Below are 114047 nucleotides of genomic sequence, written 5' to 3' on the forward strand. Positions count from 1 at the left end.
GGATGCCGCATCGAGAGCCTGCGCGTCGGCGGGACCGAACTGCTGCGGCAGGGGGAGAAGTACGGCTGCTTCCCGATGGTGCCCTGGTGCGGGCGGATCGCCGACGGCCGGTTCCTCAACGGGGCGACCTGGCACCGGATGCCGCTCAACTCCCCGCCGCACGCCATCCACGGCACCGGCCGCGACACCGCGTGGCGCGTCGCCCTCGCCGACGAGGCGGAGGCGGTGTTCACCTATGACCTCACCGAGCCGTGGCCGTACCCGGGCCGGGTCACCCAGACCGTCCGGCTGACCGAGGACGCGCTCACGCTCCAGCTCGGTGTCGAGACCTACGGCGACTCCTTCCCGGCCCAGGCCGGCTGGCACCCGTGGTTCCGGCGGAACCTGGGCGGGGACGACGTACGCCTCGACTTCGCACCCGAGTGGCAGGAGGAGCGCGGCGAGGACCACCTGCCCACCGGCCGCCGGATCGCGCCCCTGCCCGGGCCGTGGGACGACTGCTTCGGCATGCCGGACGGGGTGGATGTCACCCTCACCTGGCCCGGGGAGCTGGAGCTGAAGGTGACCAGCCGTGCCCCCTGGGTCGTGGTGTACGACGAGCAGGAGGCGGCGGTCTGCGTGGAGCCCCAGTCGGGACCGCCGAACGGCCTCAACACCGCTCCCCGCCTGGTCACGCCCATCGAGCCGCTGGAGCTGGCCGCGACCTTCGCGTGGCGGCGGCTTTAAGCTCATGGGCATGACTGACGTACGAGCCGATCTGCTCCAGCAGATCAAGGACAAGGCCGTGGTGCACGGCAAGGTGACCCTCTCCTCGGGTCTGGAGGCCGACTACTACGTCGACCTGCGCCGGATCACCCTGGACGGCGCGGCCTCCCCGCTCGTCGGTCAGGTCATGCTCGATCTGACCGACGACCTGGAGTTCGACGCCGTCGGCGGTCTCACCCTGGGCGCCGACCCGGTCGCCACGGCGATGCTGCACGCCGCCGCCGCGCGCGGCCGGACGCTGGACGCCTTCGTCGTGCGCAAGGCCGCCAAGGCGCACGGCATGCAGCGCCGCGTCGAGGGCCCGGACATCACGGGCCGCCGGGTCCTGGTGGTCGAGGACACCTCCACCACCGGAGGCTCGCCGCTCACCGCCGTCGAGGCGGTCCGCGAGGCCGGTGCCGAGGTCGTGGCGGTGGCGACGATCGTCGACCGGGCGACCGGTGCGGCCGAGAAGATCAGCGGGACGGCCGGGGTGCCGTACCGGTACGCCTACGCCCTGGACGAGCTGGGCCTGGACTAGTCCCATAGGGCGTGACCTGCGGGTTCATCGAGGGGCGGACGGTTTCACGTGAAACGGTCCGCCCCTCGTGGCAGGCGGGGTGGAGCCCGCGGCGGAGTCTGGAAAGATGGGTGCGACGATGACGTCGCCCCCAGGTCAGGGATCAGCAACGCTACGCAACCGCAGATCACAAGGAGCGGACAGATGCCCATCGCAACCCCCGAGGTCTACAACGAGATGCTCGACCGGGCGAAGGCAGGCAAGTTCGCCTACCCGGCCATCAACGTCACCTCGTCGCAGACTCTGCACGCCGCCCTGCGTGGTTTCGCCGAGGCAGAGAGCGACGGCATCATCCAGATCTCGACCGGTGGCGCGGAGTTCCTGGGCGGCCAGTACAGCAAGGACATGGTGACCGGCGCGGTCGCCCTGGCCGAGTTCGCGCACATCGTCGCCGCGAAGTACGACGTCACCATCGCGCTGCACACCGACCACTGCCCGAAGGACAAGCTGGACGGCTACGTCCGTCCGCTGCTCGACATCTCCGCCGAGCGCGTCGCCAAGGGTGACAACCCGCTGTTCCAGTCCCACATGTGGGACGGCTCGGCCGAGACCCTCGCCGACAACCTGTCCATCGGCCAGGAGCTGCTCGCGAAGGCCGCCGCCGCCAAGATCATCCTTGAGGTCGAGATCACCCCGACCGGCGGCGAGGAGGACGGCGTCACCCACGAGATCAACGACGAGCTGTACACCACCGTCGACGACGCCATCCGCACCGCCGAGGCGCTCGGCCTGGGCGAGAAGGGCCGCTACCTGCTGGCCGCCTCCTTCGGCAACGTCCACGGCGTCTACAAGCCGGGCAACGTCGTGCTCCGCCCCGAGCTGCTCAAGGACCTCCAGCAGGGCGTGGCCGAGCGCTTCGGCAAGGCCGACCCGTTCGACTTCGTCTTCCACGGCGGCTCCGGCTCCACGGCCGAGGAGATCGCCACCGCGCTGGAGAACGGCGTCGTGAAGATGAACCTCGACACCGACACCCAGTACGCCTTCACCCGTCCGGTCGCGGACCACATGTTCAAGAACTACGACGGTGTGCTGAAGGTCGACGGCGAGGTCGGCTCCAAGAAGACCTACGACCCGCGCACCTGGGGCAAGCTGGCCGAGGCGGGCATGGCCAAGCGCGTGACCGAGGCGTGCGAGGCGCTGCGCTCCACCGGTACCAAGCTGAAGTAACACCCCCGGCACACCACTGATCGTCCGACACGGGCCCGGCATCGCAGACGCGGTGCCGGGCCTGTGACACTGGTGGCATGGCCATCCACGAAAACCTGCTGGGGGGACCGCCCCCCACCCATCTGCCCGACGACCCGGAGCCGCGTGAGCTGCTCGCGGGCGGCACCGCGCCCGCCGAGGTCGCCGCGAAGTACCCCACCTCCTCCCTGGCCTGGGCCCAGCTCGCCGACGACGCGTTCGAGGCCGGCCGGGTCGTCGAGTCGTACGCGTACGCCAGGACCGGCTACCACCGGGGCCTGGACGCCCTGCGCCGCAGCGGCTGGAAGGGGCACGGCCCGGTGCCGTGGGAGCACGAGCCGAACCGCGGGTTCCTCCGCGCCCTGAACGCCCTGGCGCGGGCCGCGCAGGCGATCGGCGAGCAGGAGGAGTACGAGCGCTGCTCGACGTTCCTGCGGGACTCCTCGCCCCTGGCCGCCGAGACCCTCGGCTGACCGGGGCTCCGCCACGCCGAGACCCGCCCACCCGGACCGGTTCCCTCCGGTCGGGGTGAGGCGGGTCGCACCGTTATCGATGCGTGACCGTTACGATCGCGCTCACCATCGAACGGAGATCCATTGTGGGGAAGCGTGCCGCCGCACCGCGAGGACGTCGACGCCGTCGGAGCGCGCGGGGCGGCGGGGGCGCCCGCCGCCCGCTGGGCCGAATAGTCCTGCTGTCGCTCGCCCTGACCGGCGTCTGCCTCGGCGGTGGCGCCGCCCTGGCCCACTGGCGGGGCGCCCCGGCCCCCGCCGGCACCGCCGCCGCCCCGCTCGCACCCCCGCCCGGCCGGCCCGCCGCCGGCCCGGCCACCGGCCACGGCGCCACCGCCCCGCCGCGCGCCGGCCGTGACGCCCCGCCCCGGCGGGACCGCCCCGGCACGTCCACCGCCGTTCCGGCGTCCGGGCCGGGCACCTTCACCACCGCCCGCACCACCGGCGCCAGGACCGGCTCGGGAACCCTCCGCCGCTACAGCGTCCAGGTCGAGGACGGCATCGGCCTCCCGGCGGCGGGCGCGGCCCAGGAGATCCAGCGGATCCTCGCCCACCCCCAGGGCTGGGCCGCCCACGGCCGGGGCTCCTTCCAGCTCGTCGCCGAGGACCCCGACTTCGTCATCCGCATCGCCACGCCCGCCACGGCCGACGCCCTGTGCCTCGCCCAGGGGTTCGACACGGGCGGCGAGCTGAACTGCGAGACCGCCGACGGGGTCGTGGTGAACCTCAAGCGCTGGATGCTGGGCTCCCCCACCTTCACCGGTCCCCCCGCCGAGTACCGGCACCTGATCATCAACCATGAGGTCGGCCACGAGATCGGCATCCGCCGGCACATGGGCTGCGCGGCCCCCGGCCGGCCCGCCCCGGTGATGATGCAGCAGATCAAGGGCCTCGACGGGTGCCGCTCCAACGCCTGGCCGTATGACACCTCCGGCCGGTACATCGAGGGACCGCTCGTGTCATGATGCGACTGGGTCCACGCGCACACGGCGTGGTCCCGAGGGGACCGGGGCTCCGCCTGCGGGACGCAAGGCAAACCGAGCGCCCATAAGGGGGGCAGACCGCTACCCGGTAGCACGCATTGATGGAGACAGCGATGTCTACTTCCCCCGATGCCTCCGCGCCCGGTTCGGACACCCCGAACCTGGAGTACACAGGCACGACGCCGTACGAGGACTACGTCCAGGCGGACGTCCTCACCCACCTCCAGCACCCGCTCTCGGACGATCCGGGAGAGATGGTGTTCCTGGTGACCACGCAGGTCATGGAGTTGTGGTTCACCGTGATCGTCCACGAGTGGGAGACCGCGAGCCGTGCCCTGCGCGAGGACCGGATACCGGTGGCGATGGACGCCCTGGGCCGTTCGGTGCGCGAGCTGGAGGCGCTGAACGCCTCGTGGAAGCCGCTCGCGCGCCTCACTCCGGCCCAGTTCAACTCCTACCGGAGTGCCCTCGGCGAGGGCTCCGGGTTCCAGTCGGCGATGTACCGCCGGCTGGAGTTCCTGCTGGGTGACAAGTCCGCGTCGATGCTGGTGCCGCACCGCGGCGCCCCGCGCGTCCACGCGGAGCTGGAGAAGGCGCTGCACGAGCCGAGCCTGTACGACGAGGTGCTCCGGCTGCTGGCCCGGCGCGGCCATCCGGTGCCGGACAGCGTCCTGCGGCGCGACCTGTCGCAGAAGTACGAACCGTCCCCGGTGGTCGAGGAGATCTGGGCGCGCATCTACGCGAACCCGGCGGATCATGACGAACTGGTTCGGCTGGGCGAGGCGTTGACGGACGTCGGCGAGCTGGTGTGGCGCTGGCGCAACGACCACCTGGTGGCGACACGGCGCGCGATGGGCTCCAAGACGGGCACGGCCGGCTCCGCCGGGGTGGCCTGGCTGGAGAAGCGGGCCCGCAAGAACGTGTTCCCCGAGGTGTGGACGGCGCGCAGCCATGTCTGACGACCTCGACCTCAGGGCCAGGGCGGCGTCGCTGGACGCCGGGGACCAGCTCGCCGAGCGCCGCGGGCTGTTCGCGCTCGACGACGGCGTGGTGTACCTGGACGGCAACTCGCTGGGCGCGCTGCCCCGCCACGTACCGGAACGCATGGCGGACGTCATCACCCGCCAGTGGGGCGAGCTGCGCATCCGCTCCTGGGACGAGAGCGGCTGGTGGACCGCGCCCGAGCGGATCGGCGACCGGATCGCGCCGCTCGTCGGCGCGGCACCCGGCCAGGTGGTGGTCGGCGACTCGACGAGCGTCAACGTCTTCAAGGCGCTGGTGGGCGCGGTGCGGCTGGCCGACCCGGACCGGGACGAGATCGTCGTGGACGCCACGACGTTCCCCACGGACGGGTACATCGCCGAGTCGGCCGCGCGGCTGACCGGCAGGCGACTGGTGGCCGCCGCCCCCGAAGAGGTGCCGGACGCGGTCGGCCCGCGGACGGCGGCCGCGCTCGTCAACCACGTCGACTACCGCACGGGCCGGCTGCACGACCTGCCGGGCGTGACGGCGGCCGTCCGCGCGGCGGGCGCGCTCGCCGTGTGGGACCTGTGCCACAGTGCGGGCGCCCTGCCGGTCGACCTGGACGCGCACGGCGTGGACCTGGCGGTGGGCTGCACGTACAAGTACCTCAACGGCGGCCCGGGCGCGCCGGCCTTCCTGTACGTGGCGGAGCGCCACCAGGCGGGCTTCGATTCCCCGCTGCCGGGATGGAACTCGCACGCCGACCCCTTCGCGATGACGCCGGGCTACGCGGCGGCGGAGGGCGCGGCGCGCGGGCGCGTCGGCACGCCGGACATCCTGTCCATGCTGGCGCTGGAGGCGTCGCTGGACGTCTGGGACGGGGTGCCCGTGGCGGCGGTACGGGCCAAGAGCCTGGCCCTGACGGACTTCTTCCTGGAGTGCGTCGAGGCCTACGTCCCCGCGGGCCGGGTCACCTCGGTGACCCCCGGGCCGCACGAGGAGCGAGGCAGCCAGGTCAGCCTGCGCTGCTCAAAGGCCCATGCCGTGATGAAGGAGCTGATCGCGCGGGGCGTGGTCGGCGACCTGCGCCGCCCGGACGTGCTGCGGTTCGGTTTCACACCGCTGTACGTGTCGTTCGCGGACGCCGAGCGCGCGGCGCGCGTGCTGGCGGACGTGGTCCGGGACGTGTTCGCGGACGCCGTCGCGGAGTCCGCCGGCTGACGTCGGGCCTGGTCCGCGGGGGCGGCCGGTCCTGGTACCGTCCCCGCAGTCCAGGCCGATCGGGCCTCGTCACCGAAAGGTTGAGCATCATGCCCGACCCCGCCGCGCGCGACGCCGCCGAGGAAGCGTCGGTCCTGTCGCATCCGGCCGTCGACCCGGATTCCACCGCCGCGTACGGTGATCATCCGGATCAGGTCGTGGACTTCTACGCCCCTCGCGGCGGCGGCGACGGCGACGCGCCGCTCGTCGTCGTGCTGCACGGCGGGGCGTGGCGGGCGCCGTACGACCGGTGGCACGTCACCCCGTTCGCCGACTACCTGGCGCGGCGCGGTTTCGCCGTGGCCAACGTCGAGTACCGGCGGGGCCGGGACGTACCCGGGCAGGGCGGCGACGGGCCCGTCGCGGGGCGCTGGCCGGAGACGTTCGACGACGTGGCGGCCGCGCTGGACGGGCTGCCCGCCCTGGTCCGTACGCACCTGCCGCGGGCCGACGCGCGCCGCACGGTGGTCACCGGGCATTCGGCGGGCGGTCATCTCGCGCTGTGGGTGGCCGCCCGGCACGTCCTGCCCGCCGGGGCGCCGTGGCGGCTGGACGGCCCGCCCGCGCTGCGCGGGGTCGTCGCCCTGGCGCCGATCGCGCACGTCGCGCGGGCGGTGGAGCTGGACGTGTGCGGTGGTGCGGTCACCCAGCTCCTGGGGTCCGGCCCCGAGTTCGAGGCGCGGGCGAGGTGCGCCGACCCGTCCGTGCTGCTGCCGACCGGGATCGCGACGGCGGTGGTCCAGGGGCGCGAGGACACCGTCGTCCCGTGGGCCGTGGCGGAGGCGTACGCGGACGCGGCGGCGAAGGCGGGCGAGATGGTCGGGCTCACCCTGCTGGACGGCGTCGGGCACTTCCCGCTGATCGACCCGGCGGCGGACGCGTGCGCGGTGGTCGCGGAGGAGATCGCGCAACTGGCCTGGTGATCCAGGACGGGGGCTGACCGCAAGGGTTCGTAGCGTCGCCGCCATGACGAACCACGAGAACGAGACGACCCTGGTGACCGGGGCGACCGGCACCGTCGGCCGCCAGGTGGTCGCCGAGCTGCTGCGCCGCGGCCGGCCCGTGCGGGCCCTGACCCGGGACCCCGCGAAGGCCGGCCTGCCCGAGGGCGTCGAGGTCGTACGCGGTGACCTCACCGACCCCGGGACCCTCACCGCCGCCCTGGAGGGGGTCACCGGTCTGCATCTGATCACCTTCGGCGGCCCGTACTTCACCCCGCTGGACACCGGCCCCCGCGTCGTGGAGCTCGCCCGCGCGGCCGGCGTGCGGCGCGTCACCGTCCTGCACGGCGGCGGACCGAGCCCGCTGGAGGACGCGGTGCGGGCGGGCGGCCTGCCGTGGACGGTGCTCATGCCGGTCGAGTTCATGGCGAACGCCCTGGAGTGGGCGGAGGACATCCGCACCTCCGACGAGGTCCGCGAGCCGTTCCCCGGCCGGCTCAGCGCCATGGTCCACGAGGCCGACATCGGCGCGGTCGCGGCGGTCGCCCTCACCGAGGACGGGCACGCGGGACGGGAGTACGTGATCACCGGGCCCGAGGCGCTCACCGTCCGGGACAAGACCGACGCGATCGGGGCGGCCAGGGGCCGGGAGGTGCGGCTGGTGGAGCTGACCGAGGCCGAGGCGGTCGCCCGGTGGCGCGCCGAGGGCCGGCCGGCGGACGTGATCGACTTCCTGCTGGAGGTGTACGGGAACACCCCGCCCGAGGGGCGTACGGTCCTGGACACCGTGGAGCGGGTCACCGGCCGCCCGGCCCGTACCTTCGCGGAGTGGGCCAGAACCCACGCGGCCGCGTTCCGCTCCTGGTCAGCGGCGTAGTACTCCAGGGGGACGCGGAAGGATCCCCATCCAAGGTGACGACCGCGGCCCCCGCCTTGCCTACCGTTGCTGACGTGACCGACACCAAGACGCGCAGTCCGGAGTACCGGATGGCTCACGGCATGTTCATGGGCATGCGCCGTGAGCTCCTCGACGACGCCCTCGCCTACCGGCCGCTGACGCCCATGGCCACCGACGGGCCGGTGACCAGGCGGCTGCCGCGCCTCATACGCGCGTACGTCGCCTGGTTCCCGCACGCCCTGGTGATCGGGGCCGCCCTGATCGTCATGTCGGTCGGCTACACCGAGGGCAAGCCGGTCACCGGCATCATCCCGGCCGGCGTGATCATGCTGACCCTGGTCCGGCCCGTCGCCGCGTTCTGGGCGTCGCTGGCGACCGCCCCGTTCGTGAGCGTGATGGCCGGCTACTGGGACGGCTGGCCATGGGCCCCGACCAGCTTCATCGGCCAGCTCACCGTGATGACCGTGGTCGCCGCCCGCACCCGGCCCCGCACCGCCGCCTGGATGTGGGCGCTCACGGGCGGGTTCGGCTTCTTCTGCGAGGTCTTCCTCAGCCGGGGCAGCAGCGGGTCGACCTGGCCCCTGCTGGTCACCTCCGCTTTCGTGCTGCTGTGCGTCACCGTCTTCCACACCCGCCGCGCGGCCAAGGAGGAGGTCACCGCCCAGCAGACGGTCACCGCCCAGGAGCGGTCCCGGCGCACCCTCCTGGAGGAGCGCACCACCATCGCCCGCGAGCTGCACGACGTGGTCGCCCACCACATGTCGGTCGTCGCCATCCAGGCGGAGGCCGCCCCGTACCGGGTGGAGAACCCGCCGCCGGAGCTGGAGCAGGCCTTCGTCACGATCCGGGAGAACGCCGTCGCCGCGCTGACCGAGCTGCGCCGCATCCTCGGGGTCGTACGGGCCGAGGACTACGAGGCGCCCGACGCGCCGCAGCCGACGCTGGCCGACCTCGAATCGCTGATCGCCAACGTCCGCGAGGCGGGCCTGACCGTGGACGCCACGGTCACCGGGGCCGCCCGGGAGCTGCCGCCGGGCGTGGAGCTGTCCGCGTACCGGATCGTGCAGGAGGCGCTGAGCAACGTGCTGCGGCACGCACCGGGCGCGTCCGCGAAGGTGGAGGTGTCGTACGTGCTCGGCGGGCTGGGCCTGCGGGTGGTGAACGGGCCGGCCCGGGGCCTGGTGAAGCCGTCCCCCGGGGCCGGGCACGGGATCACGGGCATGCGGGAACGGGTGGCGATGCTGGACGGCGAGATGACGGCGGAGACGACGGAGGACGGCGGCTACGAGGTCGCGGCCTTCATCCCGGCGCAGCGACAGGAGTCGGCATGACCATCCGCGTACTGATCGTCGACGACCAGAGCATGGTCCGGGAGGGTTTCTCCGTCCTCCTGAACGCGATGCCCGACATCGAGGTCGTCGGCGAGGCCGTCAACGGCCGCGAGGCGGTCCGGCAGGTCGGGGCGCTCCGCCCGGACGTCGTGCTCATGGACATCCGCATGCCGGAGATGAACGGCATCGACGCCACCCGCGAGATCGTCGCGGCGGACGGTGACGCCAAGGTGCTGGTGCTGACGACGTTCGACCTGGACGAGTACGTGTACCAGGCGCTGCGCGCCGGGGCCTCGGGCTTCCTGCTGAAGGACGCCTCCGCGCGGCAGCTTGCGGAGGGGGTACGGGTGGTCGCGGGCGGCGAGGCGCTGCTGGCGCCGACCGTCACCAAGCGCCTGATCACCGAGTTCGCCAAGACCGCCGAGACGTCCCGCCCGTCGGCCCTGGCCCAGGTCGGGGACCTGACGGAGCGCGAGACGGAGGTCCTGGTGCTGATCGCCCAGGGCCTGTCCAACGGCGAGATCGCCTCCCACCTGGTGGTCGCCGAGTCGACGATCAAGACGCATGTGAGCCGCATCCTGGTGAAGCTGGGGCTGCGGGACCGCACGCAGGCGGCGGTCTTCGCGTACGAGGCGAGGCTGGTGACTCCGGGCTGAGCCGTGCATAGGGTCGGGCGCATGGACTTCGACCCGTGGTCGCCCGCCTTCGTCGCCGACCCCTACCCCGCCTACGCCGGGCTGCGCGCCGGCGGCCGGGTGCACTGGTTCGAGCCGACGCGCCAGTACCTGGTCCCGCGCCACGCCGACGTGTCCGCGCTGCTGCGCGACCGGCGGCTGGGGCGGACGTACCGGCACCGCTTCACCCACGAGAAGTTCGGGCGGACGCCGCCGCCGGCCGCCCACGAGCCGTTCCACACCCTCAACGACCACGGGATGCTGGACCTGGAGCCGCCGGACCACACCCGGGTCCGGCGCCTGGTGTCCAAGGCGTTCACCCCGCGCACGGTCGAGCGGCTGAGGCCCTACGTCCACCGGCTGGCCGGCGAGCTGGTCGACGCCCTGGTCGCGGACGGCGGCGGTGACCTGCTGACCGCCGTGGCCGAGCCGCTGCCGGTCGCCGTGATCGCGGAGATGCTCGGCATCCCCGAGTCCGACCGGGCACCGCTGCGGCCCTGGTCGGCGGACATCTGCGGCATGTACGAGCTGAACCCGGACGAGGGGACGGCGGCCCGCGCGGTCCGGGCGTCGGCCGAGTTCTCGGCGTACCTGCGCGAACTGATCGCCGAGCGGCGCGCCGCACCGGGCGAGGACCTGATCAGTGCGCTGATCGCGGCGCACGACGAGGGCGACCGGCTCACCGAGCAGGAGATGGTCTCCACCTGTGTGCTGCTGCTGAACGCCGGTCACGAGGCGACGGTGAACGCCACGGTCGGCGGCTGGTGGACGCTCTTCCGCCACCCGGAGCAGCTCGCCGCCCTGCGCGCCGACCCGGGGCTGGTCCCCACCGCCGTAGCGGAGCTGCTCCGCTACGACACCCCCCTCCAGCTCTTCGAGCGCTGGGTGCTGGACGACATCGAGATCGGCGGCACCACCGTCCCGCGCGGCTCGGAGGTCGCCCTGCTGTTCGGCTCGGCCAACCGGGACCCGGACGTCTTCGACCGCCCCGACACCCTGGACCTGTCCCGGTCGGACAACCCGCACGTCTCCTTCGGCGCGGGCATCCACTACTGCCTCGGCGCCCCGCTGGCCCGTATCGAGCTGGCGGCCTCGATGGAGGCGCTGCTCACCCGGGCGCCCGCCCTCCGGCCGGCCGGGGAGCCGGAGCGCTCCCCGGGCTTCGTGATCCGGGGTCTGAAGGGGCTGCCGGTGGAGGTTTGAGATCATGGACGGATGTCAACTGCCTTGCGCCGTACCGTCGCTGTCCTCGTTCTGCTCTCCGGAGCGGCCCTCGCGTTCTACGTGGTCTTCGGGTCGCCGCACGAGTGGACGGGCGGCATGCGGCTGCTGAAGTTCGCCATGGGGCTCACGGCGATGGCCATGATCAGCATCAGTGCCCGGCTGATGTTCCCCGGCACCCCGGAGGACGACAAGGACGACGACAACGACGACGCCTCGACGCCCCCGCCCTTCACCGGCCCGCTGGACGCCCTGTAGGAACCGGCCCCCCCGGGCGCTACCCCACCGGCAGGGTGAGCGACCACGCCGACGGGCGGACCGTCCAGGTCCGGGTCCACACCGGGCCCGTGACCAGCGCGTCCGCCCGGTAGCGGTACGAGGCGCCCGAGATCGTGACCGCGGCGGCCTCCACCCGCACCGGCTCCGCCGCCCTGGGGCGGACCACCACCTCGGCGACCCCGCCCCGGGAGCGCACCGTCACACCCTCCACCGGGTCGTCCAGGTCGCTGAGCAGCCGCCCGTCCGCCTCGACCCGCAGCCGGTGCGTCCGTATCGCCGGAACGACGGGCGCCGGGCGGACCAGCGTCCGCACCAGCGACCGGCAGGTGTCCCACACCGACGGCGGCTCCACGACCGACAGCCCCGCGGGCCCTGCCGGCACCCGCAGCCCCCGCACCACCACGCCGTCGCTGTCGTCGACCAGCAGGTCCAGCCGCCGTACCGCCCCGTCCAGCACCGACCGCGCGGCGGCCACCGCGCCCAGCGGCACGCCCAGGGCCCCGGCCAGCTCCACCGAGCCGCGCGGCCCGACCGGGACCAGCGACAACGCCCCGTGGGCCAGCTCCCGCTCCCGGTGAAGCTGCGCCACCGCCCGCAGCAGCGCCCGGTCGTCACCGATGACCACGGGGCGCCGCGAACCGCGCCGGGAAAGGGCCCGGGCGAACTCGGCCGGGGTGTCGGGGAGGCAGATCTTGACGCTCGCCCCGGCACGCAGGACGTCCTTCGCGATCCGCACGGACTCGCCGTCGTTCCGGCGCGCCACCGCGTCGATGACGACCAGCAACTGGTCGGGAGCCGACACCTCGGTCCTTCCTCGGGTAGCATCTTTGTGCAAGAGCCCCTTGCGCTATTGCGCCAGGGGCTTCGTCTATTCCGGGGCACTCGGTCCGACGGCTCAGGCTGTGTCGTACACCGTCGTACGACGTCTGTACTTCCCCTGGCCTTGGACATGCCCCGCCCGGAAGGGGTGTACGCCTGTGCCCGCACTTGTGCTGCTCGGTGCTCAGTGGGGTGACGAGGGCAAGGGAAAGGCCACCGACCTCCTCGGTGGATCCGTTGATTATGTGGTGCGCTACCAGGGCGGCAACAACGCCGGCCACACGGTCGTCGTCGGCGACCAGAAGTACGCGCTGCACCTTCTCCCTTCCGGAATCCTCTCGCCGGGGTGCACCCCGGTGATCGGGAACGGTGTCGTCGTCGACCCGGCGGTCCTGCTCTCCGAGCTGAGCGGACTGAACGAGCGCGGCGTCGACACGTCGAAGCTGCTGATCAGCGGTAACGCGCACCTGATCACTCCGTACAACGTCACCCTCGACAAGGTGACGGAACGGTTCCTCGGCAAGCGCAAGATCGGCACGACCGGGCGCGGCATCGGCCCCACCTACGCCGACAAGATCAACCGCGTCGGCATCCGCGTCCAGGACCTCTACGACGAGTCGATCCTGGAGCAGAAGGTCGAGGCGGCGCTGGAGCAGAAGAACCAGCTCCTCGCCAAGGTCTTCAACCGCCGCGCCATCGAGTCGGGCCGGATCGTCGAGGAGATGCTCCAGTACGCGGAGCAGATCAAGCCGTTCGTCGCCGACACGACGCTGATCCTCAACAACGCCATCGACGAGGGCAAGGTCGTCCTCTTCGAGGGCGGCCAGGGCACCCTCCTGGACGTCGACCACGGCACGTACCCCTTCGTGACCTCGTCCAACCCGACCTCCGGCGGTGCCTGCACCGGCGCGGGCGTGGGCCCCACGAAGATCAGCCGGGTCATCGGCATCCTCAAGGCGTACACCACCCGCGTCGGCGCCGGCCCGTTCCCGACGGAGCTGTTCGACGAGGACGGCGAGGCGCTGCGCCGCATCGGCGGCGAGCGGGGCGTCACCACCGGCCGTGACCGCCGCTGCGGCTGGTTCGACGCGGTCATCGCCCGGTACGCCACCCGCGTCAACGGCCTGACCGACTTCTTCCTCACCAAGCTGGACGTGCTCACCGGCTGGGAGCAGATCCCGGTCTGCGTGGCGTACGAGATCGACGGCAAGCGCGTCGAGGAGCTGCCGTACTCGCAGACGGACTTCCACCACGCGAAGCCGGTCTACGAGTACCTGCCCGGCTGGTCCGAGGACATCAGCAAGGCGAAGACCTTCTCGGACCTGCCGAAGAACGCGCAGGCGTACGTGAAGGCGCTGGAGGAGATGTCGGGCGCGCCGATCTCCGCGATCGGTGTCGGCCCCGGCCGTACCGAGACGATCGAGATCAACTCCTTCCTGTAGGCACACCCGAGCAGGTCCCGTGACGGGGAGCCCGGTCACTTCTCCTTGGAGAACTCGCCGGGCTCCCCGTCCGCGTCCATGCCGTAGACCAGGAGCCGGTCCTTGCCGTCGACGCGCTGGATCCGCAGGTTCGAGGACGCGCCGGAGGCGGTGCACTCCCGGTCGGAGGCGGCCGCGTCGACCGTGGCCGGGCCCAGCACCAGCAGGCTCCCGGCGCCGCCGAGGACGGCGGTCTCGGCGCAGTTGACCGTGTCGGACAGCGGCTCGCCGGTCTCCTCGTCGGTCCGCGGGTAGCTCTGCTCGAACCGGACGAGCGGCGCGCCGACCGGGCCCTGGGTGATGATCACCTCGTGGCTGTAGAGGTCCGCCTGCGGGTCGGACACGTCCGGGTTCGGGACGTCCTTCCAGTGCCCGAGGAACTCCTTGGGCACGACGGCGGGCCCGGACCGGGCCTTGCGGAACGTGGCGGTCGCCGCGCCCGACGACCACTCCAGCACCTCCGGGGAGCGGACGGTCAGCTTCTGGTGGGCCGCCGGTGTGCAGCGCCGGGCGGGCACGCTGGTCGTCACGTCGCTCTCGCCGAACACGATCCCGTCCTCGTCCGCCGAGACGAGGGCCGACCGGCCCATGCAGAGCCGCTCCCCGCCCACGTGGACGTAGACCGCCGCCTTGTCGCCGGGCGCTCCCTCGCTGATCTCGATGCGGGCGGTTTCGTACGGGGCGGTGTCGGTGCCCCGGAGGACCCCTTCCCAGGCGCCGAGGAAGGTGGCGGGGACGACGTTGCGGGACCCGTCCCCCGCGGTCGTGCCCCCGCCGGGCGCGCCCGGCGTCCGGGAGCGTTCCGTCAGCCCGTACCCGACGGCGGCCGCGGCGGCGAGGGCGGCGACGGTGCCGATCAGCAGCCGCCGCCGTCCCGGGCGGGGGCGGCCCGGTGGCTCCGGTACGGGCGCCTGCGCGCCGCCGCCGGCGGTGGTGCCGTCGTGCGCGGGGGTGGCGCCGGGGGTGCCGCCGGGGGTGGGGGTGCCGTGCTCGGGGGTGGTGCCGTGTGCCGGGGTGCCGTCCTGCGCCGGGGTGCCGTCCTGGTCGAGCAGCCGGGCGGCCATCCGGCCGAGCTGGGCGAGCAGCCCGGCGGGCAGCCACGGGTCGGCGGGCTCGACGGAGGCGGCCAGGTCGCCCGCGGTGGGGCGGGCGGCCGGGTCCTTGGCGAGGCAGGACCGGACGAGGCCGTCCAGCTCGGCGGGCAGGCCGGTGAGGTCGGGCTCGTCGTGCGCGATGCGGAACAGCATGGCGTGGACGCCGCTGTCGGCGGTGCCGAACGGCGCGCGCCCGGTCGCCGCGTACGCCAGGACCGAGCCGAGGCAGAAGACGTCCGACGCGGGGGTGACCCGCTCGCCCCGCACCTGCTCGGGTGACATGAACCCGGGCGAGCCCACGACCGCTCCGGTGCTGGTCAGCCCGCCGTCGGTGACCGTCTCGACCGCCCGGGCGATGCCGAAGTCGATGATGCGGGGCCCGTCGACGGTGAGCAGGACGTTCGCGGGCTTCAGGTCCCGGTGCACCAGCCCGGCGGCGTGGATGTGCTCCAGCGCGCGGGCCAGCCCGGCGGCGAGGGACCGCACCGACGCGGCCGGCAGCGGCCCGTACTCGTCCCCGACGACGGTACGCAACGACGGCCCCGCGACGTACCCGACGGCCACCCACGGCGCTTCCGCGGCGGTGTCCGCGCCCAGCACCGGCGCGGTTCCGGTGCCGCCGACCTTCTCCAGCGCGGCCACCTCGCGGGCGAAGCGGCGCCGGAACTCCTCCCGCTCGGCGAGTTCGGCGTGCACCACCTTCACCGCGACCGTGCGGCCACCGGCCGACCTGGCCAGGTACACCCGGCCCATGCCGCCGGACCCCAGCCGTCCGAGCAGCCGGAACGGCCCAACCTGGACGGGGTCTTGACCACTCAGAGGCTCCACGTCCACAGAGCATGCCAGAGGAGGGGCGGGCGCCCGTAACAACGTTTGGTCTAGACCTTGACAGGTACAGACCATTCACGCTTCGGTAGGGGCCATCCCCCACGGAAAGGCCCCTTCATGCTGCGACGCCTGTCGACCCTGCTCGCCACCCTCGCCGCTCTCGCCACGGCCGTCGGCCTGGCCGTCATCCTCCCCGCCACCACCGCGTCGGCCGCCGAGTGCGCGGCGCCCTGGACCTCCGCCACCGTCTACACGGGTGGCAAGACCGCCTCGTACAACGGCCGCAACTGGCTGGCGAAGTGGTGGACCCAGAACGAACGCCCCGGCTCCGCCGACGTCTGGTCCGACCAGGGCGCGTGCGGCGGCGGCACCGGCCCCGGCCCCTCGCCGTCCCCCTCGGGCTTCGTGGTGAGCGAGGCGCAGTTCAACCAGATGTTCCCGAACCGCAACTCCTTCTACACGTACAGCGGTCTGACCGCCGCCCTGAGCGCGTACCCCGGCTTCGCCAACACCGGCAGTGACACGGTGAAGAAGCAGGAGGCCGCCGCCTTCCTCGCCAACGTCAGCCACGAGACGGGCGGCCTGGTCCACATCGTGGAGCAGAACACCGCCAACTACCCGCACTACTGCGACTCCGGTCAGCCCTACGGCTGCCCGGCCGGCCAGGCCGCCTACTACGGGCGCGGCCCGATCCAGCTCAGTTGGAACTTCAACTACAAGGCGGCGGGCGACGCCCTCGGCATCGACCTGCTCAACAACCCCTACCGCGTCGAGCGGGAGCCGGCGGTCGCCTGGAAGACCGGCCTCTGGTACTGGAATACCCAGAACGGCCCCGGCACCATGACCCCCCACAACGCCATGGTCAACGGTGCCGGCTTCGGCCAGACCATCCGCTCCATCAACGGTTCCCTGGAGTGCGACGGCAAGAACCCGGCGCAGGTGCAGAGCCGCATCACCAACTACCAGCGCTTCACCCAGATCCTGGGCGTCCCCACCGGCTCGAACCTGAGCTGCTGAGACGCGCGCGGTACGGGGGCGGCCACCGGCGGGTGGCCGCCCCTTCGTCGCACCCGCTCGGAAAGTGCCTGATGTGATGTCCGGGGCTGCTGTTACGATCCCAGCGTCTTGCGGGGGAGGGTGCGGCCGTGGGGGGCCGGGCAGGACACATCAGCCGTGGCGAGCCGTCGCGGCGCCTCCCCCGCCTCTTCGGTTCCTGGGGAGGGGCCCTTGCCTCGTCATGCTTTGACGCGTTCCGGCGCGTCCGTCGTTCTGTCCGCCGCCCTGGCGGGCACCCTCGTGCCGCTGTTCCCCGGTGCGGCGTTCGCGGCGGACGGCCCGGCCGCCGAGGTCGTGGTGCCCGCGCCGCCCACGCCCGTGGACGGCCTCACCCTGGGCGCCGGGGCGCTGCACTACCGGGCCATGTCCGACGTGTCGTCCTCCCCGGCGCTGTACCGGCACCTCCTGTCCATCACCGGAACCCCCACGGCGGACCAGCGGGTCATGGTCCGGGGTCTGCCCACCCCGGTCGACGCCCTGGTTCCGCTCGGCAACGGCGAGGCGGCGCACCAGTCGAACACCGACGTCATCGGGGGGCTCACAGGACAGCACGCCGACGGGATGTACGGACGGCTGTCCGGCGGCTCCGGCCGGTACGTCGTGTCGGGCACCGCCACCACCCAGTACGTGGGCGATCTCCAGCGGCAGTTCGGCACCCGCCGGTTCGACGGCAGGGCCGCGTCCACGGTGTGGGGCACGACCGTCTGGCTGTCCGACCCCGCCAAGCCCTCCACCGTCTCCTGGTACGACGTGAAGACGAAGGCGACCTCGGCCGCCCTCGCGATCGGCTCCGACTGCACCCCCGACCGGCTCCAGGCCGTGGGCCGCTGGATCCACTGGAGCTGCGCCAAGGGCGCGAAGGCCGGTGTCTGGGACCAGAAGACCCGGCTGACCACGCCCGTGCCGTTCGGCGAGACGCAGCTCGGTGACGGGTTCGTGGTACGCAAGGACGCGGCGGCCGGGAAGCTCACGCTCACCGACGTCCACACCGGCGACCCGGCGGCCGTCAGGACGACCGACTTCGCCTCCGTCCCGGCCGGCGCCGACTGGTCCGTCGACAAGTTTGGCGGCCACGTGGCGTTCACGGACGCCGAGGAGCGCATCCACATCAAGCCGGTGACTGTGCCGCGTTCCCCGATCTCGGTCATCGAGGAGCGCCAGGACACCTCGGTGCTGAACGTCGCGAACGGCGCGGACAGGGCCTGGTACGGCACCTGGCTGCTGTCGCGGCCCGCCCTCCGCACCAGCATCGAGTTCAAGAACCCGGCCGGTACGACCGTGGCCGGCTGGAGTTCCGCCGACCGCGTCGGGGCGCAGTCCTCGATGGCCTGGGACGGCAGGGGCTCGGACGGTGCCTTCGTGCCCGCCGGCCACTACACCTGGACGCTCAAGGCCAACCCCGGCGACGGCAGCGGTCCCCGCGCGGTGCGCACCGGGACGGTCCAGGTCGCCGATGTGCACCTGCCGTTCCGGGACTACGACCGTGACGGGATCGGCGAGCTGTTCTCCCGCAGCGGCGGCGGGCTGAGCGCCCACGAGCCGGTGAAGGGCACGTCGACGACGTCGACCGGCTGGACCGGCGTCAGCGCCGTCGTCCCCTTCGGTGACCTGGACGGCGACGGCTGCAACGACGTCCTCACCCGCACCACCACGGGCGAGCTGTACCGCCACGGCGCCAAGTGCGCCGGGGTCCCCGCCCCCACGAGCCCCAAGTCGAGGATCGGCACGGGCTTCAACGCCTTCGACGTCCTGCTCAACCCCGGGGACATGACCGGCGACGGCCGCGCCGACCTGCTGGCCCGCCAGCGTTCGACGGGCGACCTCTACCTGTACGCGGACAACCGGGCGGGCGGCATCAAGGCGGGCGTCAGGATCGCCGGGAAGTGGAACGGTCTCACCCTGATCGGCGCGGGCGACCTCGACGGGGACGGCCACACCGACCTGCTCGCCCGCGACGCGGGCGGCGAGCTGTGGAGGTACGAGTCGACCGGCACGGGCGCGTTCCACCCCCGGACCCTGGTGTTCCGAGACTGGGGAGCGGGACGCGACGCGATCATCGGCGCGGGGGACGTCGACGGGGACGGGAAGAACGACCTCGTCTCCCGCGACACCAACGGCAAGCTGCTGCGCAACAGCGGCAGGGGCGACGGCACGTTCGGCCCCACGGTCCAGATCGGCTCGGGCTGGGGCGCACGCGGCACGCTGTACTGAGCCTCGCCGAGGCTCACCCCCAGGGGTGAATTTGGCATATGACACAGGGGTGGCCACCGGCGGGTGGCCACCCCTTTTCGCTGCATCACCGCAGGTCGCACCGGAAACCGGATATCAAGTCCCCGGTTTTCGAATGACCGTATGACTAAAGGCTGTTGATTGCGGTGATCGCTTCGCGTGGCGCTAGATTCGCCGCACAGAAAACGAAATGCCCCCGCGATGGGCCAACATCCGGGGGCGCGACACCAGGAGCAAGACCTCCCGATGCGTGTTTACCGTACCGCGCCCACGCGCGCCTTCACCACTTTCAGCAACGCCCTGCTGCGCGACGCGACCATTTCCTGGTGCGCGGTGGGCCTCCTCGCCTATCTGGTCAGCCTTCCCAACGGTGCCAGGGCGAGCATCCGCAAGCTCTCCGAGCAGCGCAAGGAGGGCCGTGACCGGATCGGCGCCGCCCTCCGGGAGCTGGAGGAGGCCCGCTATCTGCGCCGCCTGACGCGCCGCGACCGCACGGGGCGACTGCGCACGGAGTACGAGGTCTTCGACACCCCGTACGACCCCGAAGCCCCCGCCCCGGACCCCGCCGAAGCCCCCACCGCCGGGCCCACCCCCCGAACGGTCGGAAACCCGGCCTCCGGTGGCCGGGACGACGGGCCTCCTGGACCGCTCCCTCCGGGAGAAAAGAAGGGGGTGAAACAACCTCCCTCCCCGGCAGTCCAGTTGCTCACCTCGCTGGGCCGGAGCGATCCACGGCTCGCCCTGGGGGCGGGCGAGGCGGAACGGCTGAGGACCCTGGTCGAGGAGTGGTGGGCCGTCGGCGCCAGTGACGCCCTGATCCGCGAGGCGCTGACCTCCGGCCTGCCCACCCGCGTTCACGCCCCCGCCGCCCTGGTGGCCGGCCGCCTCCGCCGCAAGAAGCCCGCACCGCGCCCTGCGGCGCCCGTACGACCCGAGTGCGGCGTCTGCGGCACGCCGGTGCCCGAAGGGGCCTCCTGCGCCCGCTGCGACCCCGCCACGCCCGCCGTCGCCGGTTTCGTCGCGGCCGCACTGCGCGGCAGCGCCTCGGTCCGGCAGGTCCTGCGCCGCCGCTGCTGAAAGCTCCCGGCCGCCGCTCGGCGGCCGGGCCCACCGAAAAGAAATGGAGTGCCATGACCATCACACTCGAACGCCCTGAGGTGGTATACCGTCGGTATACTGTCATGGTGGCTGACACAACGATCAAGGTTGACCCCGCGGTTCGCGACCGCCTCCAGGAGCTCGCCCGGGATCGTGGGATCACCATGCGCGATCTGGTCGCGCAGCTCGCCGGAGCGACGCCGACCAAAGAAGAACTGGCGAAGCGTCGTGAGGAGACCAAGGCGTACGTCGAGGAACACTTCCTCGGCGGGCCGTACACGGAGCAGGACGCGGTGGCGGGGCAGCAGCTCTGGGCCGACGTGGTGTCGGGGCGCATCGGGGAGGTTCAGTGAAGGAGGACCAGTACCCGCTGCCGCGCGCGATCGTCTTCGACGACACCGCCGTGCTGGCGCTGGGCGGCGGCAACCGCATGGCCTCGCGGCTCGTCGTGGAGGCCGAGAGCGACGCCACGCTGAGGATCTGCATCCCGGCCCTGTCCCTGACGGCTGCCGAGGCTGAGCGGGCGGGCGTTGCGGAACACGTGGGCGCCCTGCCGTCCGTGGACATCGCCGCCCTGGACTTCGCGGGTGCGGCGGCCGTCGGCAAGCGCCTGCGGGTCCACGATGACGAGTGGAGCAGCGCGCACGCGGTGCACCTGGCCCAGCCCTCGGTCGAGTGGCCCCGGGGCCGACCGGTGCTCAGCGCTGACCCCAAGCGCTACCGGGGGACCGGCGTGCGGGTGATCACCATCGAGAAGTAGGCCCGCCGACGAGCGCGGGGCCCGGAGCGCGCCCGGGCCCTGTGGCGGCTACGGGCGTGCCTCCAGGATGTCCTTGAGGTGCTGCTCGTTCCTCGGCATTTCCTTCCTCGCACGCGCCCGGACGACCAGCGGCACGAGCACCTTGCCGATGCCGTGCGACTCGAAGTTCAGGTCCAGCGTCACGCGCGACCGCTCGCCGTCGCCGATCGGCTCGACCGTCCCCTGCACATGGCCCCGGACGGGGCCGTCGATCCCGTCCATGCGGAAGCTCCGCGGCGGGTCGTACTGGCTCATCTCCATGGTCATCGGCATCCGCCGGCGGCCCATCTGCCGGGTCACCCTGACCCGGGAGCCCAAGCCGCCGGTGGCGCCTCCGACCGGGCTGACCGCCAGGGCGCTCTCCTGCCACTCGGGCATGTGGGAGGCGTCGGTCAGGTAGGAGAAGACGTCCTCGGGACGACGCGAGATCTCGACGCTCTGCCTGATCGCGGACATGGCGCCCCCTTTCGGGACATTCCTACACACAACCCTACTCGGCCCAGTCGAGGAAGGATTCCCAGGCCGCCGGGGCGACGGCGAGGACGGGCCCGCCGGGGTTCTTGGAGTCACGGACGTGGACGGTGTGGGGGCAGGCGGCCACCTCGACGCACTCGCCGCCGCTGGGGCTGCTGTACGAGGACGTACGCCAGTCGAAGGCGACTTCGACGCACTCGCCACCGCCGCTGTCGCTGTAGCTGGACTTGAACCACCGCAGGGTGCTGCTCATCTCTGCTCTCCTGCCAACCGCTCGATGAGGCCCAGCGATTCACGGGTGTCGAGGGCCTGTGCTCGGATCCTCGCATACCGCTGCCCGTACGTACTGACCTTCGCACGGTCCTTGATCAACAGACTCTCGCCCTGAATCTCCAGGTACACGAGGTGGTCGTGCTCCGGTGTCTCCACCAGGGTCATGCCGCCTCGTTCGCCAGCGTGCTCCCCGCTCAGCCCGCAGTCCAGCGGCAGCACCTGAACCGTCACGTTCCGCCTCCGCGCGCACTCCGCGAGGTGCAGCAACTGCCCCCGCATGACCTCCGAGCCGCCGATCGTGCGGCGCAGCACCGACTCCTCCAGGACCAGCTCGATCAGCGCCACCGGATCCCGCTCGAACAGCTCCCTGCGCGCCATCCTCGCCTCGACCAGCTCCTCCACCCGTCGCTCCGGCAGCGGCGGGTACCCACCGCCGATCAGCGCCCGCGCGTAGGCCTCCGTCTGGAACAGCCCGTGCACCACCAGCGTCGCGTAGAGCGACAGGCTCACCGCCTTCTGCTCCAGCAGCGCGTAGTTCTTGAACTGCTCCGGATACTTGTCCAGCCGGACATACATCCGCGCCTGCTCGAAGAGGCCCAGCCCGTCACCGAGCACCTTTTCCAATTGCACCAGCATCGCGTCGCTCGCCGGCTGGGCGCAGGTTTCCATGGCGCTGACCGCCGCGCCCGTGAAGCCGATCTCCTTGCCGAGCTGGTCCTGGGTCCACCCCTTCCGTACGCGCATCTTGCGCGCCATGTCCGCCACGAGTCGCGTCGCCGGACCCGCCGTTTCCTTGTTCTCGGTTCGCGCCAAATTGCGTCACCGCCTCGATTCAACCGGTCTCAACCGGTCACAACCCGTCCCCGTCGAATTCGACTGCGGGACGGCGTCGTTTCCGCAGGTCAACGCGGGTCCGACGAGCCTCCGCAATCGTGCAGAACGCTAGCCGTGGCAGTCCACGATGTCCCTGTGAATGCGCCAAGTTGCCACCCGAACATCGAATGGATTCCGTCCTCCGGATTCCAACTCCGCAAGGCGGGCGTCCAATTCGACGCCGTGCGCGTCGACGGGGACGACGGCCGCCGGGCCGCAGACCTCCTGGAGCACATGACCGGCGGCGACCCGGGCCCCGTCGTCATCGAGGCGAACGGGCGGCGAGGCGTGTACTTCCTCCTCCCGCCGGGCAGCTCGGCGGGCCGCGCCTGGCCGCCCGGCGCGATGCCGTTCAACGCCGCCCGCTGGGCGGTGAGTTACGTACCCGTCCCGGCGCTCGGCGGGCGCACCTGGCCGCTCTCCTGGCGGTGTCCACCGACGGCCCCCGACCGGTTCGTCCATCCGTACCTGCTGCTCAGCACGCTCGTGGCCATCGAGCGGGCGACCGCTACGCCGCCCGGGTCGCGATGACCACCGTGGCGTACAGGTCCTCGCAGGTCACCACGTGCGGGACGAGCCCGTCGGCGGCGACGACCGCCGCGGCGGCGGACGCCTGGCGTTCGCTGGTCTCGAACAGCAGGCTGCCGCCCGGGGCCAGCCAGGCGGCGGCCTCGGCGGTGACGCGGCGCAGGACGTCCAGGCCGTCCGCGCCGCCGTCGAGCGCCACGCGCGCCTCGTGCACCCGCGCCTCGGCGGGCAGGAGCTCCACCTCCTCGGTCGGGACGTAGGGCACGTTGGCGAGCAGGACGTCGACCCGGCCCCGCAGCAACGCCGGGAGCGGGTCGTACAGATCGCCCTCGTACACCCGCCCGCCCACCGCCGTGATGTTCCGGCGGGCGCAGCGCACGGCGGCGGGGTCGATGTCGGCCGCGTGCAACTCGGCCCGGTCCAGGGCCGCCACGAGCGCGGCGCCCAGCGCGCCGGTGCCGCAGCACAGGTCGACGACCACGGCGCGCGGCGGGGCGAGGGCGGCGGCCCGGGTGACGAGGAACTCGGTGCGGCGCCGGGGGACGAACACCCCCTCGTCCACGGCCACCCGCAGGCCGTGGAACTCGGCCCAGCCGAGGACGTGTTCCAGTGGAAGCCCGGCGGCGCGGCGCTCGACCATGGCGTCGAGTTCGTCCGGTGTGCGGGCGGTGGACAGGAGCAACTCCGCCTCGTCCTCGGCGAAGACGCAGCCGGCGGCGCGCAGCCTGGTGACGGTGCTGGAGAACGAGAGGGAAAGCGGTGTTGCGGACATGGAAGCGGAAGCCTTTCGGGACGCCCATGGGCGCTCCCGCGTGACTCGTGACCCTGGTCTACGAGCGGTGGGAGGGGAGAGCCCTGCCTGACCTGGCGTTGATGGGTCTCACCTCCTCGGTAGGTCTCCTGCTGAACGCGGCCACATTACCCGACGGCCCTCCGGGGGACGGGAGATCCGTCAGGAGCGCGCCGGGCCGGCCGAGGGCCCCGATCCCGGCCCGACTCCCGCCCCCGCCCCCGCCCCGGCCCCGATCCCGGCCCCCGCCCCGATCCCGGCCCCTACCCCGGCCCCCGCCCCGTTTTCGGGTCCGGGCCCGAGATGGCGTCCAGCGCCTCGGACAGCCGCTCCAGGACCCGGGCCGTCTCGGCGAACGCCTCCTCGCCCAGCTCGGCGGTCAGGCGGGTCGCCAGCTCGGCGTGGCCCGGCTCTATGCGGGCGACCGTCACCCGGCCCAGCTCCGTGGGGGCGAGGAGCTTGGCGCGCCGGTGCGCCGGGTTCGGCAGGTACTCGGCCAGCCCCTCGTACACCAGCAGGTCCGCGACGCGCTGGACGCTCTGCCGGGTGATGCCCATCGCCCGGGCGATCCCGGACACCGGCAGCGGCTCGTGCAGCACCGCCCCCAGCACCTGCCACCACGACGCCGTCAGCCCGGCGGGCCTGGCCAGCTTCTCCGACACCGCCAGGAACTGGCCGTTGAGCCGGAACACCCCCAGCGCCGTACGGCTGAGCAGCCCCTGGAGCTCCTTCTCGACCCGGGTCACGCGTTCAGTTCCTCGTACGCGGCCGGGTCCGAGTCGTGGAACAGCCGGTACCAGGCGTCCAGCTTCGCGCCCTCGAACGCGCCCAGCAGGCCCAGCACCTCGCGGGCGAAGGCGACCGGCTCGGTGGGCCCGGCCGTGACGAGGCCGTCGTCGGCGACCGCGTCCGCCTCCACGTACCGCTCGGCGCCCTTGTAGCCGGTGGCCGCGAGGTAGAACGGGACCGCGCTGGTGTGGTCCCGGTCGTCCAGCAGCCCCTCGCGCGCCAGCCCGGCGGTCGCGCCGCATATGGCGGCGACCGGAACGCCCGCGTCGAGGAACCTCCGCGCGGCGGCGGCGAAGGGGGCCAGGTCGTCCCCGGTGTCCCACAGGTCGGCGCCGGTGAGGATCAGCAGGGCGCTGTCCTCGGGCCGGAGGTCCGCGAGGGCCAGATCGGGGAGGACGCGCAGTCCGCCGATGGTGGTCACCGGGTCCGTCGTCGGCCCGACGGTCCTGATAGCGAAGCCGGAGCGTGCCAGCCAGGCGGTGGCGTGCCCGGTCTCCCAGTCGGCGAACGAGTCGTAGACGGCGAGGTGGACGGTCCTGCCGGGGTGGGTGGGGGAGGGGGTGGGGGAGTCGGTGCCGGACATGGGGGCCTCCTGTGGGCGCGTCGTCGGCTGTGCCGCGGATTCCGTACCTTCGTTCGACCTGATGACAGAATGCTGTCATCACGACAGGATGCTGTCAACCCCTCCCGTCCCCGCCGCACGCACGACACCCTGCCGACCCCCGCGCCTTCCGCCATACAAGATGGCCATACCGACGTCCGAGGCCCGGTCCCTACCCTGGGCGCCATGACCCCTCATGCCGATCCCGCCGCATCCGCCGACCCGCGGACCGGCGCCGCCGTCAAGGCCGCCGACCGCGCGCACGTGTTCCACTCCTGGTCCGCCCAGGGCCTGATCGACCCGCTCGCCGTCGCCGGCGCCGAGGGGGCGTACTTCTGGGACTACGACGGCAACCGCTACCTCGACTTCACCAGCGGCCTCGTCTACACCAACATCGGCTACCAGCACCCCCGGGTCGTCGCCGCGATCCAGGAGCAGGCCGCGAAGATGACCACCTTCGCGCCCGCCTTCGCCATCGACGTACGTTCCGAGGCCGCACGCCTCATCGCCGAGCGCACCCCGGGCGACCTGGACAAGATCTTCTTCACCAACGGCGGCGCCGAGGCCGTCGAGAACGCCGCCCGCATGGCCCGTCTGCACACGGGCCGCCCGAAGATCATGAGCGCCTACCGCTCGTACCACGGCGCCACCTCGACCGCCATCAACCTCACCGGCGACCCGCGCCGCTGGGCCTCCGACACCGCCTCCGCCGGTGTCGTGCGCTTCTGGGCACCCTTCCTCTACCGCTCGCCGTTCTACGCCGAGACCGAGGCCCAGGAGTGCGAGCGCGCCCTGACGCACCTGGAGGACACGATCGCGTTCGAGGGGCCGCGGACCATCGCCGCGATCATCCTCGAAACCGTCCCCGGCACCGCCGGAATCATGACCCCGCCGCCCGGCTACCTCGCCGGCGTCCGCGAGATCTGCGACCGGTACGGCATCGTCCTCGTCCTCGACGAGGTCATGGCGGGCTTCGGCCGCACCGGCGCCTGGTTCGCGGCCGACCACTTCGGTGTCGTCCCCGACCTGCTGACCTTCGCCAAGGGCGTCAACTCCGGGTACGTCCCCCTCGGCGGCGTCGCCATCTCCGCCGAGATCGCCGCGACCTTCGACGAGCGGCCCTATCCCGGCGGCCTCACCTACTCCGGGCACCCGCTCGCCTGCGCCGCCGCCGTCGCCACCCTCCAGGTGATGGCCGACGAGAAGGTCGTCGAACAGGCCGCCCACCTCGGCGAGAACGTCCTGGGCCCCGGCCTCCGCGAGCTCGCCGAGCGCCACCCCTCCGTGGGCGAGGTGCGCGGCCTGGGCGCCTTCTGGGCGCTGGACCTCGTGCGCGACCGCGAGACGCGCGAACCGCTCGTCCCCTACAACGCCCAGGGCGAGGCCAACGCCCCCATGGCGGCCTTCGCGGCGGCCTGCAAGAAGAACGGTCTGTGGCCCTTCGTCAACATGAACCGCACCCACGCGGTGCCCGCCTGCAACATCACCGAGGAGGAGGCCAAGGAGGGTCTCGCCGCCCTCGACGCCGCGCTCGCGGTCGCCGACGAGCACACCGTGTAACCGCCTCCATGCGCCCCCTCCGACCGGCCCGCCCCTGGCTTAAGGTGTCCGGAACCGGACGGAGGGGGCCAGGAGCCATGCCCGCGAGCGGAGCAGTCACCCGCAACACCCTGCGCCGGCAGGTCGCGGACGCGCTGCGTGACGAGGTGCTCGCGGGGCGTCTCCAGCCGGGGCAGGAATTCACCGTCAAGCACATCGCGGAGCAGTACGGAGTGTCGGCGACCCCGGTGCGGGAAGCTCTGGTCGACCTCACGGCCCAGGGCCTGCTCGACTCCGACCAGCACAAGGGCTTCCGGGTCCACCGGTTCTCCGTCGAGGACTACCGGGGCATGGTCGAGGCCCGCGCCCTCATCGTGGACGGCGTCTTCCGCCGCCTGTGCGACCGGACCGGCGCCCTCCGCGTCCACGGCGCCCCCCTGGTGTCCGTCCGCCGGCGGGCCGAGGAGGCGGCGCGGGCGGCGCGCGCCGGGGACCTGGACATCCTCATCGGGTACGACCTGCGGTTCTGGCGCGAGCTCAGCGGCTTCGTCGCCAACCCCTACATCGCCGACTTCCTGCACCGGCTGCGCGTCCAGGCCTGGGTGTTCGCCGTGCCCCACCTGCGCGCCTCCCGCGACCCCGGCGCCTGGCTGTGGAACGGCCACGAACAGCTCGTCGACGCGGTGACGCTCGGCGACCCCGACGCGGTGATGGCGGCCATCGACGCGTACAACGAGCACTCCCAGCGGTGGGCCGACCATCTGGACGGGCTGGGCTGACGGCACTTACCCCTCATGGCGGGTGGGTATGGGAAGTGCACCCGAGCCGCGCACCGGCGCTCGCCGGCCCGTCCCACCCCCGGCCGTCGCCGCGTACGTACGTAACGGAAGGAGAGCGAGTCTCCCTTGGCTTGTGACCTGTGGTTGGTCCCCCTCGTCGACGTGCTGTGCCACAGCCCCGACAACCCCTTCGCGGAAGAGATCGCCGCGTACGACAAGGCCCTCACCGCGTCCGGCCTGCCGACCGTGCCCGTCTTCGCCTACATGCCGGGACTGTCGGGCGACGTCGCCCCGGTCGCCGGCTTCGACTACGACGCGCTGCACTTCCTGCGCCGCGCCTACCTGCTCCAGATCTGCGGCCTCGCCGTCACCCCGGTCGACGAACTGGGCGGCGACTACGAGCAGCTTCTGGAGATGTTCGAGTCGACGGCACAGCAGTCGCACCTGGTGTGGCACTACGACCACGCGGGCGCGTACGTCCCCGTCGACTTCCCCACGCCGCTGTCCAACGAGGAACTGCTGGCCGGCGGCGGACCGCTCGGCTCCGCCCAGGGGCTGCTGCGCGAGCTGGAGTACGTCGCCCCGTCGATCGGCATCGACCCGGCGAACCCGCCGGCCCCGCCCCGGCCGCCGGAGCGCCCCACGGCCCTGGAGGAACCCGCCGGGCCGATCCCGTACGACGACAGCCCCTTCGCCCGGGAGCGGCACGTGTGGCTCGGCCTGCACGCGGCGGCGACCCGCAGCCTGGGCCAGGGGTCGATGATCATCTTTAGTTGACGGGTCCCGCCGACCGGGCCGAGCTGGCCGGCCGACGGGTCCCGCCGACCGGGCCGGCCGGCCGGTTCAGCGGGGCTCCGGCGGGCGCTGGCGCGGCATGTTGGGCCGGGTCCCCGGGGGGAGCGGGAAGCGCCCGGAAGGGTGCGAGCCCTCCACCCGGGGCGGCGCGCACGACAGGGTCGACTGCATCACCAGTGGCGTCGGACCCGACCGGAACGCCACCATGCAGTCCGCCGTCTCCGCCCGCACCAGCTCCGTCACGTCCTCCGAGAACCGCCGCAGCACGCCCAGGCACCGCTCCGCCGCCTCGCTCGCCGTGCCCTCCGCCGGGCCCAGCACCTCGCGGATGCTCTCGGCCGCCCAGTCGAACTGGAACGCCCGGAGGCGCCGCTCCACCGCCTGCGCCGTCGCCACGTCCCGCATCCAGCCGGACGTGAAGCCGAAGTACCGGTCGCAGGCCAGGCACGCGGCGGCCAGCAGCAGCGACACGTACCCCCATCCCGACGCCCCGTCCAGGGCGCCCGTCACGTCCAGCAGCGGCAGCGCGGCACCGGCGATCACGCCCAGCGCCGTACCGATCCGCAGGGCCCGGGCGCCGCGCCGCTTCCAGGCGCGGTCCTCCAGGTACCACTCGGCGGTACGCAGCGCATGGCCCTCGGCCCACCGGTAGAGCTCGTCCAGCCGCTCGGCCGGCTCGCCCCAGTCGCCGAGCGGGAACGGCCGCCCGGTCAGATCGCCGCCGGGGCCGCCGCCGTAACGTTCCCGGTCGAGGCGGTCGCCCTCCCCCCGGGCGTGGCCCCCGGGCTGCATCTCCGGCTGGCTCACCGGGGCACTCCTCTGCGCTCTGCGTGACAATCCGTAACGTGCGGGCGGTGCGATGCGCGTGTGCGTACTGGTGCGCATGCCCTTTCCTACCGCCGAATGGTGGGCCGGAAGTGCGAAAGCCCGGTATTTCCGCCTGCAAGAGGGGCTTGATCAGCTAAGGGGCGCGCCTGTTTCTCACCCGAAAGAGTGAAGCCATGCGGATGGGGCACAGCGTCCGGCGACCACGTAGGCTCGGCATACCGAACACTCGTCGTCGATATGCCAGGAGTGACCGTGATTCCCGGTGGTGGCCAGCCCAACATGCAGCAGATCCTCCAGCAGGCCCAGAAGATGCAGCAGGACCTCGCCCGTGCCCAGGAGGAGCTGGCGCGGACGGAGGTCGACGGGCAGGCCGGCGGCGGCCTGGTGAAGGCCACCGTGACCGGCTCCGGCGAGCTGCGCTCCCTGGTCATCGACCCCAAGGCGGTCGACCCGGAGGACACCGAGACCCTGGCCGACCTCGTCGTCGCCGCCGTGCAGGCCGCGAACGAGAACGCCCAGGCGCTCCAGCAGGCCAAGCTCGGCCCGCTGGCCCAGGGCCTGGGCGGCGGCGGCATCCCGGGCCTGGGCTTCTAGGGAGCGGACGCGCTCTGGGGCGGGCACCGGGCTCCCGGGCGGGCGCTCCCGGACCCCGGGCGATCCGGGGCCGGGGCCCGCGGGTTCCGGCCCCCGCTCCGGCGCCCGCCCTTCTCACCCTCACGCACAGCAACTACCGTAAGCATCACAGCACTCCACGAGAGGCGTTCCGTTGTACGAAGGCGTGGTTCAGGACCTCATCGACGAGCTGGGCAGGCTGCCAGGCGTCGGTCCCAAGAGCGCCCAGCGGATCGCGTTCCACATCCTGCAGGCCGAGCCCACCGACGTACGCCGCCTCGCCCATGCCCTCCTGGAGGTCAAGGACAAGGTGCGGTTCTGCGCCGTGTGCGGCAACGTCGCACAGGAGGAGCGGTGCGGCATCTGCCGCGACCCGCGCCGTGACGAGGCGGTCATCTGCGTGGTCGAGGAACCGAAGGACGTCGTCGCGATCGAGCGCACCCGCGAGTTCCGCGGGCGGTACCACGTGCTCGGCGGAGCGATCAGCCCGATCGAGGGCGTCGGGCCGGACGACCTGCGGATCCGTGAGCTGCTGGCCCGGCTCGCGGACGGAACGGTCACCGAGCTGATCCTGGCGACCGACCCCAACCTGGAGGGGGAGGCCACCGCGACGTACCTGGCACGCATGGTCAAGCCCATGGGCCTGAAGGTCACGCGCCTCGCCAGCGGACTCCCCGTTGGCGGAGACCTGGAATACGCCGACGAGGTCACGCTCGGGCGAGCGTTCGAAGGGAGACGACTCCTCGATGTCTGACGCCACACTGCACGCGCACTCGCTGGACCCCGACAGCTTCGCGGTCCAGATCGCCGACTCGATCGAGTCCTTCATCGTCGCGACCACGGAAGTGGCCAAGGGCGACGAGCCCGACAGCGCGATTCCCTTCCTGCTCCTGGAGGTCTCCCAGCTACTGCTGGCGGGCGGCCGCCTGGGCGCGCACGAGGACATCGTCCCCGACGAGCGGTACGAGCCGGACACGGGTCCCGACCTGGACGTCGACGACCTGCGGATGCGGTTCGCGGTCATGCTGGAGCCGGTGGACGTCTTCTCCGAGGTCTTCGACCCTTACGAGCCGCGCAAGGCGCCCGTGCCGTGCCGGATCTCCGACAACCTGGCCGACATCATCATGGACCTCCGGCACGGACTGGCCCACTACCGGGCGGGCCGCACCACGGAGGCCCTGTGGTGGTGGCAGTTCTCCTACTTCTCCAACTGGGGCCCGACCGCCTCGGCGACCCTGCGGGCGCTCCAGTCCCTGGTCTCCCACGTGCGCCTGGACCAGCCGCTGGAGGCGCTCGACGGGCTGGACACCGACGAGGACCTGACGGAGGACGCCCTCGCGGAGGAGGCGGGCCGGGTGATGGCCCAGGAGATCCTCGGCCCCCTGGGGATGCGTACCGCCAAGTGACCCGCGCGGGCGCGCCCCGCCGGGCGGGGCCTCGGCCAGGGTGTGCGTCCCGCCGAGGAGACGTACCGCCGGGTGGGACGTACCGCCGGGCGGGGACGTACCGCCGGGGCGGGGTGACCCGGCACACATTCCGCGTACCGCGCTCCGGCTCGGGCAGGCACAAGCCGAGCGGCCGTGAAGCGCCCCACGATGATCACGTCGTGAGCGGGACATCTCACGATGTGGTATGGCGGGGGCGTTTCCCGGCCGCTCGTTAGACTGAGCTGACCGCAAACGGACTGAGCGAGGAGCGCACGTGGGCCTTGTCGTGCAGAAGTACGGAGGCTCCTCCGTTGCCGATGCCGAGGGCATCAAGCGCGTCGCCAAGCGAATCGTCGATGCCAAGAAGAACGGCCACCAGGTGGTCGTCGTGGTTTCGGCGATGGGCGACACGACGGACGAGTTGATCGATCTCGCCGAGCAGGTATCCCCGATCCCTGCCGGGCGTGAGTTCGACATGCTGCTGACCGCCGGAGAGCGCATCTCCATGGCGCTGCTGGCCATGGCGATCAAAAACCTGGGCCACGAGGCCCAGTCGTTCACAGGCAGCCAGGCAGGCGTCATCACCGACTCGGTCCACAACAAAGCGCGCATCATCGATGTCACGCCGGGCCGGATCCGTACGGCGCTGGACGAGGGCAACATCGCCATCGTCGCGGGCTTCCAGGGCGTCTCCCAGGACAAGAAGGACATCACCACCCTCGGTCGCGGCGGGTCGGACACGACCGCCGTCGCGCTCGCCGCGGCGCTCGACGCCGAGGTGTGCGAGATCTACACCGACGTCGACGGCGTCTTCACCGCCGACCCCCGGGTCGTGAAGAAGGCCCGGAAGATCGACTGGATCTCCTTCGAGGACATGCTGGAGCTCGCCAGCTCCGGCTCCAAGGTGCTGCTGCACCGCTGCGTCGAGTACGCACGCCGTTACAACATCCCGATCCACGTCCGGTCGTCCTTCTCCGGACTCCAGGGCACGTGGGTCAGCAACGAACCGCGAGGGGACCGCAAGGTGGAGCAGGCCATCATCTCCGGTGTCGCCCACGACACGTCCGAGGCGAAGATCACCGTCGTCGGAGTGCCGGACAAGCCGGGCGAGGCCGCCGCGATCTTCCGCACCATCGCGGACAACGAGATCAACATCGACATGGTGGTGCAGAACGTCTCCGCCGCGTCGACCGGGCTGACCGACATCTCCTTCACGCTGCCCAAGGCGGAGGGCCGCAAGGCCATCGACGCCCTGGAGAAGCAGAAGGGCCTCATCGGCTTCGAGTCGCTGCGCTACGACGACCAGATCGCCAAGATCTCGCTGGTCGGCGCGGGCATGAAGACCAATCCGGGTGTCACGGCCGGCTTCTTCGAGGCGCTGTCCGACGCGGGCGTGAACATCGAGCTGATCTCGACCTCCGAGATCCGCATCTCGGTCGTCACCCGCGCCGACGACGTCAACGAGGCCGTCCGCGCCGTCCACACCGCCTTCGGCCTGGACTCCGACTCCGACGAGGCCGTGGTCTACGGAGGCACCGGGCGGTGACCGGCCGGACGGTCGGGACGGTCCGGACGCCCCGGACGGCCCCGGTGACGCGCCGGACGGCCGCCCCGGTGACGCGCCGGACGGCCGCCCTGGTGACGTGCCGGCGGGGCCGGTGGAGCCGGTGACGCACCGCAAGCCGTCGCTCGCGGTCGTGGGAGCGACCGGTGCCGTCGGCGCGGTGATGCTCCAGATCCTGTCGCAGCACGCCGACGTCTGGGGCGACATCCGTCTGATCGCCTCCCCGCGCTCGGCCGGCCGCAAGCTGGCCGTGCGCGGGGCGGAGACCGAGGTCCTCGCCCTGTCCGAGGAGGCACTGGACGGCGCCGACGTGGCGCTGTTCCTGGTGCCGGAGGCGGTCGCGGCCCAGTGGGCGCCGATCGCCGCCGCCAAGGGCACCGTGGTCGTGGACACCTCCCCGGCGTTCCGCGCCGACCCGGACGTCCCGCTGGTCGTCCCGGAGATCAACCGCCACTGCGTACGCGTACGCCCGCGCGGGATCGTCGCCTGCCCCGGCGACACCACGCTCGCGCTGATCGTCGCGGTGGGCGCGCTGCACGCCGAATTCGGCCTGACCGAGCTCGTCGTCTCCGCGTACCAGGCGGCGAGCGGCGCCGGGCGGTCCGGCGTCGGCGCGCTGCGCACCCAGCTCTCCCTGGTCGCCGGTACGGAACTGGGCACCGGCCCCGGGGACGTGCGCCGGGCCGTCGGGGACGACACCGGGCCCTTCCCCGCCCCGCTCGCGCTGAACGTGGTGCCCTGGGCCGGCTCCGTCCAGGAGGACGGCTGGTCCTCGGAGGAGCTGTGCGTCCGGGGCGAGACCCGCCGGATCCTGGACCTGCCGGAGCTGCCCGTGGCGGCGACCTGCGTACGGGTCCCGGTGGTGAACGCCCACTCCGTCTCCGTACACGCCCGCTTCGAACACGAGGTGACCGTCGCGCGGGCGCACGAGATCCTGGCGACCTCGCCCGGTGTGGTGCTGTACGACGACCCCGCGGCCGGGGACTTCCCCACGCCCGCCGACGTCGTGGGCACCGACCCGACCTGGGTGGGGCGCGTGCGGCGGTCGCTGGACGACGACCGGACACTGGAGCTCTTCGTCTGCGGCGACAACCTGCGCAAGGGCGCCGCTCTGAACGCCGCCCAGATCGCGGAGGCCGTGGCCGCCGAGTGGCCGGCGTAAACCGCGGTGAAGGCCGCGGCGGCTCTTTGTAGGATCTGTGAACGCCCTGTGAGCAAGTCTTCGGTCTGTGTCACTTGAACTGGGGCGATGGCATGTTCGACGATGCTGTCCCCCTTGCTGCAACCGGTGGTCGGGCGGGAAGCGTCTATGCGGTCGCACCTTCACGGCGGCCGCGACATCGGGGCATCGGGGAAGAGCGGGTACGCATGAGGGCAAACGTCGCACCGTCAAAAGCGGCTGCGTGCGCGTACAACCCTGACGGGGGGAAGCGTGTCCAACAGGCGTGGCAGAGGTACTCGACATCGCAGCGGTGGCACCGTTCCGCGCCCGAGCGGGCGGAGCGGCGGCCGGCCCCGGCATGGGCACGGTGCGCCCGCTCCGGCCCCGCCGGCCCGGCGGCATGCCGGTGATCGCCCCCGTGCCCGCCGCTAGGCGTACGGCCCGTATCCCGTCCCAGCGCGGCGCAGCCCCGAGCGCCGACGACACGACGACGACCGCGGGCACCACCGTCGACCACCTCACCGAGACCTACCGCGCCCACTACCGGTCGCTGCTGGGTCTCGCCGCGCTGCTGCTGGACGACACCGCCTCGTGCGAGGACGTCGTCCAGGAGGCGTTCATCCGCGTCCACTCGGCGCGGCGCCGCGTACGTGACCCCGAGAAGACCCTCGCGTACCTGCGTCAGACCGTGGTCAACCTGTCCCGCTCCGCCCTGCGCCGCCGCATCCTCGGCCTGAAGCTGCTCTCCAAGCCGATGCCCGACATGGCGAGCGCGGAGGAGGGGGCGTACGACCTGCTGGAGCGCGACGCCCTCATCAAGGCCATGAAGGGCCTCCAGCGCCGCCAGCGCGAGGTCCTGGTGCTGCGGTACTTCGCGGACATGACCGAGGCGCAGGTCGCGGAGACGCTGGGCATATCGCTCGGCTCGGTCAAGGCGTACGGGTCACGTGGCATCGCGGCGCTGCGCGTCGCCATGGAGGCCACGGCATGAGTGAGTACGAGCACAAGCACGAGCACGGGTTCGGACAGTACGGGCCCGGCGGGCCGGACGGGCCGTCGAACGAGAACGACCGGACTGGGAACGGAACTGTGAACAACGGTCACGACGGGCCGGACAACGGGACCCCCGACCTCGGTGGCCCCGCCGTCGACGAGCTGGCGCTGCGCAGGCTGCTGCACGGCGCGGTCCAGGACCTCCAGCCCGCCGACGGCACGCTGGACCACCTGCGGCGGGCCGTCCCGGCGCGGCGCGCGCGCAAGCGCCAGGCCCTGGTGGGCGTGGCGGCGGCCGCGCTGCTGTTCGGCACGGCCGTCCCCGCGGCCGTCCATGTGGCGAGCGCGGGCAGCACCTCCGACGACCGCCCCGTGAACGCCGGGCACGGCGAGCAGGTGCAGGGCGGCACCGGCGAGGAGACCGGCGACGCCGCCGGCGGGCCGGGCGCCCCCAGCACCGGGAGCGGCCGGGGACCCGGCGCCGGCGAGACCGGCGAGGACGCCCCGCCCGAGCCGGGCAGTCCCGCGACCGGGACCTCCGACGGCACCGTGGGCGGCACGGAGGCGCCGGCCAGTACGGCGCCGGACACCGTGCCGCGGTGCGAGGCCGCCCAGCTCGGCGTGGCATCGGCGGAGGCCGGCCAGCCGGACGCCGACGGCAAGGTGTACGGCACCTTCCGCATCGCCAACGTCTCGGGCACCGACTGCGCGGTCACCGGCGCGGGCGGCGTCGCCGTCCAGGCGGCGGGCTCGGCCGACCAGGCGAAGGTCTCGGTCGTCGCCCACACCGCGGGCGACGCGGCGGCCGGGCTGCCCGACCCGTCCCAGGAGGCACCGGCCCCGCTCCTCCTCAAGCCCTCCGGCTCGTACGAAGTGCGGTTCGCCTGGGTGCCGAGCGAGACCTGCCCGGTGGAGGGCGGCGGCAGCGGCGGCACGAGCGGCGGCGAACCCACCCCGGACCCGAGCCCGACCGACGGCGCGTCCACCGAGACGGCCGGCGCGGACGGCGCGGGCACGGCGGCCACGGAGCCGCAGCTCGTCAGGGAGGACGACGGCGACGGGACCCGGGCGGAGGGCAGCGTCACGGTCAGCCACACCGCCGAACCGGGCGGCCCCTCGGCCGAGGCCACCATTCCGAACGCCTGCGCGGGCACCGTCTACCGGACGGGCCTGCTGCCCACCCAGTGACACCGGGGCGCGCGCCCCGGCGCGCACCTTGGCGGGCCGCGCCCGTCACCTCACGGCCGGTCTGCCCGGCGAGCCGCGTGCGGGCCGCGCCCGCCGCGCACCCCGCCGTCTCGCGTCAGGTCCGGGCTTCCGGCACCTTCGCGGACGCGGGCTCCGGGTCCGTGGCGGCGGCCGGGGCGAGGCCCAGCGCCTCGTCCCTGGCCTGCTCGGCCTCACGGCGGAACAGGCGGAACCACATGAAGAGCACGAACCCCGCGAAGACGAACCACTCGCCGGTGTACCCGAGGTTCTGGAACGCCTTCAGGTCCAGCCCACTGCCCTCCGCCGCGGTCGCCGGCACCGGGGTCAGCCCCGCCGGGGAGTCCAGGAGGGTGATCCAGGCGTCGTAGACGTCGTCCTGGACGACGTTCACCAGCGAGGCCGCGCTGATCATGCCGACCTGTCCCCGGGGCAGGGCGCCCGACGCGTGAACGCCCGGGCTCCCGGTGTGCTCCGACGCCTGGAGCGCACCGGTCACCGTGACCTCGCCGGCCGGCGGGGCGGGTGCCTCGCCGCCCTCGGGCAGCCACCCGCGCACCACCGGCAGGGACCGGCCGCCACCGGTGCGCAACAGGGTCAGGACGTACGCACCGTCCTTGCCGTCCAGCTCCCGGCCCGGGACCAGGAACTGCTCGCCGTACCGCCCCGTCGCCGTGGCGGGACGGCCGGAGGTCTCCTTGTCGACCGGCAGCAGCTCGTCCAGCGGCGCGGCCTTCACCGAACCGGGGTCCGGCCGCCGCTCGGCCTCCTGGTGGGAGTCGACGCGGTCCTCGAACCGCCCGAGCTGCCAGGTCCCCATGAACACGCAGAAGGGGATCGCCAGTACGACGAAGATGTTGATCCCCCACCAGCGGGGCGTCCTCAGGAACCGGTACACACCCCCACGGTACGGAACACCGTCGCCCCCCTTCCGCCCGGGGCCCGGATGCCGGGGGCCCCGGGCCGCGCGTCACCGAGCCGCTCCGGCCCGCACCGCCCCCTCGCGCACCGCCCCCTCGCGCGCCGCTCCTCCGGCCCCCTCAGCCCTCCCCGGCACCACCCTCCCCGTCCCGGTCTCCGTCCCCGGTCCCGTCCCGGCCCTCGTCCTCCAGGTACCGGGCGGCGAAGGCCAGCTCCAGCCGCACCTGCTTGATCCGCTCCTCCACCACCAGGGAGCCGTGTCCCGCGTCGTACCGGTACACCTCGTGCACCGCGCCCCGGGCGGCGAGCCGGTCCACGTAGTTGTCGATCTGGCGGATCGGGCAGCGCGGATCGTTGACGCCCGCCGAGATGTACACCGGCACCCGCACCCGGTCCACGTACGTGAGCGGCGACGACGCCTCGAACCGCTCCGGGACCTCCTCCGGCGTCCCGCCGAACAGGGTGCGGTCCAGCGCCTTCAGCGCCTCCATCTCGTCGTGGTACGCCGTGACGTAGTCGGCGACCGGGACGGCGGCGATGCCCAGCGCCCAGGCGTCCGGCTGGGTGCCGAGCCCGAGCAGGGTGAGGTACCCGCCCCACGAGCCGCCCGTGAGGACCAGCCGCGCCGGGTCGGCCAGGCCGGAGGCCACCGCCCACTCCCGTACCGCCGCGATGTCCTCCAGCTCGATCAGCCCGACCCGGTGCTTGAGGGCGTCCGTCCACTCCCGGCCGTAACCGGTCGAGCCCCGGTAGTTGACCCGGACCACCGCGTACCCGTGGTCGACCCAGGCGGCGGGGGCGGCGGCGTACGCGTCGCTGTCGTGCCACGTCGGCCCGCCGTGGATCTCGAACACCGTCGGCAGCGGTCCCTCCGCGCCCTCGGGCCGCTGCACGAGCGCGTGGACGCGCCCGCCGGGCCCGTCCACCCACACGTCCTCGACCGGCACCGAGAGCGGCGCCTTCATGCCGGGTGGCTCCAGCACGACACCGCCGGCCGTGGACCGCACCGCCGGGGGCCGCGCGGCGGAGGACCACAGGTACTCCACGGAGCCGTCCGGCCGCGCCGTCGCGCTCGACACCGAGCCGGCCGGGGTGTCGACCCGCACCAGGCGGCCCGTGCCGATCTCGTACCGCCACAGCTCACTGCGCGCCTCGAAGCTGTGCACCACCAGCAGCCCGGACCCGTCCGGGTACCACTCGGCCGACACGTCGCCGGGCAGGTCCAGCCCCAGCTCCGTCTCCGCGCCGGACGCCACGTCCCACAGCATCGGCTCCCAGCGCCCGCGCCGCTGGTGCCCCACCAGCAGCCGGGTGTCCCCGTCCACCGGCGCGAAGCCCAGCACCGTGAGCCCCAGGGCCTCGGTGCCGCCCTTGGTGTCGTCCAGCTCGGCCACCACGGCACCGTCCGGCCGGACCACCCGCACCGCCGCGTGCATGGCGTCGCCGTGCTCGGTGTGCTCCAGCGCGATCAGCGTCCCGTCGTGCGACAGGTCACCGACCCCGGCCGACTCCCGGTGCCGGTAGATCTCCACCGGCACCCGTCCGGGCCGGAGGACGTGGACCGTCGAACCGTCCTCGTCGGTGGAGCGGCCCACCACGGTCGTCCCGTCGCGCCCGATGGCCAGCCCCGCCGGATAGGACGGCTCCAGCCCCGGCGCGGCCGGCTCGTCGGCACCGCCCGCGAACGGCTGGCGCATCCACACCCCGAACTCGTCGCCGTCCGTGTCGGAGAACCACCAGATCCACTCCCCGTCCGGCGACAGCACCCCGTCGGTCGTCCCGTTCGGCCGGTCGGTGACCTGCCGCTGCGCCCCGGTCTCCCGGTCCCACGCGTACAGCTCGTACGTCCCGGTCGCGTTCGACACGAACAGCGCCCGGCTCGGCGCGTCCCACGCCCACTCGGGCAGGGACACCCGCGGCGCCCGGAACCGCTTCTCCCAGTCGGGCACGGCCTGCGAATCTGTCGGCTCAGTCATGGGTCCATGAAACCCGATCGCCGTGACAACGCGTTCAGCCCGTCCTCAACCTGTGGATAACCTCGGTACTAGTGCTTGCCGGGCGCCACCGGAACCGTGTCGTCCGTGCACAGCGCCCAGATGACGAAGACGCCGATCGCGATCGAGACGATGGCCCACACCGGCTGGTAGGGCAGCCACATGAAGTTGGCGATCACGGCGAGCGCGGCCAGCGCCACCCCGCCCGCCTTCGCCCACTCCGCCCCGCTGAGGATGCCCGCGCCGATCAGGGCGACCAGCAGGCCCAGCCCCAGGTGGATCCAGCCCCACGCGCTGACGCTGAACTCGAAGACGTACTCCCCGACGCGCCCGTAGACGTCGTCCTCGGCGATCCCGACGATGCCCTGGAGCATCCCGAGCACGCCCATCACCATCATCAGCACACCCGCGAACATCACCCCGCCGGCGGCCCACCCGCTCCGCCCCCGCGGCTCCTGGTGGCCGCCGTGATGCGCGTACGCGTGCTGCGCGGAGCCCCGCGGCCCCTCGGACGAATCACTCATCCCCCGAGCCTGCCCGCCCCCACCCACCCCCGCGACCGCACACCCGCCGTGCGGGTGACGCAGGGGAGGGTGAGACGCGCGAGGTCCCCGGGAGAAATGACCCCCGGGGAATACCTGTTCGGTCAATTCCGGCTGAGGATCGGGAAAACAGGCCACATTGTGCCGTCTCCGCCTTCCGGCACCCGGCTCGACGGCAACATGGTCAGGCTCGATCGGCGTGCTGTGCCGCGGAGGGAGATCGTCGGGGGTGCTGTTGAACCAGGCGTGGCCGCCGTCCACCTTGCTCGGCCGGCTGCGGAACGCGACGCGGGAAGAGCTCCTGACCCAGGGCACCCCGATCGCCTATCCGCCGCATCGCGCCCTGCTCCAGCAGGGTGACGGGAGCCGGCACGTCCTGCTGCTGACGAGCGGGGTCGTGAAGGTCGTGGCCAGCGCGGAGAGCGGGTACGACATGCTGCTCGCCGTACGTATAGCGGGAGACCTGGTCGGCGAGATGGCGGCCTTCGAGGAGCGCCCCCGGTCCGGCACGGTGGTGGCGTGCAGTGACGTCACCGCCCGGATCATCCAGGTGCATGTCCTGGAGGCCTTCCTGTCCCGGCACCCGGACGCCATGCGGGCCGTCCTCCACATGCTGTGCGCCCGGTTGCGCTGGGCGAATCGCCGCCGGATCGACTTCCAGGCGTACGACTCGCTGACCCGGCTGGCCCGCGTGCTGGCCGAACTGTGCCAGGCGTACGCCCGCCCCGTGCCGGACGGTGACGGCGGCGGCAAGCGGTGCCGGCTCGGCGTGACGCTGACCCAGCGGGAACTCGCCTCGCTGGCCGGTCTCAAGCTCAACACGGCCGAGAAGAACCTGGCCGCCCTGACGGCACAGGGACTCGTGGAACGCAGTTATCGAAACATAACCATCTGTGACGTTCCCAAGCTGCTGGAATTCGCCAAAGTCGTCGCGGACAACCCGTACTGATACGGAATCACTTCCGCCACTCTCTCCTAGCCTCTCGAACAGCACCTCATGGGCAGTGTCTGCCCATCGCCTGCCCAGAGAGGAAATGATCGGGTGGCTGCGTGGCCTGATTTTTACCCCTGTACCTGCATAGCCGTGGACGCGGAGGCCTACGGGAGCAACAACGACCGGAGGCAGTCGGAAATCCAGCACGACCTGCCGCGCATTCTCGACCGGGCCGCCAGGGGCACCGGTCTGGACCGCACGCGGTGGCAGATCCAGCGCAAGGGCGACGAACAACTGGCGGTGCGGCCCATCGACGGCCAGGAACCGCGTCTGGTCGACGACTACGTCCGCCACCTCGTCGCCGAGCTGCGCGAGTACAACGCCCAGCGGGTCCCCGGGGCCCGCATGCGGCTCCGCGCCGTCATCCACCAGGGTCTGGTGGAGCTGGCCGACAACGGCTTCGCGGGCACGGCCGTGGTGAACACGGCGCGCCTGCTGAACGCACGGTCGCTGTACGACGCCCTGGCCGCCCATCCTGGCGCCGACCTGGCACTCCTGCTGTCCGACGACGTCTTCCGGACCACGGTCGCCGGTGGTCACACCACCCTGACACCCGGAGACTTCACCCGCGTCACGGTGGAGGTGAAGGAATACGAGGCCACCGCCTGGCTCCGGGTGCCCGCGCCCGGCACACAGGCCGCGTCCTCGTGCGAGCCCGGGACCGCGGGGCGGGAAAGCCCCGCGGCCCCGGCATCGGGGGAGCCCGCGGCGGCCCGGCCGGGACCGGCCGCCGCGGGCCGGGCCGACGGGCCGGTGATCGGCAACGACTACCGGGCCGACCGGATCAGCGTCGCCAACTTCACCGGACCCGTGAACGCCCGCGGTGCCGTCTTCGGCTTCGGGAACGCCGGTGACTGACGGAGCGCACCCGGACGACGGGCCGGCCGTACCGCTCGTACCACCCGTACCCGGCCCTGACGACGACGCCGAACCGTCCGCACCGGAAGGAGCCGGGGAAGCGCCGCCGGCCGGTGAGGAGGCCTCCGGCACCGGTCCGGAAGCCGCCCCCGAGCGGCGCCGGGAGCCGGACGAACGGGAGGAGGACGACCGGGGCTACAACGATCTGCGCCGCGTCCACCAGCTCGTCAACAACAACTTCTACGGCGTCGTCGATGCCGCCGGAGCGGCGTTCGGCCTCGGCGCGGCACCACCCGCCGGGCTGGCCCCCGGCACCGTCGAACCCGAGGAGTCCGACCGCGCCCTGCGGTTCTACGTCCCGCCACGGCCCTGTTTCGGCGAGGCGCTCGCCAGACTGCGCGAACACGCCGTCGTCGTCCTGACAGGCGAGGACAACTGCGGACGCAGCGCGGGCGCTCTCGCACTCCTCAGGGAGGTCCTGGGAGACGGCGCCAGACTGCGCAGCCTGTCGCCAGCCAACTCCCTCGCCGAGCTGGCCGCGTCGCGAGACCTCAAGCCGGGGCAGGGATACGTCATCCTCGACTACGTCGGCGAGCGGAACGTCGAAGCCGTACAGGCCTGGGAGATCGGGCGGCTGAGCGGGGAACTGCGCCGCAAAGGCTCCTACCTGGTCATGACGGCGGGCGGGGCGGTCCACCGCCGGCTGGCGCTGCGGGACCACTGCGTGCCCTGGCACGCCCCTGACCCCCTGGAGCTGTTCGAGCGGTGCAGGAACGCGCTGCCGCACACCGACCTCGCACCGGAGACCGAGCGGGAACTGCGGGAGCGGGTCGGCGGACAGCGGCGGCCGGCCGATGTCGTCGCCGCGGCGTGCGCCCTGTCCCGGGAAGGCCCCGACAAGGCGCTGGACACCCTTCGGGACCGGTGCCGGGAGTTGGTGCGGGAGCTGTTCCGCAAGCAGCCCCCGGCGCACGACCTGCTCCCACTGGCGGCCCTCGCCTTCCTGGAAGGCATCCCGGAGCGGACGTTCGAGAAGGAGTGCGCGGCACTCGCCGCCCACGTGCGCGACTGGGAACGCGGCGGCGGCACACCGGCCGGCGAGCCGGACGACGAGGCCGGGACCGCCCTGCGCGGCACGGTGGCACAGCAGTCCCGGGCCCGCTGGAAGGACCGGGCGGTGGGCCTGGTGACCACCGAGTACCGGGCCGGTCCGGGCCGCGACGCCGGGCGCAGCGAGCGGCGACTGGTCTTCACCGACCCCCGGGTCCGCGAGTTCGTCATCGCGGAGCTGCACGACCTGTACGGCTACGAGCTCTGGTACCCGCTGCGCCAGTGGCTGGGCGACCTGGCCCTGCTGGGCGACCTGGACGCCCGTACGGAGGTGGCCCGCGGCGTCGCGCTGCTCGCCCGGCACGCGCTCGTCGAGGTCGACGAGAACATGTTGACGGTGTGGTCCGTGGGGCTCACCAACCAGCGGGTGACCGCCGCCCTGACGCTGCAGTTCATGTGCGACGTCGAGCACCTCGCTTCCGAGGCGTTCGGCATCGTTCTGAGCTGGACGGACAGCTCCGGGCCCAACCGTGCCGTGACGGCGGCCATGGCGCTGACCGGCCGCCTCGGCTCCCTGTACCGCCTCGACGCGCTCAAGCTGCTCTGGTTCCTGATGCAGCGCGGGGAGCGGATCGCGGTCTCGGCCCACCGTTCCCTGGTCCTGTTGCTTCAGTCCGCCGGACAGGACGCGGACCGCGCGGTGTTCATCCTCCGGTACGTACGGACCGTGATCGCCAGGTCGGCACCCGGGTCCCGGGAGCGGTCGATCGCCCTGCGCACCGCCCTCCAGGTCCTCGAAGCCATCGAACTGGACACCCCCGACCCGCTGGCCGCGGCACTCCTGCGCACCGTCCCGGACAGCGCCCGCCACCTCGGGTCCCTCTGGGCGGACGTCCTGCACAGCGGAAACCGGAGCAGGGCGGTCAGCGCCCTGTGCCGAACCCTGGTGCGGCTGCGGGACGACCCGTCCGTGACCGGCGCCGTACGCGACCTCGGCGAGGCCATGCGCGACGCCATGAGCGGCCGGCAGTGGGACGCGCTGTGCCACCACCTGTCCATCGCCCTCAGGCACCCCGACTACGCGATCCCCGGTGCCGCACGACTGGCGCGGGTGCTCATCGGATCGCTGCGCGGCCGTCCGCCGGCCGTTCGCGGGCGTTCCCCCGCGTCCCTCATATCCACCCCTCCCCCCACTTCCGTTCAAGGAGGCCGAAGCAAGTGAACTACCCGGTCATCGCCGAGGACATCCTGGCCACGGTCCAGGGCGCCTGGTGGTCTCGGCGTCGCCGCCGCGACGACGTGCCGCAGCTTCCGCCCGGTGCGGTCTACGTTTTCAGGGTCGGCGGGAACTACCGCCCGTTCCCCGAGGGCATGGTGTTCGACCCGAGCCACCCCGACGTGCTCGACGCCTCCTCGGTCAGCCTGGTCGACACCCGGGCCCGCCTGGTCGAAGTGGAGCGCACGCTCCCCTCGGTGAGCGAGGCGGACAACTTCACCGTACGGGCCGCCTTCACCTGCCAGGTGACCGACCCGACCGTCATCGCCCGGCAGGGCATCATCGACGTCACGGTGCCGCTGCGCGCGTATCTGATGGGCGACGCCGACCTGCCGAGGGTGAGCGCCGGGCACCGCGTGGAGGAGGTCAACGCGGTACGGACACAGGTCAGTCACCGTCTGACCGCGTACAGCGCGATCGTGCCGCCCCGGGTCGCGGGCATGAGCGTGGAGTTCGTCAGTGCCGAGGTGCACGCGTCCGACGACCTGCGGGACTGGGAGCAGAAGCTGCGCGACGAGCGGCGCAGCCAGGAACTCCAGCGAGGCCAGCGCGACTTCGAGACCCAAGACGCCCTGCGGATCGCGGAGCTGCTCTCGCAGGGGTCCGACCACGTGGACGCCTTCGGCATCGCCCGCAAGGAGATCGACCTCACCGAGGCGGCGGCCCGTATCCACCGGACCGGCGAGGAGGAGTCCGCCCGGCGCCATGAAGCCGAGGCATCGGCCCGGGCCCACGCCCAGGGGCGGGAGACGGCGGAGGCACAGATGCGCCGCGACATGGTGCTGACGCTGCTGCGGCAGATGGGCGGCAGCGAGTACGTCGACTACCACCAGGTCCTGGAACAGGTCCTGCGGGAGACGGGCGGCACCCAGGCAGCGCCCGGTATCGCGGCCGCCGGTGCCACCCGCATGGTCGGTCCGGGGTCGGCGGGCACCGGGCGGACGCCCACGGGCCGGGACGGCTCGCGCGACCCGCGGGGCGGGTACGTCACGGACGAGGACGATCTCCTTGACTGACCTCCTGACGAACCACGTGCCGGCCTCCGGGACGGCGACCGGCCAGGGCGCCGCCGGTACCGCCGCCTCCGGCCCCGCTGCCGCCGGTACCGCCGCCTCCGGCCCCGCTGCATCCGGCCCCGCGTCCGGCCGCACCACCGCCCGGACGACGTCGGACCGGCCCACCACCCGGCTCCCGGGCGACCGCGCGGCCCACGCCCGGACCGGCCGCCGCACCGGCGGCTTCGACACCGCCCGGCGGCTGCGTGCCCTGACCGGTGTCGACGAGGAACTGCTGGCCAGGGTCAAGTACGAGCGGAGCAAGTACACGGCACTCGGCGGAGTGGTCCTCGGCACGTCCGTCATCGCGGCGTTCTCCATGTGGAACTTCGCCACCGAGGCCCTCGGTCGCGTTTCCCTCGTGGCGCTCGTCCCGACGGTCATCTGGATGCTGTTCGTGCTCAACCTGGACCGATGGCTCGTCACCCCGCAGCCGAACGCGCGGCGACGGCTCGGGCCCCTGCTCACCCGGCTGCTGATCGCCCTGCTGCTCGGCACCGTGATCGCCGAGCCGCTGGTGCTCCGCGTCTTCCAGACGGCCGTCGAGGAGCACGTCGCCGACGAGCGCACCGGCGCGATCGACCGGTTGCGTTCGAACCTGGTCCGCTGCAACCCCGTACCGTCCACGACGCGGACGGTCATCCCGCCGGGCTGCCAGGGGACGTACGTCCTCTCCTTCGACGGGACGCCCGGTGAAGGGGCCGAGGAGCTCGCCGCCCTGCGCGCGGACGCGACCGTGCTGCAACAGCGGGTGGACCGCGACACCGCGGGACTGGAAGCCATCGACGCGGAGGTACGCGAGGAGTGCCGGCGGCTCATCCGCATCGCGGGCACCAACGTGTACCAGCGGACGTCGGAGTGCGTGCGGCTGCGAGCCAAGGCGCGCGACTACCGGACGACCCACCGCACCGAGGAGAACGAACAGCGGCTGGCCCGCATGCACGGCCGTATCGCGGAGATCGAGGGGAAGCAGACCGTGTCCCGCGGCGCCTTCCTCAAGGCCCGGGCCGACGGCATCGAGCGGAGGCTGGAGCAGGAGCGGGCCAAGCAGAAGGAGATCGGTGTCCTGGAGCGGATGCGGGCGCTCGACGAGCTCGCGACCGGGAACCCGGTCCTCTTCGTCGGCATCTGGCTGGTCCGGCTGCTGTTCGTGCTCCTCGACGTCCTGCCCGTGCTGGTGAAGTACCTCGGTGGTGAATCCGCGTACGACCGGATGCTCACCGGCGCGAGCAACAGCGCGGTCAAGATCCACGGCGAGCAGATCCGGCTGGCCGAGCGGCGCGCCCTGGCCGACCTCGAGATCGCCCAGGACTCCATCGAACAGGAGGTCCGCCGGCACCGTGCCGAGTCGGAGGCGGCGTTCCGGGAACACACGGCCGCGATGAACATCCGGGTCCGGCAGGCGGTGAACGCCTTGGAGGACGAGATCCGCCGCTCATCGGCCGTCTGACCCGACCCGTCGGCACCACGGCCGCCCCGCCCGCCGGGGCGGTCGTACCTCACCACAGGGAACGGAGGGGAAGCATGCCCATACCCGGACGCGAGGCGGACCCGGACCCGGATCCGGACACCGGTACCAACACCGGTATCACGACCGACCGCGGCGCGGAGCTCGCCAGGATCCTGCTGGCCGAGGCACGCGAGGAGCTCGTGAAGGCCGACAACAAGGCGGGCCTCCTGCTGGCGTCCCTCGGCGCGGCCCTGACCGCCCTGCTCGGCGCCATCGGCAGCGGCGTCATCGCCCCACGGCAGTACGCCCTCCTCCCACAGGTCCTCCTGTACGTGGGCTGCGCCGCCTGCGTACCCGCCCTCGCCCTGCTGGGACTGGCCGTCACCCCCCGGCTCGGCGCCCCGCGTCGCCTCCGCACCCACTACTTCGGCGATACGAGGCTCGTGACGACGATGGCCCACCTGGAGCGGACGGTCCGCCACACCGACCTCGTGTCCCGCGACCTGAGCCAGCTCGCCGTCCTGTCCCAGATCGCCTGGACCAAATACCGCTGCATCCGCCACGCCCTGGTCTGGGACTCGGTCTTCCTCGGGCTCACGCTGCTGGGCATGGTGACGGGAGCCTTGACCTAGCACCCGCAAACCAGTCAGGGGCCCGACCCGCTCTCGCGGATCAGGCCCCTGACCTGGTGTTTCTGCTGTCGGGGTGGCGGGATTTGAACCCACGACCTCTTCGTCCCGAACGAAGCGCGCTGCCAAGCTGCGCTACACCCCGATGTCACCGTGTGTCCCGGCGACGTCGTTTACTTTAGCCCACCGGCGGCCGGAGACGAAATCCAGTTCTCGCGGGCCCCAGGGGCGGGCGCCCGGGGGGTGTGGCCGGGCTCCGGGTCAGTCCTTCGCGGTCAGGGTCAGCAGCGTGGCCTCCGGCGGGCAGGCGAAGCGGACCGGGGTGTACCGGTTGGTGCCGCACCCGGCGGAGACGTGGAGGTACGCGGTGTTACCGCCGGCGCGGTGGGTGGACAGGCCCTTGACCCGGTCGGTGTCCAGGTCGCAGTTGGTGACCAGCGCCCCGTGGAAGGGGATGCAGAGCTGGCCGCCGTGCGTGTGGCCCGCGAGGATCAGCGGGTAGCCGTCGGCCGTGAACGCGTCCAGTGAGCGCAGGTACGGGGCGTGCACGACGGCCAGGGACAGGTCCGCGTCCGGTTCCGGGCCGCCGGCGACCCTGTCGTACCGGTCCCGCTTGATGTGCGGGTCGTCCAGGCCGGTGAAGGCCAGCTCCAGGCCCTCCAGCTTGAGGCGGCCGCGCGTGTTGGTGAGGTTGACCCAGCCCGCCGTGTCGAAGCTGTCGCGGATCTCCTCCCACGGGTTGTGCACTGCCCCCACCGCCGGCGCGTTGCCGTTCAGGCCGTGCCGCCCCTGGGCCTTCTCGAGCAGGTAGCGGGCCGGGTTGCGGAGCTTGGGCCCGTAGTAGTCGTTGGAGCCGAAGACGTACACGCCGGGGAAGTCGAGCAGCGGCCCCAGCGCGTCCAGCAGCTCCGGTACGCCGTTCGGGTCCGAGAGGTTGTCGCCGGTGTTGACCACGAAGTCCGGACGCAGCCCCGCGAGCGACTGGAGCCACGCCCGCTTCTTGCGCTGGCCGCTCACCATGTGGATGTCCGACACCTGGAGCATCCGCAACGGCCGGGTCCCGCGCGGCAGTACGGGGACGGTGATCCGGCGGAGCCGGAACGAGCGGGCCTCGAACCCGGCGGCGTAGGCCAGACCGGCCGCGCCGGCCGCTGCGATTCCTGCGGTGACTTTCAGGGGAACTCCGTATCGCGCGCGCATACCGCCATCGTCCCAGAACCCTGGAGGCGCGGGAAATGCACGGGCGTCGTGGTCGTCGCACCTGCCACACTTGTCCGCATGACCACGCTCAAGTCCAAGCTGCAGGAAGACCTCAACGCCGCGATCAAGGACCGCGACGAGCTCCGCTCCTCGACCCTCCGGCTGACCCTCTCCGCCATCACCAAGGAGGAGGTGGCCGGCAAGGAGAAGCGCGAGCTCTCCGACGACGAGGTGCAGAAGGTGATCGCCAAGGAGGCGAAGAAGCGCCGCGAGGCGGCCGAGGCCTTCGGGCAGGGCGGTCGTGCCGAGCAGGCCGAGCGTGAGAAGGCCGAGGGCGTCATCCTCGACGCGTACCTGCCGAAGCAGCTCGGTGACGAGGAGCTGGAGCAGATCGTGGCCCAGGCGGTCGAGGAGGCCAGGGCGGGCGGTGCCGAGGGTCCGCGCGCGATGGGCGCCGTGATGAAGATCGTGAACCCGAAGGTCGCCGGCCGCGCCGAGGGCGGCCGCGTCGCCGCCGTGGTCAAGCAGCTCCTGGCCGGCTGAGCGGATCCTGACCCCGCTGAGCGGATCCCGACCCGCCGGCCGGGACCTCGGTCCCGTAGCCCGGGCGGCCGCCCTCCGGTGGCGGCGTCCCGGCCGGAAGCGGACCATGCGCCCGCCTCATCCGGTGTACGACGAAGGGGCGCCCCGTCCGTGATCCGGACGGGGCGCCCCTTCGTCGCGTGGCGCGTCAGCGCCAGCCGCCGCCGTTGCCCTGGCCGCCGCGGTGGTTGCCGCCGATCAGGTCCGGCGGGATGGTGATGCCGCCCCAGGGGTCGTCGTCGCCCGGCTTGCCGTCGTCGCCGCCGTCACCGTCGCCCGGCTTGTCGTCGCCGGAGGGCTTGCCCTTCCCCTTGCCGTCCTTCGGGGCGTCGGGGATCGTAACGCGGACGAAGTCCGGCGCCTCGCGGCCGTCCAGCGCGCCGGTCATGGCGTCCTTCCAGATCGGCCCCGGCACCTTTCCGCCGAAGACCTTGTCGTGGTACCGGCCGCCGATGGTGATGTACTCCATCTGCACGTCCTGGCTCGGGTCGCCGACCCACACCGCGCCGGAGAGGTTCGGGGTGTAGCCGACGAACCAGGCGTTCTTGCGGGCGTCCGTCGTACCGGTCTTGCCCGCGTTGTCACGGCTGCTGAGACCGGCCTCCTGGCCCGTACCCGAGTCGATCACACCGCGCAGCAGGCTGTTGATGGTGTCGGCGGTCCGCTCCGACATGGCCTTGGCGCACTCGGACTTCGGCACCTTCAGGCTCTTGCCGTCCGCCGTCCTGATCGACTCGATGGCGGTGGGCGTGCAGTACGTGCCGCGGTTGGCGAAGGCGGCGTACGCGGCCGCCATGTTCAGCGGCGAGATGCCGTCGGAGCCGAGGGTGAGGCTGGAGGGCTTCTCGGGCAGCTTCTCGTCGTTGCCCATGACCACGTTCAGCTTGTCGGTCATCTCCACGACCGGGCACATGCCGATCTCGCCGATCATCTGCACGAAGTACGTGTTGACCGACTTGGCCATCGCGTCCTTCAGCGCGTACGGACCGACCTCCGACTCGTTCTCGTTCTCCACGGTGTCGCCCTGGTTCCTCCAGGGGCTGCCGCTGCACGTAGAGACGGAGGAGGGGTAGGGCATCTCGTACGGCGACGGGTACATCTGCGTCGGCGGCTTGCCCTGCTCCAGGGCGGCGGCCGCCACGAACGGCTTGAACGTCGAACCGGTCGGGAAGCCGTAGTTCGAGCCGCCCATGCCCTTGTTGACCGAGTAGTTGATCTGGGTCTCGTTCTTCCCGAAGCCGTACGGCCGGGACTGCCCCATGGCCATGATCTTGCCGGTGCCGGGCTGGACCATCGTGACCGCGGTGGCGACCTTGTCGGTCTGGTAGACGTGGTCCTTGATCGACTCCTGCGCCGACTTCTGCGCCTGCGGGTCGAGCGTGGTCTTGATCGTCAGACCGCCGCGGTTCCAGACCTTGCTGCGCTCCTCGCGGTTCTTGCCGAAGACCGGATCCGAGAGGAAGACCTCGCGGACGTAGTCGCAGAAGAAGCCGGCGCCGTCGACGGCGGTGATGCAGCCGTTCTTCGGCTTGCTCACCTTCAGCGTGATCGGGGTCGCCTTCGCGCGCTGCGCCTCCGCCTCGCTGATGTCACCGACGGCCGCCATGCGCGTCAGCACGACGTTGCGGCGCTTGGTCGCCTCCTGGACGTCGTTGACCGGGTCGTAGCGGCTCGGCGACTGGACGATGCCGGCCAGCATCGCCGACTCCTCCAGCGTGAGGTTCTTGGCGCGCTTGGAGAAGTACCGCTGGGCCGCGGCCTCGATGCCGTACGCCTGCTGCCCGAAGAACGTGATGTTGAGGTAGTTCTCGAGGATCTTCTTCTTCCCGAGCTCCTCCTCGACCTGGATCGCGTACTTCAGCTCCTGGATCTTGCGGCCGAGGGTCTGCTGGGTGGCCTCCGCGACCTTGTCCGGGTCGTCGCCGGCCTCCTCCACGAAGACGTTCTTCACGTACTGCTGGGTCAGCGTCGACGCGCCCTGGGCGACCCCGCCGGACTGGGCGTTGCGGTTGAGTGCGCGCAGCACGCCCTTGAGGTCGACGGCTCCGTGCTCGTAGAAGCGCGAGTCCTCGATGGCGACGATCGCCTTCTGCATGTACGGGGAGATGTCCTTGAGGTCCACCACCGTGCGGTCACGGGAGTAGACCGTGGCGATCTGGCCGCCCCGTGAGTCCAGGATCGTGGTGCGCTGGCTCAGCGGCGGCCGCTTGAGGTTGGCGGGGATCTCGTCGAACCCCTGGACCGTGCCCTTCGCCGCGAGCCCGAGCGCTCCCGCGGCGGGCAGGGCGATGCCCGCCAGTACGGCTCCGGCGAGCACGCTGACACCGACGAACTTGGCGGCCTGCTGGGTCCCGGTCAGACCACCGCCCGAGCGCTTCTTTGGCATGGAGTCAGCCTAATCCGTCGGCCATGGCGTTCCGCGGGAGCGGGTGGGTAACGGGATGTTCGCGTACCAGGTTGTGACATCGGCCCGCCGCGTACCGAGGCCGGCTGCCCCCACGGGGCCTCCTTGCGCGTTTTCCGGACAGGCGTACAGGCCTTGGCCTAAGCTGTTCACAACTGTCACAGCAGTTGCTACCCGGCCTGACCACCCGCGTACACCCCCCCGCTCGTGCCCTCGCGTTCCCGAACCGCGACGGTTCCTGTCCGTTTCCCCCTCGTACGTCCCTCATGTGCCACCCCGCGCCCCGCGCGGCTCACCCGGAACGCCCGCACTCGCGTCCTTTCTCACGTATGTCCTGCGCTCACTCCCCTGGGTGATCTGCCGCGTACGCATAGTCCGTTCGGACCATTCAAGATTGGGCCCGAAGGGGGTGTTGCGCTGTGCCCACCTTCCGTAACGTCCTCAACTGGTGGCGGTGAATATGCCGCTGCCGCCGTGGGGGAGCCTCGATTCGGGAGAGGACGGCGCCGGTATGGGCTGGGTAGCTGACTGGAGTGCGCAGGCCGCCTGCCGCACTACCGATCCGGACGAACTGTTCGTACAAGGAGCGGCGCAGAACAGGGCCAAGGCGGTGTGCACCGGGTGCCCGGTGCGGACCGAGTGCCTGGCGGACGCGCTGGACAACCGCGTCGAGTTCGGCGTGTGGGGCGGGATGACGGAACGAGAGCGCCGTGCTCTGCTGCGGCGGCGGCCGACCGTCACGTCCTGGCGCCGGCTGCTGGAGACCGCGCGCACGGAGTACGAGCGCAGCGCGGGCATCCTGCCCGTCGCGCTGGACGACGACGAGACGTACGAGGCGTACGCGGCCGTGGGCTGAGGACACCGGAGCGGACCGCGAGCACGTCGCCGGCACATCGCGAGTACGTCGCGAGCACATGGCGAGCACGTCGTGAGGCCGCCGGACGGATCCGTGGCACGAACGGGGTCGGCCGTCCCTCAGTGGTGCCCTTCCGCGAGTCGGTCGCCGATGGTCCGCAGGCCCGCCAGATCGTGCACGTCGCCCGGGAGCGCGGGGACTTCGGTCACCGCCACCTCGGGGTGGAGCGCGGCGAACCGGTCGCGCGTGCGCCGTTCCCGCGCGAGCACCTGCATCCGCTCGGCGTGCAGCCGCAACAGACCCGCGGTCACGTCCGCGACCGCGGGCGGCGTGACGACCAGGCCGGTACCCGCGCCGGTCGTGGTGTCGCCGTCGGTGCCGACCGGGGCACCGGATACATCGGTGTCGGCAGCAGCCGTGGCGATGGGGGCGTCGGGGCGTGCTGCCGTGGTTCGGGGGGCCTCGGGCTCGGGAGAGGTGCCGTCGGGGCCACGAACACCAGTCTTCCCGGGCCCCTGATCCACAATGCGGCCCTCTTCAAGATTTTCCGCCGCGGCCAGTGCCCGCTCGGCGGACAACCGGGCCGCCCCGCTGCCGTGCACGCGGTTGAGCACCAGCCCCGCCAGCGGCATCCGCTCCGCCGCCAGCCGTTCCACGAAGTACGCCGCCTCCCGCAGCGCGTCCCGCTCCGGCGCGGCGACCACGAGGAACGCGGTGCCCGGTGCCTGGAGGAGCCGGTAAGTGGCGTCCGCCCGCGTACGGAAACCGCCGAACATGGTGTCCATGGCGGCCACGAAGGTCTGTACGTCCCGCAGGAGCTGACCACCCAGCAGCTTCCCCAGGGTGCCGGTCATCATCGACATCCCGGCGTTCAGGAACCGCATGCCCGCCCGGCCGCCCACCTTCGCCGGCGCCATCAGCAGCTTGATGAACGTGCCGTCCAGGAAGGATCCCAGCCGCTTCGGCGCGTCCAGGAAGTCCAGCGCGGACCGGGACGGCGGCGTGTCCACCACGATCAGGTCCCACTCCTCGCGCGCCCGGAGCTGGCCCAGCTTCTCCATGGCCATGTACTCCTGCGTGCCCGCGAACCCGGCCGACAGGGACTGGTAGAAGGGGTTCGCGAGGATGGCCGCCGCCCGCGCCGGCTCGGCATGGCCCTCGACGATCTCGTCGAAGGTGCGCTTCATGTCCAGCATCATCGCGTGCAGTTCGCCGCCGCCCTTGATGCCGTCCACCCGGCGCGGCACGTTGTCCAGCCGGTCGATGCCCATCGACTGGGCGAGCCGGCGGGCCGGGTCGATGGTCAGGACGACCACCTTGCGGCCGCGTTCGGCCGCCCGTACGCCGAGGGCGGCCGCCGTCGTGGTCTTCCCGACGCCACCCGCGCCGCAGCACACGATGATGCGGGTCGCCGGGTCGTCGAGCAGCGGATCGATCTCCAGGCCGGGAGCCCCGTCGAGAGTCATGCGCCCACCCCGAGCTTCCTCAGTTCCTTGGCCAGCCGGTAGAGACCGGCGATGTCCGCGCCCTCCCCGAGGAAGGGCAGTTCGTACGTCGGCACCTGGAGCTTCGCCAGCGCCTCCCGCTGCTCCCGCTCCAGCTCCACCCGCCGGGCGTGCTCGGAGGCCTGGTCCAGCAGGGGGCCGACCAGCCGGGCGGCGCCGCTCACGCCCGCCGCGGTGAGCGCCTTGGTGATGCCCGGGCGCTGGTCGCCCGCCGCGGCCCGCACCGCGTCCTCGTCCAGGACGTGCGGGCGGACCATGTTGACCACCACGCCACCCACCGGGAGGTCGGCCTCCCGCAGCTCGGCGATGCCGTCGGCGGTCTCCTGGACCGGCATCTCCTCCAGGAGGGTCACCAGGTGGACCGCCGTCTCGGGGGACTTCAGCACCCGCATCACGGCCTGGGCCTGATTGTGTATCGGGCCGATCTTCGCCAGGCCCGCCACCTCGTCGTTGACGTTCAGGAAGCGGGTGATGCGGCCGGTGGGAGGAGCGTCCATGACGACGTGGTCGTACACGAAGCCCCCGTGTTTCTCCCGCCGGCGTACCGCCTCGCACGCCTTGCCGGTCAGCAGGACGTCCCGGACGCCCGGTGCGATGGTGGTGGCGAAGTCGATGGCGCCCAGCTTCTTGAGCGCGCGGCCCGCCGAGCCGAGCTTGTAGAACATCTGGAGGTAGTCGAGGAGCGCGCGTTCGGCGTCGATGGCCAGCGCGTACACCTCGCCCCCGCCCGGCGCGACGGCGATCTTGCGTTCCTCGTAAGGCAGTGCCTCCGTCTCGAAGAGCTGTGCGATGCCCTGTCTGCCCTCGACCTCCACGAGGAGGGTCCGCTTGCCCTCGGTCGCGAGGGCGAGCGCGAGGGCGGCGGCGACCGTCGTCTTACCGGTACCGCCCTTGCCGCTGACGACCTGGAGCCTGCTCACGCATTCGAGCCTAACCAGTCGGGTCCTGCGCCGAACGCCCCCGGGTCGGATTGGCGGGTCGAGGCGCGTGGCGCGGTGCTGTCGCGGGACGTGACGAGGCGGGTGGCGCGGTGCTGTCGCGGGACGTGACGAGGCGGGTGGCGCGGTGCGGTGGCGGTGCGGCCGCGGGAAGGTTCCGGCCGTGCCGGGCCGGGCCGGGCGGGGGTGCGGGGCGGAGGCCGCCGAGGACTCGGGGCCGGGGGTGCGGGTGGTGCGGGGCGGGGCGCCTGGGCGGGAGGAGGTCCCGGGCAGCGGCTACAGTCGGCTCCATGACCAAGTGGGAATACGCGACCGTGCCCCTTCTCGTGCACGCGACCAAGCAGATTCTGGACACCTGGGGCGAGGACGGGTGGGAGCTCGTCCAGGTCGTTCCCGGGCCGAACAACCCCGAGCAGCTCGTGGCCTACCTGAAGCGGCCGAAGCCGTGACGGGCCGCGTGGAGGCGACGCTCGCCGAGCTGGGCCTGACCCTGCCCGACGTGGTGCCGCCGCTGGCGTCGTACCAGCCGGCGGTCCGGTCGGGCGTGTACGTGTACACGGCGGGCCAGCTTCCGATGGTGGACGGCAAGCTTCCGGTCACCGGCAAGGTGGGCGGCGAGGTCACCCCGGAGGAGGCCAAGAAGCTCGCGCGCATCTGCGCGCTGAACGCGCTGGCCGCCGTGAAGTCGGTCGCCGGTGACCTGGACCGGATCGCGCGGGTGGTCAAGGTCGTCGGGTTCGTCGCCTCGGCGTCGGACTTCACCGGGCAGCCGGCCGTCCTCAACGGCGCCAGCGAGCTGCTGGGCGAGGTGCTCGGCGACAAGGGCGTGCACGCGCGCAGCGCGGTGGGCGTAGCGGTGCTGCCGCTGGACGCGCCGGTCGAGGTCGAGATCCAGGTGGAGCTGGTCCAGGACTGAGCGGACCGGTCGTACACGGCCCCGTGCCCCGGGTGGGTGCGGGGCCGTTGGCGTCTCCACGCCCGGGTGGCCGCGGGGTCGCCGCCGGTCCGCTGGGTGGGCGCGGGGGCGTCGCCGGTCCCCGCTGGGTGGGCGCGGGGGCGTCGCCGTATCCACCTTTCTCCCTCTCGAACATCTCGACGGATGCGCATAGCATCCGGCCATGTCCAATGGTCAGTGGTATCCCCCCGAGTGGCCCGACCGCATCCGCGCGCTCGCGGGCGGCACCCTCACGGCGGTGACCCCCAGACGCGCGGCGACCGTGCTGCTGTTGCGGGAGGGCGCCGACGGGCCGGAGGTGCACATGTTGCGCCGGCGTACGTCGATGGCCTTCGCGGGCGGCGCGTACGCCTACCCGGGTGGTGGCGTCGACCCCCGGGACGAGCATCCGGTCCGGTGGGCCGGCCCGTCGCCGGCCGAGTGGGCGGCCCGGCTCGGGGTCGGGGAGCCCGCCGAGGCCCAGGCGATCGTGTGCGCGGCGGTGCGCGAGACGTACGAGGAGTCCGGCGTCCTGCTGGCCGGCCCGGCGCCCGACACGGTCGTCGCCGACACCACGGGCGACGGCTGGGAGGCGGACCGGGCGGCCCTGGTGGCACGTGAGCTGGCGTTCGCCGACTTCCTGGACCGGCGGGGCCTGGTGCTCCGCTCCGACCTGCTGGGCGCCTGGGCGCGGTGGATCACCCCGGAGTTCGAGCCGCGCCGGTACGACACCTGGTTCTTCGTGGCCGCCCTGCCGGCCGGGCAGCGCGCGTCCAACGCCTCGACGGAGGCCGACCGCACCGTCTGGATCCGCCCGGCGGACGCGGCGGCCGGGTACGACCGGGGCGAGCTGCTGATGATGCCGCCGACGATCGCCACCCTGAGGACCCTGGAGGGGTACGGGACGCCCGCCGAGGCACTGGCGGGGGCCCGGGAGCAGGACCTCGCCCCCGTGCTGGCCCAGGCACGGCTGGAGGGCGACCAGGTGGTGCTGAGCTGGCCGGGGCACGAGGAGTTCACCAAGAGGGTCGGCGCCGGGGGTGGGGACGCATGACGGACGCGGCCGCCCTCCCCGGCCAGCCGCGCGGAGCCGTGGTCTCCGGCCCCGCGACGGAACGGACCGTCAACGTCCTCGCGCCGAACCCGTCCGCGATGACGCTGGACGGCACGAACACCTGGATCCTGTCCGAACCGGACTCGCCGCTCGCCGTCGTGGTCGACCCGGGCCCGCTGGACGAGGCCCACCTGCGACGGGTCGTCGACACCGCCGAAGAGCTCGGCAAGCGCGTGGCGCTCACGCTCCTCACGCACGGGCACCCGGACCACGCCGAGGGCGCGGGGCGGTTCGCCGAGCTGACGGGGACCGCCGTGCGGGCCCTGGACCCCGCGCTGCGGCTCGGTGACGAGGGACTGTCGGCGGGGAAGGCCGTCGAGGTCGGCGGCCTGGAGCTGCGGGTCGTCGCCACGCCGGGGCACACCGCCGACTCGCTGAGCTTCCATCTGCCGGCCGACCGCGCGGTCCTGACCGGCGACACCATCCTGGGGCGCGGTACGACGATGGTCGCGCACCCCGACGGGCGGCTCGGCGACTACCTGGACTCCCTGCGGCGACTGCGGTCGCTGACCGTCGACGATGGCGTCCACACGGTGCTCCCGGGCCACGGGCCGGTCCTGGAGGACGCCCAGGGGGCGGTCGAGTACTACCTGGCCCACCGCGCGACGCGGCTCGCCCAGGTGGAGACCGCCGTCGAGAACGGGTACCGGACGGCGGCGGACGTCGTCGCGCACGTGTACGCGGACGTCGACCGGTCCCTGTGGCCGGCGGCCGAGCTGTCGGTGCGGGCGCAGTTGGAGTACCTGACGGAGCACGGCCTCATCTGAGGGACCGGCGCCGGGGTCGCGGCCCCGTGTGCGGCCCGCGCCGGGGCGAGGCGTACATGGGGCCACCGGGGCCTGTGCGGGCTACGCGGGGCCGCGCGGGAGCCCGGGGCCGGGAGCTCGGCGGGGCCGGAGGTGCGGGGACAGAGACCTCCCGGCGGGGCCGGAGGTGCGGGGACAGGGACCTTCCGTTGGGGCCGGGCCCGGACGCTGCCCGGGCATGGAGGACCGGCCGGAGGCCAATGCCTTACGCTCCGCTTACTTCTGTGCTCCGTCCCTGGGGGGATCCCGCCGTGTTCGTCCTGTCCATCCTGTTGCTCATCGCCGCCGTGGTGCTGTTCTTCGTCGCCCGCGGCAACGACAGCCGCGGCCTCAAGCTCGGCTCGGCCGGCGCGCTGATCGCCGGTCTGTTCGCCGCCGTCACCAGCTGCCTGCACGTCATCAGCGCGTACGAGGTCGGCGTGCCCGTCACCTTCGGCAAGGTCGGCACGCCCATGACGGCCGGCATGAACTTCACCTCGCCGTTCACCAACGTCACGACCTTCTCGACCCGCCCGGTCGACCTCAACCTGTCCGACAAGGACGTCGTCGAGGTCCGCTCCTCGCAGGGCGGTGTGATGTACGTGGAGGTCACGGTGAAGTGGGCCGTGACCCCGGCCAAGGCGGTCGAGCTGTACAAGCTGGCCGGCAGCGAGGAGGCCATCCAGCAGCGCCTGGTCTTCCCCGACAGCCGGGAGATCATCCGTAACGTCTTCGCCCGCCACACGAGCGAGGAGGGCTACGCCACCGCCCGCGAGCAGATCAACACCGAGATCGCCGACCTGATCAAGGAGCGCCTCGCCCCGCGCGGCATCGACGTGACGACCGTGAACCTCCGGAACGTCAAGCCGTCGGACCAGCTCCAGAACCAGATCGACCGGAAGATCCAGCAGCAGCAGGCGACCGAACGGGCGACGGAGGCCGCGCGTACGGCGAAGGCGGAGGCCGAGCGGCGCCGGATCGAGGCGGAGGGCATCGCCCGCGCCAACAAGATCCTCAACAACTCGCTCAGCGACAAGGTGCTGCTGAACCAGTGCATCGACGCCTACAAGGAGGCGGCCGCCAAGAACCCGGTGTACGCGGTGCCGTGCGGCGGCGGCAGCGGCAACCCGCTGATCGTGGACGGCACCAAGAACTGACGGACCGCGACGCGCGAAGGGCCGCCCCGGAGATGTCCGGGGCGGCCCTTCGGCGCGTGTGGTCCGTCGCGTCGCGTGGCGTCGCGTACTAGCGCGAGCGCTTGGCGAGCCGCTCGACGTCCAGCAGGATCACGGCCCGCGCCTCCAGGCGCAGCCAGCCGCGGCCGGCGAAGTCGGCGAGGGCCTTGTTGACCGTCTCGCGGGAGGCGCCGACGAGCTGCGCCAGCTCCTCCTGCGTGAGGTCGTGCACCACGTGGATGCCCTCCTCGGACTGCACGCCGAAGCGGCGCGACAGGTCCAGGAGCGCCCGGGCGACCCGGCCCGGCACGTCGGAGAAGACCAGGTCGGACATCTGGTCGTTGGTCTTGCGGAGGCGGCGGGCGACCGCGCGCAGCAGGGCCGTGGCGACCTCGGGGCGGGCGTTCAGCCAGGGCTGGAGGTCGCCGTGGCCGAGGCCGAGCAGCTTGACCTCGGTGAGGGCGGTGGCGGTGGCGGTACGCGGCCCCGGGTCGAAGAGGGACAGCTCACCGATCAGCTCGCCCGGACCGAGGACGGCGAGCATGTTCTCGCGTCCGTCGGGGGACGTGCGGTGGAGCTTCACCTTGCCCTCGGTGACCACGTAGAGCCGGTCGCCCGGATCGCCCTCGTGGAAGAGCGCGTCGCCACGGGCGAGCGTCACTTCACTCATCGAGGCGCGGAGCTCCGCGGCCTGCTCGTCATCGAGCGCCGCGAAGAGCGGGGCGCGCCGCAGAACGTCGTCCACGAATCTCTCCTATGTCGACCTGCTCAGGGACGGTGGGTCCCATGATGCCGGACGGTAAAACAGTGCGATCAATCACAACAAGTTTGACGCACTGGTACGCGTGTCCGTACGGCAGGGGCCCGATTGGGTCTTGATCCATCATGGCCGGGGCACATGTCCCTGGGGCAGCTTAGGCTGGCCGGGTGTCCAATTCGCCGGTGAGAGCGCAGGCCAAGGGGGCCGGGAGAGTGTCCGGGGAACAGAATTCCGCTGTGGGCGAACATGTGCCGGCCGCGGCGAAGAAAGCGACAAAAGCGGACAAAGTGACGAAGGTGGCCAAGACGGCGAAGACCGCCAACACGGCCAAAGCCGCCAAGACCGCCAAGACCGCCAAGGCCGCGACGACCGCCAAGACGGCGAAGGCCGCCGGCGGTGAGAGGGCCGCGAAGGACGAGAGGGCCGTCCGGCCCTGGAAGCCGGAATCACGCCTGGCGATGGTGCGCCGCGCCCGCAAGATCAACCGCGAGCTGGCCGAGGTCTATCCGTACGCCCATCCCGAGCTCGACTTCCGCAACCCCTTCGAACTGCTCGTCGCGACCGTCCTGTCGGCCCAGACCACCGACCTCCGGGTGAACCAGACGACGCCCGCGCTGTTCGCGAAGTACCCGACGCCGGAGGACATGGCGGCGGCGGCCCCGGAGGAGCTGGAGGAGATCATCCGGCCGACCGGCTTCTTCCGCGCCAAGGCCAAGTCGCTGCTGGGCCTGTCCGCCGCCCTGCGGGACACCTTCGGCGGCCAGGTCCCGGGCCGGCTGGAGGACTTGGTGACGCTGCCGGGCGTGGGCCGCAAGACGGCGAACGTGGTCCTGGGCAACGCCTTCGGTGTGCCGGGCATCACCGTGGACACCCACTTCGGCCGGCTGGTCCGGCGGTGGAAGTGGACCGAGCAGGAGGACCCCGAGAAGGTCGAGGCGGAGATCTGCGCGATCTTCCCCAAGTCGGAGTGGACCATGCTGTCCCACCGGGTGGTGTTCCACGGCCGGCGCATCTGCCACTCCCGCAAGCCGGCCTGCGGTGCCTGCCCGATCGCCCCGCTGTGCCCGGCGTACGGGGAGGGCGAGACCGACCCGGAGAAGGCCAGGAAGCTCCTCAAGTACGAGATGGGCGGCTACCCGGGCCAGCGGCTCGCCCCGCCTCCGGACTACCCCGGCAGCCCGGCGGCGCCGCTGGGCACCGGTGACGAGTGACGGAACGAACCAGTGGCAGGAACGCGTGGTGAAGCCGGGGGTGCCTATGACGCGCGCTGAGGAAGACACGTACGACCGCGGGAGCGACCGCCCGGCCCGGCCGGCCGGTCCCCGGCCCGGCCCGCCGGCGGGCATCGAGCCCACCGCCCCGCGCCGCACCCACGGCACCGCGCCGGCGTCCGGGGCCGCGCCCGCCCCGCATGCCGCCGCCGGACCGGAATCCGCCGCTCCCGCCGCCGCCCCGGTCCCGGCGCGACCCGTCGCCTCCGCGCACCCCGCCGCCGCCCACGCCCGGCCCTCCGCCCCGGCCTCCACCGATCCGGTGCTCCCCGCGCACCCCACCACCCCCAGCCCCACCACCGCCACCACCCCCGCCCATCCCCGGGCGGCGGCCGGGGGCACGGCCGCGGGGGCGCCGGTCGTCGTGAGCGAGGAGGGGCTGCCCGAGTGGCTGGAGCCGGTCGCGCGGGCCGCCCGGACCGTCGCGCCGGAGCAGCTCAGCCGGTTCCTGCCGCCCGAGACCGGGGGCCGCCAGTCCGCGGTGCTCATCCTGTTCGGGGAGGGTGACCACGGCCCCGAGCTGCTGCTCATGGAGCGCGCCGGCAGCCTCCGCTCGCACGCCGGGCAGCCGTCCTTCCCGGGCGGCGCCCTGGACCCCGAGGACGGCGACCCGGAGGCCGACGGCCTGCTGCGTGCCGCCCTGCGCGAGGCCGAGGAGGAGACGGGCCTCGACCCCGCCGGCGTACAGGTCTTCGGCGTGCTGCCCCGGCTCTACATCCCGGTCAGCGGCTTCGTCGTGACGCCCGTCCTCGGCTGGTGGCGCGCCCCGAGCCCGTTCCGGGCCGTCGACCCGGCCGAGACGGCCCGGGTCTTCACCGTTCCCGTGGCGGATCTCACGGAGCCGGCCAACCGCGCCACCACCGTCCACCCCAGCGGCCACCGAGGTCCGGCATTCCTGGTCGAATCGGCCCTGGTCTGGGGTTTCACCGCCGGGGTGATCGACCGGATCCTCCACTTCGCCGGCTGGGAGCGCCCCTGGGACCGGGAGAAGCAGGTCCCGCTCGACTGGCGCTCATGACAGGCTGACGCTGTGCTCCGGCGGCCGAACGGGGCGACTGGGGCGACCGGAGACGAATCTGCGAGGCTAATGACGGTGAACGTGCTGGACATTCTGCTGCTGGTCGCCGCCGTGTGGTTCGCGATCGTCGGGTACCGCCAAGGCTTCGTCGTCGGCATCCTGTCGGTGATCGGATTCCTCGGCGGCGGGCTCGTCGCCGTCTATCTCCTCCCCCTCGTCTGGGGGCCGCTGACGGACAACGCCAAGGTGTCGACGACCGCCGCCATCGTCGCCGTCGTCATCGTGATCGTGTGCGCCTCCGTGGGGCAGGCCTTCACCACCCACCTCGGCAACAAGCTGCGCCGCCACATCACCTGGTCGCCGGCGCGCGCGCTGGACGCCACCGGCGGCGCCCTCGTCAACGTGGTCGCGATGCTGCTCGTGGCGTGGCTGCTGGGCTCGTTCCTGGCCCAGACCACCCTGCCCACCCTGGGCAAGGAGGTCCGCAACTCCAAGGTGCTGCTCGGCGTCTCCCGCGTGATGCCCACCCAGGCCACCACGTGGTTCACCGACTTCACCTCCGTACTGGCGCAGAACGGCTTCCCCCAGGTCTTCAGCCCGTTCGCCAACGAGCCGATCACCGAGGTCCGCGCCCCCGACCCGGCGCTCGCCGGAAGCCCGGTGGCCGCCCGCGCCAAGAGCTCCATCGTCAAGGTCGTCGGTACGGCGCCGAGTTGCGGCAAGGTCCTCGAAGGCACCGGCTTCGTCTTCGCCGAGCGCCGCGTGATGACCAACGCCCATGTCGTGGGCGGGGTCGACGAGCCGACCGTCCAGATAGGCGGCGAGGGCCGGCGGTACGACGCCAAGGTGGTCCTGTACGACTGGCAGCGCGACATCGCCGTACTGGACGTACCCGACCTGGAGGCCAAGCCGCTCCGGTTCGCGGACGCGGACGCGCGCAGCGGTGACAGCGCGATCGTCGCGGGCTTCCCGGAGAACGGCGCCTACGACGTCCGCTCCGCGCGCGTGCGCGGCCGGATCAACGCCGACGGACCGGACATCTACCACCGCGGCGAGGTCCGCCGTGACGTGTACTCGCTGTACGCCACGGTCCGCCAGGGCAACTCCGGCGGCCCGCTCCTCACCGCGGACGGCAGGGTGTACGGGGTGATCTTCGCGAGGAGCCTGGACGACCCGAACACCGGTTACGCCCTGACGGCCGACGAGATCCAGCAGGACATCGAGCTCGGCCGGACCGCCGGCCAGCAGGTCGACAGCCAGGGCTGCGCCCTCTGACCCGAGCCCGCTCCCGGGGCGGCGACCGGTCTGCCCGGCCCGCCCCTGGTCGCGCTCGGCCCGTCGCCTGGTCGCGCTCGGCCCGCCGCTGGATCGTGTCCTAGTCGCGGGTGTGGCGGAGACGCGCGGAGACCCAGCGGGCGCGGCGGCGGAGGATACGGGGGATCCCGAGTCGGAGGTCCGCCCCCTGGGCGACCGGGGGGCCGCTCCTCTGGGGAATCGGCGCAGAGGCCGCGCGGCGGTTCCGTGCTGAGTCAGCGTAGTCGTGCGTCCAGCCCATACCCCGACGTCTGCCCGGGCCCCATGGTCGGTAACCGCCTCCGGGCCCGCCAATTGGCCTATGCGCCGGGCAATTGGCTGTTCGTCGTACAACCCGTTCGTCGGACGAGCGTGTGGTCGTCTCCCCGTGCCCGGGCGGTGACTACCGGTCCGGTTCGGGGTCCTTCAGCCAGTTGACCAGCTCCGTGGAGAACGCCACCGGGTCCTCCTCATGGGGGAAGTGCCCCAGGCCGTCGAACAGCCGCCAGCGGTACGGGGCTTCCACGTACTCGCCCGAACCCGCCGCGCTCCGCGTCCGCATGGCCGGGTCCAGCGAGCCGTGCAGGTGCAGCGTGGGAACCCGGACGGGCCGCTTCATACGGCGGTTGAACTGGATGCCGTCCGGGCGCGCCAGCGACCGCACCATCCAGCGGTACGGCTCGATCGAGCAGTGGGCCGTCGACGGGATGGTCATCGCCCGCCGGTACGCGTCGATCGCGTCCTCACTCGGCTCCTGGCCCGGGCCGGACCAGTCGCGGATCAGCCGCCCCACCAACGCCGCGTCGTCCGCGACGAGCTGACGCTCCGGCAGCCACGGCCGCTGGAAGCCCCAGACGTACGACCCGGCACGCGACTGCGAGAAGTCGGACAGCATCGCCGAACGCCAGCGGCGGGGGTGCGGCATCGACGAGACGGCCAGCCGGCGCACCAGCTTCGGGCGCATCACCGCCGCCGTCCACGCCAGGTACCCGCCCAGGTCGTGGCCCACCAGCGCGGCGTCCGGCTCGCCGAGCGACCGCACCACACCGGTGATGTCGAGCGCCAGGTTCGCCGGGTCGTAACCCCGCGGCGTACGGTCGCTGCCGCCCACGCCCCGCAGGTCCATCGCGACCGCCCGGAACCCCGCGTCGGCGAGCGCGGGGAGCTGGTGCCGCCACGTCCACCAGAACTGCGGGAAGCCGTGCAGCAGCAACACCAGCGGACCGTCGCCCATCTCGGCGATGTGGAAGCGCGCCCCGTTGGCCGCCACGTCACGATGCGTCCAGGGACCATCGATCCGTACGGGACTGCCGGTGGTGCTCTCAGGGACCGTCATGCGGACGAGCGTGCCACAACCTCGGCCTCGTCCTTGACCGTCAGGGCGGGACGAACCGGACGGCCGGGGGTCTCACGCGGGTGCGGCTTGGCGTTGCCGAGCACGGCGGCGGACCGCTTGGCCGAGGCGATGGACCGCTCCGGCGGCTTGACCTTCTTGAACTTGGACACCGCGAGCAGCGCCAGCAGCCCCGCCAGCAGCAGGTACACGCCGCCGACGATCAGGAAGGACCAGGCGAGCCCCAGTCCCAGGTTGTGGATGCCGTACGCGGCGGCGAAGCTCAGCACGGGCAGCGAGAAGAGCGCGAAGACACCCGCGACGCTGAAGGCCGCACCGCCCATCGCGCCGCGCTTGACGTCCTGTCGCAGTTCGGCCTTGGCCAGCGCGATCTCGTCGTGCACCAGCGCGGACATCTCGGCGGTCGCCGAGGCGACCAGCTGGCCGAGACTGCGCTCCGCACCAGGTCCACCATTGTCGGCGGGGTAGCTCATCGTCTCGCTCCCTCTTCTCTCCTACGGTCCGACCTCAGATCATGCCGGACGGTCGCCGTCCGTGCGCGACGCCCCCGCCACTTCCGTGCCCCCGGTGGCCCCGGCCGGCTCCCCGGAGCCTCCCGTGGCGGGCCGGGCGCCCGTCCCGGGATCCGCACCGCCCGCGACCGCCTCGGCGAGTCGCCGGTGTTCGGCGGCCTTCCTCTCATGGATCTCCGCCATCCGCAGGTGGTACGCCGGGTCGTGCTCCTCGTACACGTCCGGCACGCCGTCCATGTCCTCGTCGCGCTCCTCCTCCGCGTACAGCGCCTGGTACTTCCGCACCCGCAGCTTCAGCAGGACGGTGGCGAGTACGGCGGCGATGAGCGAGCCCATCAGGACGGCCGCCTTCACCTCGTCGGTCAGGGCCGCGTCCCCGGCGAAGGCCAGCTCGCCGATGAGCAGCGAGACGGTGAAGCCGATGCCCGCGAGCGTGGCGACGGCGAACAGGTCCGCCCAGGCGAGGTCCCGATTGAGCGACGCATTTGTGCAGCGGGCCGCCAGCCACGTACCGCCGAAGATGCCGATCGTCTTGCCGGCCACCAGGCCGAGCATCACGCCGAGGGTCTCGGGCCGGCCGAAGACGTCGGCCAGTGCGCCGCCGGAGAGGACCACTCCCGCCGAGAACAGCGCGAACAGGGGAACGGCGAGACCGGCCGACAGCGGCCGGACGAGGTGTTCGACGCGCTCGCCGGGGGAGTGGTCCTCGCCCTCGCGGCGCTTGCAGCGCAGCATCAGGCCCATGGCGACACCGGCGATGGTGGCGTGGATGCCGCTGTTGTACATCAGCCCCCAGATGACCAGCGCCAGCGGCACGTACACGTACCAGCCGCGCACACCGAAGCGCAGCAGCAGATGGAAGAGGGCCAGACCCGCGACGGCGCCGCCGAGCGCCGCGAAGTTCAGGTCGTCGGTGAAGAAGACGGCGATGATCAGGATCGCGAAGAGGTCGTCGACGACGGCCAGGGTGAGGAGGAAGGCGCGGAGCGCGGACGGCAGCGAGGTGCCGATCACGGCGAGGACGGCGAGCGCGAAGGCGATGTCGGTAGCCGTCGGGACGGCCCAGCCGTCCATGGAGCCCCCGCCGGCGAGGTTGACCAGCGCGTACACGAGGGCGGGGGCGATCATGCCGCAGAGCGCGGCGATCACGGGGAGGGCGGCCGCCTTGGGGTCGCGCAGCTCACCGACGACCAGCTCGCGCTTCAGCTCGATGCCGGCGACGAAGAAGAACACGGCCAGCAGGCCGTCCGCCGCCCAGTGCTGCACGGACAGGTCGAGGCCGAGGGCGGCCGGGCCCAGGTGGAAGTCGCGCACGGACTCGTAGCTGCCGCTGAGCGGGGTGTTCGCCCAGACGAGGGCGGCGACGGCGGCGAGCAGGAGCAGCACACCGCCCACGGTCTCCGCCCGCAACGCGTCCGCGATGTACGTCCGCTCCGGCAGCGGCAGCCGGCCCAGGAACGTGCGTGCCACCCCGGCCGCGGTGCCGGACCCCGTGCCCGCCCCGGGCCCGCCCGCGGACGTGGACGTCGATGCGGACGCGGACGTGGACGTCGACGCGGACGTGCCGCCGGAGGCTTCGGTACCGTTGTGCCCCGGCGGCTCGCTGCCGGGTGTCGGCGGGGTGCTGGGATCGGGCGCGGCCACGATGGCGGACCTCCGGTCGTTCGGCGGGCATGACGAAACACCTGCCGACCAGACTTCCCGGCGCACCCCATGAGCCAGCGGCTCCGTCCACGATCGGACGTATGGTCATCCTCTTGTGACGCGTCCTTCACCCTACCCCGCTGAGCGAGGGGACATCCGGTGAGAGTCACCTTATGCGCGAAAGGGACACCCGGCGCGTCGGCCCCGGGTGCCCTCTTCGCTGTGGCCTCGCGGGTGGCGCGGGCCTTGCCGGCGGCCGTTCGGTCGTGACGGCGGCCGGCGCGGCTCAGTCCTCGCTGGAGGCCGTCGGCAGCTGCGACTGGATCAGGTCCATGACGGACGAGTCCGTGAGCGTGGTGACGTCACCGAGCTGGCGGTTCTCCGCCACGTCACGCAGCAGACGGCGCATGATCTTGCCGGAGCGCGTCTTGGGCAGCTCGGCCACCGGCAGGATGCGCTTGGGCTTGGCGATCGGGCCGAGCGTCGCGCCCACGTGGTTGCGGAGGTCGTCGACGAGCGCGTCGTCCTCGCTGGCCGTGCCGCGCAGGATCACGAACGCCACGATGGCCTGACCGGTCGTCTCGTCGGCCGCGCCCACGACCGCCGCCTCGGCGACCTTCGGGTGCGACACCAGCGCCGACTCCACCTCCGTGGTGGAGATGTTGTGGCCCGACACCAGCATGACGTCGTCCACCCGCCCGAGCAGCCAGATGTCGCCGTCGTCGTCCTTCTTGGCGCCGTCGCCCGCGAAGTACCGGCCCTCGAAACGGGACCAGTAGGTGTCGATGTACCGCTGGTCGTCGCCCCAGATGGTGCGCAGCATCGAGGGCCACGGCTCGGTGAGGACCAGGTAGCCGCCGCCTCCGTCGGGCACCTCGTTCGCCTCGTCGTCGACGACGGTGGCGGAGATGCCCGGCAGGGGCCGCTGCGCCGAACCGGGCTTGGTCTCGGTGACGCCCGGCAGAGGCGAGATCATCATCGCGCCCGTCTCGGTCTGCCACCAGGTGTCCACGATCGGCGTCCGGCCGGCGCCGATGTTCTCCCGGTACCAGACCCACGCCTCGGGGTTGATCGGCTCACCGACCGACCCGAGGACCCGGAGGCTCGACAGGTCGAACTTGGCGGGGATGTCGTCGCCCCACTTCATGAACGTGCGGATCGCGGTCGGCGCCGTGTAGAGGATCGTGACGCCGTACTTCTGCACGATCTCCCAGAACCGGCCCTGGTGCGGGGTGTCGGGCGTGCCCTCGTACATCACCTGCGTCGCACCGTTGGCCAGCGGCCCGTACACGATGTACGAGTGGCCCGTCACCCAGCCGATGTCGGCGGTGCACCAGTAGACGTCCGTCTCCGGCTTGAGGTCGAAGACCGCGTGGTGCGTGTACGCCACCTGCGTGAGGTAGCCGCCGGAGGTGTGCAGGATGCCCTTGGGCTTACCCGTCGTACCGGACGTGTACAGGATGAAGAGCGGGTGCTCCGCGTCGAACGCCTCGGGGGTGTGCTCGGCCGACTGGCGGGCGACGATGTCGTCCCACCACACGTCCCGGCCCTCGGTGAACGCGGTGTCCTGGCCGGTGCGGCGCACCACCAGGACGTGCTCCACCTGCGGACACTTGGCGACGGCCTCGTCGATGGCCGGCTTGAGCGCGGACGGCGTGCCGCGCCGGTAACCGCCGTCGGCCGTGATCACCAGCTTGGCGTCGGCGTCCTGGATGCGGGAGGCGACCGCGTCCGCCGAGAAGCCGCCGAAGACGACGGAGTGCGCGGCGCCGATCCTGGCGCAGGCCAGCATGGCGATGGCCGCCTCGGGGATCATCGGCAGGTACACCGCGACGCGGTCGCCCTTGCGGACGCCCAGCTCGGTCAGCGCGTTGGCCGCCCGGGAGACCTCGTCCTTGAGCTCGGCGTAGGTGAGGGCGCGGCTGTCGCCCGGCTCCCCCTCGAAGTGGATGGCGACCCGGTCGCCGTGCCCGGCCTCGACGTGCCGGTCCACGCAGTTGTACGCCACGTTGAGCCGGCCGTCGGCGAACCACTTCGCGAAGGGCGGGTTCGACCAGTCGAGGGTCTCGGTCGGCTCGGTGGCCCAGCTGAGGCGCCGTGCCTGCTCGGCCCAGAAGCCGAGCCTGTCCGCCGTGGCCTGCTCGTACGCGGCCGCCGTCACGTTGGCGTTCGCGGCCAGCTCGGCGGGCGGTGCGAACCGCCGCTCCTCCTTCAGCAGGTTGGCCAGGCTTTCATTGCTCACGACATCTCCCATTCCCGGGGCGTCCGATGTGTCCCAGCCCATAGCTCATCAGCCAGATGCCCGGGTGACAAGAGCTTCCCGCCCATTGGTTTAGACCTCTTGGGGGTGGCGGGCCGGTGGGCATCGGCCGACGGGGTGAACGGGACCGGGTGGTCAAGTGACCCCTCCTCCCCGGGCGGTGGGGAGGAAGGGCCACCGATTACTCCCACGGCCCCGGCCCCCGGTCGGTTCACGCGCCCCGGTCCCGTCCGCGCCCGGTCCCGGCCGCGCCGCGGGCACGCGGTCAGGCGGGTGCTCCCTCCTTGGGCGCGGCGTGGGAGGCGCCCGCGAGTCCGGAGGGGGTTTCCGGGGAGTCGGGGTTCATGGGGGAGGTCGGGTACGAGGCACGGGTGGGCTGGGGGTGGGCGGAGGGGGCCACCCAGTGGAAGACGGCACCGTCGCCCCGCGCCTCCCCGTCCCCATCGCCGTCCCTGCTCCCGTGCCCGTCCGCGCCCCGGTCGCGGCCGGTGTCCCCGCCCCGGTTCCCGTCCTCGTCCAGGAGGTACGCCTGTGCCTCACCGACGTGGAAGTACATGCCGTGCAGCTCCAGCGAGCCCTCGGCGAGCCGGCGGGCCACGGCGTCATGGGCCTTCAGGTGCTCCAGCTGCTGGACCACATTGGTCAGGCAGAGCTGCTCGGTCGCGTCGACGGGCGGCCGCCCCGCGCTGTCGCCGGAAGGGCCGCCGGACAGCCGGGCCCACGTGGAGGGCGCGCTGCGCATCCGCTCCAGGCTCGGCACCCCGTGGCGCAGCCAGCGCCGCAGCGGCGTCTGCGCCGCGTCGGGACCGCCGCTCAGCAGGGCCTGCATCGCCCCGCAGCCCGAGTGCCCGCACACGGTGATGGACTGCACGCGCAGGACCTCCACCGCGTACTCGATCGCGGCCGCCACCGAGTCGTCCCCGCTCTCCGCACCCGGCAGGGGCACCAGATTGCCGACGTTGCGCACGGTGAACAGGTCCCCCGGGCCGCTCGCCGTGATCATGCTGGTGACCAGCCGGGAGTCGGCGCAGGTCAGGAAGAGCTGCGACGGCCGCTGGCCCTCCCGCGCGAGCCGGGCCAGCTCGTCACGGACCAGGGGGGCGGTGTTGCGCTGGAACGAGCTGAGTCCGCTGGCGAGCTGATGCCCGTTCACCCGGCTCTCCGCCTGGCCCCTCGCCTCCTGCTCGGGCTCGGCCGCGGGGTGCTCCCCGCAGTGGTGGTTGCGCCAGGGCGTCCAGGGGCGGCAGCAGGCGTGCGCGCCCGCGCCGGGTTCCGCGATCCTGACCCCGGTGCGTCCGGTCATCTCGACCCGCCCGCCCCGCGCGGCGTGGGACGTCTGCCAGTCCTGGAGGGTTTCGTACGCCGCGTGGTCCATGAACGAGCCGTCCAGCTCCACGACCACGTTCGCCCCCTGGGGGATCTGGTGCAGCGCCCGGGTCAGCCGGGGTACGGCCAGGAAGGTCAACTGGCCCCGCACCCGGATGTGCTCGACATCCCCCTTGGTCTCCCTGGTGATCCGGGTCCTGGTCAGGCGCTGCATGGCCACCCCGCTGGCCATGGCGATGCCGAGAGCCACGCCCTCCAGGATGCCGATCAGGACGACTCCGGAGATGGTCGTCGCGTAGACCAGCACCTCGCGGTGGCGGGTGACGCTGCGGATGTGGGTGATGCTGACCATCTGGATGCCGATGACCATGACCAGCGCGGCGAGCGCCGGCAGCGGGATCAGATCCAGGACGGGTACGAGGACGAGGGCGGCCAGCACCACCCACAGGCCGTGCAGCATCGTGGAGTGCCGGCTCACCGCGCCCGCGGACACGTTGGCCACGCTCCGCACGGCGACGCCCGCGACCGGCAGCCCGCCGAGCGCGCCGGACACGATGTTGGCCGCGCCCTGTCCCGCCAGCTCCCGGTCGAGGTTGGAGCGGGGGACGTGGACCGTGACGTCCTTGCGGGCGGCCACCAGCTTGTCGACGGCCACGGCCGACAGCAGCGACTGGACGCTGGTGACGAGCGTGATGGTCAGGACACCGGTGGCGATGCCGAGGGCGGGGCCTTCCGGCAGCCCGGGGAGCGCGTGACTGCTCCAGGAGGGCAGGTCGACCCGGGGGACGCCGACCCCGGCGGCGACGGCCAGGACGGTCGCGGCGGCCACCGCGACGAGCGCCGCCGGGATCTTCCGCAGTCCCCGGCCGGCCCGCCCGGGGAGCCTGGGCCACACCAGCAGCACCACGACGGTCACGGCGCTCACCGACACGGCGGCGGTGTGCAGGTCGGCCAACTGGGAGGGCAGGCCCAGGAAGTTGTCCACGGCGGAGCTCTGCGGCGTACCGCCGAGCACGACATGGAGCTGGGCGAGGGCGATGGTGACGCCGATGCCGGCCACCATGCCGTGCACGATCGCCGGGGACACCACCAGGGCCGAGCGCGCCACCCGCAGGGCGGACAGCGCGAGTTGGGCGAGCCCGGCCAGGACGGTGATGGCGCAGGTGGTGCGCCAGCCGTACTTCTGGATGAGCTCGGCGGTGACCAGGGTCAGCCCCGCGGCGGGGCCGCTGACCTGGAGCGGTGAGCCGCCGAGCCGGCCGGCGACCACACCGCCGACCGCGGCCGCCACCAGACCTGCCTGGAGGGGGGCGCCGGTGGCGAGCGCGATGCCGAGGGAGAGCGGCAGGGCGATGAGGAACACGGCGATGGAGGCGGAGACGTCGGCCCCCGCCACGCGGAACCGTCGGCCGCCCCCGCCCGGGGGCGGGCTGTGCGGTCGCTTCGAGCGGGGCCTCACGGCGGCGCGGAACGCCCGGCCGGGGCGGTCACGGTGGCCGGTCTGGTTCGTGCGGGCCGGGGTGCAGGCAGTCATGGGGATTCCCGTCTCCTCCGGGGCGGCGCGGTCGCGGTACGTGCGGATCGAACGAACGTGGGGTCGCGGCCGTGGGTCACGGCGTGCAGCGGCGGGAGTGTGCCAACTCTCTGTAAACAGATCGTAATGGAACGTAAAGACTCCGGCATTATTTTCGATGCATAAGGGGCAAAGTTTCACTCGATTCAGCGATTAGTCGTTCTAGTACGGCTTGTCGTATCTTCACACCGCCTTCCGTGGTGCGACGTTGACGGCGCTCGCAGCAGAGACCTCCGCGGACCACGAGAAGGGTGGGCGGAAGATGGCCGCCACGAAGAAGACCGCCACGCACGGGCTCGCCGCCCGCATCAGCGCCGCCCGGCGCCTGACCTCCCTCCGGAACGCCGCCCGGCGCGGAGCCGCCGCGCGGCCCGGCACGGACGGCGCCCCCCTCGGGGACGCCCCGGGCGGGGGCGTACCGGGTGGGGTCGTCCCCGGCGGGTCCGTCCGGCACCGGCACGGGGTCGTCCGGCGAGCGTCCCTTCCGGGTGGGCGTCCGGTCGGGGCGATCGCCGTCGCGGCCGGAGTGGCGGTCGCGCTGGCGGCGGGTCTGGCCGGATGCTCCGGCGCCGACGACGACACCCGGGGCGCGGCCGGCCCCAAGCGGGTGGGGCCGCCCAAGAGCGTGGTCCGCCTCATCGGCGATGGCTCGACCGCCTACACCGGCGCCCAGCCCGGACTGCGCAAGCCCGAGCGCCTCAAGCCCGGTGAGAAGCCGCCCCAGTTCGTCGTCTTCTCCTGGGACGGAGCCGGTGAGGACAGCCAGAAGCTCTTCTCCCACTTCCGCGGGGTGGGCAAGAAGTACGGCGCGACGATGACGTACTTCCTCAGCGGGGTCTATCTGCTGCCGGAGGAGAAGTCGACGCTCTACAACCCGCCCGGCCATGCCCCCGGCCGCTCCGACATCGGCTTCAACGACACCGAGGGCATCCGTGCCACCGTCCGCGAACTGCGCGGCGCCTGGCAGGAGGGCAATGAGATCGGCACGCACTTCAACGGCCACTTCTGCGGCCCGGAGAGCGGCGTCGGCACCTGGTCGGTCGAGGACTGGAAGAGCGAGATCTCCCAGGCCAAGTCCTTCGTCAAGCACTGGAGGACGAACGCGGGCCTGGCGACGGAGAAGCCGCTGCCGTTCGACTACGACACGGAGCTCATCGGCGCCCGTACCCCCTGCCTGGAGGGCCGGGACAACTTCGTCCGCGCCGCGAGCGAACTCGGCTGGCGGTACGACACGAGCGGCGTCAGCAACCAGGTCTGGCCCGGGAAGGAGCGGGGTCTGTGGGACCTCTCGCTCCAGATGATCCCCGTCCCGGGGCGGGCCTTCGAAACCTTGTCGATGGACTACAACTTCCTGGTCAACCAGTCGAGGACGACCAAGGGCGATCCCTCCATGCACCGGTTCTGGGGCAACCAGTTCCGGGACGGGATGCTCCAGGCCTTCGACCGCGCCTACAACGGCAACCGCGCTCCGCTGATCATCGGCAACCACTTCGAATCCTGGAACGGCGGCACCTACATGCGAGCCATCGAGGAGACGATCGCGCAGGTCTGCGTCCGCAGCGAGGTGCGCTGCGTGTCGTTCCGGCAGCTGGCGGACTGGCTCGACGCGCAGGACCCGACCGTCCTGGCCAAACTGCGCACCCTGAAGGTGGGCGAGGCGCCGAAGGACGGCTGGGCGGCCTTCCTCGCCGCCCGGCCGGTCACCGCCGCCTCGCCCGGCGCCCCGTCGCAGGCCCCGGCGGGCGCCCCCGCCGGGGCCGTCACCCGCCGTCAGGCGGGCTGAACGGCGCCGAGCCCCTCACCGAGGACGAAGCCGGGGTCGACCTGCGCGGCCAGGTCGGCACCGGTCTTCGCGTTGCCCCAGCTCTCCGCGTTCTTCAGGTGGAAGTGCACCATCTGGCGCGTGTACCGCTCCCAGTCGCGGTGCCGGTAGGAGTCGTCGGCGGCGTTCTGCAACGACTGGAGCGCCATCCGGTTCTCCGCCTCCAGCAGTTCGAAGCGCGCGGGGCGGCCCTTCTCCATGGACCGGACCCAGTTGGAGTGGCCGACCGTGACGAGCAGGTCGTCGCCGATCTCCTCGCGGAGGAAGTCGACGTCCTCCCTGCCCTGCACCTTGTTGCCGACGACCCGCAGCTCGACGCCGAAGTCGCGCGCGTACTCCTTGTACTGGCGGTAGACGGAGACGCCCTTCCGGGTCGGCTCGGCCACCAGAAAGGTCATGTCGAAGCGGGTGAACATCCCGGACGCGAACGAGTCGCTGCCGGCCGTCATGTCGACCACGAGGTACTCGTCGGGCCCGTCGACCAGGTGGTTTAGGCAGAGCTCCACCGCACCGACCTTGGAGTGGTAGCAGGCGACCCCGAGGTCGGCCTCGGTGAACGGTCCGGTCGCCATCAGCCTGATCGTGCCGTCGTCCAGGTGCACCGGGCGGGCGCACGCGTCGTAGACCGGGTTGTCCTCGCAGACGCGCAGCAGCCGCGACCCCTCCCCGGGCGGGGTCGTCTTGATCATCGTCTCGGGGGAGGGGATGCGGGGGTTGCTGCCGCGCAAGTACTCCTTGATCAGCGGCAGGTGCGCTCCCATCGCCGGCAGCGCGGCGGCTTCCTCCTCCCCGAGACCAAGGGCGGCCCCGAGGTGCTGGTTGATGTCGGCGTCCACCGCGAGGACCGGAACCTCATTGGCGACGAGATGGCGGATGAAGAGCGAGGACAGCGTGGTCTTCCCGCTGCCGCCCTTCCCTACGAAAGCGATCTTCATGTTCAGATAGCGTAGCGGGCAGTAGTGGCGCGATCGCCGGTTGTCGCGATCGGGTATGAGGAACGCCACTCCAAGGTGGGGGCCTGGTGCCGGGCGCGTAGCCTCGCTACCTATGAGTACGAATCCCGCTGACCCCCTGGTCGCGCTGGGGGCGCTGCCCGGTGTGCCCGATGCCGTGGACTCCGTTCGCAAGGCCGTCGACCGGGTCTACGGGCACCGTGTGATGCGGCGCCGTGGCCATGAGGTGACCTCCGAGGCGGCGCTGCGGGGCGCGCGCGCCTCGGCGGCCCTGTCCGGCGCCGACTGGGCGCTGGAGGAGGTCCGCCGCCGTACCGACTTCGGCGCCGACGAGGAGGCGCGGACCGTCGGTGCCGCGCTGCGTCTGAGTGCCGAGGCGGGGCAGTTGCTGTCCATCTGGCGGCAGTCGCCGATGCGGGTGCTGGCGCGGCTGCACCTGGTGGCGGCGGGCGACCCGGGACGGCCGGCCGGTGCCTCGCCGGCGCCGGGGGCCGGTACGGCCGGCGTGGACTCGCCGGCGGATGCGGTGGGGCGGCCCCGGCGGGAAGGCGAGCTCGTCCGCGAGCCGCTGATCGAGGCTCCGCTGCCGGACGCCACCGAGGTCGCGGGCCGTCTTGAAGGCCTGGCGGACCTCATCGTTGCGGGCAGCTCCGCCCCTGCGCTGGTGACGGCCGCCGTGGTGCACGGCGAGCTGCTGGCGCTGCGGCCCTTCACCTCGTACAGCGGACTGGTGGCGCGGGCGGCCGAGCGCATCGTGCTCATCGGCAGCGGTCTGGACCCCAAGGCGATCTGCCCGGCCGAGGTCGGCCATGCCGAGCAGGGGCGCGCCGCCTACGTCGCGGCGTTCGAGGGCTATCTGTCCGGCACCCCGGACGGCATGGCGGCGTGGATCGCGCACTGCGGGCGCGCGGTCGAACTCGGCGTCCGGGAGTCGACGGCCGTGTGCGAGGCGCTCCAGCGCGGAGCGGCGTAGCGCCGGGGGCGGAGGCGGGCCGGGCCCGGCGTCCCGGCGGGATGGACACCCGTACAGGGTTGCGGCGGTACCGCAAGGCGGTACCGCCGCTGGCACGTCCGCCGAGTTACCATGCGTCCTCGATATATGCCCATCAGGCGGGGACTTTGCCCGACGCCTGGTGCGGCTGGCCCGTAATCGACGGGTCGACGTCGCGTGGGTGCTCAGCTTTCGTGCTGTTCGGTCCGTGGGGCCTTCTTGCTCAACAGGTGATCCTTTCGGATGTCCTTGGTCTCGCGGGCCGTTAAGTCCTTTGTACTCCCGTCCGGGAGGATGCGAAAGCCCTCGCTCCACTTTTTACTTGTCAGGGCCGGATGACCGTTATATTCCGGATCTGAGCGCAATCCGACCGGTATCCATGTCTTCTTATGTCTTGTGTATGCCGCACGTCGACCGGCCGGCCGACGCGCGGCATCAGGCGGACTGCCGTCGCCGGCTGGCGTACCAGACCAGCCCCGCCGTGGCCGCCGCCGCGCCCACCGCTGCCGCTGCCACGAGCGCCGGACGGGGCGGCATCCGGAAGGCGGGCAGGCGCTGCTTCAGCCGGACCGGGCGGTCGAAGACCAGAACCGGCCAATCCCGTGCGGCCGCCTCACGGCGCAGGGCGCGGTCGGGATTGACCGTGTACGGGTGCCCGACGGCCTCCAGCATGGGCAGGTCGGTGGCGGAGTCGCTGTACGCGTAGCAGCGGGAGAGGTCGTACCCCTCCGTCTCCGCCAGCTCCCTGATGGCCTCCGCCTTCGTGGGGCCGTAGGCGTAGTACTCCACCTCCCCGGTGAAGCAGCCGTCGTCGCCGACGACCATCCGCGTCGCCACGACCCGGTCGGCTCCGAGCAGCTCGCCGATGGGTTCGACGACTTCGGCGCCGGAGGTGGAGACGATCACGACGTCCCGGCCGGCGGCGTGGTGCTCCTCGATGAGGGACGCCGCCTCGTCGTAGATGATCGGGTCGATCAGGTCGTGCAGGGTCTCGGCGACCAGCTCCTTGACCTGCTGGACGTTCCAGCCCTTGCAGAGCGCGGAGAGGTACTCCCGCATCCGCTCCATCTGTTCGTGGTCGGCGCCACCGGCCAGGAAGACGAACTGGATGTAGGCAGTCCGCAGTACTGCGCGGCGGTTGATCAGACCGCCTTGGTAGAAGGACTTGCTGAAGGTCAAGGTCGATGACTTCGCAATGACCGTCTTGTCCAGGTCAAAGAAGGCTGCTGTGCGCGGCAAGGAGTGGTTTTCCACGAGCCTGAGCATAGGTGCCCGCCATTCGGCGTACGCTGGGGCGTGTGGGTTTGCCTGAGAAGCCTCTCGGGTACACCATGGAAGTCACGGATCGTTCGCGACCGTGCTAACCCGGTCCGGCTCCTCCCCCCCCGAGTCGGCCGGAGAGACGACCCCCGCTCTCCCCCCCGGCGGGGGTCGTCGCATGTCCGGACGCGTTTTGGCCCGCCCCCGGCGGCCGGCACCGATCATCGGCCCCGCCCTCCCTCGTCTCCGTGAGGCGCTCGGTACGCCCTCGTTTCGTCACTCAGCGTAGCGGATGCGCTGCTCTCCGGAAGTCGCCGGTATGGGCGAACGGGATATTCACAACCGGTGAGTTGTCCACAGTTTTAGAGCAAGATCCACTTTTTTTCCGGAAGTCGTCCACCGTGATTCCGGTCGCGAAGTCCGCGGCGCGAAGGAATCACGGATCTCCCGTCGAGTGCCGCGGCGCCGAGGCATCGCGGTGCGTGCGTCGCTCGTGCGTCGACCGCCGGAGGGCGGTCCGGGAAGAGCGAAGAGCGTGGGCGCGCGGGCCGGAAATGCGGCGCGCGGGCATCCGGCGGAGTCGCACGAATGACCGTGCCGTACGGATCCGACCGATCGCACCGGATCACGGGGCGACCGCCGGCGGTCCCGTGCGACCGCCGGCGACCACGGGCATGGCGGAAGCCGGCGCGGAGGAGACAGGGGAGAGGGGCGGAGAACATGGCTGGATCCATCACGTCCGACCGGACGGACACCATCGAGCGGCGGCGGGCCGGACCGCTGATCGTGACCGAGGACGCGGAGCTCCTGGACGACCTGCTGCGGCTGTGCGCAGCGGCGGGTGCCCACCCGGAGGTGTACCACTCGGTACCCGAGCGGGGAGCGGCCTGGGAGGCCGCACCGCTGGTGCTGGTGGGCGACGACGCGGCCGCCCGCTGCCGGGGCACGTCCCGTCGGCGGGACGTGCTGCTCGTCGGGCGTGACCAGGACGATCCCGGTGTGTGGCGGCGGGCGGTGGAGATCGGGGCGGACTGCGTCCTGCGGCTTCCCGACGCCGAGGGCTGGCTCGTCGACCGGATCGCCGATGTGGTCGAGGGCGCCGGCCGGCAGGCGCTGACCGTCGGCGTGATCGGCGGGCGCGGTGGCGCCGGTGCGTCCACCCTGGCCTGCGCGCTGGCCCTCGCGGCGGCCCGCGGCGGCCGACGGACCGTGCTCGTGGACGGCGATCCCCTGGGCGGAGGGCTCGACGTCCTGCTGGGCGGCGAGCGGGCCGAAGGGCTGCGGTGGCCGGATCTCGCCGCCGCCAGAGGACGGGTCGCCGGCGGGGCGCTGGAGGAGTCGCTGCCCTCCCTGCACGGACTGCGCGTCCTGAGCTGGGACCGGGGCGAGCCGGTGACGATCCCGCCGGAGGCGATGCGTTCGGTGCTGGCGGCGGCGCGCAGACGGGGCGGCGCGGTGGTCGTGGACCTGCCGCGCACGGGCGACGGGGCCACCGCCGAGGCGCTGGCGCAGCTCGACCTCGGACTGCTCGTCGTCCCCGCCGAACTGCGGGCCGTGGCGGGCGCCAGGCGGGTCGCCGCCGCCGCGGGGGCCGTGCTGCGCGACCTGCGGGTGGTGGTGCGCGGCCCGTACGCCGCCGGGGTCGACGACCGGTGGATCGCGGACGTGCTGGGCCTGCCGCTCGCCGGGGAACTGCCGCTGGACCCCGGCCTGATGGCGGCCCTCGACGCCGGTGACCCGCCCGGCGACAGCACCAGGGGCCCGCTCGGACGGTTCTGCACGGCCTTCTGGGAGCGGGTGCCGGAGCGGGTGCCGGCCGAGGGGAGCACCTCATGACGGCGGGACTGCTGGAGGCCGTCCGGCAGCGGCTCGTGGAGAGCGGTACGGATCCGACACCGGCCGGTGTGGCGGCCGCGCTGCGGGCCCAGGGACGGCTGCTGGGGGACGCCGAGGTCCTCGGTGCCGCGGAGGAACTGCGGGGCGAGCTGGTGGGCACCGGCCCGCTGGAGCCGCTGCTCGCCGACCCGGCGGTGACGGACGTCCTCGTGTCGGCACCGGACCGGGTGTGGGTGGACCGGGGCGCGGGCCTCGAACTGTCGGGCGTGGCGTTCCGGGACGCGGCCGCGGTGCGCAGACTGGCGCAGCGGCTGGCGGCCGGGGCGGGGCGACGGCTGGACGACGCCCGGCCGTGGGTGGACGCCCGGCTGCCGGACGGCACGCGGATGCACGCGGTGCTGCCACCGGTGGCGGTCGGCTCGACGTGCCTGTCGCTGCGGGTGGTGAGGCCCCGGGCGTTCTCCCTGGCGGAGCTGACCGCCGCCGGGACGGTACCGCCGGGCGGCGACGTGCTCCTTCGCGCGCTGGTCGAGGCCCGGGTGTCGTACCTGGTCAGCGGCGGCACCGGGTCCGGGAAGACGACGCTGCTGTCCACCCTGCTGGGGCTGGTGGGCGAGCGCGAGCGGATCGTCCTGGCCGAGGACTCGGCGGAGTTGCGGCCCGACCACCCCCATGTGGTGCGGCTGGAGGCACGGCCGCCGAACCAGGAGGGCGCGGGCCGGGTGACGCTCCGGGACCTGGTGCGCCAGGCGCTGCGGATGCGCCCCGACCGGCTGGTCGTGGGCGAGGTGCGCGGCTCCGAGGTGCTGGATCTCCTGGCCGCGCTGAACACCGGACACGAGGGCGGTTGCGGGACGGTGCACGCGAACACGGCGGCCGATGTGCCGGCGCGCCTGGAGGCTCTGGGGACGGTCGCGGGGCTCGACCGGGCGGCGCTGCACAGCCAGGTGGCGGCGGGGCTGTCCGTGGTGGTCCATCTGGCCCGGGACGGGACCGGCCGTCGCCGCCTCGCCGAGGTGCACGTGCTGGAGCGGGACGGAAGCGGACTGGTCGTCACGGTCCCCGCGCTGCGGTGGGCGGCCGAGGGCTTCCGGTACGAGCGGGGCTGGGAGCGGCTGCGGTCGCTGATCGGGGGTGTGCGGTGGTGACGGGACAGCCGGTGTACGCGGCGGTGTGCGCGGGGGCGGCGGCCTGGCTGGTGCTGGAGCGGCGCCAAGGGCCGCGCCGGGCCGGGCTGCTGTTCGCGGGTGGTGGTGGCGCGCCTGTCCCCGGGGCCTGGTCCTGGCGGCGGTGGGCGCCCGTCGTACGGGCGCGGCGGGAGTGGCTGTGCCTGGTGCCGGCGGTGGTCCTGGCGCTCCTGGGGGAGTCGCTGCTGCCGCTGGCCGGCGGGGCGTGTGCCGTACCGCTGGTGGGGCGGCGGCTGCGGGCCCGGGAGCGGGCCCGTGCCCGGGACCGGCGGGCGGACGCGGTGATCGCGCTGTGCGGCGCGGTGGCCGGTGAGCTGCGGGCCGGGTGGCAGCCCGGGCAGGCGCTGCTCTGGGCGGCGCGCACCACCGGGGCGCTGGGCGAGGAGGAGGCGGCGGTCCTGGCGGCGGCGCGGTTCGGCGGTGACGTGCCGGAGGTGCTGCGGCGGGCCGCGCGGGAGGACGGTGCGGACGGGCTGGCCGGGCTGGCGGCCTGCTGGCAGGTGGCCGTGGACGGCGGCGCGGGGCTCGCGGCGGGCCTGGACCGGCTGGAGGCGGCGCTTCGCGAGGCGCGCGACCAGCGGGAGCGGCTGCGGGCCGAGTTGGCCGGTGCCTGGGCGACGGTGGGGCTGCTGGCGCTGCTGCCGGCGGTGGGTCTGGCGATGGGCTGGGCGCTCGGCGCCGATCCGCTGCGGGTGCTGTTCCACACCCCGGCGGGCCTCGGGTGCCTCGCCGTGGGCGGGGTGCTGGAGACGCTGGGCCTGTGGTGGGCCGGGCGGATCGTGCGGGCCGGGGAGGAGCCGTGAGCGGGCCGTTCCTTCCCGCCCTGGGGGTGGCCCTGCTGCTGACGGCCGGGGTGTCCTGGCCGGCCTGGACGGTCCTGGTGCGGCACCGGGAGGAGCGGGCGCGCCGGCGGATCGCCGCGCTGCTGGGCGCCGCGGACGAGCGGCGCGGGCTCCGGCGGCCGGCGTGCGGGGTGTGGGCGCGGCGGTGGGCGGCACCGGCGGGGGCCGCGGTCGGCGGCTGGATCCTGGTCGGCGGCCTCGCCGGGTGCGCCGTCGGAGCCGCCGCCGCGTACGGCGTACGGGCGTGGAAGCGCCGCCCGCGCCCGGCCGGGGACGGGAACGCGGAGGTGACGCGCGGGCTCCCGCAGGCGGCGGACCTGCTGGCCGCGTGCCTGTCGGCCGGGGCGGGACCGCATGGGGCGGCGCAGGCGGTGGGGGGGTCCCTGGGCGGTCCGGTCGGGGAACGGCTGGCGGTGGCGGCGGCGGAGCTGCGCCTGGGCGGCGAACCGGGCGAGGTCTGGGGCCGGTTCGGTGCGACACCGGGCGCCGGGCCGCTGGCTCGCTGCCTCGAACGGGCGAGTGCCTCCGGCGCTCCGGCGGCGGAATCGGTCGCCCGGCTGGCCGCGGGGATACGGGCGGACCGGGCGCGCCGGGCCACGGCCCGCGCACAGCGGGCGCAGGTGCTGATCACCGCTCCGGTGGGGCTGTGCTTCCTGCCCGCGTTCCTCGCGGTCGGGGTGGCTCCGGTGGTCATCGGCCTGGCGACGGAGCTTCTGTGACGAATCGACAAGAACCGAGAAACATGGGGGTTGGCATGGGACAGCGGATGGTCAGGGTTCTGAGGGCCCGGGTGCGCGGGGCTCGGGCGCGGGGCGAGGCCGGGATGACGACCGCCGAGTACGCGATGGGGACGCTCGCCGCGTGCGCCTTCGCGGCCGTGCTCTACAAGATCGTGACGAGTGATGCCGTGTCGGGCGGGCTCCAGTCCCTGATCGGGAGGGCGCTCGATGCCCCGTTCTGAGCGCGGTGGTGACCGCGGGTCGGTGACGGCCGAGGCGGCCACCGTGCTTCCGGCGCTGGTGCTGTTCACCATGGCCCTCGTATGGGCCCTGATGGCGGCCGCCGCCCAGATCCAGTGCGTCGACGCGGCGCGGGCGGGCGCCCGGGCGGCGGCCCGTTCCGAGCCGCCCGCGCAGGCGGTGGCGGCGGCCCGGGCGGCCGCCCCGGGAGGCGCCCGGGTCGCGGTGGAGCGGTCCGGAGACCTGTGGCGGGTGCGGGTGGAGGCGCCGGCGCCCGGCCCCGGGGCGCTCCGGCTGACGCTGAGGGCCCAGGCGGCCGCGGCGGCGGAGGACACCGTGGGGGTGGCGCCGTGAGCGGCACGGCCCCCGGCTCGCCACCGACGGCGGGCCGGGGCCGGGCCGGTGCGGACCGCGGGGCCGCCACGGTCTGGGTGGCGATGGCGGCCACGGTGCTGTGCGCGGTGTTCGGCGTGGTCCTCGCGCTGGGGCAGGCGGTGGCGGCCCGGCACCGGGCGGGCGGCGCCGCCGACCTGGCGGCGCTCGCCGCGGCGGACCGGGCGCTGCGGGGCCCGGCCGAGGCGTGCCGGGCGGCGGACCGGGTGGCCCGGGCCCAGGGGGCGGAACTGGTGCGGTGCCGCCTCAGCGGGGAGATCGCGGACGTGACGGCCCGGGCCCGGTTCGGACCGTACGCGCCGGGCGTCAGGGCGAGGGCGGGTCCTCCGGGGGCGCTTCCGGGGCTCCCCGCAGCAGTTCCGTGAGGAGCCGGACGGCGCCCCGCTTGTGCAGCGGATCGTTGCCGTTGCCGCACTTGGGCGACTGGATGCAGGAGGGGCAGCCCGCCTCGCACTCGCAGGCCGCGATGGCGTCCCGGGTGGCGGTGAGCCACTCGCGGGCCGTGTGGAAGGCGCGCTCGGCGAACCCGGCGCCGCCCGGGTGGCCGTCGTACACGAAGACCGTCGGCAGCAGCGTGTCGGGGTGGAGCGGCACGGACACCCCGCCGATGTCCCAGCGGTCGCAGGTGGCGAAGAGCGGCAGCAGGCCGATGGACGCGTGCTCGGCCGCGTGCAGGGCGCCGCCCAGCTGCTCCGGGTTCACCCGGGCGGCGTCGAGCTGGTCCTCCGTGACGGTCCACCACACGGCGCGGGTGCGCAGGGTGCGCGGCGGCAGGTCGAGCTTCGTCTCGCCGAGCACCTCGCCGGTGATCAGGCGGCGGCGGAGGAAGGAGACGACTTGGTTGGTGACCTCGACGGAGCCGTAGCACAGGCGCCCGTCGCCCCAGGGGACCTCGGTGTCGGTCTCCAGCACGGAGATGGCGGTGGTGTCGCGGGCGGTGGTCGAGTACGGCGGTGCTGCCTCCTCGACGAGGGCCACCGAGTCCTTCAGGTCCAGTTCCCGGACCAGGTAGGTGCGGCCCATGTGGAGGTGGACGGCACCCTCGTGGACGGAGGCGTGGGCGGCCGACTCGTCGACCGTGCCGAGCAGCCGTCCCGTGCCGGCCTCGACGATCCGTACGGGGCTGCCGCCCTCCCCCCGGATGTCGGTCAGGTCGGCGGCCCGCTCCCGGCGGGTCCAGTACCAGCCGGACGCGCGCCGCCGCAGCAGCCCGGCCGCCTCCAGCTGCGGCAGCAGCTCCGGGACGGCCGGGCCGAACAGGGCCACGTCGGCGTCGGTCAGGGGAAGTTCCGCCGCCGCCGCGCACAGGTGGGGGGCCAGGACGTACGGGTTGTCCGGGTCCAGGACGGTCGATTCGACCGGCTGACGGAACAGCGCGTCCGGGTGGTGGACGAGGAAGGTGTCCAGCGGGTCGTCCCGGGCCACCAGCACCGCGAGCGCCCCCTGCCCGGAGCGCCCGGCGCGGCCGGCCTGCTGCCACAGCGAGGCCCGGGTGCCGGGGTACCCGGCGATCACCACGGCGTCCAGCCCCGACACGTCGATGCCCAGCTCGAGGGCGGTCGTCGCGGCCAGCCCGAGCAGTTCACCCGAGTGCAGGGCACGCTCCAGGGCCCGTCGCTCCTCGGGCAGGTAGCCGCCCCGGTAGGCGGCGACCCGGGCGGGCAGCGACCGGTCGACCTCCGCGAGCCGCTCCTTGGCGATGACCGAGATCAGCTCCGCGCCGCGCCGGGAGCGCACGAAGGCCACCGACCGCACGCCCTGGACGGTCAGGTCCGTCAGCAGGTCGGCGGTCTCCGCGGTGGCGGTGCGGCGGACCGGGGCGCCCTGCTCGCCCTGGAGGTCGGTGAGCGGCGGCTCCCACAGGGCGAATACCAGTTCCCCGCGCGGCGACGCGTCGTCGGCGACCTCGTGCACGGGCAGGCCGGTCAGCCTCCCGGCGGCGAGGGACGGCCGGGCGGCGGTGGCGGAGGCGAGGAGGAAGACGGGCGAGGAGCCGTAGCGGGCGCAGAGGCGCCGCAGCCGGCGCAGCACCTGGGCGACGTGGGACCCGAAGACGCCCCGGTAGGTGTGGCACTCGTCGATGACCACGTACCGCAGCGCACGCAGGAAGGAGGACCAGCGGGGGTGGGAGGGGAGGATGCCCCGGTGCAGCATGTCGGGGTTGGTCAGTACGTAGTTCGCGTACTGGCGGATCCATTCGCGTTCCTCGACCGGCGTGTCGCCGTCGTACACGGCCGGACGGATCCGGTTGCCCAGGGGCGCGGCGAGGGCCTTGACCGAGCGGCGCTGGTCGGCGGCGAGGGCCTTGGTGGGGGAGAGGTACAGGGCGGTGGCGCCGCGGCCGTTGGCGGCCTCCGACCCGTCCAGCAGGGTGGACAGCACCGGCGCCAGATAGGCGAGGGACTTGCCGGACGCGGTGCCCGTCGCGATGACCACCGACTCGCCGTCCAGCGCGTGCTCGGCGGCGGCCGCCTGGTGGGCCCAGGGGTGCTCGATGCCCGCCGAATGGATGGCGTTGATCACTTCTGGGCGGATGCGATCGGGCCAGACTGCATGCCGACCCGCTCTTGGGGGCAGGTGCTCCGTATGAGTGATGCGCGCAGCCCGGTTCGCCCCCGAGGCGAGCCGGTCGAGGACCGCACCGGGGGAGGGGCGGGTGTCCCCGCTCTCGGGTGGTCGACTGGGGCGGTGATTCATGGCCATCGGCACCGAGTGTGTCACCGGCGTGACGGACAATGCTCCCAAGGCGTCGTGCATGGCTGCTGGTAAGTGATTGAATGCCATCGCGGCTGGCGATCCGTCCCCTGGCTCCGTCCGGAGATTCCGAGGGGCGACCGCTCGATAGCAAGGTGCTGGAGGATCCGTGGACCTGTCCCTGTCGACTCGCAATGTGTCCGGCCCTGGTGGCGACCGAACGGTCGTCGAGGTCGGTGGCGAGATTGATGTGTATACCGCGCCCAAGCTGCGCGAGCAGTTGGTCGAGTTGGTGAACGACGGCAGCTACCACCTGGTCGTCGACATGGAGGGTGTGGACTTCCTCGACTCGACCGGCCTCGGCGTGCTGGTGGGCGGCCTGAAGCGCGTGCGCGCGCATGAGGGATCGCTGCGCCTGGTCTGCAACCAGGAGCGCATTCTCAAGATTTTCCGGATCACCGGTCTCACCAAGGTGTTCCCGATCCACACCACGGTCGACGAGGCCGTCGCGGCCACCGACTGAGTCGCCGCGCCGGCCCGGTTCTGCTCCGGGACCGACCCGTTCGGCCCAGTCGGCGCCGACCGGCTCCACCCGGCCGCGGGGCCCCACCCGGGCCTCTGGTCCGGGCTCCGGTCAGGGTCGCCGGTCCGGTCCGGTCCGGCCCGGTTCGGTCACCGACACCGGCCGGGGCTCCCCCGGGCCCCGGTGGGCCGTCCGGCCCGGCCGACGGCCGGGAGACCGGGCGGCGGCCGCGGTCGGCCGGGTGCTCCGGCGGGCCGGAGGATTCCGGAGGAAGAGCAGGGTGCCGGGCGCCGGCCCGGCCCTGAAAGGCAGCTCGCACGTCCGAGGGGGACCGCATGGCCATCGTTGAACTCCGCTTCAGCGCCCAGCCCGAGCACGTCAGGACCGCCCGTCTGGTGGCGGCCGCCGTGGCGCGCCGGGCCGGGGTCGACGAAGCCGTGCTGGACGAGGTCCGGCTCGCCGTCGGTGAGGCCTGCTCCCGTGCCGTCGGACTGCACCGGAGCAACGACGTGTCCTCCCCGATCCGGGTCGTGCTGAACGAGGAGGAGAAGACGTTCTCCATCGAGGTCGGTGACGAGGTCCCGGGCGCCGGGGTCGCCGCCGCCGACGCCGCCGGGGTGCCGGGAAGCCGTGAGGGCGCTCCGGTCGAGGAGTTCGACGACGCCGAGGGCGAGGACGAGATGGGCCTCGCCGTGATCACCGGGCTCGTCGACGATGTCGAGGTGTCGGCCGGGGAGGCGGGTGGCGTCATCCGGATGACGTGGCCGACGAACCCCGCCCCGCTGCTGCCCTGACCCCGCCACCGGCGAAATGAGAGGCCCTGCTGAGCAGGGCCTCTTTCCTTTTCCTAGATCAACGCGCCGAGCGGCAATGGGCTAAAGTCATTACTGCTTTCGAGTGGATTTAGTGCACCGTGCATTTGCCGACCGGCAAGCGAAGGTCAATTGTGTTCTACGGCGCTCTGTTTTGATCAGGTTCTGCTCCCTACAATCCGTCCACGTCTTGAGCTGTCGTGAGCTCTTCTGACGTCAAGGAGGACGAATGGCGGGGCTCTTCCATACACAAGTGTCCGACCACCCGACTTCTCTCGCGGCCGCGGTCCTCACCGATGACAACCGGATCATCGTGGCCGTCATCGCGGCCGTGGCCCTGGCCGCCCTGATCGTCGCCCAGCTGCTCGTACGCCAGGTACTGGCGGCCGGTGAGGGCACCACCGCGATGAAGAAGATCGCGGCAGCCGTCCAGGAAGGCGCCAACGCCTATCTGGCCCGGCAACTGCGCACGCTCGGAATCTTCGCGGTCGTCGTGTTCTTCCTGCTCCTGCTGCTGCCCGCGGACAACTGGTCGCAGCGCGCCGGACGATCATTGTTCTTCCTGGTGGGTGCCCTTTTCTCGGCGGTCACCGGATACATCGGCATGCGGCTGGCCGTCAGGGCCAATGTGCGGGTCGCGGCGGCCGCGCGGGAGGCCACTCCGGCTCCCGGAGAACCGCAGAAGGACCTGACGACCGTCTCCCACAAAGCAATGAAGATCGCTTTCCGGACGGGCGGCGTGGTCGGCATGTTCACGGTGGGCCTCGGCCTGCTCGGCGCCTCCTGCGTCGTCCTCGTGTACGCCGCCGACGCCCCCAAGGTGCTCGAGGGCTTCGGACTCGGCGCCGCGCTCATCGCGATGTTCATGCGTGTCGGCGGCGGCATCTTCACCAAGGCCGCCGACGTCGGCGCCGACCTCGTCGGCAAGGTGGAGCAGGGCATCCCCGAGGACGACCCGCGCAACGCCGCCACCATCGCCGACAACGTCGGGGACAACGTCGGCGACTGCGCCGGCATGGCCGCCGACCTCTTCGAGTCCTACGCCGTGACCCTGGTCGCCGCGCTCATCCTCGGCAAGGCGGCGTTCGGGGACCTCGGTCTCGTCTTCCCCCTGATCGTGCCGGCGATCGGCGTGGTCACCGCGATGATCGGCATCTTCGCGGTCGCCCCGCGGCGCGCCGACCGCAGCGGGATGTCGGCGATCAACCGGGGGTTCTTCATCTCCGCGGTGATCTCGCTCGCCCTGGTCGCCGTCGCGGTCTTCGCCTACCTGCCCTCCTCGTACGCCTCCCTCGAAGGCGTCACCGAGGCCGCCATCACGTCCCACGGCGGCGATCCCCGCGTCCTGGCGCTGGTGGCGGTGGCCATCGGCATCGTGCTGGCCGCCCTGATCCAGCAACTGACCGGCTACTTCACGGAGACCACCCGCCGCCCGGTCCGGGACATCGGGAAGTCCTCGCTGACCGGTCCCGCCACGGTCATCCTCGCCGGCATCTCCATCGGCCTGGAGTCCGCCGTCTACACCGCGCTGCTCATCGGCCTCTCGGTGTACGGGGCGTTCCTGCTCGGCGGCACCTCGATCACGCTGGCGCTGTTCGCCGTCGCCCTGGCGGGCACCGGCCTGCTCACCACGGTCGGCGTGATCGTCGCCATGGACACCTTCGGCCCGGTCTCGGACAACGCCCAGGGCATCGCCGAGATGTCCGGTGACGTCGAGGGCGCCGGCGCCCAGGTCCTCACCGACCTCGACGCCGTCGGCAACACCACCAAGGCCATCACCAAGGGCATCGCCATCGCCACGGCCGTCCTGGCGGCGGCCGCGCTCTTCGGCTCGTACCGGGACGCCATCGCCACCGCCGTGCGGGACGTGGGGGCCAGGGCCGGCGAGATGAACCTGAGCATGGACATCTCCCAGCCCAACAACCTGGTCGGACTGATCCTCGGGGCCGCGGTCGTCTTCCTCTTCTCCGGGCTGGCGATCAACGCGGTGTCGCGGTCGGCCGGAGCGGTGGTCTACGAGGTGCGCCGGCAGTTCCGCGAGCACCCCGGGATCATGGACTACAGCGAGAAACCGGAGTACGGGCGCGTCGTCGACATCTGTACCAAGGACGCCCTGCGCGAACTGGCCACGCCCGGCCTGCTCGCCGTCATGGCGCCCATCGCCGTCGGCTTCACGTTCGGGGTGGGCGCCCTCGGGTCGTATCTCGCCGGCGCCATCGGCACCGGCACCCTGATGGCCGTGTTCCTCGCCAACTCCGGCGGCGCCTGGGACAACGCCAAGAAGCTCGTCGAGGACGGCCACCACGGCGGCAAGGGCAGCGAGGCGCACGCCGCGACGGTCATCGGCGACACGGTCGGCGACCCGTTCAAGGACACCGCCGGACCGGCCATCAACCCCTTGCTCAAGGTGATGAACCTGGTCGCGCTGCTGATCGCCCCCGCGGTGGTCCAGTTCAGTTACGGCGACGACGCCAGCGCCGCGGTGCGGGCGGTCGTGGCGACGCTCTCGATCGTCGTCATCATCGGCGCGGTGTACGTGTCCAAGCGCCGCACGGTCGCCATGGGCGACGAGGACGACAACCACACCGGGCGGGTACCCAGCAAGGCGGCGACCCTGTAACACCCGGTCACCGGGCGGGCGGGCGGGGTGCGGTGACGCCCCGTCCGCCCGTCCGCCCCTCCGTCCGGCGGTCCCGTTCACCCCGCCGGTGACCCTTCTCTCTCCTGATGCAAATGGTTGTAAAAGCGTACGAAGCGGTCAGACGGCATGCGAAAGTCGCCCACTTGGCGTGTATGTTCCGGGGCCGAGAGCCTTGGAAGGGACCGATCCGGTGAACAAGAAGCTTGCGGCCGCACTGTCCGGCGGTGCGGTACTGGTGCTCGCACTGTCGGGATGCAGCGACGACGAAGGCGGCGACAACAAGGTGGACGCCTGGGCCAAGAAGGTGTGCGACCAGGCCCAGCCGCAGATCCAGAAGCGGGCCAACGCCCAGCAGACCATCATCTCGACGGCCGCCGACGGCAAGCCCGCCGACATCCAGGCCGCCGACTCGAAGGCCTTCCAGGACATCGCCGACGCGGACAAGGCGCTCGCCAAGGCGGTGCAGGGCGCCGGCGTACCGCCCGTGGACAACGGCGAGAAGCTCCAGCAGGACGCCGTCAAGGAACTCAACGCCACGGCCGCGGCGTACGAGGGGCTCAAGAAGCAGGTCGACGCGCTGGACCCGAAGAACCAGCAGAAGTTCGCCGACGGCCTCCAGAGCGTCGCCGAGGGTCTGAAGAAGATCGAGAAGATGGACCAGGACGCGCTGGCCAAGCTCCAGTCGGGCCAGCTCGGCCAGGCGATGGCCAAGCAGCCCGGCTGCCGCCGCGCCGAGGCGTCGGTGTCGCCGGCCGTCCCGCCCGCCAAGCCGGGCCCGGAGGCCTCCGCTTCGGCGGACGAGGCGTCCACCCCGTCCGCCGCCGGCAAGGCCTCCCCGACCGCTGCCGGCAAGGCCTCCGCGTCCGCCGCGGGCAAGGCGTCCGCTCCGGCGCCCGCCTCGGCGTCGGCGTCGGCGGGCCCGACCTCCGGCTGAGCCACCGGGCGGCCCGGTTCCCGCGGTCTCGGGGCCGGGCCGCGCGTCGAATGTCAGTGGCGGCGGTCACAATGGGCGGGTGAGTACGACCAGCCTTACCGCCAGCCTCCCGGTGCCCGACCGCGCCGACCGCCTCCGCGACGCCCTGCTCGCCGCCGACTTCACCGCCGACGGCCTGCTCGAACTGCTCGGCGCCCCCGCCTACGCCGCGCTCGCCCGCAGCGAGACGGTCCCCGCCCTGCGCGCCACCCGCGCGGACGGACCGCTCGCCACCCTCGTGCGCCTGTTCCTCCTCCAGCAGCCCGTGCCGCGCGACGGGGCGCGTGCCGTGCTGCCCCTGGACGAGGCGCTCGCCGACGGCTGGGTGGTGGACGAGGGCGGCGAGGTCCGCGCCACGGTCGACGTCCGGCCGTACGGCGGCCCGGAGGGACAGGACTGGTTCATCGTCTCCGACCTGGGCTGCGCCGTCGGCGGCGCGGGCGGGGCGAGCGGTCACGGCGAGGGTGTCGTCCTCGGTGTGGGCGGCGCCTCCACCACGCTCGCCGGCATCACCGTCCGTACGCCCGTCGCCTCCGCCCTCGACCTCGGCACCGGCTCCGGCATCCAGGCCCTGCACGCCGCCCAGCACGCCACCCGGGTGACGGCGACGGACCTCAACCCTCGGGCGCTGGAGTTCACCCGGCTCACCCTGGCGCTGTCCGGGGCCCCGGAGGCGGACCTGCGCACGGGCTCGCTGTTCGAGCCGGTGGAGTCGGAGACGTACGACCTGATCGTGTCCAACCCGCCGTTCGTGATCTCTCCCGGCGCCCGGCTGACCTACCGGGACGGCGGGATGGGCGGGGACGACCTGTGCCGGTCGCTCGTCCAGCGGGCGGGGGAGCGGCTGAACGAGGGCGGGTTCGCCCAGTTCCTCGCCAACTGGCAGCACGTGGAGGGCGAGGACTGGCAGGAGCGGCTGCGCTCCTGGGTCCCGCGCGGCTGCGACGCCTGGATCGTCCAGCGCGAGGTGCAGGACGTCACGCAGTACGCCGAGTTGTGGCTGCGGGACGCCGGGGACCACCGCGACGACCCCGAGCGGTACGCGCAGCGGTACGAGGCGTGGCTGGACGAGTTCGAGCAGCGCAAGACCAGGGCGGTCGGCTTCGGCTGGATCACGCTCCGCAAGTCGGGGGCGGAGGAGCCGTCCGTCGTCGTCGAGGAGTGGCCGCACCCGGTCGAGCAGCCGCTCGGCGAGGCGGTACGGGCGCACTTCGCGCGCCAGGACTACCTGCGGTCGCGGGACGACGCGGCGCTGCTCGCCGACCACTTCGTCCTGGCGCCCGAGGTGATGCAGGAGCAGGTCGGGCTGCCGGGCGCGGAGGACCCGGAGCACGTGGTGCTCCGGCAGAACCGCGGCATGCGCCGCGCCACCAAGGTGGACGCGGTGGGCGCGGGCTTCGCGGGCGTGTGTGACGGGACGCTCAGCGCGGGGCGGATCCTGGACGCCATCGCCCAGCTCATGGGCGAGGACCCGGTGATGCTGCGGGACCGGACGCCGCAGGCGATCCGGCTGCTGGTGGAGGAGGGGTTCCTGGAGCCGGCGGCGGAGGAGGCGTGACCCGGGGGACGTGAAACCGGCCAACATCGGCGCCGCCGGGCCGGCGGAGCCGCTGGCCGTTCCGCACCGGTGCGAAGCCACACCTGTGCGAAGCCGTGCCGTACGCGGGCGCAGCCATCCCCCTGTGCGGAGCCGTGTCCGGCGGCCGGCGGAAGGTGGCCCTCCTCTACATCGACGCCACCGCCCTGGGCGCCCCGCCCGCCCCGGCCCGCCCCGCCCCGGCCCGTCGTGCCACCCGGACCCTCGGCCCCGGGCGCCCCGCCCCGCACCCCGCACCCCGGAACCCGCGCGCCGCCCTCCCGGCGCCGCGCGGGTGAACCCCCGGCGCGTCGCCCGCGTCGTTCACCCGCAATTCGCGCTCCCGACGCCGGGAGGTGTCAGCCTCGGCCCCGGGGCAACCAGGGGATCATCCACGAGGGAACGGGGTACGGCCATGGAGAGCGGACCGGCCATCTTCGCAGGCACGGCGTTCACGCTGTTCGGCGCGGGACTGCTGCTGTGGACCGGGACACGTGCGCTGCACCGTGCTCCGGTCGCGCACGGGGTGGCCCCGGGGGCGGCGATCACGTTCGCCACCTCGATGGGAGCGGCCTTCGTGATCCTCGGCATGTGGTGCTTCGGCCGCACCTGAGCCCGGGGCGGAACGAGGGGCTCCGAGACCTGAGGGGAGTCCGGGCGGCAGGAATGCCCAGACTCGGGTTACCGTTCGAGTGGCCGTTGCGGTCTTTTGCCGTTTGACACGGGGGCGGGTTGTACCGTCACACTCCGCAGCGACAGCAGCGTCAGAGCACAGCGCCACGGCAGTGCGCAGTGCGCCAGGAGTGCTCGTGGTGGGATCACACCGCGCGGCACGCGCCACCGAGCGTCGACCGGAGAGAAGAGCGAAGTTGTCCCCGACCAGCGAGACCGCACAGGGCGGCCGCCGACTCGTCATCGTCGAGTCGCCTGCCAAGGCGAAGACGATCAAGGGCTACCTCGGCCCCGGATACGTCGTCGAGGCGAGCGTCGGGCACATCCGCGACCTCCCCAACGGCGCCGCCGAGGTGCCCGAGAAGTACACCGGTGAGGTACGCCGCCTCGGGGTGGACGTCGAGCACGACTTCCAGCCCATCTACGTCGTCAACGCCGACAAGAAGGCCCAGGTCAGGAAGCTCAAGGAGCAGCTGGCCGAGTCCGACGAACTCTTCCTCGCCACCGATGAGGACCGCGAGGGCGAGGCCATCGCCTGGCACCTGCTGGAAGTCCTGAAGCCCAAGGTCCCGGTCCACCGGATGGTGTTCCACGAGATCACCAAGGACGCGATCCGGGCCGCCGTCGCCAACCCGCGCGAGCTGAACAAGCGGATGGTCGACGCCCAGGAGACCCGCCGCATCCTCGACCGCCTCTACGGCTACGAGGTCTCGCCGGTCCTGTGGAAGAAGGTCATGCCCCGGCTGTCCGCCGGCCGTGTGCAGTCCGTCGCCACCCGCCTCGTCGTCGAGCGGGAGCGCGAGCGCATCGCGTTCCGCTCCGCCGAGTACTGGGACCTGACCGGCACCTTTGCCACCGGCCGCACCGGTGACGCCTCCGACCCGTCGACCATCGCCGCCCGCCTCGCCGCGGTCGACGGCCGCCGTGTCGCCCAGGGCCGCGACTTCGGCCCCGACGGCCGGCTCAAGGCGTCCTCCGGCCAGGTCCTGCACCTGGACGAGACCAACGCCCGCGCCCTGGCCGCCGCGCTCGCCGACACGTCGTTCAGCGTCCGCTCCGTCGAGTCGAAGCCGTACCGCCGCTCCCCGTACGCGCCCTTCCGCACCACCACCCTCCAGCAGGAGGCCAGCCGCAAGCTCGGCTTCGGTGCCAAGGCGACCATGCAGATCGCGCAGAAGCTGTACGAGAACGGCTTCATCACGTACATGCGTACGGACTCGACGATCCTGTCCGACACCGCCGTCGCGGCCGCCCGGGCCCAGGTCACGCAGCTCTACGGCGCCGACTACCTGCCCGACGCGCCGCGCGTCTACGCCGGGAAGGTCAAGAACGCGCAGGAGGCGCACGAGGCGATCCGCCCCTCGGGTGATCGTTTCCGCACGCCCGCCGAGACCGGCCTGACCGGTGACCAGTTCCGGCTGTACGAACTGATCTGGAAGCGGACCGTCGCCTCCCAGATGAAGGACGCCGTCGGCAACTCCGTCACCGTCAAGATCGGCGGCCGGGCGAGCGACGGCCGGGACGCCGAGTTCACCGCGTCCGGAAAGACGATCACCTTCCACGGCTTCATGAAGGCGTACGTCGAGGGCGCCGACGACCCGAACGCCGAGCTCGACGACCGCGAGCGCCGGCTGCCGCAGGTCGCCCAGGGCGACCCGCTGTCCGCCGGGGAGATCACCGCGGACGGCCACGCCACCAAGCCGCCGGCCCGCTACACCGAGGCCTCGCTGGTCAAGGAGCTGGAAGAGCGCGAGATCGGCCGCCCGTCGACGTACGCGTCGATCATCGGCACGATCCTCGACCGCGGCTACGTCTTCAAGAAGGGCACGGCCCTCGTCCCGTCCTTCCTGTCCTTCGCCGTCGTCAACCTGCTGGAGAAGCACTTCGGCCGGCTCGTCGACTACGACTTCACGGCCAGGATGGAGGACGACCTCGACCGCATCGCCCGCGGCGAGGCCCAGGCCGTGCCGTGGCTGAAGCGTTTCTACTTCGGCGAGGGCGACGGCGCCGCCAGTGCCGCCGCCGAGGCCGGCAACGGTGACGGCGACCACCTCGGCGGCCTGAAGGAGCTGGTCACGGACCTGGGCGCGATCGACGCCCGGGAGATCTCCTCCTTCCCCGTCGGCAACGGCATCGTGCTGCGCGTGGGCCGCTACGGGCCGTACATCGAGCGCGGCGAGAAGGACGCGGAGGGCCACCAGCGCGCCGACGTGCCGGAGGAGCTGGCGCCCGACGAGCTGTCGGTCGAGCTCGCCGAGGAGCTGCTGGCCAAGCCGAGCGGCGACTTCGAACTGGGCACGGACCCGGCGACCGGTCACCAGATCGTCGCCAAGGACGGCCGCTACGGCCCGTACGTCACGGAGATCCTCCCCGAGGGCACCCCGAAGACCGGCAAGAACGCGGTCAAGCCGCGTACCGCCTCCCTCTTCAAGTCGATGTCCCTGGACACGGTGACGCTGGAGGACGCGCTGCGTCTGATGTCGCTGCCGCGCGTGGTGGGCACCGACGCCGAGGGCGTCGAGATCACCGCCCAGAACGGCCGCTACGGCCCGTACCTGAAGAAGGGCACGGACTCGCGGTCGCTGGAGAACGAGGAGCAGCTCTTCTCCATCACGCTGGAGGAGGCCCTGGCGATCTACGCCCAGCCCAAGCAGCGTGGCCGCGCCGCCGCCAAGCCGCCGCTGAAGGAGCTGGGCACCGACCCGGTCAGCGAGCGCCCGGTGGTCGTCAAGGATGGCCGCTTCGGCCCGTACGTCACGGACGGCGAGACGAACGCGACGCTGCGGACCGGCGACAGCGTGGAGACGATCACGCCGGAGCGCGGGTACGAGCTGCTGGCGGAGAAGCGGGCGAAGGCTCCGGCGAAGAAGACCGCCAAGAAGGCGGCGGCCAAGAAGGCGCCGGCGAAGAAGACCGCCGCCAAGAAGACGACGACCGCCAAGAAGACGGCCGCGAAGACGACGGCGGCCAAGAAGACCACCGCCAAGAAGACCACGGCGAAGAAGGCGACGGCGAAGACCGCCGCGTCGTCCGAGGCCCCGTCCGAGGACTGACCCCGCCCGGGGAGCCCGCCCCGGGACCCCGTCCCGGGACCGGTCCGCCGCCCGGGCCCACGGCCCGCCCCGCCCGTGTCGCGCACCCGCGCGGCGCGGGCGGTCCGTTGTCCAGCCCGGGCCCGGAGCCTGGCGCCGGAACGCAGGCCCCCGGGCGCACGCCCCCGGCGGGCGGTCCGGTCCGGACGGGCGGTCCGGGAGGGACGCGGGGCCGGCGGTGGGGGCGCTGTGGTTCGTCCGGGTGGGGACGACTGGGTGCCGGTCCGTCCGGATAGGCTGATGGGATGACGCGAGCCGAGCAGCCAACGGTCTTGAGCCCCACCTCAGACTCCGACGCCGCACTTGCCGCGGACTCCCGCGAGCGTGCCGTACGGGCCCTGTTGCGCACCCCGCCGCTGAGGCGGTTGTGGAGCGCGCAGCTCGTCGGCGGGATCGGCGACGCCCTCGCCCTGCTCGTCCTGGTGCTGCTGGCCCTCCAGGCCGCGGTCGCCGAGGGGGCCTTCGGCGGCGGGTACCGGGGCGCGGCCTTCGCGGTCGCCGCGGTGTTCGGGGCGCGGATCCTGTCCACGCTCCTGTTCGGCGCCGTCCTGCTCGGGCCGCTGACCACGCTCACCGCCCCCCAGGGCCCCCTGGACCGCCGCTGGACCATGGTCGGTGCCGACGGCGTTCGGGTCGCGCTGCTGGTCATCGCCCCGCTGTGGCTCGACTGGACGCCCGGCAAGGCACTGGCGTTCCTGCTGGGCACGGTCTTCCTGACCGGGGTCGCCGAGCGGTTCTGGACCGTCGCCAAGGAAGGCGCGGCCCCCGCCCTGCTGCCCGCCCCGCCCCCGGAGGGCGCCGCCGTCAGGCCCCTGCCCGACCAGTTGGACGCCCTGCGGCGGCTGTCGCTGCGTACGGGCTTCGCCGCCGTCCCCGGAGCCGCCGCCGCCCTCCTCGTCGCCACCCTCGTCGGCAACCTGCTGGGCACCGGCATCGACTGGTTCTCCATCCACCAGGCCGCCCTCGGCTCGTACGTGGCGGCCGGACTGTTCGCCGCGTCCGTCTCCGTCCTGTACTTCCTGGAACTGCCCGACACGCAGACCCCGCGCCCGCGCTCCCCGCTGGAGGGCCTCCGCCGCCCCTCGACCGGGAACGGCGTCGACAAGGGCCGCACGGGAGCCATACCGCTGCTCGTGCTCGCCTGCGCCGCCGTCGCCGGAGCCGTCGCGTCCGCCGCCTCGGTGGCCGCGCTGCACGCCACGGACCTGGGTGGCGGCCCGGTCGCCTTCGCGCTCCTCGTCCTGGCCCTGACCGGGGGCACCGGCCTGGGCATCCGGCGCGGCCCGTCCGTGCTGCCCGCCCTCTCCCGCCGCCGCCTGCTGGCACTGGCCACCGCCGTCACGGGCGTGGCACTGCTGGCGCTGGGGCTGGTGCCCGACACGGCGACCGTGCTGTTCCTCGCGCTCGGCGCCGGCTTCGCCGCCGGAGTCGCCGCCAACACCGGGCACACCCTGCTCGACCAGGAGACGGAGGAGTACCGGCGGCCGCGGCTGACCGAGCACCTCCACGCAGTCGTCCGTGTCTCCATCGCGCTCGGCGCGCTCGCCGCCCCGCTGCTGGCGGCCGCCATCGGCCCGCACCGGCTCGCCGGCGGCGACTTCGTCTTCGCGCACGGCGGCGCCGCCTTCACCCTGATGCTGGTCGGCGCCCTGCTGCTGCCCGTCGCCGCCCTGGTGCTCGCCAAGACCGACGACCGGTCCGGCGTGCCGCTGCGCCGCGACCTCCGGGACGCGCTGCGCGGCGCCGACCCCGCGCAGGCCCCCGCCGCCACCGGTTTCTTCATCGCCCTGGAGGGCGGCGACGGCGCCGGCAAGTCCACGCAGGTGGAGGCGCTGGCCGAGTGGATCCGCGCCAAGGGCCACGAGGTGGTCGTCACGCGCGAGCCCGGCGCGACCCCGATCGGCAAGCGCCTGCGCTCGATCCTCCTCGACGTCTCCAGCGCCGGGCTGTCCAACCGCGCGGAGGCGCTGCTGTACGCCGCCGACCGGGCCGAGCACGTCGACTCGCTGGTCCGCCCGGCCCTGGAGCGCGGCGCGATCGTCATCTCCGACCGGTACATCGACTCCTCCGTGGCCTACCAGGGCGCGGGCCGCGACCTGTCGCCCACCGAGATCGCCCGCATCTCGCGCTGGGCGACCGGCGGCCTCGTACCGCACCTCACCGTCCTGCTGGACGTCTCGCCCGAGACCGCGCGGGAGCGGTTCACCGAGGCGCCGGACCGGCTGGAGTCGGAGCCGGCGGAGTTCCACCGGCGCGTACGGGCCGGATTCCTCGCCCTCGCGGCGGCGGACCCGGGCCGCTACCTGGTGGTGGACGCGGGCCAGGAGCCCGAGGCCGTCACCACCGTCGTACGCCACCGTCTCGACCAGATGCTGCCGCTCTCCGAGGCCGAGGTGAAGGCCATGGAGGCCGCCCGCAAGGCGGCCGAGGAGGAGGCCCGGCGCAAGGCCGAGGAGGAGGCGGCCCGCAAGGCGGAGGAGGAGCGCCTGGAGCGCGAGCGCCAGGAACAGCTCGCCAAACTGCGGGCCGAAGAGGAGGAGCGCAAGCGCCGCGAGGAGGAAGAGGCGCGCCAGCGCGAGGCCGAGCGGCAGGCCGAGGAGGCCAGGCTCCGGGCGGAGGAGGCCCGTCGGCTCGCCGAGGAGGAGCGGCGGCGCCGCGAGGCCGAGGAGAAGGCCCGCCGCGAGGAGCAGGAGCGGCTGCGGCAGCTCAAGGAGGAGCAGGAGCGGCTGCGGGCCGAGGCCGAGGCCCGGCGCCTGGAGAAGCAGCGCAAGGCCGAGGAGGCCCTGCTGCGTGCCGAGGAGGCGCGACGGCTCGCCGAGGAGGCGGCCGCGGCGTCGGCGGCAGCGGCGGCCGCCACGTCCGCCATGGAGACGACGGTGCCGACGCCGGTCGTGCGCCCGGACCAGGAGACCCAGGAGGTCCCGGTGCCGCGCGTCAACATGCGCAAGGACGACGAGGAGACGACCCTCCTCCCGCCCGTCCGCGGCACGGACCGCGCCGACGACGAGACGACCGTCCTCCGCCCGGTGCGCGACTCCGGCCCGGCCGGACACGACGGCCCGGCCGCCGACGAGACGGCCGTCCTCCCGCCCGTCCGGGACACCGGAGCCACCGGTCCGGCCGGTCCCGCCGACGAGACGGCCGTCCTCCCGCCCGTCCGGGACGAGGGGGCCGCCGACCGCGTGCCGCCCGGCTACTTCCGGGACGAGCGGCCCGGCAGGCCGGCCGGCGAGCGCACCCGGGAGCTGCCGCAGATCGACGAGCAGGGCAAGCCCCGGCGCCGCTCGGACTGGGCCGAGGAGACCCCGCTGGACGACCTGCCCACGCTCGCGGACGAGCTGCTGGGCCCGCACGACGAGGACGAGGGCCACGGCGGCGGACGCCCCCGCCGCCGCTGACCCGATACGCGATACGCCCGGCTCGGCCCGCCCGTACCGACGGGCGGCCGGCACCGGGCCGCCGGCCACGGGGCGGGCGTCCGTTGTCGGACCCCTGCCCCACAATGGGAAGCCGATCGACACCCGCAGGAAGGCGGTGACCCATGCCCGTGTGGGACGACCTGGTCGGCCAGGACCGTGTCCAGGAGCAGCTGCGCTCCGCCGCCCGGGACGCCGACGCGCTTGTCACCGCCGACGCGGCCGGCACCGCCCCGCCCGACGCGTCCACGATGACCCACGCGTGGCTGTTCACCGGCCCGCCCGGCTCGGGGCGCACCACCGCCGCCCGCGCCTTCGCCGCCGCGCTCCAGTGCGTCAGCCCCGACCGCGCGCTCGGCGGCGAGCCGGGCTGTGGGTTCTGCGACGGCTGCCACACGGCGCTGGTCGGCACGCACGCCGACGTGTCCACGGTCGCCGCCGTCGGCACCCAGATCCTGGTCGACGACATGCGCGACACGGTCCGCAAGTCGTTCACCTCGCCCGCGAACGGCCGCTGGCAGGTCATCCTCGTCGAGGACGCCGAGCGGCTGAACGAGAAGTCCGCCAACGCCGTCCTGAAGGCGGTGGAGGAGCCCGCTCCCCGCACGGTGTGGCTGCTGTGCGCGCCCTCCGTCGAGGACGTCCTGCCCACCATCCGCTCCCGCTGCCGCCACCTCACCTTGCGCACACCGCCGGTCGATGCCGTCGCCGACGTCCTCGTCCGCCGTGACGGCATCGAGCCGGAGGCCGCGTACGCCGCCGCCCGCGCCACCCAGGGCCACATCGACCACGCCCGTCGCCTCGCCACCGACGAGAGGGCGAGGGCCCGCCGGGCCACCGTCCTGAAGCTCCCGCTCCGGGTGGACGACATCGGCGGCTGCCTCAAGGCCGCCCAGGAGCTGGTCGACGCGGCGGCCGAGGACGCCAAGGAGGTCGCCGAGGGCACCGACGTCAAGGAGACCGAGGAGCTGAAGGCAGCGCTGGGCGGCACCCCCGGTGGCCGGATGCCGCGCGGCACGGCCGGAGCGATGAAGGACCTGGAGGACAAGCAGAAGCGGCGCCGCACCCGTACCCAGCGCGACAGCCTGGACCTGGCCCTCGGCGAGCTGACGAGCTTCTACCGCGACGTGCTCGCGCTCCAGCTCGGCTCCGGCACGGCGCTGGCCAACGTGGACGTGCGGGACGCCCTGGACCGGGTCGCCCGCGAGTCCACGCCCGAGCGGACCCTGCGCCGGATCGAGGCGGTGCTGGCCTGCCGCGACGCCATGGACCGCAACGTGGCGCCGCTGCTGGCGGTGGAGGCCATGACCATGGCCCTGCGCGCGGGGTAACCCACACGGGTAGTCGTGGGCACGAAGCGTGAACGGACGGATACCCTCCGGACATGGACTCCAGCCGCCTCCTCCGTACGACCGCCGTCACCGTCTCGCTCGCCGGGCTGCTCCTGGCCGGCTGCACGGAAGGCGGTTCGGTTCCGGCCGCCTCCGCCCAGGCCTCGGCCTCCGTCGCCACGACCGAGCAGCTCAAGGCGTTCTACGGCCAGCGGCTGTCCTGGCGCGCGTGCGGCGTGCCCGGCTTCGAGTGCGCCACGCTCAAGGTCCCGCTGGACTACGCCGAGCCGGACGGTGAGCAGATCAAGCTCGCCGTCTCCCGGATCAAAGCCACCGGGCCCGGCAAGCGCCTCGGCTCCCTGCTGGTCAACCCGGGCGGCCCCGGCGGCTCGGCGGTCGGCTACCTCCAGGGGTACGCGGGCGTCGGGTACCCCGCCCCGGTCCGGGCCCGCTACGACATGGTCGCCGTCGACCCCCGCGGCGTGGCCCGCAGCGAACCCGTCCGGTGCCTCGACGGGCCGCGGATGGACGCGTACACCCAGGTGGACCAGACCCCCGACGACGACCGTGAGAAAACCCTCCTCGCCGACTCCTTCAAGGACTTCGCGGCCGGCTGCCAGAAGCGCTCCGGCCGGATCCTGCCGCACGTCTCCACCGTCGAGTCGGCCCGCGACATGGACATCCTCCGCGCGGTGCTGGGCGACGCGCGGCTGACGTACGTCGGCGCGTCCTACGGCACGTTCCTCGGAGCCACTTACGCCGAGCTGTTCCCCTCCCGCACCGGCCGGCTCGTCCTGGACGGGGCGATGGACCCGTCCCTGCCGACCGCCGAGCTGAACCGCGACCAGACGGCCGGCTTCGAGACGGCCTTCCGGTCCTTCGCCGCCGACTGCGTCGAGCAGCCCGACTGCCCGCTGGGCAACGGGTCGCCCACCGCCGCGGCCACCCGCCTCAAGGCGTTCTTCGCCACCCTCGACCAGCACCCCGTCCCGACCGGCGAGAGCCGCGAACTCGGCGAGGCCCTGGCCACCACGGGCGTGATCGCCGCCATGTACGACGAGTCCGCCTGGCCGCAGCTTCGCGAGGCGCTCACCCGCGCGATGGGCGGCGAGGGCTCCGCGCTGCTGGCCCTGGCCGACAGCTACTACGAGCGCGAGGACGACGGCACGTACTCGAACCTGATGTACGCCAACGCCGCCGTGAACTGCCTCGACCAGCCGCCGGCCTTCACCGGCCCCGCCGAGGCCGCCGCGGCCGTCCCGTCCTTCGAGAAGGCGTCCCCGGTCTTCGGCAAGGGTCTGGCCTGGGCGTCGCTGAACTGCGCCTACTGGCCCACCAAGGCCACCGGCGCCGCCCACCGCATCCAGGCGGACGGTGCCCCGCCGATCCTGGTCGTCGGCACCACCCGCGACCCGGCCACCCCCTACAAGTGGGCCCGGTCCCTCGCCGCCCAGCTCTCCTCCGGCACCCTGCTCACCTACGAGGGCGACGGCCACACCGCCTACGGCCGGGGCAGCGACTGCGTCGACACCGCGATCAACACCTACCTCCTCGACGGCACGGTCCCGCCGGCCGGCAAGCGCTGCCGCTGAGGCGTGTGCGAGGCACCCCCCGGACCTGTGTAGACTTGTCCCCGCTGCTGCACCCTCCAGGGGGAACGCACGGCATGCCGCCTTAGCTCAGTTGGCCAGAGCAACGCACTCGTAATGCGTAGGTCTCGGGTTCGAATCCCGAAGGCGGCTCCGCAGAAGGCCAGGTCACTGACAAGTGACCTGGCCTTTTCGGTTGCCTGCCCCGACCGGGACCGGCCGCGGACGCGGTGTGTGCTCAGCCGGTCCAGAAGTCCCACCAGCGGGTGAGGACCAGCATGCCGATGATCCCGATGTGCAGGACGGGCAGGACCCAGGTGAACTCGTCGAGGAACGTGCGCACCGGGCGGGGGGCGGGCAGCAGGCCCACGCGGACGTTGTGCGAGGTGACGTACCAGAACATGGTGAGGGTGGCGGCCCAGGCCAGCGAGCACCACAGGCACAGCGCGTTGATCTCGTACAGCGACTGGTACATCAGCCACATGCAGAAGCCGGTGCCGAACAGCGTTCCGGCGTTCAGGCCCAGCCAGTACCAGCGCCGGTGGCGGGCGCCGGCCAGCAGCCCGGCACCGATGGCGACGACCATGCCGTAGGCGACCAGGCCCAGCATCGGGTTGGGGAAGCCGAAGACCGAGGCCTGCTCGCTCTTCATGATGCTGCCGCACGACACGACCGGGTTCAGACTGCACCCCGGGGTGAAGTCCGGGTCCTGAAGCAGCTTGAACTTGTCCAGCGTGATCACCCACGCCGCCAGCAGCCCCGCCGCCCCCGTGACCACCAGCATCCACGCGAACGCCCGCCCCGCCCCCACGGACGTCGTCACCTGCGCGGCTTCCCCGCTCCGGACGGGGGATGCCTCGTCCTTCACTCGCGTCATCGTCATGGCGGCGACGTTACACGCCGAATCCTTTCGTCGCGGTTTTCCCCGTTTTCTTCCCCGGAAAGAGGGAAGGGCCCCGGCGGAGGTCAACGGACCGGCCACCGGGGCCCATTCACCGGCCCGCGCCGACCGTCAGGTGCGGACCCGGCGCACGGGCAGCAGGCAGTGGGCGGCCTGCGCGATCATCTCCTCGTCCGCGAGGAACGCCCTCAACCGCTCCTCGCTGACCGGCTTTCCCTGTACCGCCTCCGGCCACGGGCGCAGCGAGCAGATCAGGTACGCCGTGCCGCTCTCGTGGGCGGCCTTCTCCCACTCCGGGGGCACCGGGCACTGCACCCGCATGAACGGCAGGTTCAGCACGGCCTGTTCGGCCTCCACCAGCAGCGTGATCGGGATCCGCGTCTCGCGGGCGAGGTCCGTCACCTTGTCGCCGATCGACAGGCCGATCCTCTCCAGCTCGCCGCGCAGCGCCTCCGCCCCGGCCTCGGGACCGTCGCGGCCGTCCCCCAGGGAGTACACCATCAGGAAGGGCGTGACGGGGGCGTCGGACTCGGGCTCGGGCTCATTGGCCCAGGGGATGACGATGAGGGTGCCCAGGGGGGATTCCTGCTGCCCCGGCGTTGCGGCGGTCGTGGAAGAGGTCATGCAGCCGGATGGTAGTGGTGCCTTGTAGGGCCTTTGGGTGCATTCCCACCTGTTCAGCCGAAATGCCGGGGCGGTGATTCACCTGCCCGGGTAATGGATGCGGTGACGCCCTCCGGAACGGTTCGCGAGCGGCGTCGTTTGTCCCGGGGGGAGCCACGACGAGCAGGGAGCCCGATCGATGAGCGTCGCACAGCCGCTGTCCCGTCTCCTTCCACACCGGCGCGCCGTCCTGCGCGCGCTGTTCGCCCTTACCGTCACCGCCTTCACCGGCGGGGCGCTCGCCCACGTCGCCACCACGCCCAGGACCGGCACGGACCCGGACCGGCGGCCCACGGGCGGGTTCGACGAGATGTACCGGGGCCGGCGCCTCCAGGGCCGCCCCGCCCCACCGGACGCCCGCGGCGCCCGGTTCGACGTACGGATCGACGGGCGGCCCCTGCACCTGATGCGCTGCGCCGGCGGCGGCTACGTGACGCCCGTCGACCACTACCAGGCGTACCCCACGGCCCTCGAGGCCGCCCGTGCCGCCGTGGACGAACTGGGCTCCGCCCGACTGGCCCTGGGAGGACACCATGGCGTACGTGCGTAAGAATCAGCGCGACCTGAGCCCCGCCGAGCGGCGGAAGTTCGTCGCTGCCGTACTGGAGCTGAAACGCGCCGGACGGTACGACGACTTCGTACGGACGCACATCGCGTACTACACCGCCGACGGCGACGACGGCCTGCGGGTCGCGCACATGGCCCCCTCCTTCCTGCCCTGGCACCGCCAGTACCTGCTGGAGTTCGAGCGGGCCCTGCGCGAGGTCGACCCGACGGTGACGGTCCCCTACTGGGACTGGACCCGCGACAACACCCCGGCGGCCTCCCTGTGGGGCGAGGACTTCATGGGTGGCGACGGACGCAAGGGCGACCGCCAGGTGATGACGGGCCCCTTCGCCTACGCCCGGGGGAACTGGCCGATCACGGCCGGTGTGACCGAAAGCCCGTTCCTGACCCGCAACTTCGGCAACCCGGCCGCTCCCATCGGCCTGCCGACCGCGCGGGAGCTCGCCCGGGCGGCCGAGGAGACCGTCTACGACTCGGCCCCGTGGGACTCCACCAGCCGCACCGGCTTCCGCAACGCGCTGGAGGGCTGGACCCGGGAGAGCGGCAACGGGCGCTGGCGCAACCACAACCGCGTCCACCGCTGGGTCGGCGGGCTGATGCTCGGCGGCGCGTCGGTCAACGACCCGGTGTTCTGGCTCCACCACTCCTTCATCGACCTGCTCTGGTCGCGCTGGCAGAGCAGGAACCCGCGGGCCGGCTACCTGCCCGCCACTCCGCCCCCGCCCGGCTCGGCCCAGTACCGGCGGGTCGTCGCCCGGCACGAGCCGATGCCCCCGTTCAACGTCACCCCCGCCGACGTCGCCGACCACCGCCACCTCTACCGCTTCGCCTGACGGACGGCGCGCGGGGAACGGAACGGCCCCCCGGCCGGTGAGCCGGGGGGCCGTACGCGTCGGCGCCTGTCGTCACACACCGGTGGGCACCGGTGCGGGCGGGCGCGATCAGTGGCCGTAGCCGCCGTGACCCTTGTGGTCGTCGACGTTCGCGCACTGGTTGCCGAACGCCGGGTTCAGCAGGCCGATGATGTCGATGGTGTTGCCGCACAGGTTGACCGGGATGTGGATCGGAACCTGGACCGCGTTGCCGGAGATGACACCGGGGGACTCGACGGCAGCGGCGTCGGACCGTGCGTCGGCGACGGCCAGGCCGGTTCCGCTCAGGGCGACAGCGCCCGTGCCGACGATGACGGCGGCAGCCTTCGCGATGCGAGACATCAAAATCTCCTTGTACGTGGAAATCGGACCGCGGACCTGCGGTCGTCACTCCCCTACAACGGCGCTCGTCAGGCCGGGTAACGGCCGCGCCACTCCAACAGCCGGTCGTGGCACCGGGTTCGCCCTTTCGGACGCGTGCAGGGGACGGAAGAGGGACGTGCGGAGGAGGAACCGCGGGGGCGGGAGCGGGGGAGGAAGGACGGGCGGGGCCGGGGGCCGGGGGTCAGACCTGCGGCTGTGCCAGACCCAGCGTCGAGTCGAACGCGCCCGAGACGGCCGGCGGCAGGAAGCCCACCGGGGGCAGCTCGGCGCCCGGCATGCCGAGGGACTCGGCGCGCGGCAGCGTGAGCGGGGAGCCGAGGATCGCGCCCGGCGTGGTCGCCCGGAGCGTCGAGGCGGGCGCGGCGACCAGCGCCTGACCCGTCGGCTCACCCTCCACGGCCTCCGGCAGCGGGGCGCTGACCAGCGTCTCCGGCACGCCCGCCGTGAACGGGAGCTGCGGCAGCGTCAGCGGCTGGACCCGGCCCTCGCCGCGCTCGGTCAGCCCCATGGGCGCCCCCGGCAGGGGGATCGGAACGCCGGTACGCAGGGTGGGCGTGTCCGTCGGGAGGACGGTGCCCAGACCGTGCAGGGGCACGTCCACCGGCGCGACCGGTACGGTGGCGGCCGCCGCCGCGGGCGACGCCATGGCCGCCGATGCGAGGCACGTGACGACAATCCCCATGCCGGCCTGAGATTTCAGGTTCATTGCTGCGTACGCCTTCCCGGGCTTGTGAGTACGGTGGTGCTGCCCAAAAGAACGAGCACGCGCCGAAAAACGCGTCAGAATTCGCCTGGTTGCAGCAGTGCGGCCGTACGGGTGTTGACGTCCGGAACGCCGAACGCTGAACGCCAACGCCGAACGCCGAACGCCGAACGCCGAACGCCGAAAAGCCGAAAGGCCGACGGAAACGTCGTTTCCCGTCGGCCCCGGCAGCGTCGTACACGCGGTACCGCTTTCCCGGCGCACGGCCGGGGGCACCACCAGGGGTGGTGCCGGGTGGGTTACTTGCCCAGGGGCAGGCCGCCGAGGAGCGGCTTGGCGGCGTCCTTGGCGGGCGCCAGTCCACCGGCGGTGTCCTGCACCTTGTCCACGGCCTTGCCGTCGGTCACCTTGCCCACCGCGTCGCTCGGGACGGCCTCGGTCAGTCCGCGCTTGCCCAGGGCTTCGACTCCTCCGTTGAGGCTGGACGGGGTGAGGCTCTCGGCGGCGAAGGCCGGCGTCGCCGCGGCCAGAGCCATCACGGAACCGGCGACGACCGCAGCAACCTTGGTGGGCTTCATTGGGTGAGTCCTTCCTGGGACTGGCGTCTGTTCGCTGCAACTCACGCTCGGCACAAGCACGTTGGGATCACCTGTGCGGCGCTCTGTCCTCTGTAACGAGCCCTCCGCGCGGGGGAAACTCCGTCAGCCGGGAATTCTCGGCACTGCACCCGATCGATACGCACCAGTCCTATCTTCCGATGAACATGCCGGGGGCGTGCCGGAGACGGGCCGGCGGCCGTGTCCGCCCGGCGGGGAACCGGGGCGGCACGGCTGTCGGGAGGTGGGGCGGGGCGTCCCCTGGAGCCGGTCGCGTGCGGCTAGCGGGCGGCGGCCGGAAGCGTGGCGGCGGGCAGCGTGGCGGCGGGCAGCGTGGCGGCCGGGAGTGTGGTGGCGGGCAGCGTGGTGGCGGGGAGGGTGTTCGTCCCCGTCGTCGGCGCGCTCTTGGCGACGTCCCGCATGATGGCGTCCATCAGGGCCTGGGTGGCCGCCTGGACCTGGGACGCGGAGGTGACCGCCTGACCCTTCATGGCGGCCGCGACCAGGTTGTCGATCGCCTTGTCCATGGCGTCCATGGCCTTGTCCACGTCCGCGTCCGCTCCGTCCGGGGAGTCGGCCCCGTCCAGCGCGTCCAGGTCGCCCGCCGCGTCCGGGGTGACGTCGTCGACCGGCGTCCGGGGGGCGGTGGAGCCGGTGTTCGTGCCGCTGTCCGGGCTCGCCGGGTTCGACGGGTTCACCGTGTTCGCTGTGCTCGTGCTCGTGCTCGTGTTCGTGTTCGTCTTCGACTCGGCCACGGCCTTGCGCAGCGCCTCGATGGCGGTCGTGAGGTCCTTCATCTGCTGGTTCATCTCGGAGGAGGGCATCGCCTGGGTGCTGCCGGTGCCCGTGACGGTGCCGAGGACGGAGTCGAGCACGCCGCCGATCGAACCGAGGATGTCGCCGATGTCCGCCGGCGTCCTGGCCTGCTGCTCGGCGGCTCGGGGAGTGGAATGGGCGAGTGCGGGTCCCGCCGTACCGAGCGTGAGCGCGGCGCAGAGTGCGGTGACCGCCACACGGCGGGGTGTCAGGAGACGCATGCCTTGTCCTTCCAGTGACGCGTCGGGAACGTGACATCACCGTGAGTCCGGGCGGTGCGGCCCGCAAACGCATGCGTGCCAACCGAGAAGGGGCCCGACGGGTGAACGGCACCCTCTGACCTGGGCGAAAAGGACCCGCCGTGCCGCCCCCCGCCCCTGGCCGCGCGCCGCCGATGGAGTGGCACGGCTTTCCCCGCACAGCAGAGAAGTGCGCCACCCCCGGAGGGTGACGCACTTCCGAAGTGCCCGGCTGCCGGTGCGGTCCGCCGTGTCAGTCGTTGACGCAGACGTTGCCGAAGGTCGGGTTCAGCAGACCGATGATGTCGATGGTGTTGCCGCACAGGTTGATCGGGACGTGGATCGGCGCCTGGACCACGTTGCCGGAGATGACGCCGGGGGACTTCACGGCCGCGGCGTCCGCGTCGGCGTCGGCGTGCGCGACGCCGGTGGCGCCGGCGACGGACGCGGCGACGGCGGAGGTCAGGACGGCTGCCTTCGCGATACGGGACATGGTGAGGAACTCCTAGGTTGGTGAGGCACGGCGGCCGACGTGGCCGGCTACACCAACAACGCCGCAGGATTTCGGCGGTTGCGGGACCGAATGGGTGAAGCGGCCGGCCGCGGCCCGCGCGCGACACGCCGCACCGTCAACGCGGGGTGAAAATCGGGAAGTTGCTCCGGCGGTGTTTCGCGTGCTTCTGGTCGTGTTTGTTGAGTTATAACGTACGTCTCGCTGGACGCGGTCCCACTCGTCAAAGCGGAGAACCAGTATGGGGAATTCAGAGGTTCTTGCAGTGCGGCCGCGCCCGAATACCGCGCGCCACTGACATTCGCCGAGCGCCGGAAATCGCCGTATCCGTCGATCCCGCCGAACCAGCCGACTGATCCGATTCCGTCGACACCCTCACCGCCGCCCGCTTCGCAGAAAGCTGCGGAGAAGTCGTAGAAGGAGAAAGGGTCACGCGTGCGTTCCCCACTCACCGCATTGCATGTTGTCCAGCCGGGTGACGGCGGGGTGGCCCGCGTGGTCACCGACGTGGTCGGTGCGCAGGTGGACCTGGGAATGCGGGTCGCCGTCGCCTGTCCGCCCGGCACGCCGCTGGCGGTGGCGGCGGCCGCGCGGGGCGCCGAGGTCCACCCCTGGCGGGCCGGCCGCGAGCCGGGCCCCCGGCTGGTGGCCGAGAGCCGCCGGATCACCGAGCTCGTCGACCTGGTACGCCCCGACCTGGTGCACGCGCACAGCGCGAAGGCCGGCCTGGCCGCCCGGATCGCCGTGCGCGGCCGGGTGCCCACCGTCTACCAGCCGCACGCCTGGTCGTTCGAGGCGGTCGACGGGCTGGCCGGCGCGCTCGCCAGGCGCTGGGAACGCTGGGCCGCCCGCTGGACCGACCGGGTCATCTGTGTCAGCGAGGCCGAACGGCGGCGCGGCGAGCAGGCGGGCGTACGGGCCCCCTGGACCGTCGTCCACAACGGTGTGGACGCCCAGCGCTTCACCGCCGGACCCGGCCGCGCCGCCGCCCGCACCGGCCTCGGACTGCCCGCCACCGCACCACTCGTGGTGTGCGTGGGGCGCCTGTGCCGCCAGAAGGGCCAGGACACCCTCCTGGAGGCCTGGTCCGCCGTCCTCGACCGCGTCCCGCACGCCCGGCTCGTCCTGGTCGGCGACGGCCCCGACGCCGACGCCCTCCGCGCCACCGCCCGGCACGGCGAGCTGGAGCGCGCGGTCACCTTCGCGGGCGCCGTCACCGACCCGGCGCCCTGGTACCGGGCCGCCGACCTGGTGGTCCAGCCGTCCCGCTGGGAAGGCATGGCCCTCGCGCCCCTGGAGGCCATGGCGGCCGCCCGCCCCGTCCTCCTCACCGACGTGGACGGCGCCCGCGAGAGCCTGCCGCCCGGTCACGAGACGCACTGCCTGGTACGCCCCGGCGACCCGGCCGCCCTCGGCACCGCCCTCGGCTCGCTGCTCCGGCGGCCGGTCCTCCGTGAAGCCCTGGGCCGCCAGGCCCAGCGGTACGTACAGCGGCGGTTCGACGTGCGGCGCGCGGGCGCTGCCATCGCGGACGTGTACCGCGAGGTGACCGCCGCGCCGCGCCACGAGCTCAGGGAGCCGATCCCCCAGTGACCACGGAAAGCACCAGTCCGGCCGGCACCACCGTCGTACCACCGCGCGGGCGGGCCGGCCTCGCGGACCGGGTGGCCCTGCCGCCGCGCCGCCCCGTCCCCGCGCCGCCCTTCGTCGCCTCCCTGGTCGCCGCCGACTGCGCCGCCGTCCTGCTCGCCGCGCTGCTCCTCGGCCCCCACCAGCGCAGCGCCGCCCTGCTGATGCAGCTCACCGCGTGCCTGGCCGCCCTCGACGCGTACGCCGGTCTCTACCGGCCCGGCGTCGTCGCCTCCGTACTCGACGAACTGCCCGCCCTCGCCGGACGGGCGGCGACCGCCTGGTGCGCGGCCGCCGCGCTGCTCGCCGCGCAGTCCCCGCAGCGCGCCCTCGGCCCGGCGACCCTGGGCGCCGCGTACGCCGTCCACCTGGCCTTCGTGTGCGCCTGCCGCGCCGTCCTGCACCACCGGCGGCGCGCCACCGCCCGCGCGCACCCCGGCTCCGCGCTGGTCGTCGGCCCCGTCGACGCGGCGCAGCGGCTGGCCGCCACGCTCACCAGGCACCCCGAGTACGGCATCCGGCCGGTCGGCGTCGTCGCCACCCACCGGCCGCCCGCCACCGCCGGCTCGGCGCTGCCGGTGCTGACCACCCCCGAGGAGATCCACCGGGCCGTCATCCAGAACAGCGTCCGCGACGCGGTGTTCACCGGCACCGCGCCACCCGACCTGGTCGCCCTGCTGAGCCACTACGGCTGCGTCGGCCGCCTGGTGGCGGAGGGCGACGGCGGCACCGGGCCCACACCGATGGGCCAGCACCTGTGGGGCCACGCCTGCCGGCGCCTGGACCCGCCGGCCGCCCACCGCGGCCGGCTGCCCAAACGGCTCCTCGATGTCACGGTCGCCGGGCTCATGCTCACCGCCCTCTCCCCGCTCCTGCTGCTGTGCGCGGCCGCGATCCGGCTGTCGGACGGCCCCGGCGTGGTCTTCCGGCAGGAACGTGTCGGCCAGGACGGCCGGCTGTTCACGCTGCTGAAGTTCCGCACGCTGCGCCCCGCCGACGACGAGGAGGCCGCCACCCGGTGGAGCGTCGCCCACGACGAGCGGATGAGCGCCGTCGGGACGTTCCTGCGCCGCACCTCGCTCGACGAGCTGCCGCAGCTCTGGAACGTGCTGCGCGGCGACATGAGCCTCGTCGGGCCGCGCCCGGAACGCCCCTACTTCGTCGCCAAGTTCAGCCGCGTCCACCCCGGTTACGCGGCGCGGCACCGGATGCCCGTCGGGCTGACCGGGCTCGCGCAGGTCCACGGGCTGCGGGGTGACACCTCCATCGAGGACCGGTGCCGCTTCGACAACCACTACATCGACCACTGGTCGCTCTGGCAGGACGTCTGCATCCTGCTGCGCACCGCCGCCTCGCTGATCCGGCCGGCGGGAAGCTGATGCCGGTCCGCAGGTGGGCGCCGCTGGCGCCGTTGCTCGCCGTCGTCGTGCTGCTCGCCGTCCCGCCGCCGCCCGGCGCCACCGGCACGGGCACCCCGGCGGACGCGGCCTCCGCCGTCCTGGTCGCCTTCTGCGCCGTACGGGCGGTCCGCGACCGGGCGCGGCCGCTGACCCGGACGGCCGCCGCCGTCCTGGGCCTGCCGGTGCTGGGCATCTGCGCCGCGGCCGTGGCGTCCCACGACCCGGCGGCGAGCCTCCCGGGCGTCGCCCGGTACCTCCAGGTCTTCGTCCTCGTCCCGGCGGCCGTGGTGCTGCTGGTGCGCGACCGGCGGGACTTCGCCGTCGTCACCTGGGCGGTGATCGGCCTCGCCCTCGCCCAGGGCGGGCTGGGCGTCGTGCAGTACCTGACCGGCACGGGCGCCTCGTACATGGGCGAGGACGTCCGGGCCGTGGGCACCTTCGGGCCGACCGACGTGATGGGCATGGCGACGGTCGTCTCGTACGGGATCGTCGCGGCCGCCGGGATCGCGCTCGGCGCGCCGGGCCGCCGGGCCAGGGCGGCGGCCCTGCTCTGCGGCGGGCTGCTGACCGTCCCGCTGGTCGTGTCGTTCAGCCGGGGCGCCTGGATCGCGACGGTGGCGACGTGCGCGCTGCTGCTGGTGCTGAGCGGGCTCCGGCGGGCCGCGCGCGTGGGCCTCGCGGCCGGCGCGCTGGGCGTGGTCCTGGTGGCCGGGCTGGGCGTCGGCTCGCAGATGGTCCAGGAACGGGTCGCCAGCATCTCCCGGGTCACGGCCGCCCCCGACCGGTCGGTCACCGACCGGTACACCATGTGGGCCGCGGCCGCCGGGATGTGGCGCGCCGAACCGCTCACCGGCGTCGGGCTGAAGGGCTTCCCCCAGTACCGGGACGGCCACGCCTCCCTGGCCCTGTCGTCCGGCAGCGACACCGCGGGCGCCGGGCAGGGCTTCCAGCGCCAGCCCCTGCTGTCGCCGCACAACATGTACCTGCTGGTCCTGGGCGAGCAGGGCCTCCTCGGCCTGCTGACCGTCGCGGGCGGCTGGCTCGCCCTGCTGGCGTGCGCCCTCCGCCGCCTGTGGGACACCCGCGGGAACGGTCCGGAGTGCGGCCCCGTCGCGGTGGGCCTGCTGGTCTGGCAGCTCGTCGACTTCGCGTACGCCGACATCGGCGGCCCCGCGACGGTGCTCACGGCCCTCGTGCTGGGCCTGGCCGCCTGGTGGTCCTTCGCCCCGGCGGCGACCACGGCCCCCGCCCGGACCGTCCACCCGCAGGGCGGCCCGCCCCCGGCCCCCGCCGGGGACTCCGCCGCGCCCGGGCCGGCCACCCGCCGGTCCGGCGGCACCGTCCCCGCGACCGCCACCGCTCCCGGGGCCGTCGCCGGAAGGGGCACCGCCCAGGGGACCGCCGCCCCCGGGACGGCCACCGCCCCTGCCGCTCCGTCCGGGGCCGGCATCCGCGCGGCGGGGGTGCCGCGTGGGTGAGGGGGCCCGGGGGACCGGGGTGGCCGCGCGGCCGGGGGCGGAGGCGGAGGCACCGGGATGGGCGCCGTCCGGCCGCTTCCTCGCCCGGGCGGCCGCGCTCACGGCCGCGCTGACGGCGCTCGGCGCCCTGCTGGGGCTGTTCCGCGACCAGTTGCTCGCCCGCACGTTCGGCGCGGGCACCGCCACCGACGCGTTCCTCGTCGCCTGGACCGTCCCGGAGTTCGCGGCCACCCTGCTGATCGAGGACGGCATGGCCCTCGTCCTCGTGCCCGCCTTCGCCGCCGCGCTCGCCCGCCGCGCGGACCCCGCCCCGCCCGGCCCCGGCCCCCGTCCCGACCCCGTGCACGCGCTCGTCGGGGCCACCCTCCCGCAGGTCGCCCTCGGCACGGGTGCGGCAGCCGGACTGCTCGCGCTCACCGCCCCGTGGCTCGTCGGCCTGCTCGCCCCCGGCCTGCCGGAGCGGCAACTGGCCATCGACTGCACCCGGCTGACCGCCACCTGCCTGCTCACCTTCGCCCTCGCCGGGTACCTCAGCGCGGCGCTGCGCGCGCACGGGCGGTTCCTCCCGCCGGCCGCGATCTACACCGCGTACAACACGGGCATCATCGCGGCGGTCGTCCTCCTCGGCCCCGACGGGTGGAGTGTCCGCGCGGCGGCGGCCGGTGTCGCGGCGGGCGGCGTGCTGATGGTCCTCGTCCAGGCCCCCTCCCTCTGGCACGTCCTCTCCCGCCCCCGGCACGGCCCCGCCGGTCGTGCCCGTACCGACGGCCCGGCGGGCACACCGGCGGACGGCCCGGCGGGCGGGATCGTGGGGCGGCCGGTGCTGGCCGCGGTGGCGCCGGTGGTGGTGTTCGCGGTGAGCCGTCAGTCGCAGGTCCTGGTCGAGCGGTTCCTCGCCGCGCCGCTGCCCGCCGGGGCGATCTCGCACCTCAACTACGCGCAGAAGGTCGCCCAACTGCCGATGGTCCTCTCGCTGATGCTGTGCACGGTCAGCTTCCCGGTGGTCGCGCGGGCGCTCGCGGCGGGCGACGCCCGGGCGGCCGGGCGGCGGGCCGAGCGCGACCTGCTGCTCGCCGGGGTGATCGTCCTGGTCGGTGCCGCGACCGTCGTCGCCGCCGCCCCCGCCCTCGTGCACCTGCTCTTCCAGCGCGGCGCGTTCGACGCGGCGGACACCGCCGCCACGGCCACCGTCATGCGCGTCTACGCCCTCGGGCTCCTCGGTCAGACACTCGTCGGCGCCCTGGTGCGCTGCTACTTCTCGGCCGCCCGCCCCCTGTGGTACCCGGCCGCCGCCATGCTCGCCGGCATCGCCGTGACCGCCGCCGCCGGCCGGGCGTGGGCGGGCCCCTGGGGCGCCCCGGGCATCGCGGCCGCCAACGCCCTGGGCATCACGCTCACCGCCGCCCTGCTGCTGCTCGGCCTGCGCCGCCGGCACATCCCCCTCGACGCCCGGCGCCTGACCGGCGGACTGGCCCGGCTCACCGCCGCCGCGGCCGTCGGCACCGCCGCCGGATGGTGGTGCGCGACCGGCCCGGCGCTGCTCGCGGTCACCGCGGCGGCGGCCGCCACCACCGCCGCGTTCACCGCCACCGCGTGCGCGCTGCGCGCCCCGGTGGTCCCCGCCCTCCTCCGTTCCGCGAACCCTTTCCACCGGCTTGCGAAGGCCCGCTCATGAACCAGCAGAGAATCCCCCTGTGGGTGGCGATGTACCACTCCGTCGACGACACCACGGACGACGACCCCTACCAGGTCACCGTCTCCCCCGCCCGCCTCGACGAGCAGCTCCGCTGGCTGCGCGACCACGGCCTGCGCGGCGTCGGCCTGCGGCAACTGCTGCTGTACGCGGCCCGCCACGGCGACACCCGCGGCCTGGTCGGCCTCACCTTCGACGACGGGTACGCCGATTTCCTCGACAACGCCGTCCCCGTCCTGCGCCGCCACGAGTGCACGGCCACCGTCTTCGTCCTCCCCGGCCGCCTCGGCGGCACCAACGACTGGGACGCCCTCGGCCCGCGCAAACCGCTGCTCACCGAGGACGGCGTCCGCCGCTGCGCCGCCGCCGGCATGGAGGTCGCCTCGCACGGGCTGCTGCACATCTCCCTGCCCGGTGCCCCCGACGACGTCCTGGCCCAGGAGACGGCCGGCAGCCGTGAACGGCTCCGCACGCTCACCGGCACCGCCCCCGACGGCTTCTGCTACCCGTACGGGCACGTCGACGAGCGCACGGTCCGCGCCGCCCGCGCGG

The 114047-nt window shown here is 73.0% G+C and carries 106 protein-coding genes and 2 tRNA genes (2 of these 108 cut by a window edge); 74 read left to right on the plus strand and 34 right to left on the minus strand.

The window, feature by feature from the left end:
• From ACZ7LK_RS25240 to ACZ7LK_RS25300, 13 genes are all read left to right on the plus strand, one after another.
• Positions 1-726 carry the 3' portion of an aldose epimerase family protein gene (locus ACZ7LK_RS25240; RefSeq protein WP_392275502.1) on the plus strand. It extends 69 nt beyond the left edge of the window, so the window shows 726 of its 795 coding nt (coding positions 70-795); its start codon lies beyond the left edge, outside the window; the stop codon is at positions 724-726.
• Between the two features lie 10 nt (positions 727-736).
• Complete coding sequence (pyrE, locus tag ACZ7LK_RS25245; protein ID WP_469461981.1) at positions 737-1285, plus strand: orotate phosphoribosyltransferase; 549 nt, start codon at positions 737-739, stop codon at positions 1283-1285.
• 165 nt (positions 1286-1450) lie between these two features.
• Positions 1451-2491 carry a class II fructose-bisphosphate aldolase gene (gene fbaA / locus ACZ7LK_RS25250; RefSeq protein WP_392275700.1) on the plus strand — a complete coding sequence of 347 codons (1041 nt, stop codon included), beginning with the start codon at positions 1451-1453 and terminating at the stop codon, positions 2489-2491.
• Between the two features lie 77 nt (positions 2492-2568).
• Positions 2569-2982 carry a DUF3151 domain-containing protein gene (locus tag ACZ7LK_RS25255; RefSeq protein ID WP_392275500.1) on the plus strand — a complete coding sequence of 138 codons (414 nt, stop codon included), beginning with the start codon at positions 2569-2571 and terminating at the stop codon, positions 2980-2982.
• Between the two features lie 83 nt (positions 2983-3065).
• Positions 3066-3986 carry a DUF3152 domain-containing protein gene (locus tag ACZ7LK_RS25260; protein ID WP_392275499.1) on the plus strand — a complete coding sequence of 307 codons (921 nt, stop codon included), beginning with the start codon at positions 3066-3068 and terminating at the stop codon, positions 3984-3986.
• A 131-nt stretch (positions 3987-4117) separates the two neighbouring features.
• Positions 4118-4963, plus strand: a complete 846-nt coding sequence (locus ACZ7LK_RS25265) for a tryptophan 2,3-dioxygenase family protein (RefSeq protein ID WP_392275498.1) — start codon at positions 4118-4120, stop codon at positions 4961-4963.
• Positions 4956-6188 carry a kynureninase gene (kynU, locus tag ACZ7LK_RS25270; protein WP_392275497.1) on the plus strand — a complete coding sequence of 411 codons (1233 nt, stop codon included), beginning with the start codon at positions 4956-4958 and terminating at the stop codon, positions 6186-6188. Before ACZ7LK_RS25265 ends, kynU begins: the two co-directional genes overlap by 8 nt.
• An 89-nt stretch (positions 6189-6277) precedes the next feature.
• Positions 6278-7150, plus strand: a complete 873-nt coding sequence (locus tag ACZ7LK_RS25275) for an alpha/beta hydrolase (RefSeq protein ID WP_471143538.1) — start codon at positions 6278-6280, stop codon at positions 7148-7150.
• Positions 7151-7193: 43 nt separating this feature from the next.
• A complete protein-coding gene (locus ACZ7LK_RS25280; RefSeq protein WP_471143541.1) occupies positions 7194-8045 on the plus strand; it encodes an NAD(P)H-binding protein in 852 nt (283 codons plus the stop codon).
• A gap of 74 nt (positions 8046-8119) precedes the next feature.
• The gene (locus tag ACZ7LK_RS25285) at positions 8120-9397 is read left to right on the plus strand and encodes a sensor histidine kinase (RefSeq protein WP_469461987.1); all 1278 of its coding nucleotides are present in this window, start codon (positions 8120-8122) and stop codon (positions 9395-9397) included.
• Complete coding sequence (locus ACZ7LK_RS25290; RefSeq protein ID WP_392275493.1) at positions 9394-10053, plus strand: response regulator; 660 nt, start codon at positions 9394-9396, stop codon at positions 10051-10053. The genes ACZ7LK_RS25285 and ACZ7LK_RS25290 overlap by 4 nt, the downstream gene beginning before the upstream one ends.
• 21 nt (positions 10054-10074) lie before the next feature.
• Positions 10075-11274, plus strand: a complete 1200-nt coding sequence (locus ACZ7LK_RS25295; RefSeq protein WP_471143546.1) for a cytochrome P450 — start codon at positions 10075-10077, stop codon at positions 11272-11274.
• A 12-nt stretch (positions 11275-11286) separates the two neighbouring features.
• Complete coding sequence (locus ACZ7LK_RS25300; RefSeq protein ID WP_392275491.1) at positions 11287-11550, plus strand: hypothetical protein; 264 nt, start codon at positions 11287-11289, stop codon at positions 11548-11550.
• Between the two features lie 19 nt (positions 11551-11569).
• Here ACZ7LK_RS25300 and ACZ7LK_RS25305 read toward each other — a convergent pair whose 3' ends face one another.
• The gene (locus ACZ7LK_RS25305; RefSeq protein ID WP_471143548.1) at positions 11570-12373 is read right to left on the minus strand and encodes a diacylglycerol kinase; all 804 of its coding nucleotides are present in this window, start codon (positions 12371-12373) and stop codon (positions 11570-11572) included.
• A 175-nt stretch (positions 12374-12548) separates the two neighbouring features.
• Here ACZ7LK_RS25305 and ACZ7LK_RS25310 point away from each other — a divergent pair, with 175 nt between their 5' ends.
• Positions 12549-13832, plus strand: a complete 1284-nt coding sequence (locus tag ACZ7LK_RS25310; RefSeq protein ID WP_392275489.1) for an adenylosuccinate synthase — start codon at positions 12549-12551, stop codon at positions 13830-13832.
• Positions 13833-13867: 35 nt separating this feature from the next.
• On the opposite strand, the gene ACZ7LK_RS25315 is transcribed toward ACZ7LK_RS25310, so the two are convergent.
• A complete protein-coding gene (locus tag ACZ7LK_RS25315) occupies positions 13868-15793 on the minus strand; it encodes a serine/threonine-protein kinase (RefSeq protein WP_471143551.1) in 1926 nt (641 codons plus the stop codon).
• Positions 15794-15910: 117 nt separating this feature from the next.
• Between ACZ7LK_RS25315 and ACZ7LK_RS25320 the strand changes: the two genes are divergently transcribed.
• The 5 genes from ACZ7LK_RS25320 (at position 15911) to ACZ7LK_RS25340 (ending at position 20936) form a co-directional block, all read left to right on the plus strand.
• A complete protein-coding gene (locus ACZ7LK_RS25320; protein WP_469461996.1) occupies positions 15911-16810 on the plus strand; it encodes a glycoside hydrolase family 19 protein in 900 nt (299 codons plus the stop codon).
• A gap of 225 nt (positions 16811-17035) precedes the next feature.
• Positions 17036-19060 carry an FG-GAP repeat domain-containing protein gene (locus ACZ7LK_RS25325; RefSeq protein WP_471143556.1) on the plus strand — a complete coding sequence of 675 codons (2025 nt, stop codon included), beginning with the start codon at positions 17036-17038 and terminating at the stop codon, positions 19058-19060.
• Between the two features lie 264 nt (positions 19061-19324).
• A complete protein-coding gene (locus ACZ7LK_RS25330; protein WP_471143559.1) occupies positions 19325-20155 on the plus strand; it encodes a hypothetical protein in 831 nt (276 codons plus the stop codon).
• 104 nt (positions 20156-20259) lie between these two features.
• Positions 20260-20529, plus strand: coding sequence for a hypothetical protein (locus ACZ7LK_RS25335; RefSeq protein ID WP_392275699.1), 270 nt, complete (start codon positions 20260-20262; stop codon positions 20527-20529).
• Positions 20526-20936 carry a PIN domain-containing protein gene (locus tag ACZ7LK_RS25340; RefSeq protein ID WP_471143562.1) on the plus strand — a complete coding sequence of 137 codons (411 nt, stop codon included), beginning with the start codon at positions 20526-20528 and terminating at the stop codon, positions 20934-20936. Before ACZ7LK_RS25335 ends, ACZ7LK_RS25340 begins: the two co-directional genes overlap by 4 nt.
• 48 nt (positions 20937-20984) lie before the next feature.
• Here ACZ7LK_RS25340 and ACZ7LK_RS25345 read toward each other — a convergent pair whose 3' ends face one another.
• Genes ACZ7LK_RS25345 through ACZ7LK_RS25355 form a run of 3 tightly spaced genes read right to left on the minus strand, consistent with a single transcriptional unit; the run spans position 20985 to position 22478 of the window.
• Positions 20985-21431: an SRPBCC family protein gene (locus ACZ7LK_RS25345; RefSeq protein ID WP_392275483.1), complete on the minus strand. Its 447-nt coding sequence runs from the start codon at positions 21429-21431 to the stop codon at positions 20985-20987.
• Positions 21432-21465: 34 nt separating this feature from the next.
• Complete coding sequence (locus ACZ7LK_RS25350) at positions 21466-21702, minus strand: DUF397 domain-containing protein (protein ID WP_471143565.1); 237 nt, start codon at positions 21700-21702, stop codon at positions 21466-21468.
• Positions 21699-22478, minus strand: coding sequence for a helix-turn-helix domain-containing protein (locus ACZ7LK_RS25355; protein ID WP_471143568.1), 780 nt, complete (start codon positions 22476-22478; stop codon positions 21699-21701). The genes ACZ7LK_RS25350 and ACZ7LK_RS25355 overlap by 4 nt, the downstream gene beginning before the upstream one ends.
• A 213-nt stretch (positions 22479-22691) precedes the next feature.
• Between ACZ7LK_RS25355 and ACZ7LK_RS25360 the strand changes: the two genes are divergently transcribed.
• Positions 22692-23126 (plus strand): hypothetical protein, encoded by a 435-nt coding sequence (locus ACZ7LK_RS25360; RefSeq protein WP_471143570.1) that lies wholly within the window; start codon positions 22692-22694, stop codon positions 23124-23126.
• On the opposite strand, the gene ACZ7LK_RS25365 is transcribed toward ACZ7LK_RS25360, so the two are convergent.
• From ACZ7LK_RS25365 to ACZ7LK_RS25375, 3 genes are all read right to left on the minus strand, one after another.
• Positions 23104-23895 carry a putative protein N(5)-glutamine methyltransferase gene (locus ACZ7LK_RS25365; RefSeq protein ID WP_471143572.1) on the minus strand — a complete coding sequence of 264 codons (792 nt, stop codon included), beginning with the start codon at positions 23893-23895 and terminating at the stop codon, positions 23104-23106. The two genes, ACZ7LK_RS25360 and ACZ7LK_RS25365, sit on opposite strands and share 23 nt — an antisense overlap.
• Positions 23896-24176: 281 nt before the next feature.
• The gene (locus tag ACZ7LK_RS25370) at positions 24177-24659 is read right to left on the minus strand and encodes a MarR family winged helix-turn-helix transcriptional regulator (RefSeq protein WP_471143575.1); all 483 of its coding nucleotides are present in this window, start codon (positions 24657-24659) and stop codon (positions 24177-24179) included.
• On the minus strand, positions 24656-25285 hold the full coding sequence (locus tag ACZ7LK_RS25375; RefSeq protein WP_471143577.1) for a DJ-1/PfpI family protein: 630 nt from the start codon (positions 25283-25285) through the stop codon (positions 24656-24658). The genes ACZ7LK_RS25370 and ACZ7LK_RS25375 overlap by 4 nt, the downstream gene beginning before the upstream one ends.
• Positions 25286-25489: 204 nt before the next feature.
• Here ACZ7LK_RS25375 and ACZ7LK_RS25380 point away from each other — a divergent pair, with 204 nt between their 5' ends.
• The 3 genes from ACZ7LK_RS25380 to ACZ7LK_RS25390 all read left to right on the plus strand — a co-directional run bounded on the left by ACZ7LK_RS25380 (position 25490) and on the right by ACZ7LK_RS25390 (position 28398).
• Positions 25490-26863 (plus strand): aspartate aminotransferase family protein, encoded by a 1374-nt coding sequence (locus tag ACZ7LK_RS25380; RefSeq protein WP_392275475.1) that lies wholly within the window; start codon positions 25490-25492, stop codon positions 26861-26863.
• 77 nt (positions 26864-26940) lie between these two features.
• The gene (locus ACZ7LK_RS25385; protein WP_392275474.1) at positions 26941-27621 is read left to right on the plus strand and encodes a GntR family transcriptional regulator; all 681 of its coding nucleotides are present in this window, start codon (positions 26941-26943) and stop codon (positions 27619-27621) included.
• A 126-nt stretch (positions 27622-27747) separates the two neighbouring features.
• The gene (locus ACZ7LK_RS25390) at positions 27748-28398 is read left to right on the plus strand and encodes a hypothetical protein (RefSeq protein WP_392275473.1); all 651 of its coding nucleotides are present in this window, start codon (positions 27748-27750) and stop codon (positions 28396-28398) included.
• A gap of 66 nt (positions 28399-28464) precedes the next feature.
• Here ACZ7LK_RS25390 and ACZ7LK_RS25395 read toward each other — a convergent pair whose 3' ends face one another.
• Positions 28465-29223 (minus strand): SLATT domain-containing protein, encoded by a 759-nt coding sequence (locus ACZ7LK_RS25395; RefSeq protein WP_471143582.1) that lies wholly within the window; start codon positions 29221-29223, stop codon positions 28465-28467.
• 273 nt (positions 29224-29496) lie between these two features.
• On the opposite strand from ACZ7LK_RS25395, the gene ACZ7LK_RS25400 reads away from it, so the two are divergent.
• From ACZ7LK_RS25400 to ACZ7LK_RS25430, 7 genes are all read left to right on the plus strand, one after another.
• Positions 29497-29838 carry a YbaB/EbfC family nucleoid-associated protein gene (locus ACZ7LK_RS25400; RefSeq protein WP_469462014.1) on the plus strand — a complete coding sequence of 114 codons (342 nt, stop codon included), beginning with the start codon at positions 29497-29499 and terminating at the stop codon, positions 29836-29838.
• A 172-nt stretch (positions 29839-30010) separates the two neighbouring features.
• Positions 30011-30610 carry a recombination mediator RecR gene (gene recR / locus ACZ7LK_RS25405; protein WP_064067261.1) on the plus strand — a complete coding sequence of 200 codons (600 nt, stop codon included), beginning with the start codon at positions 30011-30013 and terminating at the stop codon, positions 30608-30610.
• Positions 30603-31262, plus strand: coding sequence for a DUF5063 domain-containing protein (locus ACZ7LK_RS25410; protein ID WP_392275470.1), 660 nt, complete (start codon positions 30603-30605; stop codon positions 31260-31262). Before recR ends, ACZ7LK_RS25410 begins: the two co-directional genes overlap by 8 nt.
• A 295-nt stretch (positions 31263-31557) precedes the next feature.
• Positions 31558-32829 carry an aspartate kinase gene (locus tag ACZ7LK_RS25415; protein WP_392275469.1) on the plus strand — a complete coding sequence of 424 codons (1272 nt, stop codon included), beginning with the start codon at positions 31558-31560 and terminating at the stop codon, positions 32827-32829.
• 181 nt (positions 32830-33010) lie between these two features.
• Positions 33011-34009, plus strand: coding sequence for an aspartate-semialdehyde dehydrogenase (locus tag ACZ7LK_RS25420; RefSeq protein ID WP_392275698.1), 999 nt, complete (start codon positions 33011-33013; stop codon positions 34007-34009).
• Between the two features lie 283 nt (positions 34010-34292).
• Positions 34293-35000 carry a SigE family RNA polymerase sigma factor gene (locus ACZ7LK_RS25425; protein WP_392275468.1) on the plus strand — a complete coding sequence of 236 codons (708 nt, stop codon included), beginning with the start codon at positions 34293-34295 and terminating at the stop codon, positions 34998-35000.
• The gene (locus ACZ7LK_RS25430; protein WP_392275467.1) at positions 34997-36190 is read left to right on the plus strand and encodes a hypothetical protein; all 1194 of its coding nucleotides are present in this window, start codon (positions 34997-34999) and stop codon (positions 36188-36190) included. The genes ACZ7LK_RS25425 and ACZ7LK_RS25430 overlap by 4 nt, the downstream gene beginning before the upstream one ends.
• Before the next feature lie 115 nt (positions 36191-36305).
• On the opposite strand, the gene ACZ7LK_RS25435 is transcribed toward ACZ7LK_RS25430, so the two are convergent.
• The 3 genes from ACZ7LK_RS25435 to ACZ7LK_RS25445 form a co-directional block, all read right to left on the minus strand.
• Entirely contained in the window at positions 36306-37106 is an 801-nt protein-coding gene (locus tag ACZ7LK_RS25435; protein ID WP_392275466.1) for an SURF1 family protein, read from the minus strand.
• Positions 37107-37248: 142 nt separating this feature from the next.
• Positions 37249-39105, minus strand: coding sequence for a S9 family peptidase (locus ACZ7LK_RS25440; RefSeq protein WP_392275465.1), 1857 nt, complete (start codon positions 39103-39105; stop codon positions 37249-37251).
• A 68-nt stretch (positions 39106-39173) separates the two neighbouring features.
• Positions 39174-39647, minus strand: a complete 474-nt coding sequence (locus ACZ7LK_RS25445; protein WP_392275464.1) for a DUF7144 family membrane protein — start codon at positions 39645-39647, stop codon at positions 39174-39176.
• Positions 39648-39894: 247 nt separating this feature from the next.
• Between ACZ7LK_RS25445 and ACZ7LK_RS25450 the strand changes: the two genes are divergently transcribed.
• The 6 genes from ACZ7LK_RS25450 (at position 39895) to ACZ7LK_RS25475 (ending at position 46980) form a co-directional block, all read left to right on the plus strand.
• Positions 39895-40614, plus strand: coding sequence for a Crp/Fnr family transcriptional regulator (locus ACZ7LK_RS25450; RefSeq protein ID WP_471143589.1), 720 nt, complete (start codon positions 39895-39897; stop codon positions 40612-40614).
• Between the two features lie 135 nt (positions 40615-40749).
• Complete coding sequence (locus ACZ7LK_RS25455; protein ID WP_392275462.1) at positions 40750-41517, plus strand: hypothetical protein; 768 nt, start codon at positions 40750-40752, stop codon at positions 41515-41517.
• On the plus strand, positions 41510-43789 hold the full coding sequence (locus tag ACZ7LK_RS25460) for a hypothetical protein (protein WP_471143593.1): 2280 nt from the start codon (positions 41510-41512) through the stop codon (positions 43787-43789). The genes ACZ7LK_RS25455 and ACZ7LK_RS25460 overlap by 8 nt, the downstream gene beginning before the upstream one ends.
• Entirely contained in the window at positions 43786-44859 is a 1074-nt protein-coding gene (locus ACZ7LK_RS25465) for a hypothetical protein (RefSeq protein WP_392275460.1), read from the plus strand. Before ACZ7LK_RS25460 ends, ACZ7LK_RS25465 begins: the two co-directional genes overlap by 4 nt.
• A complete protein-coding gene (locus tag ACZ7LK_RS25470) occupies positions 44852-46348 on the plus strand; it encodes a DUF4407 domain-containing protein (protein WP_471143596.1) in 1497 nt (498 codons plus the stop codon). Before ACZ7LK_RS25465 ends, ACZ7LK_RS25470 begins: the two co-directional genes overlap by 8 nt.
• Positions 46349-46422: 74 nt before the next feature.
• Positions 46423-46980, plus strand: coding sequence for a Pycsar system effector family protein (locus ACZ7LK_RS25475; RefSeq protein WP_471143599.1), 558 nt, complete (start codon positions 46423-46425; stop codon positions 46978-46980).
• A 68-nt stretch (positions 46981-47048) separates the two neighbouring features.
• Here the strand turns inward: ACZ7LK_RS25475 and ACZ7LK_RS25480 are convergent.
• Together ACZ7LK_RS25480 and ACZ7LK_RS25485 are read right to left on the minus strand one after the other, a co-directional pair.
• Positions 47049-47122 (minus strand) — tRNA-Pro (locus tag ACZ7LK_RS25480).
• A 116-nt stretch (positions 47123-47238) separates the two neighbouring features.
• On the minus strand, positions 47239-48177 hold the full coding sequence (locus ACZ7LK_RS25485; RefSeq protein ID WP_471143601.1) for a metallophosphoesterase: 939 nt from the start codon (positions 48175-48177) through the stop codon (positions 47239-47241).
• Positions 48178-48255: 78 nt separating this feature from the next.
• Here ACZ7LK_RS25485 and ACZ7LK_RS25490 point away from each other — a divergent pair, with 78 nt between their 5' ends.
• Positions 48256-48720, plus strand: coding sequence for a GatB/YqeY domain-containing protein (locus tag ACZ7LK_RS25490; RefSeq protein ID WP_392275456.1), 465 nt, complete (start codon positions 48256-48258; stop codon positions 48718-48720).
• 187 nt (positions 48721-48907) lie between these two features.
• Here the strand turns inward: ACZ7LK_RS25490 and ACZ7LK_RS25495 are convergent, their stop codons facing one another.
• Entirely contained in the window at positions 48908-51145 is a 2238-nt protein-coding gene (locus tag ACZ7LK_RS25495) for a transglycosylase domain-containing protein (RefSeq protein WP_469462029.1), read from the minus strand.
• 529 nt (positions 51146-51674) lie between these two features.
• Between ACZ7LK_RS25495 and ACZ7LK_RS25500 the strand changes: the two genes are divergently transcribed.
• Entirely contained in the window at positions 51675-52019 is a 345-nt protein-coding gene (locus ACZ7LK_RS25500) for a WhiB family transcriptional regulator (protein ID WP_392275454.1), read from the plus strand.
• Between the two features lie 119 nt (positions 52020-52138).
• Here ACZ7LK_RS25500 and bagB read toward each other — a convergent pair whose 3' ends face one another.
• Positions 52139-53485, minus strand: a complete 1347-nt coding sequence (bagB, locus tag ACZ7LK_RS25505; RefSeq protein ID WP_392275453.1) for an ATPase BagB — start codon at positions 53483-53485, stop codon at positions 52139-52141.
• Positions 53482-54444 carry an ATPase BagA gene (bagA, locus tag ACZ7LK_RS25510; RefSeq protein ID WP_392275452.1) on the minus strand — a complete coding sequence of 321 codons (963 nt, stop codon included), beginning with the start codon at positions 54442-54444 and terminating at the stop codon, positions 53482-53484. The genes bagB and bagA overlap by 4 nt, the downstream gene beginning before the upstream one ends.
• A 308-nt stretch (positions 54445-54752) precedes the next feature.
• Here bagA and ACZ7LK_RS25515 point away from each other — a divergent pair, with 308 nt between their 5' ends.
• From ACZ7LK_RS25515 to ACZ7LK_RS25535, 5 genes are all read left to right on the plus strand, one after another.
• On the plus strand, positions 54753-54911 hold the full coding sequence (locus tag ACZ7LK_RS25515) for a DUF4177 domain-containing protein (RefSeq protein ID WP_086785308.1): 159 nt from the start codon (positions 54753-54755) through the stop codon (positions 54909-54911).
• Entirely contained in the window at positions 54908-55378 is a 471-nt protein-coding gene (locus tag ACZ7LK_RS25520; protein ID WP_064067273.1) for a RidA family protein, read from the plus strand. The genes ACZ7LK_RS25515 and ACZ7LK_RS25520 overlap by 4 nt, the downstream gene beginning before the upstream one ends.
• A gap of 202 nt (positions 55379-55580) precedes the next feature.
• Positions 55581-56450: an NUDIX hydrolase gene (locus ACZ7LK_RS25525; RefSeq protein ID WP_392275451.1), complete on the plus strand. Its 870-nt coding sequence runs from the start codon at positions 55581-55583 to the stop codon at positions 56448-56450.
• A complete protein-coding gene (locus tag ACZ7LK_RS25530) occupies positions 56447-57277 on the plus strand; it encodes an MBL fold metallo-hydrolase (RefSeq protein WP_392275450.1) in 831 nt (276 codons plus the stop codon). The genes ACZ7LK_RS25525 and ACZ7LK_RS25530 overlap by 4 nt, the downstream gene beginning before the upstream one ends.
• A 290-nt stretch (positions 57278-57567) precedes the next feature.
• A complete protein-coding gene (locus ACZ7LK_RS25535; RefSeq protein ID WP_392275449.1) occupies positions 57568-58452 on the plus strand; it encodes a prohibitin family protein in 885 nt (294 codons plus the stop codon).
• An 88-nt stretch (positions 58453-58540) separates the two neighbouring features.
• Here ACZ7LK_RS25535 and ACZ7LK_RS25540 read toward each other — a convergent pair whose 3' ends face one another.
• On the minus strand, positions 58541-59215 hold the full coding sequence (locus ACZ7LK_RS25540) for a Crp/Fnr family transcriptional regulator (RefSeq protein WP_014046869.1): 675 nt from the start codon (positions 59213-59215) through the stop codon (positions 58541-58543).
• Positions 59216-59526: 311 nt separating this feature from the next.
• On the opposite strand from ACZ7LK_RS25540, the gene nth reads away from it, so the two are divergent.
• The 3 genes from nth to ACZ7LK_RS25555 all read left to right on the plus strand — a co-directional run bounded on the left by nth (position 59527) and on the right by ACZ7LK_RS25555 (position 62794).
• A complete protein-coding gene (gene nth, locus ACZ7LK_RS25545; RefSeq protein WP_471143611.1) occupies positions 59527-60441 on the plus strand; it encodes an endonuclease III in 915 nt (304 codons plus the stop codon).
• 424 nt (positions 60442-60865) lie between these two features.
• A complete protein-coding gene (locus tag ACZ7LK_RS25550) occupies positions 60866-61519 on the plus strand; it encodes an NUDIX hydrolase (protein WP_392275697.1) in 654 nt (217 codons plus the stop codon).
• A 75-nt stretch (positions 61520-61594) separates the two neighbouring features.
• Complete coding sequence (locus ACZ7LK_RS25555) at positions 61595-62794, plus strand: MarP family serine protease (RefSeq protein WP_392275447.1); 1200 nt, start codon at positions 61595-61597, stop codon at positions 62792-62794.
• 100 nt (positions 62795-62894) lie between these two features.
• Here the strand turns inward: ACZ7LK_RS25555 and ACZ7LK_RS25560 are convergent, their stop codons facing one another.
• The 6 genes from ACZ7LK_RS25560 to ACZ7LK_RS25585 all read right to left on the minus strand — a co-directional run bounded on the left by ACZ7LK_RS25560 (position 62895) and on the right by ACZ7LK_RS25585 (position 71442).
• Positions 62895-63074 (minus strand): hypothetical protein, encoded by a 180-nt coding sequence (locus ACZ7LK_RS25560; RefSeq protein ID WP_392275446.1) that lies wholly within the window; start codon positions 63072-63074, stop codon positions 62895-62897.
• A gap of 141 nt (positions 63075-63215) precedes the next feature.
• Positions 63216-64148: an alpha/beta fold hydrolase gene (locus ACZ7LK_RS25565; RefSeq protein ID WP_392275445.1), complete on the minus strand. Its 933-nt coding sequence runs from the start codon at positions 64146-64148 to the stop codon at positions 63216-63218.
• A complete protein-coding gene (locus ACZ7LK_RS25570) occupies positions 64145-64639 on the minus strand; it encodes a phage holin family protein (protein WP_469462041.1) in 495 nt (164 codons plus the stop codon). Before ACZ7LK_RS25570 ends, ACZ7LK_RS25565 begins: the two co-directional genes overlap by 4 nt.
• Before the next feature lie 39 nt (positions 64640-64678).
• Positions 64679-66148, minus strand: a complete 1470-nt coding sequence (gene nhaA, locus ACZ7LK_RS25575) for a Na+/H+ antiporter NhaA (protein WP_471143615.1) — start codon at positions 66146-66148, stop codon at positions 64679-64681.
• Positions 66149-66608: 460 nt separating this feature from the next.
• Positions 66609-68564: an acetate--CoA ligase gene (acs, locus tag ACZ7LK_RS25580; RefSeq protein ID WP_471143617.1), complete on the minus strand. Its 1956-nt coding sequence runs from the start codon at positions 68562-68564 to the stop codon at positions 66609-66611.
• A gap of 283 nt (positions 68565-68847) precedes the next feature.
• Complete coding sequence (locus tag ACZ7LK_RS25585) at positions 68848-71442, minus strand: bifunctional SulP family inorganic anion transporter/carbonic anhydrase (protein WP_392275441.1); 2595 nt, start codon at positions 71440-71442, stop codon at positions 68848-68850.
• A gap of 301 nt (positions 71443-71743) precedes the next feature.
• Here ACZ7LK_RS25585 and ACZ7LK_RS25590 point away from each other — a divergent pair, with 301 nt between their 5' ends.
• The gene (locus ACZ7LK_RS25590; RefSeq protein WP_392275440.1) at positions 71744-73264 is read left to right on the plus strand and encodes a polysaccharide deacetylase family protein; all 1521 of its coding nucleotides are present in this window, start codon (positions 71744-71746) and stop codon (positions 73262-73264) included.
• Here the strand turns inward: ACZ7LK_RS25590 and ACZ7LK_RS25595 are convergent.
• Positions 73252-74238: an ATP-binding protein gene (locus ACZ7LK_RS25595; protein WP_471143621.1), complete on the minus strand. Its 987-nt coding sequence runs from the start codon at positions 74236-74238 to the stop codon at positions 73252-73254. The genes ACZ7LK_RS25590 and ACZ7LK_RS25595 overlap by 13 nt on opposite strands.
• A gap of 112 nt (positions 74239-74350) precedes the next feature.
• On the opposite strand from ACZ7LK_RS25595, the gene ACZ7LK_RS25600 reads away from it, so the two are divergent.
• Positions 74351-75229, plus strand: a complete 879-nt coding sequence (locus ACZ7LK_RS25600) for a Fic family protein (protein WP_471143624.1) — start codon at positions 74351-74353, stop codon at positions 75227-75229.
• A gap of 453 nt (positions 75230-75682) precedes the next feature.
• Here the strand turns inward: ACZ7LK_RS25600 and ACZ7LK_RS25605 are convergent, their stop codons facing one another.
• Positions 75683-76513: an HAD family hydrolase gene (locus tag ACZ7LK_RS25605; protein ID WP_392275437.1), complete on the minus strand. Its 831-nt coding sequence runs from the start codon at positions 76511-76513 to the stop codon at positions 75683-75685.
• Between the two features lie 714 nt (positions 76514-77227).
• Between ACZ7LK_RS25605 and ssd the strand changes: the two genes are divergently transcribed.
• From ssd to ACZ7LK_RS25640, 7 genes are all read left to right on the plus strand, one after another.
• Positions 77228-78343, plus strand: a complete 1116-nt coding sequence (ssd, locus tag ACZ7LK_RS25610; protein ID WP_471143627.1) for a septum site-determining protein Ssd — start codon at positions 77228-77230, stop codon at positions 78341-78343.
• Positions 78340-79491 carry a TadA family conjugal transfer-associated ATPase gene (locus ACZ7LK_RS25615; RefSeq protein ID WP_392275435.1) on the plus strand — a complete coding sequence of 384 codons (1152 nt, stop codon included), beginning with the start codon at positions 78340-78342 and terminating at the stop codon, positions 79489-79491. The genes ssd and ACZ7LK_RS25615 overlap by 4 nt, the downstream gene beginning before the upstream one ends.
• Positions 79488-80333 (plus strand): type II secretion system F family protein, encoded by an 846-nt coding sequence (locus tag ACZ7LK_RS25620; protein WP_469462053.1) that lies wholly within the window; start codon positions 79488-79490, stop codon positions 80331-80333. The genes ACZ7LK_RS25615 and ACZ7LK_RS25620 overlap by 4 nt, the downstream gene beginning before the upstream one ends.
• The gene (locus ACZ7LK_RS25625) at positions 80330-81091 is read left to right on the plus strand and encodes a type II secretion system F family protein (protein ID WP_471143630.1); all 762 of its coding nucleotides are present in this window, start codon (positions 80330-80332) and stop codon (positions 81089-81091) included. Before ACZ7LK_RS25620 ends, ACZ7LK_RS25625 begins: the two co-directional genes overlap by 4 nt.
• Before the next feature lie 104 nt (positions 81092-81195).
• Positions 81196-81333 carry a DUF4244 domain-containing protein gene (locus tag ACZ7LK_RS25630; RefSeq protein ID WP_392275432.1) on the plus strand — a complete coding sequence of 46 codons (138 nt, stop codon included), beginning with the start codon at positions 81196-81198 and terminating at the stop codon, positions 81331-81333.
• Positions 81320-81685, plus strand: a complete 366-nt coding sequence (locus ACZ7LK_RS25635) for a TadE family type IV pilus minor pilin (protein ID WP_392275431.1) — start codon at positions 81320-81322, stop codon at positions 81683-81685. Before ACZ7LK_RS25630 ends, ACZ7LK_RS25635 begins: the two co-directional genes overlap by 14 nt.
• Positions 81682-82089, plus strand: a complete 408-nt coding sequence (locus tag ACZ7LK_RS25640) for an Rv3654c family TadE-like protein (RefSeq protein WP_392275430.1) — start codon at positions 81682-81684, stop codon at positions 82087-82089. Before ACZ7LK_RS25635 ends, ACZ7LK_RS25640 begins: the two co-directional genes overlap by 4 nt.
• Here the strand turns inward: ACZ7LK_RS25640 and ACZ7LK_RS25645 are convergent.
• Positions 82031-84508, minus strand: a complete 2478-nt coding sequence (locus ACZ7LK_RS25645; RefSeq protein ID WP_392275429.1) for a DEAD/DEAH box helicase — start codon at positions 84506-84508, stop codon at positions 82031-82033. The genes ACZ7LK_RS25640 and ACZ7LK_RS25645 overlap by 59 nt on opposite strands.
• Before the next feature lie 79 nt (positions 84509-84587).
• Between ACZ7LK_RS25645 and ACZ7LK_RS25650 the strand changes: the two genes are divergently transcribed.
• The 12 genes from ACZ7LK_RS25650 to ACZ7LK_RS25705 all read left to right on the plus strand — a co-directional run bounded on the left by ACZ7LK_RS25650 (position 84588) and on the right by ACZ7LK_RS25705 (position 101196).
• On the plus strand, positions 84588-84941 hold the full coding sequence (locus ACZ7LK_RS25650; protein WP_003967428.1) for an STAS domain-containing protein: 354 nt from the start codon (positions 84588-84590) through the stop codon (positions 84939-84941).
• A 335-nt stretch (positions 84942-85276) separates the two neighbouring features.
• On the plus strand, positions 85277-85735 hold the full coding sequence (locus ACZ7LK_RS25655) for an ATP-binding protein (RefSeq protein WP_392275428.1): 459 nt from the start codon (positions 85277-85279) through the stop codon (positions 85733-85735).
• Between the two features lie 247 nt (positions 85736-85982).
• Positions 85983-88373 (plus strand): sodium-translocating pyrophosphatase, encoded by a 2391-nt coding sequence (locus ACZ7LK_RS25660; RefSeq protein ID WP_471143636.1) that lies wholly within the window; start codon positions 85983-85985, stop codon positions 88371-88373.
• A gap of 211 nt (positions 88374-88584) precedes the next feature.
• Entirely contained in the window at positions 88585-89328 is a 744-nt protein-coding gene (locus ACZ7LK_RS25665) for a small secreted protein (RefSeq protein ID WP_471143638.1), read from the plus strand.
• Positions 89329-89407: 79 nt separating this feature from the next.
• Entirely contained in the window at positions 89408-90925 is a 1518-nt protein-coding gene (locus tag ACZ7LK_RS25670; protein WP_469462064.1) for a DUF7059 domain-containing protein, read from the plus strand.
• Positions 90926-91059: 134 nt separating this feature from the next.
• Positions 91060-91242 carry a hypothetical protein gene (locus tag ACZ7LK_RS25675; protein WP_471143640.1) on the plus strand — a complete coding sequence of 61 codons (183 nt, stop codon included), beginning with the start codon at positions 91060-91062 and terminating at the stop codon, positions 91240-91242.
• A gap of 116 nt (positions 91243-91358) precedes the next feature.
• Complete coding sequence (locus ACZ7LK_RS25680) at positions 91359-91556, plus strand: hypothetical protein (RefSeq protein WP_392275424.1); 198 nt, start codon at positions 91359-91361, stop codon at positions 91554-91556.
• 256 nt (positions 91557-91812) lie between these two features.
• Positions 91813-94668: a type I DNA topoisomerase gene (gene topA, locus ACZ7LK_RS25685; protein ID WP_469462066.1), complete on the plus strand. Its 2856-nt coding sequence runs from the start codon at positions 91813-91815 to the stop codon at positions 94666-94668.
• Positions 94669-94952: 284 nt separating this feature from the next.
• Complete coding sequence (gene tmk, locus ACZ7LK_RS25690; RefSeq protein ID WP_392275422.1) at positions 94953-98105, plus strand: dTMP kinase; 3153 nt, start codon at positions 94953-94955, stop codon at positions 98103-98105.
• 143 nt (positions 98106-98248) lie between these two features.
• Positions 98249-99454 (plus strand): DNA polymerase III subunit delta', encoded by a 1206-nt coding sequence (locus ACZ7LK_RS25695; protein ID WP_469462068.1) that lies wholly within the window; start codon positions 98249-98251, stop codon positions 99452-99454.
• Between the two features lie 53 nt (positions 99455-99507).
• Positions 99508-101046 (plus strand): alpha/beta hydrolase, encoded by a 1539-nt coding sequence (locus tag ACZ7LK_RS25700; protein WP_392275420.1) that lies wholly within the window; start codon positions 99508-99510, stop codon positions 101044-101046.
• Between the two features lie 76 nt (positions 101047-101122).
• Positions 101123-101196 (plus strand) — tRNA-Thr (locus tag ACZ7LK_RS25705).
• Between the two features lie 85 nt (positions 101197-101281).
• On the opposite strand, the gene ACZ7LK_RS25710 is transcribed toward ACZ7LK_RS25705, so the two are convergent.
• Positions 101282-101926 carry a vitamin K epoxide reductase family protein gene (locus ACZ7LK_RS25710; RefSeq protein WP_471143641.1) on the minus strand — a complete coding sequence of 215 codons (645 nt, stop codon included), beginning with the start codon at positions 101924-101926 and terminating at the stop codon, positions 101282-101284.
• A gap of 129 nt (positions 101927-102055) precedes the next feature.
• Entirely contained in the window at positions 102056-102568 is a 513-nt protein-coding gene (locus ACZ7LK_RS25715) for a DUF5949 family protein (protein ID WP_392275418.1), read from the minus strand.
• 178 nt (positions 102569-102746) lie between these two features.
• Here ACZ7LK_RS25715 and ACZ7LK_RS25720 point away from each other — a divergent pair, with 178 nt between their 5' ends.
• Positions 102747-103157 carry a tyrosinase family oxidase copper chaperone gene (locus ACZ7LK_RS25720; protein WP_392275417.1) on the plus strand — a complete coding sequence of 137 codons (411 nt, stop codon included), beginning with the start codon at positions 102747-102749 and terminating at the stop codon, positions 103155-103157.
• Positions 103141-104007: a tyrosinase family protein gene (locus ACZ7LK_RS25725; protein WP_471143643.1), complete on the plus strand. Its 867-nt coding sequence runs from the start codon at positions 103141-103143 to the stop codon at positions 104005-104007. The genes ACZ7LK_RS25720 and ACZ7LK_RS25725 overlap by 17 nt, the downstream gene beginning before the upstream one ends.
• A 108-nt stretch (positions 104008-104115) precedes the next feature.
• On the opposite strand, the gene ACZ7LK_RS25730 is transcribed toward ACZ7LK_RS25725, so the two are convergent.
• The 5 genes from ACZ7LK_RS25730 to ACZ7LK_RS25750 form a co-directional block, all read right to left on the minus strand.
• A complete protein-coding gene (locus tag ACZ7LK_RS25730) occupies positions 104116-104388 on the minus strand; it encodes a chaplin (protein ID WP_392275415.1) in 273 nt (90 codons plus the stop codon).
• A 223-nt stretch (positions 104389-104611) separates the two neighbouring features.
• Complete coding sequence (locus tag ACZ7LK_RS25735; RefSeq protein WP_392275414.1) at positions 104612-105076, minus strand: hypothetical protein; 465 nt, start codon at positions 105074-105076, stop codon at positions 104612-104614.
• A 356-nt stretch (positions 105077-105432) separates the two neighbouring features.
• Positions 105433-105711, minus strand: a complete 279-nt coding sequence (locus ACZ7LK_RS25740; protein ID WP_392275413.1) for a hypothetical protein — start codon at positions 105709-105711, stop codon at positions 105433-105435.
• 299 nt (positions 105712-106010) lie between these two features.
• Positions 106011-106766 carry a hypothetical protein gene (locus ACZ7LK_RS25745; protein WP_471143644.1) on the minus strand — a complete coding sequence of 252 codons (756 nt, stop codon included), beginning with the start codon at positions 106764-106766 and terminating at the stop codon, positions 106011-106013.
• A 271-nt stretch (positions 106767-107037) separates the two neighbouring features.
• Positions 107038-107277, minus strand: a complete 240-nt coding sequence (locus ACZ7LK_RS25750) for a chaplin (RefSeq protein ID WP_392275411.1) — start codon at positions 107275-107277, stop codon at positions 107038-107040.
• A 453-nt stretch (positions 107278-107730) separates the two neighbouring features.
• Here ACZ7LK_RS25750 and ACZ7LK_RS25755 point away from each other — a divergent pair, with 453 nt between their 5' ends.
• The 5 genes in view from ACZ7LK_RS25755 to ACZ7LK_RS25775 are tightly spaced (each overlapping or abutting the next) and all read left to right on the plus strand, a layout consistent with a single transcriptional unit that may run on beyond the window.
• A complete protein-coding gene (locus ACZ7LK_RS25755) occupies positions 107731-108888 on the plus strand; it encodes a glycosyltransferase (protein WP_471143645.1) in 1158 nt (385 codons plus the stop codon).
• The gene (locus tag ACZ7LK_RS25760; protein ID WP_392275409.1) at positions 108885-110303 is read left to right on the plus strand and encodes a sugar transferase; all 1419 of its coding nucleotides are present in this window, start codon (positions 108885-108887) and stop codon (positions 110301-110303) included. The genes ACZ7LK_RS25755 and ACZ7LK_RS25760 overlap by 4 nt, the downstream gene beginning before the upstream one ends.
• Complete coding sequence (locus ACZ7LK_RS25765) at positions 110303-111802, plus strand: O-antigen ligase family protein (RefSeq protein ID WP_471143647.1); 1500 nt, start codon at positions 110303-110305, stop codon at positions 111800-111802. Before ACZ7LK_RS25760 ends, ACZ7LK_RS25765 begins: the two co-directional genes overlap by 1 nt.
• Positions 111795-113477 carry a lipid II flippase MurJ gene (locus tag ACZ7LK_RS25770; protein ID WP_392275407.1) on the plus strand — a complete coding sequence of 561 codons (1683 nt, stop codon included), beginning with the start codon at positions 111795-111797 and terminating at the stop codon, positions 113475-113477. Before ACZ7LK_RS25765 ends, ACZ7LK_RS25770 begins: the two co-directional genes overlap by 8 nt.
• A protein-coding gene (locus ACZ7LK_RS25775; protein ID WP_471143650.1) for a polysaccharide deacetylase family protein crosses the window boundary here: on the plus strand, positions 113474-114047 show its 5' portion. Its footprint extends 170 nt past the window's final position; the window shows 574 of its 744 coding nt (coding positions 1-574); its start codon is at positions 113474-113476; its stop codon lies beyond the right edge, outside the window. Before ACZ7LK_RS25770 ends, ACZ7LK_RS25775 begins: the two co-directional genes overlap by 4 nt.

Source organism: Streptomyces sp. NPDC039423, assembly GCF_055598725.1.

What these genes read in the sequence shown, in the direction of transcription:
- pyrE (WP_469461981.1), top strand. Translation starts at nt 737, where the DNA reads ATGACTGACGTACGAGCCGATCTGCTCCAGCAGATCAAGGACAAGGCC.
- ACZ7LK_RS25255 (WP_392275500.1), top strand. Translation starts at nt 2,569, where the DNA reads ATGGCCATCCACGAAAACCTGCTGGGGGGACCGCCCCCCACCCATCTG.
- ACZ7LK_RS25265 (WP_392275498.1), top strand. Translation starts at nt 4,118, where the DNA reads ATGTCTACTTCCCCCGATGCCTCCGCGCCCGGTTCGGACACCCCGAAC.
- kynU (WP_392275497.1), top strand. Translation starts at nt 4,956, where the DNA reads ATGTCTGACGACCTCGACCTCAGGGCCAGGGCGGCGTCGCTGGACGCC.
- ACZ7LK_RS25275 (WP_471143538.1), top strand. Translation starts at nt 6,278, where the DNA reads ATGCCCGACCCCGCCGCGCGCGACGCCGCCGAGGAAGCGTCGGTCCTG.
- ACZ7LK_RS25280 (WP_471143541.1), top strand. Translation starts at nt 7,194, where the DNA reads ATGACGAACCACGAGAACGAGACGACCCTGGTGACCGGGGCGACCGGC.
- ACZ7LK_RS25290 (WP_392275493.1), top strand. Translation starts at nt 9,394, where the DNA reads ATGACCATCCGCGTACTGATCGTCGACGACCAGAGCATGGTCCGGGAG.
- ACZ7LK_RS25295 (WP_471143546.1), top strand. Translation starts at nt 10,075, where the DNA reads ATGGACTTCGACCCGTGGTCGCCCGCCTTCGTCGCCGACCCCTACCCC.
- ACZ7LK_RS25300 (WP_392275491.1), top strand. Translation starts at nt 11,287, where the DNA reads ATGTCAACTGCCTTGCGCCGTACCGTCGCTGTCCTCGTTCTGCTCTCC.
- ACZ7LK_RS25320 (WP_469461996.1), top strand. Translation starts at nt 15,911, where the DNA reads ATGCTGCGACGCCTGTCGACCCTGCTCGCCACCCTCGCCGCTCTCGCC.
- ACZ7LK_RS25330 (WP_471143559.1), top strand. Translation starts at nt 19,325, where the DNA reads ATGCGTGTTTACCGTACCGCGCCCACGCGCGCCTTCACCACTTTCAGC.
- ACZ7LK_RS25335 (WP_392275699.1), top strand. Translation starts at nt 20,260, where the DNA reads ATGGTGGCTGACACAACGATCAAGGTTGACCCCGCGGTTCGCGACCGC.
- ACZ7LK_RS25345 (WP_392275483.1), bottom strand. Translation starts at nt 21,431, where the DNA reads ATGTCCGCGATCAGGCAGAGCGTCGAGATCTCGCGTCGTCCCGAGGAC.
- ACZ7LK_RS25350 (WP_471143565.1), bottom strand. Translation starts at nt 21,702, where the DNA reads ATGAGCAGCACCCTGCGGTGGTTCAAGTCCAGCTACAGCGACAGCGGC.
- ACZ7LK_RS25355 (WP_471143568.1), bottom strand. Translation starts at nt 22,478, where the DNA reads ATGGCGCGCAAGATGCGCGTACGGAAGGGGTGGACCCAGGACCAGCTC.
- ACZ7LK_RS25365 (WP_471143572.1), bottom strand. Translation starts at nt 23,895, where the DNA reads ATGTCCGCAACACCGCTTTCCCTCTCGTTCTCCAGCACCGTCACCAGG.
- ACZ7LK_RS25375 (WP_471143577.1), bottom strand. Translation starts at nt 25,285, where the DNA reads ATGTCCGGCACCGACTCCCCCACCCCCTCCCCCACCCACCCCGGCAGG.
- ACZ7LK_RS25380 (WP_392275475.1), top strand. Translation starts at nt 25,490, where the DNA reads ATGACCCCTCATGCCGATCCCGCCGCATCCGCCGACCCGCGGACCGGC.
- ACZ7LK_RS25385 (WP_392275474.1), top strand. Translation starts at nt 26,941, where the DNA reads ATGCCCGCGAGCGGAGCAGTCACCCGCAACACCCTGCGCCGGCAGGTC.
- ACZ7LK_RS25410 (WP_392275470.1), top strand. Translation starts at nt 30,603, where the DNA reads ATGTCTGACGCCACACTGCACGCGCACTCGCTGGACCCCGACAGCTTC.
- ACZ7LK_RS25420 (WP_392275698.1), top strand. Translation starts at nt 33,011, where the DNA reads ATGCTCCAGATCCTGTCGCAGCACGCCGACGTCTGGGGCGACATCCGT.
- ACZ7LK_RS25430 (WP_392275467.1), top strand. Translation starts at nt 34,997, where the DNA reads ATGAGTGAGTACGAGCACAAGCACGAGCACGGGTTCGGACAGTACGGG.
- ACZ7LK_RS25440 (WP_392275465.1), bottom strand. Translation starts at nt 39,105, where the DNA reads ATGACTGAGCCGACAGATTCGCAGGCCGTGCCCGACTGGGAGAAGCGG.
- ACZ7LK_RS25445 (WP_392275464.1), bottom strand. Translation starts at nt 39,647, where the DNA reads ATGAGTGATTCGTCCGAGGGGCCGCGGGGCTCCGCGCAGCACGCGTAC.
- ACZ7LK_RS25475 (WP_471143599.1), top strand. Translation starts at nt 46,423, where the DNA reads ATGCCCATACCCGGACGCGAGGCGGACCCGGACCCGGATCCGGACACC.
- ACZ7LK_RS25485 (WP_471143601.1), bottom strand. Translation starts at nt 48,177, where the DNA reads ATGCGCGCGCGATACGGAGTTCCCCTGAAAGTCACCGCAGGAATCGCA.
- ACZ7LK_RS25490 (WP_392275456.1), top strand. Translation starts at nt 48,256, where the DNA reads ATGACCACGCTCAAGTCCAAGCTGCAGGAAGACCTCAACGCCGCGATC.
- ACZ7LK_RS25495 (WP_469462029.1), bottom strand. Translation starts at nt 51,145, where the DNA reads ATGCCAAAGAAGCGCTCGGGCGGTGGTCTGACCGGGACCCAGCAGGCC.
- ACZ7LK_RS25500 (WP_392275454.1), top strand. Translation starts at nt 51,675, where the DNA reads ATGGGCTGGGTAGCTGACTGGAGTGCGCAGGCCGCCTGCCGCACTACC.
- bagB (WP_392275453.1), bottom strand. Translation starts at nt 53,485, where the DNA reads ATGACTCTCGACGGGGCTCCCGGCCTGGAGATCGATCCGCTGCTCGAC.
- ACZ7LK_RS25515 (WP_086785308.1), top strand. Translation starts at nt 54,753, where the DNA reads ATGACCAAGTGGGAATACGCGACCGTGCCCCTTCTCGTGCACGCGACC.
- ACZ7LK_RS25525 (WP_392275451.1), top strand. Translation starts at nt 55,581, where the DNA reads ATGTCCAATGGTCAGTGGTATCCCCCCGAGTGGCCCGACCGCATCCGC.
- ACZ7LK_RS25530 (WP_392275450.1), top strand. Translation starts at nt 56,447, where the DNA reads ATGACGGACGCGGCCGCCCTCCCCGGCCAGCCGCGCGGAGCCGTGGTC.
- ACZ7LK_RS25560 (WP_392275446.1), bottom strand. Translation starts at nt 63,074, where the DNA reads ATGGGCTGGACGCACGACTACGCTGACTCAGCACGGAACCGCCGCGCG.
- ACZ7LK_RS25565 (WP_392275445.1), bottom strand. Translation starts at nt 64,148, where the DNA reads ATGACGGTCCCTGAGAGCACCACCGGCAGTCCCGTACGGATCGATGGT.
- ACZ7LK_RS25570 (WP_469462041.1), bottom strand. Translation starts at nt 64,639, where the DNA reads ATGAGCTACCCCGCCGACAATGGTGGACCTGGTGCGGAGCGCAGTCTC.
- ACZ7LK_RS25585 (WP_392275441.1), bottom strand. Translation starts at nt 71,442, where the DNA reads ATGACTGCCTGCACCCCGGCCCGCACGAACCAGACCGGCCACCGTGAC.
- ACZ7LK_RS25590 (WP_392275440.1), top strand. Translation starts at nt 71,744, where the DNA reads ATGGCCGCCACGAAGAAGACCGCCACGCACGGGCTCGCCGCCCGCATC.
- ACZ7LK_RS25595 (WP_471143621.1), bottom strand. Translation starts at nt 74,238, where the DNA reads ATGAAGATCGCTTTCGTAGGGAAGGGCGGCAGCGGGAAGACCACGCTG.
- ACZ7LK_RS25600 (WP_471143624.1), top strand. Translation starts at nt 74,351, where the DNA reads ATGAGTACGAATCCCGCTGACCCCCTGGTCGCGCTGGGGGCGCTGCCC.
- ACZ7LK_RS25605 (WP_392275437.1), bottom strand. Translation starts at nt 76,513, where the DNA reads ATGCTCAGGCTCGTGGAAAACCACTCCTTGCCGCGCACAGCAGCCTTC.
- ssd (WP_471143627.1), top strand. Translation starts at nt 77,228, where the DNA reads ATGGCTGGATCCATCACGTCCGACCGGACGGACACCATCGAGCGGCGG.
- ACZ7LK_RS25615 (WP_392275435.1), top strand. Translation starts at nt 78,340, where the DNA reads ATGACGGCGGGACTGCTGGAGGCCGTCCGGCAGCGGCTCGTGGAGAGC.
- ACZ7LK_RS25630 (WP_392275432.1), top strand. Translation starts at nt 81,196, where the DNA reads ATGACGACCGCCGAGTACGCGATGGGGACGCTCGCCGCGTGCGCCTTC.
- ACZ7LK_RS25635 (WP_392275431.1), top strand. Translation starts at nt 81,320, where the DNA reads ATGCCCCGTTCTGAGCGCGGTGGTGACCGCGGGTCGGTGACGGCCGAG.
- ACZ7LK_RS25645 (WP_392275429.1), bottom strand. Translation starts at nt 84,508, where the DNA reads ATGGCATTCAATCACTTACCAGCAGCCATGCACGACGCCTTGGGAGCA.
- ACZ7LK_RS25655 (WP_392275428.1), top strand. Translation starts at nt 85,277, where the DNA reads ATGGCCATCGTTGAACTCCGCTTCAGCGCCCAGCCCGAGCACGTCAGG.
- ACZ7LK_RS25660 (WP_471143636.1), top strand. Translation starts at nt 85,983, where the DNA reads ATGGCGGGGCTCTTCCATACACAAGTGTCCGACCACCCGACTTCTCTC.
- ACZ7LK_RS25680 (WP_392275424.1), top strand. Translation starts at nt 91,359, where the DNA reads ATGGAGAGCGGACCGGCCATCTTCGCAGGCACGGCGTTCACGCTGTTC.
- tmk (WP_392275422.1), top strand. Translation starts at nt 94,953, where the DNA reads ATGACGCGAGCCGAGCAGCCAACGGTCTTGAGCCCCACCTCAGACTCC.
- ACZ7LK_RS25695 (WP_469462068.1), top strand. Translation starts at nt 98,249, where the DNA reads ATGCCCGTGTGGGACGACCTGGTCGGCCAGGACCGTGTCCAGGAGCAG.
- ACZ7LK_RS25700 (WP_392275420.1), top strand. Translation starts at nt 99,508, where the DNA reads ATGGACTCCAGCCGCCTCCTCCGTACGACCGCCGTCACCGTCTCGCTC.
- ACZ7LK_RS25710 (WP_471143641.1), bottom strand. Translation starts at nt 101,926, where the DNA reads ATGACGATGACGCGAGTGAAGGACGAGGCATCCCCCGTCCGGAGCGGG.
- ACZ7LK_RS25715 (WP_392275418.1), bottom strand. Translation starts at nt 102,568, where the DNA reads ATGACCTCTTCCACGACCGCCGCAACGCCGGGGCAGCAGGAATCCCCC.
- ACZ7LK_RS25720 (WP_392275417.1), top strand. Translation starts at nt 102,747, where the DNA reads ATGAGCGTCGCACAGCCGCTGTCCCGTCTCCTTCCACACCGGCGCGCC.
- ACZ7LK_RS25725 (WP_471143643.1), top strand. Translation starts at nt 103,141, where the DNA reads ATGGCGTACGTGCGTAAGAATCAGCGCGACCTGAGCCCCGCCGAGCGG.
- ACZ7LK_RS25730 (WP_392275415.1), bottom strand. Translation starts at nt 104,388, where the DNA reads ATGTCTCGCATCGCGAAGGCTGCCGCCGTCATCGTCGGCACGGGCGCT.
- ACZ7LK_RS25735 (WP_392275414.1), bottom strand. Translation starts at nt 105,076, where the DNA reads ATGGCGTCGCCCGCGGCGGCGGCCGCCACCGTACCGGTCGCGCCGGTG.
- ACZ7LK_RS25740 (WP_392275413.1), bottom strand. Translation starts at nt 105,711, where the DNA reads ATGAAGCCCACCAAGGTTGCTGCGGTCGTCGCCGGTTCCGTGATGGCT.
- ACZ7LK_RS25745 (WP_471143644.1), bottom strand. Translation starts at nt 106,766, where the DNA reads ATGCGTCTCCTGACACCCCGCCGTGTGGCGGTCACCGCACTCTGCGCC.
- ACZ7LK_RS25750 (WP_392275411.1), bottom strand. Translation starts at nt 107,277, where the DNA reads ATGTCCCGTATCGCGAAGGCAGCCGTCCTGACCTCCGCCGTCGCCGCG.
- ACZ7LK_RS25765 (WP_471143647.1), top strand. Translation starts at nt 110,303, where the DNA reads ATGCCGGTCCGCAGGTGGGCGCCGCTGGCGCCGTTGCTCGCCGTCGTC.